Annotated in this window: 110 protein-coding genes, 1 tRNA gene and 2 riboswitches (1 of these 113 only partly in view); of the genes, 38 read left to right on the top strand and 73 right to left on the bottom strand. The window is 68.7% G+C overall.

Going from position 1 to position 111,411, the window contains the following annotated elements:
- Positions 1 to 1,597 carry the 3' portion of a terpene synthase family protein gene (locus ACFLIM_RS17180; protein WP_393166425.1) on the top strand. Its footprint begins 578 nt before the window's first position, so the window shows 1,597 of its 2,175 coding nt (coding positions 579–2,175); its start codon lies beyond the left edge, outside the window; its stop codon occupies positions 1,595 to 1,597.
- Here the strand turns inward: ACFLIM_RS17180 and ACFLIM_RS17175 are convergent.
- Positions 1,582 to 1,926, bottom strand: a complete 345-nt coding sequence (locus ACFLIM_RS17175; protein WP_393166423.1) for an STAS domain-containing protein — start codon at positions 1,924 to 1,926, stop codon at positions 1,582 to 1,584. The genes ACFLIM_RS17180 and ACFLIM_RS17175 overlap by 16 nt on opposite strands.
- A gap of 354 nt (positions 1,927 to 2,280) precedes the next feature.
- The gene (locus ACFLIM_RS17170) at positions 2,281 to 2,547 is read right to left on the bottom strand and encodes a hypothetical protein (RefSeq protein WP_393166421.1); all 267 of its coding nucleotides are present in this window, start codon (positions 2,545 to 2,547) and stop codon (positions 2,281 to 2,283) included.
- A gap of 376 nt (positions 2,548 to 2,923) precedes the next feature.
- Here ACFLIM_RS17170 and ACFLIM_RS17165 point away from each other — a divergent pair, with 376 nt between their 5' ends.
- Positions 2,924 to 3,571, top strand: a complete 648-nt coding sequence (locus ACFLIM_RS17165; protein ID WP_393166419.1) for a C40 family peptidase — start codon at positions 2,924 to 2,926, stop codon at positions 3,569 to 3,571.
- 241 nt (positions 3,572 to 3,812) lie between these two features.
- On the opposite strand, the gene ACFLIM_RS17160 is transcribed toward ACFLIM_RS17165, so the two are convergent.
- A complete protein-coding gene (locus ACFLIM_RS17160) occupies positions 3,813 to 4,079 on the bottom strand; it encodes a hypothetical protein (RefSeq protein WP_393166417.1) in 267 nt (88 codons plus the stop codon).
- Positions 4,080 to 4,489: 410 nt separating this feature from the next.
- On the opposite strand from ACFLIM_RS17160, the gene ACFLIM_RS17155 reads away from it, so the two are divergent.
- Positions 4,490 to 4,954 carry a hypothetical protein gene (locus tag ACFLIM_RS17155; protein WP_393166415.1) on the top strand — a complete coding sequence of 155 codons (465 nt, stop codon included), beginning with the start codon at positions 4,490 to 4,492 and terminating at the stop codon, positions 4,952 to 4,954.
- 140 nt (positions 4,955 to 5,094) lie between these two features.
- Here the strand turns inward: ACFLIM_RS17155 and ACFLIM_RS17150 are convergent, their stop codons facing one another.
- Together ACFLIM_RS17150 and ACFLIM_RS17145 are read right to left on the bottom strand one after the other, a co-directional pair.
- A complete protein-coding gene (locus ACFLIM_RS17150) occupies positions 5,095 to 5,541 on the bottom strand; it encodes a MarR family winged helix-turn-helix transcriptional regulator (protein WP_393166413.1) in 447 nt (148 codons plus the stop codon).
- Positions 5,538 to 6,155, bottom strand: coding sequence for a DJ-1/PfpI family protein (locus ACFLIM_RS17145; protein ID WP_393166411.1), 618 nt, complete (start codon positions 6,153 to 6,155; stop codon positions 5,538 to 5,540). The genes ACFLIM_RS17150 and ACFLIM_RS17145 overlap by 4 nt, the downstream gene beginning before the upstream one ends.
- A 60-nt stretch (positions 6,156 to 6,215) precedes the next feature.
- Between ACFLIM_RS17145 and mads6 the strand changes: the two genes are divergently transcribed.
- Positions 6,216 to 7,562: a methylation-associated defense system protein kinase MAD6 gene (mads6, locus tag ACFLIM_RS17140; RefSeq protein ID WP_393166409.1), complete on the top strand. Its 1,347-nt coding sequence runs from the start codon at positions 6,216 to 6,218 to the stop codon at positions 7,560 to 7,562.
- Complete coding sequence (locus tag ACFLIM_RS17135) at positions 7,559 to 8,077, top strand: GNAT family N-acetyltransferase (protein WP_393166406.1); 519 nt, start codon at positions 7,559 to 7,561, stop codon at positions 8,075 to 8,077. The genes mads6 and ACFLIM_RS17135 overlap by 4 nt, the downstream gene beginning before the upstream one ends.
- Positions 8,078 to 8,097: 20 nt before the next feature.
- Here ACFLIM_RS17135 and ACFLIM_RS17130 read toward each other — a convergent pair whose 3' ends face one another.
- On the bottom strand, positions 8,098 to 8,259 hold the full coding sequence (locus ACFLIM_RS17130) for a tetratricopeptide repeat protein (protein WP_393166403.1): 162 nt from the start codon (positions 8,257 to 8,259) through the stop codon (positions 8,098 to 8,100).
- A 1-nt stretch (position 8,260) separates the two neighbouring features.
- Here ACFLIM_RS17130 and ACFLIM_RS17125 point away from each other — a divergent pair, with 1 nt between their 5' ends.
- A complete protein-coding gene (locus tag ACFLIM_RS17125) occupies positions 8,261 to 8,461 on the top strand; it encodes a hypothetical protein (protein ID WP_393166401.1) in 201 nt (66 codons plus the stop codon).
- Positions 8,462 to 8,500: 39 nt separating this feature from the next.
- Here the strand turns inward: ACFLIM_RS17125 and ACFLIM_RS17120 are convergent, their stop codons facing one another.
- Complete coding sequence (locus ACFLIM_RS17120; protein ID WP_393166399.1) at positions 8,501 to 9,295, bottom strand: FKBP-type peptidyl-prolyl cis-trans isomerase; 795 nt, start codon at positions 9,293 to 9,295, stop codon at positions 8,501 to 8,503.
- A 104-nt stretch (positions 9,296 to 9,399) separates the two neighbouring features.
- On the opposite strand from ACFLIM_RS17120, the gene ACFLIM_RS17115 reads away from it, so the two are divergent.
- Both ACFLIM_RS17115 and ACFLIM_RS17110 read left to right on the top strand, forming a co-directional pair.
- The gene (locus ACFLIM_RS17115; RefSeq protein ID WP_393166397.1) at positions 9,400 to 10,434 is read left to right on the top strand and encodes a DUF2293 domain-containing protein; all 1,035 of its coding nucleotides are present in this window, start codon (positions 9,400 to 9,402) and stop codon (positions 10,432 to 10,434) included.
- Positions 10,431 to 10,802, top strand: coding sequence for an MmcQ/YjbR family DNA-binding protein (locus ACFLIM_RS17110; RefSeq protein ID WP_393166395.1), 372 nt, complete (start codon positions 10,431 to 10,433; stop codon positions 10,800 to 10,802). The genes ACFLIM_RS17115 and ACFLIM_RS17110 overlap by 4 nt, the downstream gene beginning before the upstream one ends.
- Here ACFLIM_RS17110 and kynU read toward each other — a convergent pair.
- The 4 genes from kynU to ACFLIM_RS17090 form a co-directional block, all read right to left on the bottom strand.
- The gene (gene kynU, locus ACFLIM_RS17105; RefSeq protein WP_393166394.1) at positions 10,795 to 11,988 is read right to left on the bottom strand and encodes a kynureninase; all 1,194 of its coding nucleotides are present in this window, start codon (positions 11,986 to 11,988) and stop codon (positions 10,795 to 10,797) included. The genes ACFLIM_RS17110 and kynU overlap by 8 nt on opposite strands.
- A gap of 96 nt (positions 11,989 to 12,084) precedes the next feature.
- On the bottom strand, positions 12,085 to 12,516 hold the full coding sequence (locus tag ACFLIM_RS17100; RefSeq protein ID WP_393166393.1) for a RidA family protein: 432 nt from the start codon (positions 12,514 to 12,516) through the stop codon (positions 12,085 to 12,087).
- Positions 12,513 to 13,310 (bottom strand): 2-keto-4-pentenoate hydratase, encoded by a 798-nt coding sequence (locus ACFLIM_RS17095; protein ID WP_393166391.1) that lies wholly within the window; start codon positions 13,308 to 13,310, stop codon positions 12,513 to 12,515. The genes ACFLIM_RS17100 and ACFLIM_RS17095 overlap by 4 nt, the downstream gene beginning before the upstream one ends.
- Complete coding sequence (locus ACFLIM_RS17090; RefSeq protein ID WP_393166389.1) at positions 13,303 to 14,712, bottom strand: aldehyde dehydrogenase family protein; 1,410 nt, start codon at positions 14,710 to 14,712, stop codon at positions 13,303 to 13,305. The genes ACFLIM_RS17095 and ACFLIM_RS17090 overlap by 8 nt, the downstream gene beginning before the upstream one ends.
- A 132-nt stretch (positions 14,713 to 14,844) precedes the next feature.
- On the opposite strand from ACFLIM_RS17090, the gene ACFLIM_RS17085 reads away from it, so the two are divergent.
- The 4 genes from ACFLIM_RS17085 to ACFLIM_RS17070 all read left to right on the top strand — a co-directional run bounded on the left by ACFLIM_RS17085 (position 14,845) and on the right by ACFLIM_RS17070 (position 17,451).
- Positions 14,845 to 15,552: a dienelactone hydrolase family protein gene (locus ACFLIM_RS17085; protein ID WP_393166387.1), complete on the top strand. Its 708-nt coding sequence runs from the start codon at positions 14,845 to 14,847 to the stop codon at positions 15,550 to 15,552.
- An 85-nt stretch (positions 15,553 to 15,637) separates the two neighbouring features.
- Positions 15,638 to 16,180 (top strand): VanZ family protein, encoded by a 543-nt coding sequence (locus ACFLIM_RS17080; protein ID WP_393166385.1) that lies wholly within the window; start codon positions 15,638 to 15,640, stop codon positions 16,178 to 16,180.
- 152 nt (positions 16,181 to 16,332) lie between these two features.
- Positions 16,333 to 17,085, top strand: a complete 753-nt coding sequence (locus tag ACFLIM_RS17075) for a GntR family transcriptional regulator (protein WP_393166383.1) — start codon at positions 16,333 to 16,335, stop codon at positions 17,083 to 17,085.
- 123 nt (positions 17,086 to 17,208) lie between these two features.
- Positions 17,209 to 17,451, top strand: a complete 243-nt coding sequence (locus tag ACFLIM_RS17070) for a hypothetical protein (protein ID WP_393166381.1) — start codon at positions 17,209 to 17,211, stop codon at positions 17,449 to 17,451.
- 156 nt (positions 17,452 to 17,607) lie between these two features.
- On the opposite strand, the gene ACFLIM_RS17065 is transcribed toward ACFLIM_RS17070, so the two are convergent.
- Positions 17,608 to 18,585, bottom strand: a complete 978-nt coding sequence (locus ACFLIM_RS17065; protein ID WP_393166380.1) for a hypothetical protein — start codon at positions 18,583 to 18,585, stop codon at positions 17,608 to 17,610.
- A gap of 150 nt (positions 18,586 to 18,735) precedes the next feature.
- Here ACFLIM_RS17065 and ACFLIM_RS17060 point away from each other — a divergent pair, with 150 nt between their 5' ends.
- On the top strand, positions 18,736 to 19,257 hold the full coding sequence (locus ACFLIM_RS17060) for a gamma carbonic anhydrase family protein (protein ID WP_393166378.1): 522 nt from the start codon (positions 18,736 to 18,738) through the stop codon (positions 19,255 to 19,257).
- Here ACFLIM_RS17060 and ACFLIM_RS17055 read toward each other — a convergent pair.
- Entirely contained in the window at positions 19,229 to 20,110 is an 882-nt protein-coding gene (locus ACFLIM_RS17055) for a hypothetical protein (protein WP_393166376.1), read from the bottom strand. The genes ACFLIM_RS17060 and ACFLIM_RS17055 overlap by 29 nt on opposite strands.
- A gap of 74 nt (positions 20,111 to 20,184) precedes the next feature.
- On the opposite strand from ACFLIM_RS17055, the gene ACFLIM_RS17050 reads away from it, so the two are divergent.
- Complete coding sequence (locus ACFLIM_RS17050) at positions 20,185 to 21,495, top strand: hypothetical protein (protein ID WP_393166374.1); 1,311 nt, start codon at positions 20,185 to 20,187, stop codon at positions 21,493 to 21,495.
- Positions 21,496 to 21,949: 454 nt separating this feature from the next.
- Here the strand turns inward: ACFLIM_RS17050 and ACFLIM_RS17045 are convergent, their stop codons facing one another.
- The 7 genes from ACFLIM_RS17045 to ACFLIM_RS17015 form a co-directional block, all read right to left on the bottom strand.
- Positions 21,950 to 22,231, bottom strand: coding sequence for a metal-sensitive transcriptional regulator (locus tag ACFLIM_RS17045; protein WP_393166373.1), 282 nt, complete (start codon positions 22,229 to 22,231; stop codon positions 21,950 to 21,952).
- 29 nt (positions 22,232 to 22,260) lie between these two features.
- Positions 22,261 to 23,328 (bottom strand): glycosyltransferase, encoded by a 1,068-nt coding sequence (locus ACFLIM_RS17040; RefSeq protein WP_393166371.1) that lies wholly within the window; start codon positions 23,326 to 23,328, stop codon positions 22,261 to 22,263.
- Positions 23,325 to 24,128: a hypothetical protein gene (locus ACFLIM_RS17035; RefSeq protein WP_393166805.1), complete on the bottom strand. Its 804-nt coding sequence runs from the start codon at positions 24,126 to 24,128 to the stop codon at positions 23,325 to 23,327. The genes ACFLIM_RS17040 and ACFLIM_RS17035 overlap by 4 nt, the downstream gene beginning before the upstream one ends.
- A 148-nt stretch (positions 24,129 to 24,276) precedes the next feature.
- The gene (locus tag ACFLIM_RS17030) at positions 24,277 to 26,376 is read right to left on the bottom strand and encodes a (Fe-S)-binding protein (protein WP_393166368.1); all 2,100 of its coding nucleotides are present in this window, start codon (positions 26,374 to 26,376) and stop codon (positions 24,277 to 24,279) included.
- Positions 26,377 to 26,502: 126 nt separating this feature from the next.
- Positions 26,503 to 27,081, bottom strand: coding sequence for a TetR/AcrR family transcriptional regulator (locus ACFLIM_RS17025; RefSeq protein WP_393166365.1), 579 nt, complete (start codon positions 27,079 to 27,081; stop codon positions 26,503 to 26,505).
- A 4-nt stretch (positions 27,082 to 27,085) separates the two neighbouring features.
- The gene (locus ACFLIM_RS17020) at positions 27,086 to 27,856 is read right to left on the bottom strand and encodes a class I SAM-dependent methyltransferase (protein ID WP_393166362.1); all 771 of its coding nucleotides are present in this window, start codon (positions 27,854 to 27,856) and stop codon (positions 27,086 to 27,088) included.
- On the bottom strand, positions 27,853 to 28,662 hold the full coding sequence (locus ACFLIM_RS17015) for a sugar phosphate isomerase/epimerase family protein (RefSeq protein WP_393166360.1): 810 nt from the start codon (positions 28,660 to 28,662) through the stop codon (positions 27,853 to 27,855). The genes ACFLIM_RS17020 and ACFLIM_RS17015 overlap by 4 nt, the downstream gene beginning before the upstream one ends.
- Before the next feature lie 113 nt (positions 28,663 to 28,775).
- On the opposite strand from ACFLIM_RS17015, the gene ACFLIM_RS17010 reads away from it, so the two are divergent.
- From ACFLIM_RS17010 to ACFLIM_RS16985, 6 genes are all read left to right on the top strand, one after another.
- Positions 28,776 to 29,474 (top strand): class I SAM-dependent methyltransferase, encoded by a 699-nt coding sequence (locus tag ACFLIM_RS17010; protein WP_393166357.1) that lies wholly within the window; start codon positions 28,776 to 28,778, stop codon positions 29,472 to 29,474.
- Positions 29,475 to 29,590: 116 nt separating this feature from the next.
- Positions 29,591 to 29,959: a MerR family transcriptional regulator gene (locus ACFLIM_RS17005; protein ID WP_393166355.1), complete on the top strand. Its 369-nt coding sequence runs from the start codon at positions 29,591 to 29,593 to the stop codon at positions 29,957 to 29,959.
- 3 nt (positions 29,960 to 29,962) lie between these two features.
- Positions 29,963 to 30,268 carry a thioredoxin gene (gene trxA, locus ACFLIM_RS17000; RefSeq protein ID WP_393166353.1) on the top strand — a complete coding sequence of 102 codons (306 nt, stop codon included), beginning with the start codon at positions 29,963 to 29,965 and terminating at the stop codon, positions 30,266 to 30,268.
- A 54-nt stretch (positions 30,269 to 30,322) separates the two neighbouring features.
- Entirely contained in the window at positions 30,323 to 31,729 is a 1,407-nt protein-coding gene (gene radA / locus ACFLIM_RS16995) for a DNA repair protein RadA (RefSeq protein ID WP_393166352.1), read from the top strand.
- 40 nt (positions 31,730 to 31,769) lie between these two features.
- Positions 31,770 to 32,846 carry a DNA integrity scanning diadenylate cyclase DisA gene (gene disA / locus ACFLIM_RS16990; RefSeq protein ID WP_393166351.1) on the top strand — a complete coding sequence of 359 codons (1,077 nt, stop codon included), beginning with the start codon at positions 31,770 to 31,772 and terminating at the stop codon, positions 32,844 to 32,846.
- Between the two features lie 109 nt (positions 32,847 to 32,955).
- Positions 32,956 to 33,510 (top strand): dihydrofolate reductase family protein, encoded by a 555-nt coding sequence (locus ACFLIM_RS16985; RefSeq protein ID WP_393166349.1) that lies wholly within the window; start codon positions 32,956 to 32,958, stop codon positions 33,508 to 33,510.
- Positions 33,511 to 33,517: 7 nt separating this feature from the next.
- Here ACFLIM_RS16985 and ACFLIM_RS16980 read toward each other — a convergent pair whose 3' ends face one another.
- Complete coding sequence (locus ACFLIM_RS16980) at positions 33,518 to 34,141, bottom strand: hypothetical protein (protein WP_393166347.1); 624 nt, start codon at positions 34,139 to 34,141, stop codon at positions 33,518 to 33,520.
- A gap of 132 nt (positions 34,142 to 34,273) precedes the next feature.
- Between ACFLIM_RS16980 and ACFLIM_RS16975 the strand changes: the two genes are divergently transcribed.
- Entirely contained in the window at positions 34,274 to 35,155 is an 882-nt protein-coding gene (locus tag ACFLIM_RS16975) for an A/G-specific adenine glycosylase (protein ID WP_393166345.1), read from the top strand.
- Between the two features lie 81 nt (positions 35,156 to 35,236).
- Here the strand turns inward: ACFLIM_RS16975 and ACFLIM_RS16970 are convergent, their stop codons facing one another.
- Positions 35,237 to 35,611 carry a cupin domain-containing protein gene (locus tag ACFLIM_RS16970; protein WP_393166343.1) on the bottom strand — a complete coding sequence of 125 codons (375 nt, stop codon included), beginning with the start codon at positions 35,609 to 35,611 and terminating at the stop codon, positions 35,237 to 35,239.
- 60 nt (positions 35,612 to 35,671) lie between these two features.
- Between ACFLIM_RS16970 and ACFLIM_RS16965 the strand changes: the two genes are divergently transcribed.
- Positions 35,672 to 36,136 carry a MarR family winged helix-turn-helix transcriptional regulator gene (locus ACFLIM_RS16965; RefSeq protein WP_393166341.1) on the top strand — a complete coding sequence of 155 codons (465 nt, stop codon included), beginning with the start codon at positions 35,672 to 35,674 and terminating at the stop codon, positions 36,134 to 36,136.
- Here the strand turns inward: ACFLIM_RS16965 and ACFLIM_RS16960 are convergent.
- From ACFLIM_RS16960 to ACFLIM_RS16935, 6 genes are all read right to left on the bottom strand, one after another.
- Positions 36,133 to 37,071 carry a TIM barrel protein gene (locus ACFLIM_RS16960; protein ID WP_393166339.1) on the bottom strand — a complete coding sequence of 313 codons (939 nt, stop codon included), beginning with the start codon at positions 37,069 to 37,071 and terminating at the stop codon, positions 36,133 to 36,135. The genes ACFLIM_RS16965 and ACFLIM_RS16960 overlap by 4 nt on opposite strands.
- Positions 37,072 to 37,398: 327 nt before the next feature.
- On the bottom strand, positions 37,399 to 39,900 hold the full coding sequence (locus ACFLIM_RS16955) for an ATP-dependent Clp protease ATP-binding subunit (RefSeq protein WP_393166337.1): 2,502 nt from the start codon (positions 39,898 to 39,900) through the stop codon (positions 37,399 to 37,401).
- A gap of 1,029 nt (positions 39,901 to 40,929) precedes the next feature.
- Positions 40,930 to 41,262 (bottom strand): histone-like nucleoid-structuring protein Lsr2, encoded by a 333-nt coding sequence (locus ACFLIM_RS16950; protein WP_393166335.1) that lies wholly within the window; start codon positions 41,260 to 41,262, stop codon positions 40,930 to 40,932.
- Positions 41,263 to 41,777: 515 nt separating this feature from the next.
- Positions 41,778 to 42,266: an RDD family protein gene (locus ACFLIM_RS16945; RefSeq protein ID WP_393166332.1), complete on the bottom strand. Its 489-nt coding sequence runs from the start codon at positions 42,264 to 42,266 to the stop codon at positions 41,778 to 41,780.
- Positions 42,267 to 42,391: 125 nt separating this feature from the next.
- Positions 42,392 to 43,684 (bottom strand): RDD family protein, encoded by a 1,293-nt coding sequence (locus ACFLIM_RS16940; RefSeq protein ID WP_393166330.1) that lies wholly within the window; start codon positions 43,682 to 43,684, stop codon positions 42,392 to 42,394.
- 85 nt (positions 43,685 to 43,769) lie between these two features.
- Positions 43,770 to 44,351: an amino-acid N-acetyltransferase gene (locus ACFLIM_RS16935; RefSeq protein WP_393166328.1), complete on the bottom strand. Its 582-nt coding sequence runs from the start codon at positions 44,349 to 44,351 to the stop codon at positions 43,770 to 43,772.
- A 275-nt stretch (positions 44,352 to 44,626) separates the two neighbouring features.
- A riboswitch (cyclic di-AMP (ydaO/yuaA leader) is annotated at positions 44,627 to 44,770 on the top strand.
- A gap of 92 nt (positions 44,771 to 44,862) precedes the next feature.
- On the opposite strand from ACFLIM_RS16935, the gene ACFLIM_RS16930 reads away from it, so the two are divergent.
- Positions 44,863 to 45,819: a C40 family peptidase gene (locus tag ACFLIM_RS16930; RefSeq protein WP_393166327.1), complete on the top strand. Its 957-nt coding sequence runs from the start codon at positions 44,863 to 44,865 to the stop codon at positions 45,817 to 45,819.
- 156 nt (positions 45,820 to 45,975) lie between these two features.
- Here ACFLIM_RS16930 and ACFLIM_RS16925 read toward each other — a convergent pair whose 3' ends face one another.
- Positions 45,976 to 46,188, bottom strand: coding sequence for a LuxR C-terminal-related transcriptional regulator (locus ACFLIM_RS16925; RefSeq protein ID WP_393166324.1), 213 nt, complete (start codon positions 46,186 to 46,188; stop codon positions 45,976 to 45,978).
- Positions 46,189 to 46,370: 182 nt separating this feature from the next.
- Between ACFLIM_RS16925 and ACFLIM_RS16920 the strand changes: the two genes are divergently transcribed.
- Positions 46,371 to 47,573 (top strand): cytochrome P450, encoded by a 1,203-nt coding sequence (locus ACFLIM_RS16920; protein ID WP_393166322.1) that lies wholly within the window; start codon positions 46,371 to 46,373, stop codon positions 47,571 to 47,573.
- On the opposite strand, the gene lysX is transcribed toward ACFLIM_RS16920, so the two are convergent.
- Positions 47,557 to 49,014, bottom strand: coding sequence for a bifunctional lysylphosphatidylglycerol synthetase/lysine--tRNA ligase LysX (lysX, locus tag ACFLIM_RS16915; protein ID WP_393166803.1), 1,458 nt, complete (start codon positions 49,012 to 49,014; stop codon positions 47,557 to 47,559). The two genes, ACFLIM_RS16920 and lysX, sit on opposite strands and share 17 nt — an antisense overlap.
- A 170-nt stretch (positions 49,015 to 49,184) precedes the next feature.
- Here lysX and ACFLIM_RS16910 point away from each other — a divergent pair, with 170 nt between their 5' ends.
- Positions 49,185 to 49,667, top strand: a complete 483-nt coding sequence (locus tag ACFLIM_RS16910; protein ID WP_393166319.1) for a hypothetical protein — start codon at positions 49,185 to 49,187, stop codon at positions 49,665 to 49,667.
- Between the two features lie 71 nt (positions 49,668 to 49,738).
- Here the strand turns inward: ACFLIM_RS16910 and ACFLIM_RS16905 are convergent, their stop codons facing one another.
- From ACFLIM_RS16905 to ACFLIM_RS16880, 6 genes are all read right to left on the bottom strand, one after another.
- Complete coding sequence (locus tag ACFLIM_RS16905; RefSeq protein WP_393166317.1) at positions 49,739 to 50,521, bottom strand: type III pantothenate kinase; 783 nt, start codon at positions 50,519 to 50,521, stop codon at positions 49,739 to 49,741.
- A 3-nt stretch (positions 50,522 to 50,524) separates the two neighbouring features.
- Complete coding sequence (locus tag ACFLIM_RS16900; RefSeq protein WP_393166315.1) at positions 50,525 to 53,050, bottom strand: L-aspartate oxidase; 2,526 nt, start codon at positions 53,048 to 53,050, stop codon at positions 50,525 to 50,527.
- 231 nt (positions 53,051 to 53,281) lie between these two features.
- Positions 53,282 to 53,788 (bottom strand): DUF6624 domain-containing protein, encoded by a 507-nt coding sequence (locus ACFLIM_RS16895; RefSeq protein WP_393166313.1) that lies wholly within the window; start codon positions 53,786 to 53,788, stop codon positions 53,282 to 53,284.
- A 19-nt stretch (positions 53,789 to 53,807) separates the two neighbouring features.
- Positions 53,808 to 54,644 (bottom strand): pantoate--beta-alanine ligase, encoded by an 837-nt coding sequence (gene panC, locus ACFLIM_RS16890; RefSeq protein WP_393166310.1) that lies wholly within the window; start codon positions 54,642 to 54,644, stop codon positions 53,808 to 53,810.
- 16 nt (positions 54,645 to 54,660) lie between these two features.
- Positions 54,661 to 55,551, bottom strand: coding sequence for a Rossmann-like and DUF2520 domain-containing protein (locus ACFLIM_RS16885; RefSeq protein WP_393166308.1), 891 nt, complete (start codon positions 55,549 to 55,551; stop codon positions 54,661 to 54,663).
- A gap of 300 nt (positions 55,552 to 55,851) precedes the next feature.
- On the bottom strand, positions 55,852 to 56,079 hold the full coding sequence (locus ACFLIM_RS16880) for a chaplin family protein (protein ID WP_393166306.1): 228 nt from the start codon (positions 56,077 to 56,079) through the stop codon (positions 55,852 to 55,854).
- Between the two features lie 186 nt (positions 56,080 to 56,265).
- On the opposite strand from ACFLIM_RS16880, the gene ACFLIM_RS16875 reads away from it, so the two are divergent.
- Entirely contained in the window at positions 56,266 to 57,228 is a 963-nt protein-coding gene (locus ACFLIM_RS16875; protein WP_393166304.1) for an SAM-dependent methyltransferase, read from the top strand.
- Here the strand turns inward: ACFLIM_RS16875 and ACFLIM_RS16870 are convergent.
- Together ACFLIM_RS16870 and ACFLIM_RS16865 are read right to left on the bottom strand one after the other, a co-directional pair.
- Entirely contained in the window at positions 57,212 to 58,405 is a 1,194-nt protein-coding gene (locus tag ACFLIM_RS16870) for a cytochrome P450 (RefSeq protein WP_393166302.1), read from the bottom strand. The genes ACFLIM_RS16875 and ACFLIM_RS16870 overlap by 17 nt on opposite strands.
- Positions 58,405 to 59,160, bottom strand: coding sequence for a TerC family protein (locus ACFLIM_RS16865; protein ID WP_393166300.1), 756 nt, complete (start codon positions 59,158 to 59,160; stop codon positions 58,405 to 58,407). The genes ACFLIM_RS16870 and ACFLIM_RS16865 overlap by 1 nt, the downstream gene beginning before the upstream one ends.
- 110 nt (positions 59,161 to 59,270) lie before the next feature.
- A riboswitch (SAM riboswitch) is annotated at positions 59,271 to 59,386 on the top strand.
- 43 nt (positions 59,387 to 59,429) lie between these two features.
- On the opposite strand from ACFLIM_RS16865, the gene ACFLIM_RS16860 reads away from it, so the two are divergent.
- The gene (locus ACFLIM_RS16860; RefSeq protein WP_393166298.1) at positions 59,430 to 60,788 is read left to right on the top strand and encodes an aminotransferase class V-fold PLP-dependent enzyme; all 1,359 of its coding nucleotides are present in this window, start codon (positions 59,430 to 59,432) and stop codon (positions 60,786 to 60,788) included.
- Between the two features lie 3 nt (positions 60,789 to 60,791).
- On the opposite strand, the gene ACFLIM_RS16855 is transcribed toward ACFLIM_RS16860, so the two are convergent.
- On the bottom strand, positions 60,792 to 61,436 hold the full coding sequence (locus ACFLIM_RS16855) for a DoxX family protein (protein WP_393166296.1): 645 nt from the start codon (positions 61,434 to 61,436) through the stop codon (positions 60,792 to 60,794).
- Positions 61,437 to 61,559: 123 nt separating this feature from the next.
- Between ACFLIM_RS16855 and ACFLIM_RS16850 the strand changes: the two genes are divergently transcribed.
- Genes ACFLIM_RS16850 through ACFLIM_RS16840 form a run of 3 tightly spaced genes read left to right on the top strand, consistent with a single transcriptional unit; the run spans position 61,560 to position 64,031 of the window.
- The gene (locus ACFLIM_RS16850) at positions 61,560 to 62,705 is read left to right on the top strand and encodes an NADH-quinone oxidoreductase subunit D (RefSeq protein ID WP_393166294.1); all 1,146 of its coding nucleotides are present in this window, start codon (positions 61,560 to 61,562) and stop codon (positions 62,703 to 62,705) included.
- The gene (locus ACFLIM_RS16845; protein ID WP_393166291.1) at positions 62,702 to 63,862 is read left to right on the top strand and encodes an acyltransferase family protein; all 1,161 of its coding nucleotides are present in this window, start codon (positions 62,702 to 62,704) and stop codon (positions 63,860 to 63,862) included. The genes ACFLIM_RS16850 and ACFLIM_RS16845 overlap by 4 nt, the downstream gene beginning before the upstream one ends.
- Positions 63,855 to 64,031 carry a hypothetical protein gene (locus ACFLIM_RS16840; protein ID WP_393166289.1) on the top strand — a complete coding sequence of 59 codons (177 nt, stop codon included), beginning with the start codon at positions 63,855 to 63,857 and terminating at the stop codon, positions 64,029 to 64,031. The genes ACFLIM_RS16845 and ACFLIM_RS16840 overlap by 8 nt, the downstream gene beginning before the upstream one ends.
- Here the strand turns inward: ACFLIM_RS16840 and ACFLIM_RS16835 are convergent.
- The 11 genes from ACFLIM_RS16835 to dacB form a co-directional block, all read right to left on the bottom strand.
- Positions 64,028 to 64,483, bottom strand: a complete 456-nt coding sequence (locus ACFLIM_RS16835) for a DUF3180 domain-containing protein (protein ID WP_393166287.1) — start codon at positions 64,481 to 64,483, stop codon at positions 64,028 to 64,030. The genes ACFLIM_RS16840 and ACFLIM_RS16835 overlap by 4 nt on opposite strands.
- Positions 64,480 to 64,983 carry a 2-amino-4-hydroxy-6-hydroxymethyldihydropteridine diphosphokinase gene (gene folK, locus ACFLIM_RS16830; RefSeq protein ID WP_393166285.1) on the bottom strand — a complete coding sequence of 168 codons (504 nt, stop codon included), beginning with the start codon at positions 64,981 to 64,983 and terminating at the stop codon, positions 64,480 to 64,482. The genes ACFLIM_RS16835 and folK overlap by 4 nt, the downstream gene beginning before the upstream one ends.
- Entirely contained in the window at positions 64,980 to 65,345 is a 366-nt protein-coding gene (gene folB, locus ACFLIM_RS16825; protein ID WP_393166283.1) for a dihydroneopterin aldolase, read from the bottom strand. The genes folK and folB overlap by 4 nt, the downstream gene beginning before the upstream one ends.
- Positions 65,335 to 65,781 (bottom strand): nuclear transport factor 2 family protein, encoded by a 447-nt coding sequence (locus tag ACFLIM_RS16820; RefSeq protein WP_393166281.1) that lies wholly within the window; start codon positions 65,779 to 65,781, stop codon positions 65,335 to 65,337. The genes folB and ACFLIM_RS16820 overlap by 11 nt, the downstream gene beginning before the upstream one ends.
- Entirely contained in the window at positions 65,778 to 66,635 is an 858-nt protein-coding gene (folP, locus tag ACFLIM_RS16815) for a dihydropteroate synthase (RefSeq protein ID WP_449291475.1), read from the bottom strand. The genes ACFLIM_RS16820 and folP overlap by 4 nt, the downstream gene beginning before the upstream one ends.
- A gap of 67 nt (positions 66,636 to 66,702) precedes the next feature.
- Positions 66,703 to 67,281 carry a GTP cyclohydrolase I FolE gene (folE, locus tag ACFLIM_RS16810; RefSeq protein ID WP_393166279.1) on the bottom strand — a complete coding sequence of 193 codons (579 nt, stop codon included), beginning with the start codon at positions 67,279 to 67,281 and terminating at the stop codon, positions 66,703 to 66,705.
- Positions 67,278 to 69,272, bottom strand: a complete 1,995-nt coding sequence (ftsH, locus tag ACFLIM_RS16805) for an ATP-dependent zinc metalloprotease FtsH (protein WP_393166276.1) — start codon at positions 69,270 to 69,272, stop codon at positions 67,278 to 67,280. Before ftsH ends, folE begins: the two co-directional genes overlap by 4 nt.
- 238 nt (positions 69,273 to 69,510) lie before the next feature.
- A complete protein-coding gene (hpt, locus tag ACFLIM_RS16800) occupies positions 69,511 to 70,047 on the bottom strand; it encodes a hypoxanthine phosphoribosyltransferase (protein WP_449291474.1) in 537 nt (178 codons plus the stop codon).
- A gap of 26 nt (positions 70,048 to 70,073) precedes the next feature.
- Entirely contained in the window at positions 70,074 to 71,075 is a 1,002-nt protein-coding gene (gene tilS / locus ACFLIM_RS16795; protein ID WP_393166272.1) for a tRNA lysidine(34) synthetase TilS, read from the bottom strand.
- Between the two features lie 164 nt (positions 71,076 to 71,239).
- Entirely contained in the window at positions 71,240 to 72,316 is a 1,077-nt protein-coding gene (locus tag ACFLIM_RS16790) for a zinc-dependent metalloprotease (protein WP_393166270.1), read from the bottom strand.
- Between the two features lie 24 nt (positions 72,317 to 72,340).
- Positions 72,341 to 73,753, bottom strand: coding sequence for a D-alanyl-D-alanine carboxypeptidase/D-alanyl-D-alanine endopeptidase (gene dacB / locus ACFLIM_RS16785; RefSeq protein WP_393166268.1), 1,413 nt, complete (start codon positions 73,751 to 73,753; stop codon positions 72,341 to 72,343).
- Positions 73,754 to 73,888: 135 nt separating this feature from the next.
- Here dacB and ACFLIM_RS16780 point away from each other — a divergent pair, with 135 nt between their 5' ends.
- On the top strand, positions 73,889 to 74,386 hold the full coding sequence (locus ACFLIM_RS16780) for an inorganic diphosphatase (RefSeq protein ID WP_393166266.1): 498 nt from the start codon (positions 73,889 to 73,891) through the stop codon (positions 74,384 to 74,386).
- A 4-nt stretch (positions 74,387 to 74,390) separates the two neighbouring features.
- On the opposite strand, the gene ACFLIM_RS16775 is transcribed toward ACFLIM_RS16780, so the two are convergent.
- The 5 genes from ACFLIM_RS16775 to ACFLIM_RS16755 all read right to left on the bottom strand — a co-directional run bounded on the left by ACFLIM_RS16775 (position 74,391) and on the right by ACFLIM_RS16755 (position 80,758).
- Positions 74,391 to 75,491, bottom strand: coding sequence for a C40 family peptidase (locus tag ACFLIM_RS16775; protein ID WP_393166264.1), 1,101 nt, complete (start codon positions 75,489 to 75,491; stop codon positions 74,391 to 74,393).
- Positions 75,492 to 75,545: 54 nt separating this feature from the next.
- Positions 75,546 to 76,946 carry an RNA polymerase sigma factor gene (locus tag ACFLIM_RS16770; RefSeq protein ID WP_393166262.1) on the bottom strand — a complete coding sequence of 467 codons (1,401 nt, stop codon included), beginning with the start codon at positions 76,944 to 76,946 and terminating at the stop codon, positions 75,546 to 75,548.
- Between the two features lie 151 nt (positions 76,947 to 77,097).
- Complete coding sequence (locus ACFLIM_RS16765) at positions 77,098 to 77,898, bottom strand: hypothetical protein (RefSeq protein WP_393166260.1); 801 nt, start codon at positions 77,896 to 77,898, stop codon at positions 77,098 to 77,100.
- Positions 77,899 to 77,976: 78 nt separating this feature from the next.
- A complete protein-coding gene (locus ACFLIM_RS16760; RefSeq protein WP_393166258.1) occupies positions 77,977 to 79,587 on the bottom strand; it encodes an ABC-F family ATP-binding cassette domain-containing protein in 1,611 nt (536 codons plus the stop codon).
- 214 nt (positions 79,588 to 79,801) lie between these two features.
- The gene (locus ACFLIM_RS16755; RefSeq protein ID WP_393166256.1) at positions 79,802 to 80,758 is read right to left on the bottom strand and encodes a phage baseplate protein; all 957 of its coding nucleotides are present in this window, start codon (positions 80,756 to 80,758) and stop codon (positions 79,802 to 79,804) included.
- A 167-nt stretch (positions 80,759 to 80,925) separates the two neighbouring features.
- Here ACFLIM_RS16755 and ACFLIM_RS16750 point away from each other — a divergent pair, with 167 nt between their 5' ends.
- From ACFLIM_RS16750 to ACFLIM_RS16730, 5 genes are all read left to right on the top strand, one after another.
- Positions 80,926 to 82,092: a DUF4185 domain-containing protein gene (locus ACFLIM_RS16750; protein WP_393166253.1), complete on the top strand. Its 1,167-nt coding sequence runs from the start codon at positions 80,926 to 80,928 to the stop codon at positions 82,090 to 82,092.
- Positions 82,089 to 83,099: a DUF4432 family protein gene (locus ACFLIM_RS16745; protein WP_393166251.1), complete on the top strand. Its 1,011-nt coding sequence runs from the start codon at positions 82,089 to 82,091 to the stop codon at positions 83,097 to 83,099. The genes ACFLIM_RS16750 and ACFLIM_RS16745 overlap by 4 nt, the downstream gene beginning before the upstream one ends.
- 67 nt (positions 83,100 to 83,166) lie before the next feature.
- On the top strand, positions 83,167 to 83,937 hold the full coding sequence (locus tag ACFLIM_RS16740) for an SDR family NAD(P)-dependent oxidoreductase (RefSeq protein WP_393166249.1): 771 nt from the start codon (positions 83,167 to 83,169) through the stop codon (positions 83,935 to 83,937).
- 220 nt (positions 83,938 to 84,157) lie between these two features.
- On the top strand, positions 84,158 to 84,577 hold the full coding sequence (locus ACFLIM_RS16735) for a peptidase inhibitor family I36 protein (RefSeq protein WP_393166247.1): 420 nt from the start codon (positions 84,158 to 84,160) through the stop codon (positions 84,575 to 84,577).
- An 80-nt stretch (positions 84,578 to 84,657) separates the two neighbouring features.
- Positions 84,658 to 85,485 (top strand): hypothetical protein, encoded by an 828-nt coding sequence (locus tag ACFLIM_RS16730; protein WP_393166245.1) that lies wholly within the window; start codon positions 84,658 to 84,660, stop codon positions 85,483 to 85,485.
- Here ACFLIM_RS16730 and ACFLIM_RS16725 read toward each other — a convergent pair.
- The 7 genes from ACFLIM_RS16725 to ACFLIM_RS16695 are packed head-to-tail and all read right to left on the bottom strand — an operon-like array spanning position 85,444 to position 94,790.
- Positions 85,444 to 86,880, bottom strand: coding sequence for a S10 family peptidase (locus ACFLIM_RS16725; protein ID WP_393166243.1), 1,437 nt, complete (start codon positions 86,878 to 86,880; stop codon positions 85,444 to 85,446). The two genes, ACFLIM_RS16730 and ACFLIM_RS16725, sit on opposite strands and share 42 nt — an antisense overlap.
- Positions 86,881 to 86,889: 9 nt before the next feature.
- The gene (locus ACFLIM_RS16720) at positions 86,890 to 88,122 is read right to left on the bottom strand and encodes an enolase C-terminal domain-like protein (RefSeq protein WP_393166241.1); all 1,233 of its coding nucleotides are present in this window, start codon (positions 88,120 to 88,122) and stop codon (positions 86,890 to 86,892) included.
- Complete coding sequence (locus ACFLIM_RS16715; protein ID WP_393166239.1) at positions 88,119 to 91,121, bottom strand: glycoside hydrolase family 38 N-terminal domain-containing protein; 3,003 nt, start codon at positions 91,119 to 91,121, stop codon at positions 88,119 to 88,121. The genes ACFLIM_RS16720 and ACFLIM_RS16715 overlap by 4 nt, the downstream gene beginning before the upstream one ends.
- Positions 91,121 to 91,930 carry a carbohydrate ABC transporter permease gene (locus ACFLIM_RS16710; RefSeq protein WP_393166237.1) on the bottom strand — a complete coding sequence of 270 codons (810 nt, stop codon included), beginning with the start codon at positions 91,928 to 91,930 and terminating at the stop codon, positions 91,121 to 91,123. Before ACFLIM_RS16710 ends, ACFLIM_RS16715 begins: the two co-directional genes overlap by 1 nt.
- Positions 91,927 to 92,778 carry a carbohydrate ABC transporter permease gene (locus ACFLIM_RS16705; protein WP_393166235.1) on the bottom strand — a complete coding sequence of 284 codons (852 nt, stop codon included), beginning with the start codon at positions 92,776 to 92,778 and terminating at the stop codon, positions 91,927 to 91,929. The genes ACFLIM_RS16710 and ACFLIM_RS16705 overlap by 4 nt, the downstream gene beginning before the upstream one ends.
- Before the next feature lie 40 nt (positions 92,779 to 92,818).
- Complete coding sequence (locus ACFLIM_RS16700) at positions 92,819 to 94,072, bottom strand: ABC transporter substrate-binding protein (RefSeq protein ID WP_393166233.1); 1,254 nt, start codon at positions 94,070 to 94,072, stop codon at positions 92,819 to 92,821.
- 19 nt (positions 94,073 to 94,091) lie between these two features.
- Positions 94,092 to 94,790 (bottom strand): FadR/GntR family transcriptional regulator, encoded by a 699-nt coding sequence (locus ACFLIM_RS16695; protein WP_393166231.1) that lies wholly within the window; start codon positions 94,788 to 94,790, stop codon positions 94,092 to 94,094.
- A gap of 76 nt (positions 94,791 to 94,866) precedes the next feature.
- On the opposite strand from ACFLIM_RS16695, the gene ACFLIM_RS16690 reads away from it, so the two are divergent.
- Positions 94,867 to 95,037, top strand: a complete 171-nt coding sequence (locus ACFLIM_RS16690; protein WP_393166229.1) for a hypothetical protein — start codon at positions 94,867 to 94,869, stop codon at positions 95,035 to 95,037.
- On the opposite strand, the gene ACFLIM_RS16685 is transcribed toward ACFLIM_RS16690, so the two are convergent.
- From ACFLIM_RS16685 to fxsA, 5 genes are all read right to left on the bottom strand, one after another.
- Entirely contained in the window at positions 95,027 to 95,554 is a 528-nt protein-coding gene (locus ACFLIM_RS16685) for a DUF305 domain-containing protein (RefSeq protein WP_393166227.1), read from the bottom strand. The genes ACFLIM_RS16690 and ACFLIM_RS16685 overlap by 11 nt on opposite strands.
- 137 nt (positions 95,555 to 95,691) lie before the next feature.
- Positions 95,692 to 98,376, bottom strand: a complete 2,685-nt coding sequence (locus tag ACFLIM_RS16680) for a P-loop NTPase fold protein (RefSeq protein ID WP_393166225.1) — start codon at positions 98,374 to 98,376, stop codon at positions 95,692 to 95,694.
- An 11-nt stretch (positions 98,377 to 98,387) separates the two neighbouring features.
- Positions 98,388 to 99,755, bottom strand: coding sequence for an MFS transporter (locus tag ACFLIM_RS16675; protein ID WP_393166223.1), 1,368 nt, complete (start codon positions 99,753 to 99,755; stop codon positions 98,388 to 98,390).
- Positions 99,756 to 99,808: 53 nt separating this feature from the next.
- Positions 99,809 to 101,743 carry a tetratricopeptide repeat protein gene (locus ACFLIM_RS16670; RefSeq protein ID WP_393166221.1) on the bottom strand — a complete coding sequence of 645 codons (1,935 nt, stop codon included), beginning with the start codon at positions 101,741 to 101,743 and terminating at the stop codon, positions 99,809 to 99,811.
- A 68-nt stretch (positions 101,744 to 101,811) separates the two neighbouring features.
- On the bottom strand, positions 101,812 to 101,967 hold the full coding sequence (fxsA, locus tag ACFLIM_RS16665) for an FxSxx-COOH cyclophane-containing RiPP peptide (protein ID WP_393166220.1): 156 nt from the start codon (positions 101,965 to 101,967) through the stop codon (positions 101,812 to 101,814).
- Between the two features lie 131 nt (positions 101,968 to 102,098).
- On the opposite strand from fxsA, the gene fxsT reads away from it, so the two are divergent.
- Complete coding sequence (gene fxsT / locus ACFLIM_RS16660; protein WP_393166218.1) at positions 102,099 to 104,645, top strand: FxSxx-COOH system tetratricopeptide repeat protein; 2,547 nt, start codon at positions 102,099 to 102,101, stop codon at positions 104,643 to 104,645.
- Here fxsT and ACFLIM_RS16655 read toward each other — a convergent pair.
- The 6 genes from ACFLIM_RS16655 to ACFLIM_RS16630 all read right to left on the bottom strand — a co-directional run bounded on the left by ACFLIM_RS16655 (position 104,599) and on the right by ACFLIM_RS16630 (position 111,243).
- Entirely contained in the window at positions 104,599 to 105,864 is a 1,266-nt protein-coding gene (locus tag ACFLIM_RS16655; RefSeq protein ID WP_393166217.1) for an HEXXH motif domain-containing protein, read from the bottom strand. The two genes, fxsT and ACFLIM_RS16655, sit on opposite strands and share 47 nt — an antisense overlap.
- Before the next feature lie 10 nt (positions 105,865 to 105,874).
- Entirely contained in the window at positions 105,875 to 107,083 is a 1,209-nt protein-coding gene (locus ACFLIM_RS16650; protein WP_393166216.1) for an FxsB family cyclophane-forming radical SAM/SPASM peptide maturase, read from the bottom strand.
- Positions 107,084 to 107,405: 322 nt separating this feature from the next.
- Positions 107,406 to 107,479, bottom strand: a tRNA-Thr gene (locus ACFLIM_RS16645).
- A 57-nt stretch (positions 107,480 to 107,536) separates the two neighbouring features.
- The gene (locus ACFLIM_RS16640) at positions 107,537 to 108,856 is read right to left on the bottom strand and encodes an alpha/beta hydrolase (RefSeq protein ID WP_393166214.1); all 1,320 of its coding nucleotides are present in this window, start codon (positions 108,854 to 108,856) and stop codon (positions 107,537 to 107,539) included.
- Positions 108,857 to 109,089: 233 nt separating this feature from the next.
- Positions 109,090 to 109,926: a PSP1 domain-containing protein gene (locus ACFLIM_RS16635; protein WP_393166800.1), complete on the bottom strand. Its 837-nt coding sequence runs from the start codon at positions 109,924 to 109,926 to the stop codon at positions 109,090 to 109,092.
- 144 nt (positions 109,927 to 110,070) lie between these two features.
- Entirely contained in the window at positions 110,071 to 111,243 is a 1,173-nt protein-coding gene (locus tag ACFLIM_RS16630) for a DNA polymerase III subunit delta' (RefSeq protein WP_393166212.1), read from the bottom strand.
- Positions 111,244 to 111,411 lie beyond the last annotated feature (168 nt).

Genomic DNA, 111,411 nt, shown 5'->3' with positions numbered 1-111,411 from the left:
CGGCCTCGTCGAGCACGCGGTGCGGGCCGAGGTGCCCGCGCGGATCGCCGCGACCCGGCCGATGCGGGTGCTGAAGGACGCATTCTCCGACGCGGTGCACCTGCGCAACGACCTGTTCTCGTACGAGCGGGAGGTCCGGGACGAGGGCGAGCTGAGCAACGGCGTGCTGGTGCTGGAGACGTTCCTGGGCTGCGGCACGCAGGAGGCCGCCGACGCCGTCAACGACCTGCTGACCTCGCGGTTGCAGCAGTTCGAGCACACGGTGTTCACCGAGTTGGGCCCGTTGTTCGTGGAGCACGCCATCGACCCGCTCACCGCCGCAGGCGTGCTGGCCTACGTCAAAGGGTTGCAGGACTGGCAGTCGGGCGGGCACGAGTGGCACCTGCGCTCCAGCCGCTACATGAACGAGCGGGTCCGGTCGGGCAGGCCGCTGGGCATGTCCTCGATCGTGAACCTGCTGGGGGTCAAGCGGCTGCGTAACTTCACGCACGTGCCGTACACGCGGGTGGGCCCTTCGCGGATCCCCGAGATCTACGTGCCCTTCGAGCTGCGGCTTTCTCCGCACCTCGACGCCGCCCGGCGCGACACCGTGGCCTGGTGCCGGGAGATGGGGATGCTGGAGGGCCAGCCGGGCGTGGTGGGCTCGGCCGTATGGAACGAGGAGCGGGCGATCGACACCGACCTGGCTCTGTGCGCCGCGGGCCTGCATCCCGACGGCACGCTTGAGGAGGTGGACCTGGCGGCGTTCTGGCTGGCCTGGGGGACGTATGCCGACGACTACTTCCCCGTCGTGTTCGGCAGGTCGCGCAACCTGGCGGCGGCGAAGATCGCGATGGCCCGGTTGTCGGCGTTCATGCCGCTCGACGGCTCGTCCCCGCCACCGCCCGCGAGCGCGCTCGAGCGTGGCCTGGCCGACATTTGGGCGCGCACGACAGGGCCGATGCCACTCGATGACCGCCGCAAGCTACGCGAGTCGGTCGAGAGCATGTGCGCGAGCTGGTTGTGGGAGCTGGCCAACCAGATCGCCAACCACATCCCCGACCCGGTGGACTACATCGAGATGCGCCGGGAGACGTTCGGCTCCGACCTGACAATGAGCCTGAACCGGCTGCGGCACAGCAAGGCGATCCCTCAGGAGGTCTACGAGAGCGGCTCGATGCGGGCGATGGAGAACGCCATCAGCGACTGCGCCATCCTGCTCAACGACATCTTCTCCTACCAGAAGGAGATCGAGTTCGAGGGCGAGCTGCACAACTGCGTCCTGGTGGTGCAGAACTTCTTCGACTGCGACTATCCAACAGCACTCACCATCGTCAACGACCTGCTGACGTCGCGGATGAAGCAGTTCGAGCACATCGTGGAGCACGAGCTGCCGATCGTGTGCGCCGACTTCGGCCTGGATGAGGAGGCCAGGCGGGATCTCGACGCGTTCGTGGCCGAGCTGCGGAACTGGGTGACCGGCATCCTCAACTGGCACCGCGGCTGCTTCCGCTACGACGAGCAGACCCTGCGCCGCCACAACCGGCCGCCGCGCCCGCGACTCGGCGGGCCGACCGGGCTCGGCACCTCGGCGACGGCGGTCTACGCGGGCAGGTGATGGGCGCGCGGCTCGTAGAACCAGCCCATCATGCGCAGCAGTCGCCGCTGGTACGGCGTGACGTTGTGCAGGCGAATCCACCGTTGCGACCGCGGCAATGTGGGCATGACGAGCACGCGCAGCCCTGAGACGTCGATGAAGGCCAGCGCGCCGGTGTCGACGTCGATGTAGGCGCCTTCGCGGCAACTCGCCAGGGCACAGGCCAGCGCGGAGCTGTTGGTGGCGTCGACCTCGCCGATCAGCGTCACGGCCGGCGCCCCTGGCGTCGCGCGAACTGTGATCGTCAGCTGCTCGTCCTGGTAGAGCAGCCGCTCCTCGACGCCACTCACGCTCGCACCCCCCAACGCACGCTCTGGGGGTAGTAGCCGGACCTGCTGCCTGCAGAGGATGACCGCCAAGGTGTCTGACGATTAACCCGAAACCAGGTTACATGAAGTATGTTTCACTATGTAATTTTCGCCCTGGAAATGACCGAATTGCGGGGAAATTATGAAGGGGATTCCGAGCAGGCCGATGTGAGCCCGCGCCGGCTGCGGGCTTGACGAACATCGGCCTGGTCGGAGGCGATCCGGGGGGCGGGCCTGCTCGCGGTGCTCCACCTGGGAGACGCCCCGGCAAGGTGCCGCCACGAGGGGTCGTGGCTACCGGAGCGCCGTCGCGGCAGGCAGGCCGCCCCTAGCGGCTCACTTGTTGTCGCCCGTCTTCTCCTCGTTGTTGAGCAGGTCGAGGTCGAGGTCGTCCAGGTGCACGAACGTGAGGACGTCGATGTACTTCACCGAGTCGTTGAGCACGTCGTTGAGCGCGGTCACGTCGTCGAGGAGGCTGAACTGGCTCAAGATCTGCTTGTCCTTGTTGAACACGTTGGGGCCGACGTCGGCCGAGGCGCTCGTGGCCGAGAACCCGAACAGGAAGCCCGCGATCGCTGTACCGGCGAGAATGCGACGCATCATTTTGTACTTCTCCTTCGTCGGAATCGGCGCGGGATGCGCGTCATCGTAAATCACTCGCACGGGGTTGCGAGATTCTGGGAATAACGATCTCGCGGGCTGTCGGCGGGTCGCAACCTGGCCGAGTTAAGTCGAAGTCAAATGCGCATCCCAATTCCTTGGCCGTTGATCATGGTCCGCATGGACATGTCCCGACTGGTCGGGATTTGTCCTGGCCAGCATGGCGGCAATTTTTCATCTTATTGCCATACGCACGTCCCGCATGACCAAAGGGCGTTTTATCCGCATAGGGATGGCGGAATGCTAGTGGGAGAACGACCTGATTACGCGCCGCGGCAGGCTCCGGCGCGGACGAGTCACGGGAGCGCTGAAATATGCCATGAATGGACCACGGCCGCTGCTGCTAATAGCTCTGACTAATGCGATTCTGCACGCCCCGCATTCCACTCCGGCGGCGGCCGCCAATGGTTGTGCTGCGGGAGGCATTTGTGCGCAGGCCGTCTCGCCCGCCGCCCACCCGGCCTGGGCCACGTCGGCCGGCGGGGCCATCGCGGTCCGGGCGGCCATCGAGATGATCGGCGTCCCGTACTCGTGGGGCGGCGGCGGGATACGCGGGCCCGGATTCGGCACCGGGAAAGGGGCCAGGACCAGGGGTTTCGACTGCTCGGGGCTGACGGAATACGCGTGGGCGCGGGCCGGGGTGCTGATCGGCACGACGACGTCCGAGCAGTGGCGGTCGGGGATCCGAGTGCCCAAGGAGCAGGTGGAGTCGGGGGATCTGGTCTTCTACGACAACGATCCACACCGTGCGGGGCCTGAGCACGTCGGCCTGGCGGTGGACTCGACGCGGATGGTGCACGCGCCGTACACCGGACAGTTCGTACGGGTGGATCCGCTGGAGAGGCGGACGTTCATGGGGGTGGTACGGCCGAGCGCGAGTGAGGCCAACGTCGATTCTTCGGGCGTCACGGACGCCGATCCACCGGACGAGGCCGATCCTTCCGAGGCCGCCGACGTCGACCTGTAGCCGCGCGTCACATGCGCGGCCGCGCGGCCCGGGTCGTCCTGCAGTGATCGACCTGAGCCGCGCGGCGCTGGAAGCTCGGTGCGCACCAAGCTCGTGCCGTGGCTTCGCGAATTTCCACGGCCCGTCTTCCTTCGGCTCACCTCAAGGCTCCAGGAAGGAGACCTTGGCCGGGCGGGCTCCCTTTTCTCCAAGGGACGGGGAGCCGCCGATCACCTTCCTGCCTACGCCACGCGAGGAGCCGTCAGTTGTTGGCGCCCGTGGCTTCCTCGTTGTTCAGGACGTGGGCGTCGATGTCGTTCAGGTGCAGCAGCGTGAGGATGTCGACGTACTTGACCGAGTCGTTCAGGACGTCGTTGAGTGCGGTCAGGTCGTCGAGGATGCTGAACTGGCTCAGGATGCTCTGCCCGCTGTTGTGCGGGTTGGGGCCGACGTCGGCGGAGGCTCCGGTGGCGGAGAAGCCGAGTGCGGCGGCCGCGATTGCTGCACCTGCCAGAATGCGACGGATCATGTGTGGTTTCCTCCATGGATCGGCGCGGAATTACCGGCGCCATAGTCGTTTTTGCAGGGCTGTGAGGTGCCGGAAATAACAATCGCGGCAGGGAGCGGAGTCCGCAACTCAGAAAGCCCACATCGAGGTCAAGGAGGCGCCTCGTTTTCTTGGCAGTGGGTTTTCCCACTCGTCGCCGACGCACGGCATATACACTGCGCCGGAAGGTCGGCAAACGAGCTTTATTTTGGCTGGCCGCGCGGGCGTTGGGACTATCGTTCACCGCCGTTTAGGCAACGATCACCCGAAACTTGAGAATCGCCCGTACGCCGATCGGCGTACCCGGAGCGCCGCCCGCGGGCTGACGTCCGGCCCGAACAAAGCGGCGAGGATGGCCGCGAGTTCCCGAATCCGGAGGTCTGGAGAGAGCGATGCGACCGCGTATCCGCAAGTCAGTCATGGTTATCCACGTCGTCGTCTCGGTCGCGCTGCTCGGTGAGGTGTGGGGGCTGGTCGTGCTGAATACGGCCGCCGCGCTGACAAAGGACCTAGAGCTGGCCCACGCCGCCTATCGGTTGATGCCGGCGCTGGTGTTCGCGGGCGGGATACCGCTCAGCCTGACCGCATTGATCACCGGCATCCTGCTGGCCCTGACCAGCCATTGGGGGCTGTTTCGCTATTACTGGACAGCCGCCAAGCTGGTGCTGCTGGTGGCCGTGATCTGCGTGGGCATGTTCCTGTTCGATCCCGAGGGAATGGCGGCCGCGACCGAAGGCGGCAGAGCGGCCGTGGCCACTCGCCAGTGGGGTCAGGTGGCCGCGCTGGGCACGCAGATCGTCATGCTGATGATCGCGACGGCCCTGTCGGTGTTCAAGCCGCGCGGCAAACTCCGGTGACGTCGGCGGGGGCGGGCGGATAGAAATCGACCATGAATTCAGAAACGCCGGAGCTCGTCGCCGCGGCCGGGGAACGGGCGCGGGCGGCAGGCTCCGGCGTCATCCTGGCCACGGCCCGCTGAAGGCCCGGCAGGCGCGTCTCAGGGTTGCTCGGTGAGGTGGTCGAGGGCGGTCGACAGTCGTTGCAGGGCCTGCAGGCACTCCTCCGCCCCCTCTGTGCCCAGCTCGGCCACCAGACGATCGGCGAACGCATGGTGGCCGGGGGTGATCTTGGCGACCGACTCGCGACCGGCCGCCGTCGGCTGCAGGAGCTTGGCCCGGCGGTGCGCGGGATTGGGCCGGTATTCGGCCAGGCCCCGCTCCACCAGCAGGTCGGCGATGCGCTGCACGCCCTGCCTGGTCATCCCCATGGCCCTGGCGATCCCGGCGACGGGCAGCGGCTCGTACAGGACCGCGCCGAGCACCTGCCACCACGCGGCGGTCAGCCCCGCGGGCCTGGCCAGCCCGTCCGCCACCTGGAGGAACTGCCCGTTGAGCCGGAAGGCCCCGAGCGCCAGGCCGGAGAGCAGGTCCGCCGGCTCCCTCATGCCACCGCCAGCACCTCGAAGGCCGACGCGTCGCTCCTGGCGAACAGCCGGAACCAGGCGTCCAGCACCTCAGGCCGGTAGATGTCGAGCCGCCGGAAGATCTCCCTCGCGAACGCCACCGGCTCCGTCGGACCCGCCGTGATCAGGTCGCCCCCGAGCACCGCGTCCTGGTCGAGGTAGCGCTTGGCGCCCGCGTAGCCCTCCTGCGCGGCCAGATAGTGCACCACGGCGCTCGTGTGGTCACGGTCGTCCAGCAGCCCTTCGCGGGCCAGCCCGGCCGTGGCGCCGCAGATGGCCGCGACCGGCACGCCCGCGTCGAGGAACTCGCGGGCCTTGCGCGCGAACGGCGCCAGCTCCTGGCCCGCATCCCACAGGTCCGCCCCCGGCAGGATGAGCAGCGCGCTGTCGGAAGGAGAGAGCTGGTCGAGCGCGAGGTCGGGGGTGAGGTGGAGGCCGCCCATGGTGACGACGGGATCCGTCGTCGGGCCCACCGTGACGATCTCGTAGCCGGCGGGCTCGCGCTGGTAGCGCCCGTTGCGCAGGTGCGCGGTCGCGTGACCGGTCTCCCAGTCGGCGAGCGTGTTGTAGATGGCGTGGTGAACGATTCCCTTCATGACAGCATGTTGTCATTTCGACAGCATGTTGTCAATCGTTTCCCGTGCGAGGATAGATCCATGGCAGAGATCGTCGGCGGAGGACGTCCAGTCAACGACGCCGAGCGGCGGGTGATCGCATATTTGCGCGACCACGCGCCCGCCGACTGGCTGCTGCTGCACAACGTGGAGGTTCCGCGCGGCGACGACATCTTCGAGGTGGACCTGCTCGTGCTGACCGGCCACTCGCTCGTGGTGGTCGACGTCAAGGGCACCAGGGGCCGCATCGAGGTGTCGGGCACGCGGTGGTTCCCGCCGCGCCGGGAGGCGTTCGGCTCTCCGGTGGCCAAGCTGCGCGGCACCGCGAAGGCGCTGAAGGGCCTGCTGGTGTCCAGGGCCACCCAGCTCGAACGCGTCTACGTCGACTGCCTGGTCGTGCTCACCTCGCCCGACGCCGAGCTGGTCGATCCCGCCGGGCGCGACGCGGTCAACGTCACCGACCTGCCGCGGCTGATCGCCACGCTGAGCGACGTCTCGCGGGTCCGGCGGGGGTGCAGCCCGGACGCGAAGCCGTACCTGACCGCGATTCTGGACGCGCTCAACCAGACCGTACGCCGCAGCACCGCACCCCCGAGGTTCGGCAACTGGGAGGTCGAGGAGCAGCTCGGCGGCGACGCCAGGATCACCGAATACCGGGCGTTCAACGTGACGCTGCCGGGCAGCGAGACCGTGCTGCTGCGGGTCTACCAGGCCGATCCGCTGGCCGACCACGAGGCGCGGGCGGCCGAGCGGCAGCGCATCGCCAACGCCTACCAGACGCTGGCCAGGATCCCCCCGCATCCGTGCGTGGTGCGCTCGCGCGACTTCTTCGCCATCGACGATGAGAGCCGGTTCGTGCTGGTGCTCGACGACGTGCACGGCGAGGCGCTGCACCTGTCGCTCGGCAAGGGCGCGCGGCTGGGCGTGATCCAGGACCTGCTGCGCGGGCTGGCGCACGCGCACGCCAACGGCGTCGTACACCGGGCGCTCACCCCCGCCTCCGTGCTGGTGACCGACGACGGGCACGCGGTGCTGACGGGGTTCGACTACGCCAAGCCGGGGCCGCGCAACTACACCGTCGCCCACGAGCTGGGCAACGTGCTCGATGCCCACTACGTGGCGCCCGAGTGTCAGGAGCAGCCCGACCGGATGACCACGGCCTCCGACGTCTACGCGGCCGGGGCCATCGCCTACCACCTCCTCACCGGCCAGCACCCGACCAGCGCCGACGCCCAGGGGCCCGACGTGCCCGAGGTGGTGCGCAGGATGCTCGACCACTCCCCCGCCAAGCGGCCGACCGCCGCGGAGGCGCTCGACGCGCTGGAGAGCGCGCCGCTCCAGGAATCGCGGCTCAGGCGGCTGGTACGTCGCATAGTGTCCCGTCCATGACCATCCACCTGCGTCCCGTCAAAGAGCGTGACCTGCCCTTCCTGTACCGGCTCACGAGCGAACCGGACAGCACCGGCGAGTTCCAGTGGTACGGCTTCCTGAACCCCCACCGCATGAGCAAGCGCTGGGAGGATAACGGGATGCTGGGCGAGGACGGCGGCATATTGATCATCGCGCACGCCGAGGACCGGGTCGGCTTCGTCTCGTGGAGCAAGCAGATCGCCAACACGGCCAGCTACTACTGGTCGATGGGGCTGATCGTGGCGCCGGAGCACCGCGGCCAGGGGTACGGCACGCAGGCGCAGCAGCTGCTCGTGCGTTACCTGTTCGATCACTCGACGGTCAACAGGATCGAGGCGGCCACCGAGATCACCAATGTGGCCGAGCAGCGGGCGCTGGAGAAGGCCGGGTTCACCCGTGAAGGCGTTCTGCGTGGCATCGGCTTCCGCGCCGGTGAGTGGCGCGACGGCGTGCTCTACAGCATGATCCGCTCCGACCTGGACGAAAAGCCGTAACGCGTCCTGGGTGGTGCGCTTCAGACGGGCAGGCTGCGCCGGATCGCGCTCGCGTGCCTGAGGTAGTCGAGGGCCAGCCCGGTGCGCCCGGCCGAGCGGTGCACCTCGCCCAGGAGCTGGGTGGTCGACGCCTCGCCGCTGCGGTCGCCGAACGGCGCCAACGGCAACAACTGCGTCGTCACGATGAAGGCGAAGTCGCTCGGCACGGCCACGGCCACCAGCGCGTACCTGGAGGTGCAAGGCAGCGCCAGGAAGACGGACTCGGGCAACTACGGCTACTACGCCGGACCGGTGGTCGCGGCCGCGGCCGGCAAGTGCGTCAAGTGGGGCGGCAAGGCGGGTGCCTCGACGTACGACAGCCCGTTCGAGCACTGCGGCAGCTAGCGCGAGGTGCGGCCGGGCGGTGTGAGAGCGCCGCCCGGCCTACACGTGTGTGATGGTGTCCAGCACGTCTATGACGTAGATCTTCCCTGGCGACGGCACGGCTATGCGGCTGCCGACCCGCCGGCCCACGAGCGCGCCCAGCCAGGCGTCGGGCACCGACCCCTGCTTGAGCGTGAACGCGCTGGGCCCGCCCCGCCGGTACGACGAGTCCACGACCTTCCTGGAGGGCCAGGCCGCGGCCACGTACTGGACCACCACCTTCGCCCCGGCCACGATCTCCCGCCCCGAGCCGTCGATGAGGACACGGGGCGGCGCGGCGGGCGTGAGGTCGGCGGGCACCACCGGCAGGGTACGGCCGACGAGCCGCGCGTCGGGCGGGTAGCCGCCCAGGATGTCGAACACCAGCACCAGCGTGTCCGCAGGTGAGACGCCCGTCAGCGGCACGTTCGGCCCCAAGGCCTCGGCGGCCGGGCTGACCAGCATGACCCTGCTGCCCGCAGGGCGGCCGATCAGCGACTGCCGCCAGGTCTCCGACACCTGCCGGCCGTCGAAGACGACCGTGGTGGGCTGGTTGGCGTCGTAGGTGTTCATGTACGGCTGGTTACCCGACCACCGCCGGATGTCGACGTCGGCGAGCACCACGTCACCCGGCACCGTACGCCGCCCGCTGCCCATGGACAACACCGTGATCCGCGGCGTGCGACCCGGCTTGCCCTTGGGTATGGCGACCACCGGCTTGCTGCCGAACTCGCCCGTGACGACGGGCTGCGTGCCGTCCTCGGCCAGGCCACACGCGGTGGCGAGTACGAGCACAGCAGGCCAGAACAGACGCACGATAATCCTCCAGGGCAGATCCGAAGGAGTACTTGCCGCATTGGGCAAAAGGAATGCTTCGGGTCTCGCCATCTCACGACAAAAGGCGCGGGAGACTTGTCCCTGTGAGTAAGCAGAACTTGGCGCGGCGGGTCGCCGAGGCGGCCGAGATCGCGCTGACCACCAGGAAGTACGTGACGTTCATCGACGTGGTGACCGGTCTGCGCTGGCTGCACTCCAGGCACGTGGACACCTGGCGGCAGGGCCGGGTCGCCACGCTGGCCGAGCTGGCGGCCGTGGATGAGGACCGCCTGCTCACCACGGCCGCCCTGCTGCGGGACTGGGCACTGGCCAAGGGCCTGAAACCGGTCGAGACTCCGTACGTGGCCGGCACCCGCGACCGCCGCGAGCTGCGTTTCACCTCCGGCCCCGGGCAGGAGGCGTTCCGCGTGCACTGGCTCTCGCCCGACCTCAGCGAGACCAGGGTCCGCAAACTCACGGAGCCCAAGGTGCCCGACCTGGTGGCGGTGGCCCCGCTCAACGACTGGACATGCGCGACCTGCGGCGACACCGGACCGTACCTGATCATGGAGGACGATCAGCCGCACTGCCTGACCTGCGCCGACATGGACCACCTGGTGTTCCTGCCCGCGGGCAACGCGGCGCTCAGCCGCCGGGCCAAGCAGGAGAGCGGCCTGTCGGCGGTGGTGGTCCAGTTCAACCGGCGGCGCAAGGTCTACCAGCGCCTGGGCCTGCTGGTGGAGGACGCCGCGCTGGCCGCGGCCGAGGAGCGGTGCCTGGCCGACGAGGAGGTACGCCTGCGCCGCCGCGACCGCGACCGGGTGCGCAGAGCGGAGCAGGACGTGGAGTTCCAGGCCAGGATGGCGGCCGAGATCGCCAGGCTGTTCCCGAGTTGCCCGGACAAGCGGGCGCAGGAGATCGCCGAGCACGCGGGCCAGCGCGGCAGCGGCCGGGTGGGCCGGTCCGCGGCGGCCAGGGCGCTCGACGAGAACGCCATCACGCTGGCCGTGATCGCCTCGATCAGGCACCTCGACACCGAGTACGACAGCCTGCTGATGTCCGGTGTGCCCAGAATGGCGGCCAGGGACATGATCAGGGACCGCATCGAAGGCAAGCTGGAGGAGTTCAGACGGCCATGAGCGACTGGCATGACACACGGGAAGAACTGCGCGCGTTCGCCCTGCGGCTGCCGGAGACCCACGAGGACCACCCGTGGGGCGAGACGGTGATCAAGGTGAACAAGAAGGTGTTCCTCTTCCTCGGCATCGACGAGCAGACCGAGAAGTGGGACCCGGCGTTCGGCGTGAAGCTGCTGTCGGAGGCGCACGGCCACGCGCTGACCGTCGAGGGGGCGGCGCCCAGCAGCCACGGGCTCGGCAAGGCGGGATGGGTGACCGTGCCGTTCCTGGCCGAGCTCCCGGAGACCGAGGTGCTGCTCGACTGGGTGGAGGAGAGCTATCGGGCGATCGCCCCGAAGCGGGCGGTCAAGGAGCTGGACCTCAGGTGACGGCGAGGCGCTGGGCGTACTTCTTGTCCCGCCAGAGCTCCTTGTCCAGCACCTCCAGCAACGTGGCCGCCGCGTCGTGGACGTCGGCGTACCCGATGTAGAGCGGCGCGAAGCCGAACCTGAGCAGGTCCGGCGCGCGGAAGTCCCCGTGCACGCCGCGGTCGATCAGCGCCCGCATCACCGGGTAGCCGTCGGGGTGGCGATAGCTCACCTGGCTGCCGCGCGCGGCGGCGTCCCGGGGCGAGGCCAGCTCCAGCGCGTCCCCGACCAGGTCGATGAAGAGCGAGGTCAACGCCATGCTCTTGGCCCGCACCAGGTCCATCGGCACCCGTTCCCACACGTCCAGCGCCGCCTCCAGTCCCGCCAGCGACAACACGTGCGGGGTGCTCACCACGAACCGCCTGATGCCCTCGGCCGGCCGGTAGCCGGCCTCGAACGCGAACGGCTCGGCGTGGCCGTGCCAGCCCGACAGGACGTTCTCGGCGGTGGCGTGGTGGCGCGGGTTGACGTAGAGGAACGCGGGCGCGCCAGGCCCGCCGCAGAGATACTTGTACGTGCACCCGACCGCGAAGTCGGCCCCCGAGACGTCCACCTCCATGGCGCCCACGCTGTGGCACACGTCCCACACCATGAGCGCCCCGGCCGCCTGGACCGCGGCGGTGACCGACGGCACGTCGTGACGCGCGGCGGTGCGGTAGTCCACCTCCGACAGCAGCACCACGGCCGCGTCGTCGAAGCGCCCCTCGGCGAAGTCGCGCACTTCGTAACCGCCGAGCAGCCGGGCCAGCCCCTGCACCATGTAGTGGTCGGTGGGGAAGTTCCGCAGGTCGGAGACGATCACCCGGCGCTCGGGACGCAGCCGCAGGGCCGCCGCCACCGCCTGGTAGACCGCGATCGAGGTGGTGTTGCCCACCACGACCTGCCCCGGGCCGGCGCCGATCAGCGGCGCCAGCCGGTCGCCCGCGGTCAGCGGCTGCTCGTACCATCCGGCGTGGTTCCAGCCACCGACGAGTTGCTCGCCCCATTCGTCCTCGACCGTCCGCCGGACCCGTTCCGCGGTATGGCGGGGCAACGCGCCCAGCGAGTTGCCGACGAGGTAGACGACCCCTTCCGGGAGCACGAACTCGGCTCTGAACTCCCGCAGCGGATCGTCGGCGTCAAGGGCGAGGCAGCGATCGCGATCCAAGGTTCACTCCTGTTTCGGCGGGATGGTGGCGATTACCTGGTTCACGCCATTGTCGGTCACGACGTCGACGTGCATGTTTCCGCGCGCCGAGTGCCATCATGATCGCTCCTGTGGATGGTAGGCGACGACTTGCATCTCGATGAGGAGATGCGGGTGCGGGAGCTGGTGCACCGCGACCGTGGCCCTGGTGGGTCCCTCCTCGTCGAAGAACTCGGCGTAGACCTCGTTGTAGCCCTTGAAGTCGTTCATGTTCACCAGGTAAGCCGTGATCTGCACGAGATCGGCGAGAGACCCGCCGGCGGCCTTGAGGATGTCGCCGATGTTCTCGATGACCGCCCTGGTCTGCGCGCGGATGTCCAGGTTCGTCACCCCGCGCTTGTCCACCTCCACGCCCACGAACGTGTCGTCAGGGCGCCGGCAGCTCGTACCCGAGACGTACAGGAAGTCGCCTGCCCGCTTGACGTGCGGGAACCTGCCTCGGGGAGTGGCCTTGCCCGGCACGCGGAGGGCCTTGCCCCTTTCGATCACGTCGTGAACACCGCCCGTACGGAGCCGAGTCCCTCGATCCGCGCCTCGAACACGTCCTCGGGACCGACCGGCACCACCGGCCCGAGCGCGCCGGTCAGCACCACGTCCCCGGCCCGCAGCGGGTAGTCCGTACGGCCGAGCCGGGTGGCCAGCCAGACGGCGGCGTTGAGCGGGTTGCCCAGGCACGCCTCGCCGGAGCCGGTCGAGACCTCCTGCCCGCCCCGCGTCATCGTCATCCCGGCCGCGCGCAGGTCCAGCCCCATCAGGGAGGTGGGCGTGTTGCCGAGCACGAACGCGCCGCCCGAGGCGTTGTCCGCGATCGTGTCGGCCAGCGTGATGTCCCAGTCGGCGATCCGTGAGTCGGCGATCTCGATGGCGGGCAGCGCGAACTCCACCGCCCTGATCACGTCGGCCACCGTGAAAGGCCCGCCGACCAGTTCCCCGCCGAACACCAGAGCGACCTCGGCCTCGGCCCGTGGCTGCAGGAACTTCTCCAGGGGCACAGGAAGCCCATCGGAGTAGGACATGTCCGCGAAAAGCATGCCGTAGTCCGGTTGATCGATCCCGAAGTGCTTCTGCAGCAGCGCGTTCGTCACGCCGATCTTCCTGCCGACCAGCCGCCGCCCCGCGCCGAGCGCCCGCCGCGTGTTGATCTCCTGTACGGCGTACCCCTCGGCCGCCGTGCTGACCAGGTCCCTGATCGGCGCGCACGGCTTGCCGGAACGCGCGGCTTCGACCAGCCGGTCGGCCGCATGGGACCGCGCGTCCACGGCCTGGGACCATTCGTCATACATCGGGTTGCTCCAGTTTGATGGTGATCGTGGTGGGTTCAGAGTAGAAGTCGAGTGACTGGGTGCCGCCCTCCCTGCCGATGCCCGACAACTTCACGCCGCCGAACGGGGTCCGCAGGTCGCGCAGATACCAGGTGTTGACCCAGACGAGCCCCGCCTCCAGCCGCTGCGCCACCCGGTGCGCGCGGTCGAGGTTCGTCGTCCAGAGCGTGCCGGCCAGGCCGTAGTCGCTGCCGTTGGCCAGGTCGATCGCCTCGGCCTCGCTGTCGAAGGGCGCGACGTGGCACACGGGACCGAAGATCTCCTCCCTGTTGAACCTGGACCATTCTGACAAGCCTGTCACCACCGTCGGTTCCACGAAATAGCCGGAATCGCGGTGATCGCCGAACGCGGGGACGCTGCCTCCTGTGAGTACCTTGGCTCCCTCCGAGCGGGCCAGGGCGTAGTAGGAGAGCACTTTCTCGCGGTGTTCGGAGGAGATCATCGGCTGCGGCTCGACCTCCTGGGCGCGGATCGCGAGCCGCGCCCAGAACTCCTCGAAGATCGACCGCTGGACGTAGAGCCGCTCGGTGCACAGGCAGACCTGGCCGCCGTTGGTGAAGACCGACTTCACGCTGCCCTCGATCGCGCGGTCGAGATCGCAGTCCTCGAAGACCAGCCCGGCGTTCTTCCCGCCCAGCTCGAACGAGATCGGCTTGACCCGGTCGGCCACCGTCTTCATGATCGCCGTGCCCGTACTGGTGGAGCCGGTGAACGTCACGGCGTCCACCCCAGGGTGCTCGACGAGGAGCTGGCCGGCGGAGCCGTACCCGAAGATGATGTTGACGACGCCGGCGGGCAGCCCCACTTCCGCGCAGATCTCCGCGAACACCGCCGCCGAGCCCGGCGTGCTCTCCGACGGCTTGACCACCACCGTGTTGCCCGCGACCAGCGCGGGCGCCAGCTTCCACGTCATGAGCAGGAACGGCAGGTTCCACGGGACGATCACCGCGATCACCCCGTGCGGCCTGCGCACGGTGTAGCTGAGCACGCCCGACAGGTGGAAGGCGTCGTCGGGGCGCTGGGCGGCGATCTCGGCGAAGGCGCGGAAGTTCGCGATGCCGCGCGGGATGTCGAGCGTGCGGGTCTGGTCGAGCGGCTTGCCGGTGTCGGCGATCTCGGCGTCCACCAGGTCGTCGAAGCGGGCCTCGATGCCCTCGGCCAGGCGGCGCATCCACCCGGCCCGCTCGCCGACGGGCATCGCCGCCCAGTCGCGGGCCGCCTCCCTGGCCGCGCGCACCGCCCGGTCGACGACCTCGGGGTCGGCCTGGTGGACCTGCCTGATCACCGTGCCCGTCACCGGGTCGTGGACGGGAAACGCCATTCCCGCGGCCACCGGCTGGCCACCGATGTAATGGGTCAGCACAACACTCTCCTTATCTCCCTTGTAGCCGGTCCTTATAGTCGGTCGGCGGACACGGGGGCTTCCCGGGACACGGAACCCTCGATCGCATCGTCTCCCTCGATCGCGACCAGCGCTATGCACGATGCTGTTGGGATGCACACTCGCACCGATCAAGTCACCGCTCACGACGGCTCCTTCGACGTGCACCTGTGGCTGCCCGACAGCGGAACCGGCCCGGGGATCCTGCTCGTCCAGGAGATCTACGGAGTAGGGCCCTACATCGAGAAGGTCGCGACGGAGCTGGCCTCCCGCGGCTACGTGGTGGCCGCGCCCGACCTGTTCTGGCGCCTGCACCCCCACTGGCAGGCCGAACACACCCCCGAGGGCACGAAGGCCGCGATCGAGCTGGTCGGCGGCTTCGACTTCGCGCAGGGCGTGGCCGACTGCGCGCTCACCGTCGCCCACCTGCGATCGCTGCCCGAGGTGAGCGGCGGGATCGGCGCGCTCGGCTTCTGCCTGGGCGGCTCCATCGACTACCTGCTGGCCACGCAGGTCGAGCTGGACGCGGTCCTGTCCTTCTACGGCTCCGCCGTGCCCGACGCGACCGGCCTCATGGACCGCGTCGCCGCGCCGCTCCTGCTGGTCTTCGGCGGCAGCGACCCCTACATCGCGCGTGAGCGGGTGGCCGTGGTCGAGCAGGCCGCGGAAGGCCGGCCGAACGTGGTCATGCACGTCGAGGAGGAGGCCGGGCACGCCTTCCACAACAGCGAGGCGCCGATGTTCCACCATCCCGAGGCGGCGGAGCGTACGTGGGAGCTGGCGCTGGCGTTCCTGGGCGAGCACCTGCCCGCGCGCCCGTGACTGTGCGCCAGCGCACCCGCTTGCCCCTGAGACCTGTCCAGATGGACATCTTCCGGTATCCCTAGATCATCGCCATCATGGTCGGATGGCGCGGACGTGGGAATTGTGGGGAAACGTCATTATTGCTGGTACTTTTGCACTCCCCCTGGCCTTGCTAGCAATCTTGCTTCTCTCCCGCCACCGCGTTCGCGCCAGCCATCCGGCGCCCCTGCGCACCTCGATCGCCGACGTGGGCATCGTCGTCGGCACCGCTCCCTGGATCTGGATGATCCTCACCCCGTCGAGCGGTCAGACAGGAGTCAGTCTCGTCCCGTTCAAAGACCTCACAGAGCTCGCGAGCGCACCGTGGGAGGCGGTGTTGGTGCAGGTCGGCGGCAACCTGCTGGTGTTCGCGGCGCTCGGCGCGCTGCTGCCGGTGCGCAGCGGCGGCATGTCCTCGACGGCTCGCGTTGCGGCCGTCGCGGCCGCCTTTTCGGTCCTGGTAGAACTCCTCCAGTACGCCCTGCGCCTCGGCCGTTTCTCCTCCATCGACGACGTCATCCTCAATACGGCGGGGGCCGTGATCGCCTCGTTGGTTACTCGCCGCTGGTGGGCCGGTCGAATACCGGCTAGGACCGTTCCACGGTAACGGCCCGCGAAAACACCCCGGAATTCCTCACACAGGCACGATCCGCTCAAAAGAAGCTCGCGACCAAGCTTTTTATCTGTGCGATCGTGGACAAGACGGGGCAAGTTCTCTGGAGACGCCACAACCTGGTTGGTGACAGAGGGTGATCGAACGTGTCTGAATCCCCGGTATCCCACGAGCCCCCTATTTATCGACGCATCGCCGACGGCCTCCGCGCCCGGATTCTGTCCGGCGAACTGCGCGACGGGGACCGACTACCGGGCGAGAACGCGCTGATGGCCGAACACGCAATCGCACGAGCCACCGCCAGGCAGGCGCTTGCCGTACTGATCAATGAAGGGCTGGCGGTGCCCAAACGAGGCTCGGGGGTTTACGTGCGGCTGTTCAAACCGATTCGCAGGCACGGCTCACGCCGCCTGTCACGAGAGCAGTGGGGTCAGGGGCGGGCCATCTGGGACGCCGACACCCGCGGCCGCCCTTTCACCGTGGACCGGGTGGAGGTGGTGTTGGAGCGAGCCACGGAGGAGGTGGCCGACGTTCTCGAGAGCGGCGAGGTATGGGTACGTCGGCGCCGCTACTCGGTCGACTCCAGACCCGTGCAGCTGGCCACCTCCTACTTCCCCGCCCACCTGGTGCAGGGCAGCGCGATCACCCTCGCGGACACCGGCCCCGGTGGCGTCTACGCCAGGCTGGGCGACCTGGGCCTGCCCCCGGCCCACTTCACCGAGGAGGTACGCGCCCGCATGCCGGGACCGCGCGAGAGCGGGCTGCTCGACCTGCCGGGCGGCACCCCGGTGATCGTCATCGCCCGCACCGCGTACACGTCGGGTGGGCTGCCAGTAGAGCTCAACGAGATGGTGCTCGACTCCGCCGCGTACGTACTCCAGTACGATTTCGACGCCTAGTTCAACCCCATCTGTCAAGCGATAGGTTGACCTGTCCATCACGATCATTGCGTTCTCTAGAGATGTGCAGCACCTTCTAAGGAGATGGAACCTCGCCTGGGGGCCCGGGAAAGGCGGACAGCGATGTCCTTTGATCGGCATCTTGCCGAGATCGCCCGGGAGTACCCCCAGTGGACCATCTGGCGGAGCGACGCGGGCCGCTGGTGGGCCACGAGACACCATCCGCTGAGCGCGGCGCAGCGCGATGCCGGATGCGCGATGACCATCGACGCGGACGACCCGGACGGCCTGCGCGACCAGCTCCGGGACCAGGAGAGACGGGCCGGTGAGCAGCACCACTGGCGGGCCGGCCCGGCGCCTCCTTGACGCGAGGTCGTGGAGCGTTCCGCGGCCCGCGCACACGAGCAGCCCGGTGCCGGGTCCAGCGTCTCGGCGGCCCCGGTACCGGGCCCCCAATCAGGAGGGGCCACGAACGCGGAAGCCTCCGACCCTATCGGGGGCGGGGGCTTCCGCTCCGTGGGGTTACTTGTGCACCTCGGACAGCCGGACGATCTGCACGTCGGTGTCGTCGGAGACGGCCTCCTGCGGCTGCTGCTCCTCGTCCTCCTGAACGATCACCCGCACGTCGTCCTGCGGCGACGGCGGCGTTGCGGGCGCCGGGGACGCCGGGGGCATGGCGGACTCGGAGATCAGCGGCCCGGCCGCCGACTCGCTGCGCATGAGGTCGCCCAGCACCGAGCTGACCTCGGTCAGCCGCCGCACGACCTCCGTGTGCGTGTTGGTCAGGTATTCGACCCGGCGGCCCGCCTGCTCGTCCAGCGACGCCGTGCGCTGCCGGGCGTCCGTCAGCATCGACTCGGCCTCGTCCCTGGCTCCCCTGAGCAGCTGGTCGGCCTGCGTGTTGGCGGACTGCAGCAGCTGCTCGGACTCCGCCTGGGCCGCCGCGACCACCCGCTCGGCCTCGGTCCGCGACTCGCGCAGGCCATCCTCCGCCTCCGTGCGGGCGGCGTTGAGCTGCTCCTCCGCGTCCGCGCCGGCCTGGGCCAGCATGCGCTCCGCCGCCTGCGTCGCCTCGCTCACCCGCCGCTCCGCCTCCGCCTGCGCGGAGGTGAGGATCTTGTCGGACGTCTCGCGGGAGGTCGTCACGAGCCGGTCGGCCTCCGACTTGGCCGCGTCGCGCACGCTGGAGGCCTCGGCCTCGGCATCCTCTCGCTTCGAGGCGGCCTCCTCCTCGCCGAGGCGGAGGATCTGCGCGAGCCTGGGGCTGAGGTCGTCGTAGCTCTGCGGCGCCTCGACCATGCGCCGCCTGGCCTCCGCCAGCTCGATGCGGCCCTGTTCGGCCTGGTCGATCGCCCGCGCCAGCCGCTCTTCCAGATCTCTGACTTGGTTACGGGTACGGATCATGTAGTCGTGGACCTGGCGGCGGTTGTAGCCGCGCATCACGACCTCGAAGGTGTCCTCTTGCATCAGATCGGGAATGCTCTCGTGCTGGTTTGTCATGGGGGTTACCTAAGGGTGGTTTGCGTGAGGCGGGGGAAAGCTGCGGGTTGTGAGGGTCTGACGACGAGACGTCAGGAAACGACTTTCCTGCCATCTGCCCACGTCCGCAACCGGAACGCCAGACCTGGAGCGGGAATTACGATGTGACGAATGTACATAGCAGCGTTGGACAACGGGGCAGTCCCGGACATACACCCCGAGGCGTACATCGCGCCCGGCGCCGTCGTGGTCGGCAGCGTGCGCGTGGGCCGGGGGTCGAGCATCTGGTACGGCTCCGTTCTCCGGGGGGACGACGAGCGGATCGAGATCGGCGAGGAGTGCAACGTACAGGATCTGTGCTGCCTCCACTCCGACCCGGGCGAGCCGGCGATCCTGGAGGACCGGGTCAGTCTGGGCCACAAGGCCATGGTGCACGGCGCCCATGTGGAGTCGGGCACCCTGATCGGCATCGGCGCGATCGTGCTGGGCGGCGCCCGCGTGGGAGCGGGCACACTGGTGGCGGCCGGAGCGCTGGTCGGCCCGGGCAAGAAGATCCCGTCCGGCGTGCTGGTGGCCGGGGTGCCCGGGAAGATCGTGCGCGAGCTCACCGACGACGACCGGGCGTCCTTCGCCCGTACGCCGGACAACTACGTGGCCAAGGCGCTCAGGCACCGGCAGGCGTCATCGCTTTGATCAGGACCTCGTCCGACACCGAGGCGGTGTTGAGGGGGTCGGCGTATTCGGGCAGTTCGGGCCGCAGGAACCGGACGAAGTCGACGGTCAGCTTCAGGTCGGGCACGCCCTTGACCTGCTTGGCGTTGCCCTTGGTCGCGTCCTTCTTGAGCAGGCTGTAGCTGTCCCAGTCGGTGTAGGCGGTGACGCCCCACTGCAGCACGTCGGGGAGGTTGGACGGCCAGCGCCGGCCGACCTTCCACTTGCCCTTGTCCTCCCTGTACAGCGCGACGAAGACCCGGCCCACCCTGGCCAGCGCCAGGTCCACCCAGCCGCTCTTGACGGTCAGCTCCTGCGGTTTGGAGCTGCCGTCCTGGGTGTACTTCACCTCGACCTGGCCGCTTTTGTCGGCTGTTCCGGCGGTGATGGAGACCCAGTTGGGCTTGGCGTACGAGTCGGGCTGGCGGGCCATCAGGCCGCCGAGGGAGAACTTCCGCTTGGGCTGGCCGCCGGTCTTGCCCTCGACCTTGACCCGCGCGTGCATGACGATGTCCCCCGCCAGATCCTGGTACACGAAGGGCCCGCGGAAGCCGTCGAACCAGGCCGAGGTCTTGGGCTCCAGGTACATCGAGCCCTTCACGGTCTTGTTCACGTCGAACTTGGCGAGCCGGTCGACGTCCTTCTCCGTCTCGCTCAGCTTGGTCCACATCGACAGGTCCTTGGCGTCGGCGAACTCCGTCGAGGCCCCGCCCACCTCCCCGCCGGGCGCCGGCGGGGTGGCGTTGGCCAGCGTGAGCACGCCGGGTCCTGAGGGCGTGGGTTGCGCTGACGTAGCCGTACCGCAACCCGCGAGCACGCTTACGACCGCCGACATCGCTGCCACCTTCGCCCTCATAGCGGACATTCTGCCGTGAAATGCCGGTGGATGATCCGAGCACTCCCAGTACGATGACGGCCGTGCGACCCTGGGATGCGTTCACCTCCGCCGAGGCGGAGGTCCGCGCGATGGTCGCGGACCCGCGTTGGCAGGGTCTTTCCGTGCCCGATCGCGCCCACGTCCTGGCGGCCAGAATTCTTGTGACCCCAGATGGCGACCGGTGGCTCTTCGGCGCGCACGCGCGCTGGCATCTGCTCGACCCCGCCGACGGCCGCTGGCACCTCGCGCCGCCGCCGCGGGGCACGCGGGCGCGCCAGGTGGGGCATGCCGCGGCGACGCTGCCGGACGGCGTGGTCCCGCCCGGCCCCGACTTCCACGCCGAGCCCGGCTCCACCCAGGCGTTCATCGGCCCCGACGTGTCGGCGAGCCTGACTGAGCAGCTCAGGGTGCTGCTGCGGGCCAGCGGCCGCAAGTCGGAGCTGGACTTCCCGCTGACGGCCTTCGACGAGATCTTCGCCTCCGACGTGCCGAGCACGGTGGCGGCCATCTGGGGCACGATCATGTGGTGCGCGTACGCGCCGGCCTTCGACGGCAACGAGCGGCTGATCACCGTGTTCGGCGAATACCTGCGCCGCTCGCTGCCCGGGGACGAGTGGGTGCGCTGGTTGCCCGCGCCGCCGCTGCTCGACCTCGTCACACTGGTGGCCGAGCGGGCGCGGGCCGGCCATTCCCGGGCCGCGCTCAGGCTCGCCGCCGTCATCGCGGACACGGCCCAGATCCTGCTCTCCGACACCCGCTTCAGGCCGCGGGCGCTCGCGCTGCTCACGATGGTCGAGCCCGTGCTGCGCGAGCCCGGCCTCGACGACGCCCTGCCCGACGACGAGGCGGTACGCCGGGCGTGGCTGGAACGTTGCCCGGCGCGGCTGGGCAGGGCGCTGCTCGGGGAGACCGACCAGGAGGCGCACTTCTCCCACGCCGTCTACGACCTGGTCGAGGCGCTGCAGTTCAGGCCGGATCCGCGCATGGCCGCGGCCATGTTCCTCGCCGATCTGTCCGATTCCAAGGGGATGCTGCCCGGCCGGCTGGACCACCGGCTCAGGCTGGCGTACGAGGAGCTGGATCGCGCCGGGCTCACCAGCACGTCGGCCGGCGAGGCGACCGAGCCCGAGGGTTTCCCCGTGCGGGTCCTGACCATGCCGGCGCCGGTGCTGGAGGTGGCGCCGCCGGACCGGGCGAGCGCGGCGTCGGTGCTCGGGGCCGCGTACGCGACCGGGCTCGCGTGGGGCGGGCTGACGGGGGCCAGGGTGCCGGAGCGGGGGTTGGCCGGACAAACGGCACTCGTACGCAGACTCATCCACGAACGCGACGACCACCACAGTTAACCCGTGAATACCGTTATTTCACCCTAACTCCGCCTATATCGTTCTAACACTTCTATCACAGGAAATTCGCCGAATTGTGATCTCCGATTCGGGAAATGATCCCTGTGGGGTCCCGGTGGCGCGGAAAGGAATGACTCCGATGGGCCATGTCGCCGGAAGGGCCTTCGCCGTAACCTCGTAGAGGGTGTGGGCTGCGGAAGGAAGGACGACGCGGTGGGGCACGATGACCTGGACTCTCGGGTCCACGACCGTGTCGCGTTGGACGAGATTGCGCTCTACGCCGAGGTGCTCACCGCCGTGGCAGTCAGCGAACGGCGGCTGACCTTGGACGAACTCGACGACGCGCTCGGATTGCGGACTTCGGCGAGCCGCTGAAGGACCATCACAATGACCTAGTCCCGGACTCCTAATGAGTCCGGGACAGTCGTTTCCGGGCTTTCGACATAACTAGTCACTAAGAACGGACTAGACGCGCGATCGCCGCCGAAGCCTCCTTCACCTTCGCCTCGGCCTCCGGCCCGCCGGTGTTGATCGCGTCGGCCACGCAGTGCGAGATGTGCTCCTCCAGCAGCCCGAGTGCCACCGCCTGCAGCGCCCGCGTGGCCGCGGAGACCTGGGTCAGCACATCGATGCAGTAGGAGTCGTCATCGACCATGCGCTGCAGGCCCCTGATCTGACCCTCGATGCGCCTGAGGCGCGTCAGATATGCCTGCTTGTCTCCGCTGTACCCATGCATGCTTCTACGGTACCCGTAAGCGGTATTACTCAGCGGAGGTCGGTGATGAGCTTCTCCCACTGCTCGGCCACCTCGTCCGCCGAATGCCGCACCGCGGTGTCCAGCGCCCCCGCCGCGAGAGAGCGCCGCCTGCGCTCGTCGTCGATCAGCGCCAGCAGCGCCGCCGCGAACAGCTGCAGGTCGCCCTCCACCTCCGGCACCAGCACCCCGTTGTAGCCCGTGGCCACGAACTCCGTCGGCCCCCTGGCCCCCTCGAAGGCCACCACGGGCACCCCGCACCCCATGGCCTCCAGCACCGTCATGCCCACGTCCTCGCTGCGCGAGGTGCTGGCCACGATCGACGCCTTGGCGAACTCGCCCGCCAGGTCCGGCGTCGTGCCCATGAAGTAGACGTGGTTGTGCAGGTTGAGGTCCCGCACCAGCGAGCGCAGCCGCCGCTCCTCCGGGCCGCCGCCGTACAGGCGCAGCCGCCAGTCGGGCCGCTTGTCCGCCACGATCGCGAACGCCCTGATCAACCGGTCGTACGCCTTGGCGGGCACCCACCGCCCCCCGGCGGCCACGATCCTGTTGTCCATCCGCGAGCGCGGCCAGGGGCCGCCCGGCAGCGCGTCCAGCAGGGAGTGCACAGGAGGCCCGTCGGCCAGGAGCTTGGTCCAGTCCTCCTGGGCCGAGTCCGTGGCCGTCACGACGGCGCTCAGGCGCGGGTAGAAGCGTTTGACCGGGCCCGGTACGGCCGGCCGCCCCCACTCCCTGGCGATCCTCAGGGTTTCACGTGGAGCGTGCCTGGCGGCCTGGACGCCGAGCCCAGGCCTGGTCGTGATCAGGACGTCGGACTTGAGGTTGCGCAGCAGCCGCCAGAACGCCACCTCCGCGCGCACCTGCCCGCGCGGGAACAGGTGCCTGACCCCCGGCCTGGCGTCGATCACGCTGCGCATCGCCACGTTGGGGCCGACGGGGAAGAACGGCTTCTCCTTCTGCCGCCTGATGCTGATCACCTCGACGTCGTGCCGCTCGGCCAGGGCGGTGGCCAGGTTCAGCGTGGCGCGCACGTCGCCCCGCATGCCGTACGCGGAGGCGAGGACCAGGCTGACCTTCATCCGCCGACCTCGATCCGCAGCTCGTCGTCGGCGGTGTAGCAGGGCCTGATGGGCACGCCGTCCACCTTGGCCGAGGGATAGTGCAGCCTGCGTCTCTTGCCGTCCACGTCGTCGAGCCGCGCGCCCATCCTGAGCGGTGTGGGCACGCCCTCGACCTCCAGCGCGGGCTCCCACGTGCCGGAGCTCGCCACGGACTCGGGATCGGCGGCCAGCACGTCCACGAGCGACACGGCAGCGTGGAAGCGCACGCCCTGCACGGTGGCCGTGGCCGACACCCGCGCGTTCGTCTGCCTGCGGTCCAGGGTCAGCACGGCCTCGTGGCGGGAGTCGTCGTCCTCCAGCCCCGTGTACGCCAGCAGCCCCGTCACCTCGAACCGGCCCTCCCTGAACCAGATCGCCCGCACCTCGGCCACCGGCTCCGCGTCGGAGACCTTCAGCGCCAGGAAGCCGTTGCGGGTGCGATAGGAGCGGTAGGCGAGGGTTCGCTTGCACAGGGCGTACGCGTCGAGGTGGTCGAGCGAGAAGCCGGGATCCACGCTGCGCAGCCTGTTGCGCTTGCCGTCGTGGCGCAGGTAGGCGTCCCAGCGCCCGGCGCTGAGCTCCAGCGGCGCCAGCGAGACCGCCAGCGTGGCCTCGCGCGCCCGCTTGCCCGGCCTGCCGAGCCGCACGTCGCGTTCCACCCCCGTGGTGCGATGCCTGAGCACGAGCTCGGTGCCGGCTTGTAGTGGTTCGTCGATGGCGAGTCGCAGGGAGAGCACGTCGGCCAGGGTGACCTCGGCGTCGGTGACGACGACGCGCATCACGAGCCCCCTCCCCGTCGAATAGAGCCATGCGACGTTGAGGTTACCGTGATTTTCCCGTTATGTGGATGGCAGATTTCTCGTAACCAACCCCGTTGACGTGCGGAACTCCTCCACAAGGGCTGTGAAGGAGTCCGACTTTCAGCGGTCAGGAAGCGCCCTTGACCGATTTGATCAAGAGCTGGGCCACGTCCACGACTTCGAGCGACTCCTTGGCCTCGCCGTTGTTCTTCTTCTCGTTGATGGCGTCCCCGAGCATCACCATGCAGAACGGGCAGGCCGTCGACACGGTGTCAGGATTGGTGGTCAGCGCCTCGTCCACGCGCTCGGTGTTGATGCGCTTGCCGATGCGCTCCTCCATCCACATGCGCGCGCCCCCGGCGCCGCAGCAGAAGCCGCGGTCCTTGTGCCGGTGCATCTCCTGGGTCTGTACGCCCGGGACCTTCGCCATGATGTCGCGCGGCTGGGAGTAGACCTTGTTGTGGCGGCCGAGGAAGCACGGGTCGTGGTAGGTGATCTTCTCCTCGATCGGCGTGATCGGGGTGAGCAGGCCCTCGTCGACCAGCTTGGCCAGCAGCTGCGTGTGGTGCACGACCTCGTACGTGCCGCCGAGCTGCGGATATTCGTTCGCCAGGGTGTTGAAGCAGTGCGGGCAGGTGGCGACGATCTTCTTGACGCCGGCCTCGTCAAGGGTCTCGATGTTCTGCTGGGCCAGCATGTTGAACAGGTATTCCATGCCCAGCCGCCGGGCCGGGTCGCCGGTGCACGCCTCCATCGGGCCGAGCACCGCGAACTTCACGCCCGCGATGTGCAGCAGCTCCGCGACGGCCTTGGTGGTCTTCTTGGCCCGGTCTTCGAGCGCGCCCGCGCACCCAACCCAGAACAGATACTCGGCGTCCTCCGGCATCTTCTCGTCGACCAGCTCGACCTCGAAGTCCAGCTCCTCGATCCAGTCGGCCCGCTTCATCTCGGACACGCCCCACGGGTTGCCCTTGTTCTCCAGGTTCTTCACCATCACTCCCGCCTCGGACGGGAACGACGACTCCACCATCACCTGGTAGCGGCGCATGTCGAGGATGTGGTCGATGTGCTCGATGTCCACCGGGCACTGCTCGACGCAGGCGCCGCAGTTGGTGCACGACCAGAGCACGTCGGGGTGGATCACACCCTCCTCGCCGACCAGCGGCTTCTCCAGCAGCGCCAGCACGTCGGCGTCGGCGTGCTCCGAGGAGGCCGCCATCAGGTACGGGGCCACCTTGAAGGCGTGGTCGCGCTGGTCGAGGATGAGCATCTTCGGCGAGAGCGGCTTGTCGGTGTTCCACGCCGGGCACTGGGACTGGCAGCGGCCGCACTCCGTACAGGAGTAGAAGTCGAGGAAGCCCTTCCACGTGGTGTCGGCGATCTTGCCGCGCCCGAGCCGTTCCGGATCGAGGTCCTCGTCCTCGAAGTCGACGACCTTGCCGTCCACCCGCATCTCCGGCGCGGCCCCCATGCCGTCGGGGCGGCGGGAGAAGAGCACGTTGAGCGGGGCGGTGAAGATGTGCAGGTGCTTGGAGTTCACCACGATGACCAGGAACACCAGCATGAAGCCGATGTGCAGCAGCAGCGCGATCTCCTCCAGCACCGGGCCCTGCGGCAGCACGTTCCCGAGCGCGAGCGAGACGAACGCGCCGGAGGAGTAGGGGAAGTTGCCGTTGGCGGCGGCCGCGCCCCGGGCCAGGAAGAGCGTCCAGATGATGTTGAAGATCATGAACAGCACGAGCCACGCGCCGCCCAGGTGCGAGCCGGAGAAGCGGGATTCCCGGCCGAGCGTCTTGGGCGAGTTCCTGATCCGGATGACCGCGAAGGCGACCAGGCCGAGCAGGCAGGCGACCGCGATGAAGTCCTGCAGGAAGCCGAGCACACCCCAGGTCCCGATGAGCGGGATGTGGAAGTCGGGCGTGCCGGTGATCGCGCCCTGGATGATCGCGCCGTACGCCTCGACGTAGACGGTCAGCAGGATGAAGAACGCCCACATGACGAAGAAGTGCGCGGTGCCCGACGGCGTCCACTTGAGCAGCTTCTTCTGCCCGAACACCTCGACGAGCTGCGCCTTGACCTCGTCGGCCGCATGTGTCCTGGCATATTCGAGCCGCTCGGGGGCGGGCGGGCCCACGGTCGCCAGCCGGTACAGGAACAGCGCCCTGCGGCCGGCCACGGCCACCGCCAGGACGGTCATGACGAGCCCGACGATCGCTACCCAGAGCACGGTGTCCTCCCACAGACCATGTTGGCTCACCCGCTTCGCATGCTTCTCCCCGCAACCCTACCCGTAGGTAACATTTCCGGGGTACGCGACATACCCTAAGGTCATCGCCACGTGCAGAACAATGCTCTAGCCCGTGAAGTACCTCTGGATGGTCGGCCCGAGCAGCTCCACCAGCTCTTCCGGATCGGCGCTCGCCAGCGGCTCCAGCTTGATCACATATCGTCCCATGATCATGCCGAACATCTGCGCGAACGCCGCCTCGACCCGCAGATGCGGCACCCCGAGCCGATCGGCCACCTGGTAGAGCAGCGCGTTCGTGATGAACTCCCGGAACATCACGAGGGCCTGGTCGTTCGTCATGGCCGAGCGGAGCAGGGCCAGCATCGGCTCGCGGGTCTCCGGCGCCGCGGTGACCCGCAGGATCGTGCGTACGAGCCGCTCCCCGATCTCCTCGCGCGGGCCCTCCATCAGCATGGGGATGATCTCGTGAGGCGTGATCGGCAACTTCATGGCCGCCGCGAACATGCCCTCCTTGGTGTCGAAATAGTGGTGTACGAGGGCCGGATCGACCTTGGCCTCCCTGGCGATGCCGCGCACGGTGGCCTTGTCGAACCCCTTCTCCGCGAACACCCTCCTGGCCGCCGTGAGGATCTCCCCGCGCGTGTCGGCCGACCCCGGCCGGCGCCCGGGCCGCCGCGTGGTCATGGCGTCACCTGCCCACCGCCAGGTAGACCCGCATCGGCACGGACAACACGCCCTCGGGGAACGCCTCGCGCAGCTCCGCCCGCTGCCGCTCGACCAGCTCGTGGGCGGAGCGCGGCGACATGGCCGCCATGTAGGAGTGGGAGCGCAGGTCGAGCAGGAAGTCATCGATGCCGACCAGCCTGGTCCAGGGGATCCAGCGCTCCTCGATCACCTCGAAGGCCGCGGCGATCGGCGGCACCGACCACTGCTCGACCGCCGGACCCCAGTAGGTGGGCACCGCCTCCGCCAGCCGGGCCTCGTAAGCGGCCAGCCAGTCGGCCTGCCCGGCGTGGTGGAGGTTCCAGCAGCCCACGATCGCACCCTCGGGCCGCAACACCCGCCTGGCCTCGGCGATCGACACCACCGGGTCCAGCCAGTGCCACGACTGCGCGTACGTCACCAGGTCGGCCACGCCGTCGGCCAGCGGCAGCGCGTTGCCGTCCGCCAGCACGGCCGCCACGCCGGGGGTGTCGCCCTCGGACCGGGAGATCAGCCGGGCCAGCATCTCCACGCCCGGGTCGACCGCGATGACGTGCGAGCCGCGCGCCCTGAGCGCCCGGGTCATGATGCCGGTGCCCGCGCCGACGTCCACCGTCGTGGCGCCGTCGAGATCGACGCCGGTGAGCTCGTTCAGCGCGCGGAAGATCTCGTCGGGATAGCCGGGCCGGCCCGCGTCGTAGGCGTCGGCCACCCGGTCGAACACCCTGCCCAGATCCTTGATCGGCCCCACGTTCATGAGGACGCCGCCAGGTGCAGCCGGGCGAACGCGAGCGCCTCCGCCAGATCGTCGATCCGCTCGGTGCGGCTGGCCGCCTTCCGGGTGTTGATCTCCAGGACGACGAGCCCCGAGTAGCCGGTGTTGGCCAGCCGCTCCAGCATCTGGGCGCACGGCTGGTTGCCCCGGCCGGGCACCAGGTGCTCGTCCTTGTTCGTCACGCCGATGCCGTCGGCCAGGTGCAGGTGGGCGAGCCGGTCGCCGAGCTTGACGGCCATCTCCATGGCGTCGGAGCCCGACACGGCCGTGTGCGACAGGTCGAGCGTGACCTGCGGGAAGTCGTAGTCGATCGGGTTCCAGTCGGGCGAGTAGGGCACCACGTCGTTGCCCCTGGCACGCAGCGGGAACATGTTCTCGACGGCGAACGCCACGCCCGTCTCGTCACGCATCCTGGCCAGCCCGTGCTCGAAGTCGCGGGCGTAGTCGCGCTGCCAGCGGAACGGCGGGTGGATCACGACCGTCGAAGCGCCGAGCCGCTCAGCCGCCTTCTGCGCCTTGACCAGCTTGGCCCACGGGTCGCGGCCCCAGACCCGCTGCGTGACGAGCAGGCAGGGCGCGTGGATGGCCAGGACCGGCATCTCGTAGTGCTCGGAGAGCCGCTCGATCACGTCGATGTCCTGGCTCACCGGGTCGGCGCCCACCATGATCTCAACGCCGTCGTAACCCAGGCGGGCGGCCAGCTCGAACGCGTCTGGGGTGCGTTCGGGATATACCGAAGCGGTGGACAATGCGATCTTCGCATTGGGCACGCGGATGACATCAGCCACGTAGCCAGCCTAAGCCGGTGAAGCGGATCTGGCGCGCGAGCTCTGTGGTGAGCCGCTGTGGTGCGCCGCGTCCGGCGGCTCGCCACCAGTGGCGATGCACCTACCGTTGGGGCATGCCGCGAATAGCGAAAGGTGCGATCCCGAGCCCGAATATCTGGAATACCCCCCAGGTCTACGAGCTGGAGAACCGCGCGGTCGACCCGGAAGGCGCGGCCGACGCGGCGATGCGCGCACTGCGCCCCTGGGACGGCGCCGCCGTGCTCGACATCGGCTGCGGCACCGGCTACCACCTGCCGGTGCTCGCTTCCCAGGCGTCGCGGGTGATCGGCGTGGAGCCGCACGGGGACCTGGCCGTGCTGGCCCGCCGCCGCTGCGCCGGGCTGGCCAACGTGACCGTGCACGCCGCCGCGGCCCAGGACCTGCCGCTCGGTGACGCTGCGGTGGACGTGGCGATCGCGCGGTGGGCGTACTTCTTCGGTCCCGGCTGCGAGCCGGGACTGCGCGAGTTGTCCCGGGTGGTACGCCGCGGCGGCGCGGCCTTCGTCGTCGACCTCGACGCCACGCGGGGTTCGTTCGGCCGCTGGTTCTCGCGTACCGTTCCCGCCTACTCCCCCCGCGAGGTCGAGGCGTTCTGGGACCGCCAGGGGTGGCAGCGGCGGCCGCTCGACCTCCGCATGGCCTTCGAGCGGCGCGCGGACCTGGAGGCGGTGCTGCGCATCGAGTTCGCGCCGGAGGTGGCCGAGCAGGCCATCGCCGAGACGCCGGGGCTGGAGCTCCCCTATCCGAACGTGCTGCGCTGGCGCTACTTCTGAGTTCATGGCCTCACTCCGTTCGGCAGCTCGGTCGCCATACGCCGCCGCCTTCCCCGCCCTGGTCGCTCCCTCGCGGGCTTGACATTGACGTCGGTGTCAACGATTACCGTGGAGGCATGCGCATCGGAGAGCTGGCGGACCGCACCGGAGTGAGCACCCGCTCACTCCGCTATTACGAGCAGCACGGCCTGCTCAGCGCCCGTCGCGGGTCCAACGGCTACCGGGACTACAGCGAGGGCGACGTCAGGCTGGTGTCCGAGATCCGGGCCCTGCTGAACGTCGGGTTCACGCTGGAGGAGACGCGGCCGTTCGTCGATTGCCTGCGCCGGGGGCACAGCACGGGCGGCTCGTGCGCGGAGTCGGTCGAGGTCTACGAGCGCAAGCTGACCGAGATCGACGCGGAGATCCGCGTCCTGCTCGCCCGCCGCGCCGAGGTGGCCGCCCAGCTCGCCCAATCCTGCCCAGGTTGCTTTGTAAGGGGATAAGAGATGATCAAGCTGACCACGGAGAACTACGAGGAGCAGGTGCTCAGGAGCGACAAGCCGGTGCTGGTCGAGTTCTGGGCCGAGTGGTGCGGGCCGTGCAAGATGGTGGGTCCCGTGCTGGAGCAGATCGAGGCCGAGCACGGCCTGACGATCGGCAAGCTCAACACCGACGAGAACCCCGAGATCATGAACCGGTACGGGGTCATGGCGGTGCCGACGATGTTGCTGTTCGAGAACGGCGAGCCGGTCAAGCAGATCATCGGCGCCAAGCCCAAGCGTTTGCTGGTCTCGGAGCTGGGCCTGGCCTAACCCTCCGGCGGCGGGACTCGAAGATTGTCGGCCGCTCCCGCTAGCCTGCTCCGCATGGCCAAGACTGCCCAGAAACCCGGATACCGCTGCGCCGAATGCGGTTGGCGTACCACCAAATGGGTGGGGCGCTGCGGCGAGTGCCAGGCGTGGGGCACGGTCGACGAGGAGGGCGCGCGGGCCGGGGTCAACGTCGTGCAGGCGGGCGCCACCAGCGCGCCCGCGCTGCCGATCGGCCAGGTCAAGGCCGAGGTGGCGGCCGCGCGCACGACCGGCGTCGGCGAGCTCGACCGGGTGCTCGGCGGCGGCCTGGTGCCGGGCGCGGTGGTGCTGCTGGCGGGCGAGCCGGGCATCGGCAAGTCCACGCTCCTGCTGCAGGCCGCGGCCCGCATCGCCGAGCGCGAGACGGTCCTCTACGTGACGGGCGAGGAGTCGGCCGCCCAGGTGCGCCTGCGGGCCGACCGCATCGGCGCGATCCAGGACCGGCTCTATCTAGCCGCGGAGACCGAGCTGTCGGCCCTGGTCACCCACGTGGACAAGGTCCAGCCCACCCTGCTGGTGGTCGACTCGGTGCAGACGGTCGGCTCGGCGCAGGCCACGGGCGTTCCCGGCGGGGTGACGCAGGTGCGCGAGGTCGCGGCCAACCTGGTGCGCCTGGCCAAGGAGCGCAACATGGCCACCGTGCTGGTCGGCCACGTCACCAAGGAGGGCTCGATCGCGGGCCCGCGCACGCTGGAGCACCTGGTCGACGTCGTGCTCAACTTCGAGGGCGACAACCATTCCAGGCTGCGCATGGTGCGGGCGATCAAAAACCGGTTCGGCCCCACCGACGAGGTCGGCTGCTTCGACCTGCACGAGCGCGGCATCGAGGGCATCGCCGACCCGAGCGGCCTGTTCGTCTCCCGGCGCAGCGAGCCGGTGCCCGGCACCTGCATCACGGTCACGGTCGAGGGCACCCGCCCGCTGCCCGCCGAGGTCCAGGCCCTGGTGGCGCGCACGGAGGCGCAACAACCCAGACGCACGTCCTCGGGGCTCGACACCTACCGCGTGCAGATGATCCTCGCCGTCCTGGAGCGGCGCCTCAACGCCCGGCTCGGCGGTTGCGACGTGTTCACCGCGACCGTGGGGGGCATCAAGCTGGCCGACCCGGCGGTGGACCTGTCGGTCATGCTCGCGGTGGCCAGCGCCGCGGGAGACAAGCCGTTGCCCGCCGGCCTGGTGGCGCTGGGGGAGGTGGGCCTGGCGGGCGAGCTGCGCCCGGTCAAGGACGTACGCAGACGGCTGACGGAGGCGGCCCGGCTCGGTTTCAAGCGTGCCCTCGTGCCCGCCGGATCGCTGGAAGAGGGCGGCCGGAAGCGTAACGGGCAGCGTGCGCTGGTGCCTGTGGGGCCGGTGGCGTTCGCACCCGGGTTCGAGGTCGTACAGGCGGAGAACGTTTGGGACGCCCTCACACACGTCACCTAGCACGGCTAAGCTGAGCGTGACCAATCGACACGGGGGTCAGGTGGATAGGAGTCTTGACGACCGCCGTCGCGAAGCCCTGGCTGCGGTGGCGCCGGGCACACCTCTGCGCGACGGCCTCGAGCGAATCCTGCGCGGGCAGACCGGTGGGTTGATCGTGCTCGGCTACAACAGGGTCGTCGAGGAGGTCTGCAGCGGCGGTTTCGAGCTCGACGTCGACTTCTCCGCCACCAGGCTGCGCGAGCTGGCCAAGATGGACGGGGCCATCGTGGTGAGCGGGGACCACAAGATCGTACGCGCTGGCGTACACCTCGTGCCCGACCCCTCCATCGCCACCGACGAGTCCGGCACCCGCCACCGCACCGCCCAGCGGGTGGCCAGGCAGACCGGCCTGCCGATCATCGCCATCAGCAAGTCGATGCGCATCATCGCCCTCTATCTCGACGGCATCCGCTACGTCCTGGAGGAGTCGGCCGCCATCCTCTCCAAGGCCAACCAGGCCCTGGCCACCCTCGAACGCTACAAACACCGCCTGGACGAGGTCTCAGGCACCCTCTCGGCCCTGGAAATCGAGGACCTGGTCACCGTGCGAGACGTGGCCGCGGTGGCCCAGCGCCTGGAGATGGTCCGCCGAATCTCCGACGAGATCAAGGGCTACGTGGTGGAGCTGGGCACCGACGGCCGCCTGTTGTCCCTGCAGCTGGACGAGCTGGTGGCAGGCGTGGATTCGGAACGCGAGCTGGTCATCCGCGACTACCTCCCGGCTCCGGCGGGCCGCCGCCAGCGACGCCCACTGGAAGCCATGCAGGACTTGGACAAGTTGTCGGGCAACGAGCTGCTGGACCTGTCGGCCGTAGCCCACGTGCTGGGCCACGGCGGCACCGACAAGCTGGACAGCCCGGTCAGCCCGCGCGGCTTCCGCCTCCTGGCCAAGGTCCCCCGCCTGCCCGCCACGGTCGTGGACCGCCTGGTCGACCACTTCGGCGGCCTGCAGAAGCTGCTGGCGGCCAGCATCGACGATTTGCAGGAGGTGGGAGGCGTCGGGGAGTCCCGGGCCCGCAGCGTCCGAGAGGGCCTCTCCCGCCTGGCCGAATCCTCCATCCTCGAACGCTACGTCTAGGTGTTTCTCCTTGCCCTGCCGGGTGGTGCCTGGCGGGACGATGTCGAGAACTAATGCGCGGCTCCGACCTTTCCACGAAAGCGAAATACGCAGTGCGAAGGAGCCGGACATGCGCAAGATCATCTACTGGGTGCACACCTCGGTCGACGGGCACATCGACGGGCCCAAGGGCGAGTTCGACTGGCCGGTGATGGGCGAGGAGCTGTCGGCGTACTCGGACGCGCTGACCGACCGGGTCGACACCCTCCTGTACGGGCGCGGCGTCTGGGAGGGCATGGTGGCCTTCTGGCCCACCGCCGAGTCGGTCTCCGACCACCCGCACGTCCTCCGGTACGCGCCGATCTGGCGCGGCACCCCGAAGATCGTCTTCTCCACCACCCTCAAGGAGGCGGACTGGGACACCAGAATCCTCAGCGAGATCGAGGAGATCGCCGAGCTCAAGCGCCAGCCCGGCAAGGACCTGCTGCTGACCGGCGGCTCCCGTCTGGCCGCCGCCCTCACCGACCACGGCCTGATCGACGAGTACCACATCGCGGTGCACCCGGTCGTGCTGGGCGGCGGCAAGCCGCTGTTCCTGCCCCGCGAGGACCGGCTCAACCTGCGCCTCGTCGAGTCACGCACCTGCGACGCGGGCGTCGTGGTGATGCGCTACGACCGCGCCTAGCATGGCGCTAGCGGAGGTGGAAGACGCCCTTGGTGCTGTGAAGTCCGCCCATGCGGACCGTGGTCACGTACGTCCCCGGCAGCGCGGCCGGCGGCGTGGCGCGGCAGTCGGCGCTGGAGCGGCGCCGGTCCCATTCCAGCGACCGTACGTACGGCACCCCCCGCTGCAACTGCTTGACCTCCGAGCCCGCGCCGCTGACACAGTCGGCGGTGGACCAGATCCGGTCGGCCCCCGAGGTGATGCGGATCTCCATCGCCCGCGGCCCCACGTCGGCCGTGCACATCACGGGTCCCGTGTTCACCAGCGTGACCATGAAGGTGGGCCGGGCGCCGCCCGAGTAGATCTGTTCCTTGCCTCCCTGGAGGCTGAGCACCAGGTCCTCCTCGGCGCAGGGCTCGCCGGGGCGCTTGGGGCGCGCCGCCGGGGTCGCCTTGGGGGTGGTGGTCGGAGTCGGGGACGGGCTGGCCGTGCCCATGGCGAGCGTACGGAGCCCTGCAAGCAGCGGATCGGCAGAGGGTGTAACGCTCGGTGAGGTCTGCGCGTTGGACGTGCGCTCCGGCCCGCTGCCCCCGCTGGAGCACGCCCACGCCACAACGGCCACCACGACGAGCACCGCCACCAGCACGCTCATACGCCGTCGCCAGTAAACGTCACCGCCGTCGTCACGTATTGTATCCGGATCCATACGCACAGCATGGTAATCAGAGAGTAGCCAAGAGTGACGACACGCCGTGGGTAACCAACTAGGCATACCCTTGACCGCGTGGTTGAGCCGAACCTCCTGCACGCCCCCGTTCTGGACTGGTACGAGGACAACGCCCGAGACCTCCCGTGGCGGGCCGATGACGCGACCCCGTGGGGAGTGCTGGTCAGCGAGATCATGCTCCAGCAGACCCCGGTCGTACGCGTCCTGCCCGTATGGAACGACTGGATGGCCCGCTGGCCCACCCCCAAGTCGCTGGCCGCCGAGCAACCCGGCGAAGCCGTACGCCATTGGGGCAGGCTCGGCTACCCCCGCAGAGCGCTCCGCCTGCACGCGTGCGCCCGGGCCATCACCGACGAGCACGGCGGCGAGGTGCCGTCCGACCACGCGACCCTGCTGTCCCTGCCGGGCATCGGCGAATACACCGCCGCCGCGGTCGCCAGCTTCGCGTACGGCGGCCGCCACGCCGTCCTGGACACCAATGTCCGGCGGGTGTTCGCCAGGGCGGTACGCGCGGAGGAGTACCCTCCCACGGCCACCTCAGCGGCCGAGCGGCGGCTGGCGGAGGCGCTCCTGCCCGAGCTGGGCGCCGCCCGCTGGGGCGTGGCGGTGATGGAGCTGGGCGCCCTGGTCTGTACGGCCCGGGCCCCACGCTGCGCCGACTGCCCGATCACCCACCTCTGCGCCTGGCGCCTGGCGGGCAAGCCACCGCACGAAGGCCCGGCCCGCAAGGGCCAGACGTACGCGGGCACGGACCGCCAGTGCCGCGGCCGCCTGCTCGAGGTGCTGCGCTCGGCCCACGGCCCGGTCCCCAAGGCGGCGCTCGACGTCGTGTGGGACGACGCCGCGCAACGAGAGCGCGCCCTGGACGGCCTGATCGCCGACGGCCTGGCCGAACACCTCGACGACGGCACCTACCGCCTCCCCACGACGCCTACCTGACCCAGAGCGGCACGGTGCGTTCCGTGCCCTGAGGCGCCCAGATCTCGATCCTGCGGGAGTCCGCGAAATGGACGACGGCCATCACGCGATCCACGGCGGAACACCGAACTCGGCACCGTCCGCGGTGAAGGCCCTGGCGCCGGCCGGCGCCGCCACGACGGCGGTGTAGCCACTGTCCGAGGCCAGCACCCGCCGCACCGTACGGGCGGGCATGACGACGGTGTCCCCCGCCGCGACCACGAACCGCTCGTCCCCCAGCTCGACCACGGCACCCCCGGCGAGCCAGCTCCACACCTGCTCGCAGTCGAAATCGTGCACCGGCCCCTCAGCGCCGGGCCTGGCGTCGACCCTCCAGAGGGACCGCGAGGCCCCTCCCTGCGTCGGCGAGGCGAACGTCGTCATGACCCCGCCCGGAGTCTCGGACCGCCGCGCCTCGGCGTCACGTATGACAGCCATGCTCATAACCCCCTAAGATAGGCAACCACGTTGTCCATATAGTTAATCAGGTTGTCTATCATGTCAAGCCAAGGCTTCGAACTGCCACTACGCCTGCTGCTGGCGTTCAGGGTGCTGATCGACGAACTGCATGCCGAGCTGGCCCGGCAAGGCCATCCGGACATGCGGCCCATGCACGGGTTCGTCATGCAGGCCATCGGCCCGCAGGGCACCACGGCCGTCGAACTCGGCCGTACGCTCGGCGTCTCGAAACAGGCCGCGGGCAAGACCATCGACACCCTGGAACGCGTCGGCTACGTCGAACGCGCCGCCGATCCCCACGACACGAGACGCAAGATCGTCCGCCTCACCCCGTACGGCATGGACGCCCTGACCCGCTCGGCCCGCATCTTCGACGACCTGCGCGCCCGCTGGGCCGGCGAGCTGGGCGAGGACCGCCTGCGGGCGCTGGAGTCGGACCTGCGCAAGATGACCCCGGCCAACCTGTGGCGCCTGGACACCCCAGGCTGGTTCGGCTCGCTCTAGGCGGCGAGCTGGAGGCCCAGGCTGGTCAGATTGGTACGGGCCCAGTCCAGCTCCTCAGCCAGCAACGACACCAGCGCCCCAGGCCCCTTCGCCCGCCCGGGAACGGTCAGGTTGTGCGTCTCCACCTCGATGTGCGCACTCCCGCTCACCGCACCCGACAACATGGCCGTCAGCGTGTCGTGCAACACCGCCCCCGTGCTCGGCGTCGTCCCCGTGTGGTTGTGCACGTGCCCCAGCTTGACCACGGGCGCACCGGCCTCGGCCAGCCCCTTCAGCGCCGCACCGGCCTCCTCGGCCCCGCAGGCGAGGTGACAGGCGTCCAGGCACACGCCCAGGTGCTCGGAGTCGATCCCGCACACCCGCTCCAGCGCCTGCTCCGTCGTCTCCAGCACGCACCCCGGCCACGGCTCGAACCCGACCCTGATCGTCTTGCCGGTCACGCTGTAGATGCCGCGCAGCTCGCGGGCCAGCCGCTCCAGCCGGCGGGTGGCGATCGCGTGCAGGTCGGCGGGCCAGTCGCGGCGCCACCCGATCGGAATCGTGGAGATGCTGCCGAACCGCACGTCCTCCGGCAGCAGGAACGCCAGGATCTTGGCCAGCGCCATGGTGTAGCGGTAGCGCTCGGGCTTGGCCCAGTCGGGGCCTGGAACCTCCTGGTTGCGGCCGCCGGTGCCGTTGAGGCTCACGACCTCGAGGCCGCGCTCCTCCAGGGAGCGGCGCAGTCGTACGAGCTCGATGCGGTCGGCCGTGAGATGGTCGGCCACGCTCGGCGAGAGCCACAACCCGACGCCCATGCGCTCCACGCCCAGCCGCTTGCGCACCGGGACCGCGTAGCGGGTCAGATGGGCGATCAGGTTCTCCAGGTCTTCAGCGGGGTGGACGCCTGCGTTGTAGGCGAGGTGAACCAGCGTTCCGTCATCGTGACGCAGGCGCATCGGATCCTCCACTGCTTGCTATGTGTTCCCGTCGCCCGCCTCGGACGTGCGAACCCTGTAGAGCATGCCTGCTCCGAGGGGGTGCACGCGTCCGCCCTGAGTTGATTCCGCACTACTCCCCAGGGAGCAGCCCCCAGCTTAGGAACGCGCTCTTGTGTCTCACTTGGATGAGACTTGGCGAAGCTCTACGCAGTGTAGTACTACTCGCGGTGGCGGTACACCCGCCCACCCAACGATTACGCAACGAAACCTGTTGGCGACCCCGGACAGGCGGAAACCCCCGCGTGAGGGATCACACGGGGGTTTCCTGGCGAACGCTGAGGCCCGTCAGCGCTGGATCGGCGCCGCGATCGCGGCCGCCGAGTCCGGGATCTTCGGAGCCGACTCGCCCTTGTAGACGAACGTGGCGTTGTCGCCTTCGCCCTCGACCGTCACCTTGACGACCTGCCCCGGCCGGAGCTCGCCGTAAAGGATCTTCTCCGACAGGGAGTCCTCCAGCTCGCGCTGGATGGTACGCCGCAGCGGCCGGGCGCCCATGACCGGGTCGTAACCCCGCTCGGCCAGCAGCTTCTTGGCCTCGGGCGAGACGTCGAGCCCCATGTCGCGGTCCTTCAGCCTGGCCTCGACCTGGTCGAGCATCAGGTCGACGATCAGGATGATCTCCGCCGGCGTGAGCTGGTGGAAGACCACGATGTCGTCGACGCGGTTGAGGAACTCGGGCCGGAAGTGCTGCTTGAGCTCTTCCTGGACCTTGGACTTCATCCGGTCGTAGTTGGAGTCGGCGTCGTTGGACTTCGCGAACCCGACCCCGATGCCCTTGGAGATGTCGCGGGTGCCGAGGTTGGTGGTCATGATGATGACCGTGTTCTTGAAGTCGACCACGCGGCCCTGGGCGTCGGTCAGGCGACCGTCTTCCAGGATCTGCAGCAGCGAGTTGAAGATGTCCGGGTGGGCCTTCTCGATCTCGTCGAACAGGACCACGGAGAACGGCTTGCGCCGCACCTTCTCGGTGAGCTGGCCGCCCTCCTCGTAGCCGACGTAGCCGGGAGGCGAGCCGAACAGCCTGGAGACGGTGTGCTTCTCCATGAACTCCGACATGTCCAGGCTGATCAGAGAGTCTTCGTCACCGAAGAGGAACTCCGCCAGAGCCTTGGACAGCTCGGTCTTACCGACGCCGGAGGGACCCGCGAAGATGAACGAGCCACCGGGACGCCGCGGGTCCTTCAGACCGGCGCGGGTGCGCCGGATGGAGCGCGACAGACCCTTGATGGCGTCGTCCTGGCCGATGATCCGCTTGTGCAGCTCGTCCTCCATGCGGAGCAGGCGCTGCGACTCCTCCTCGGTCAGCTTGAAGACCGGGATGCCGGTGGCGGTCGCCAGGACCTCGGCGATGAGCTCCTGGGTGACCTCGGCCACGACGTCCATGTCGCCGGCCTTCCACTCCTTCTCCCGCCGCTCGCGCTTGAGCTGGAGCTGCTTCTCCTGGTCGCGGAGGGCAGCGGCCTTCTCGAAGTCCTGCGCGTCGATCGCGGACTCCTTGTCGCGACGGACGTTGGCGATCTTCTCGTCGTATTCGCGCAGGTCCGGCGGAGCGGTCATCCTGCGGATGCGCATCCGGGAACCGGCCTCGTCGATGAGGTCGATCGCCTTGTCGGGCAGGTAGCGGTCGCTGATGTAGCGGTCGGCCAGCTGCGCGGCGGCCACCAGCGCGTCGTCGGTGATGGACACGCGGTGGTGCGCCTCGTAGCGGTCGCGCAGACCCTTGAGGATCTCGATCGTGTGGCTGAGGGAAGGCTCGGCCACCTGGATCGGCTGGAAGCGGCGCTCCAGCGCGGCGTCCTTCTCAAGGTATTTGCGGTATTCATCGAGCGTCGTCGCGCCGATCGTCTGCAGCTCGCCGCGGGCCAGCATGGGCTTGAGGATGCTGGCGGCGTCGATCGCGCCCTCCGCGGCGCCCGCACCCACGAGCGTGTGCAGCTCGTCGATGAACAGGATGATGTCGCCGCGCGTGCGGATCTCCTTGAGCACCTTCTTCAGGCGCTCTTCGAAGTCACCGCGGTAGCGGGAGCCGGCGACCAGGGCGCCGAGGTCAAGCGTGTAGAGCTGCTTGTCCTTCAGCGTCTCGGGCACCTCGCCCCTGACGATCTTCTGCGACAGGCCCTCGACGACGGCGGTCTTGCCGACGCCGGGCTCGCCGATGAGAACGGGGTTGTTCTTGGTCCTCCGGGAGAGGACCTGCATGACCCGCTCGATCTCCTTCTCACGGCCGATGACCGGATCCAGCTTGCCCTCGCGGGCGGCCTGGGTCAGGTTGCGGCCGAACTGGTCGAGCACCAGGGAGGTCGACGGGGCCGCCTCCTGCGGCCCGCCCGCAGCGGCCGGCTCCTTGCCCTGGTAACCGTGGAGCAACTGGATGACCTGCTGCCTGACACGGTTGAGATCAGCTCCAAGCTTGACCAGCACCTGGGCGGCCACACCTTCACCCTCACGGATGAGCCCGAGCAGGATGTGCTCGGTGCCGATGTAGTTGTGACCCAGCTGCAAAGCCTCACGGAGCGACAGCTCGAGGACCTTCTTGGCCCGCGGGGTGAACGGAATGTGCCCCGACGGAGCCGACTGGCCCTGGCCGATGATCTCCTCGACCTGCTGGCGCACACCCTCAAGGCTGATGCCGAGGCTCTCCAGAGCCTTGGCGGCTACGCCCTCACCTTCATGGATCAAGCCAAGAAGAATGTGCTCAGTGCCGATGTAGTTGTGGTTGAGCATCCTGGCCTCTTCTTGGGCCAAGACGACAACACGCCTCGCTCGGTCGGTGAACCTCTCGAACATCTCGTCGCTCCTCACAGAGCGGTCAGTCAGGCCGGTAAATCCGGTCCCGTCATCCCGCATGCTAGCCCTGGCTCGGCGAACCGTGCCCACTGCCGCTGACACGCTCTATAGCAGAGACGTTCCCCGAGAGCAGGGCGTTCACCCTCCATCCAACTACTGTTCGGGGGTGACGTGTTCCCGATACGCCGCAAGCGAACGATGTTTAAGGCGCTTCACGGAAGCGCCTGAAATATGCCGTCCACGGCGTACGCAGATCAACACGGATCGGCCATCCGGACGCTTGGAGCGAGTCGGCGTTGGGGCACCTCTTCGCCCGCACATCTCAGATGCCGCGCCCGTATCGTTACCGTAATCATCCTATGTGCAGGTGGGATCCCTGGCCAATCGCCCGCGCTTACGCCCTGAGCACAAGTCGGCACGCACCGCACACCGCACCGCCGGGTAATACGCCACACCATCGGGTCAGCCAGGTTACCGATGTCATCGGACCGCATCGAACCCTCGCTCAAGGGGTCACGGCATTCCCCGCCGCTCCACGCACTCGGGGAGACTCGACATTGTGCGCACATGCCCCGGGAAGCGGCATTGAGCGGCGCATGCTCAGGGCCGCGGGTTATGCCCGCCACCGCCCATCCCCACGAGACGGGGGTTTTGCCCGGCTCCACGCGAGCCGATCGCGGTTAAGCGTCACACCGCACGGAGATCGCCACCGGCTTTACGAGATTTCCAAGATGGCTCGTTCCACAGACGCGGCGGTCCCGGGCGGAACGTACGTTGAATGAGGTATAGCCGCCTCACACGGCATTCGGCGCGCAGAGCGCGACACCATCACATATGCGAGCCCTCGCCGGTGAAACGGCACAACGGCGGACCGGAACACACCACCAAAACGCCCGCATATGGACGGATCAGAAGATCATCCTTCTGGGCGTCTCGTATTCAAGAAGGATCCCAGAAGCGATCATGCGCTTATGGCGCCCGCCGGGGTCCTAGGCGAACGGCATAAGCGCATGGTCAGGAGACGGCTCTTCAGTGAGCTGCCTCGTACTTCTCGACGACGGTGGAGGCGATACGGCCCCGCTCGCTCACCGGCAGACCGTGAGCCTTGGCCCACTGCCGGATCTCCGAGCTCTTCTCGCGGCTCATCGCACGCGTGCCGCCGCGGCCACGACGACGCGTGGTCACGGCACCCGCCCTGCGTGCGTGCTGCACGAAAGGCGTGAGCGCGTCCCTCAGCTTCTTGGCGTTAAGGTCGCTGAGGTCAATCTCATAGGAGGAGCCGTCAATAGCGAAGCCGACCGTCTCATTGGCCTCGCCCCCATCGAGGTCATCGATGAGAATCTCCTGGATCTGCTTGGCCATGTACGCAATCCTTTCCCGGAGCATTGTTTCATTCGCCTGCCCAAACATATACCCGGAAAGGCGCTGAGACAATTCAGCGGTGCGGGGATTCGGCTGACTGGCGGATCAGTTCCCCTTCTCCGGGTGATCCTCAGGGTTTGGACGGCGTCCAGGGCCCTCGGCGCGGAGCAACTTCACTACGCCAAAGATGAAGGCGCCGGCGACCACGAGCGGGGGGATGAGCGCTGACAATACGTCTGTTACGGCTTCCATTCGGCCTCGCCTCCACGGCTAGCGGGGTTTCGGGGGCGCATTATGCACGGGGAGCACGGCCGGCGCGAGCGCGGAGCTCCTCATGACGCGCAAGGCCAGAACCACCCGCAACCGACCATAGCGGTACACAGATGCCCTGCGTGTCGCAGGGGCGCCAACATCCGGCGACCCGGACGCCCCACAGCTTAATGCCAGTCTCTCCAGGCTCCTTACCGGATCAAGGGAAAATTTTGCGAAAAAGCACCCGCGCAGGTGCGGATGGCTCAACGAAGATCTTTAACGACGCGCGTTCCCGCCAGCCTGTCGTGCGGACCGCGCTGCATGGGCTTGTCGATCAGGATGAGCAAGCCGACGCCGAACAGCAACATTCCGGCCAGCAGATTGACGACCGGAATGCCCATCAGCATGACCGGCCCCGGATAGACCAGGGCCCGTTTGAGCAACGCCCCGGACGGGCGGTCCGCCGGCGCCAGGCGAATCTTCATGATCGCCTTGCCGAACGTTCGGCCGCGCCTGAAATGGGCCTGCCAGTCGTAGCCGGCATAACCGAGCCCGGCGGCCAGCCAGGCGAACACACCCGGCAACCGCCCGTCGAACACCTCCAACATCCCGACAGTTCGGAAGATGGCCCACAGCACGATGAACAGAATGTAATAGAAGACCCCGAAGACGAGTGCTTCAATCAGTCGGGCGGCGAGTCGTTCCCACCATTCCGCGGGCAGCGCGTCCGCCCGCGGCGGTGTCCCGGCCATAACCCCCCACCTCGCGTCATCGGCGGCCCCAATCGGGGAGTGCAGGTCTCCCATTTTGGTACGACCCCCGGACACAAAACAGAGGCCGGCGGGAAGCCGGCCCCTGTTTTACGCAGTCGCGCAGACTACTTGATCTTCACCACCACAGTGCCCGCGAACTTGTCCGCGAACGTCTGCTGCAGCGGCTTGTCCCACAGTTGCGAGGCGCCGTTCAGCGCGACCGCCACGTAGGCGAAAAGCCAGCCTATGAGCGGGACGACGTTGAGCACCCAGCCACCCCAGGTCACGCCCGCGCGCTTGAGCGCCAGGTCGGTCGGCAGGCCGCCCTGAGGCATGGCCTGCCCCACCGGGACGACCTTGATCCCCATGACCATCTTGCCGACCGTCTGGCCGTTCATCTTGGTCAGGAAGAACTCGTAGCCCACCCACAGCACCGTCACGATGATCGTCGACAGGATGCCCGCGATCGTGGACGACAGGAATCCGCCGGATCCACCGTTGACGGAGGAGTAGCTCGCGACGATGAACAGGCCGAAGACGAAGCCGATCAGGATGTTCACGATGAAGAGGATGACTCCATCGATCAGCCTGGCCACCAGCCGCTGCCACCACTCCGCCAGGGGGGCGGGGGCGCCGGGCGGCTGCATGCCTACCGGCTGGCCGTAGGGCTGCCCGTAGCCGGGCTGGCCGTAAGGCTGCTGCTGCGGCTGCCCGTAGGCCTGGCCGTACTGCTGCTGGTCGCCGTAGCCGGGCTGCTGGCCGTAGCCCTGCTGACCGTAGCCGGGCTGCGACTGCTGTTGCTGCCCGTAACCTTGCTGCTGGCCGTAGCCCGGCTGGGACTGCTGTTGCTGGCCGTAGCCCTGTTGACCGTAGTCGGGCTGCGACTGCTGTTGCTGTCCGTACTGCGGCTGCTGGCCGGACTGGGGTTGCTGGCCGTACTGCTGCTGACCGTAGCCCTGCTGGCCGTAGCCAGGCTGGGACGGCGGCTGCTGACCATATTGCTGACCAGACTGCTGTTGCTGGCCATATTGCTGCTGGCCGTAGTCCGGCTGGGACTGCTGTTGCTGCCCGTAGCCCTGCTGACCGTAGTCGGGCTGCGACTGCTGTTGCTGCCCGTACTGCGGCTGCTGGCCGTATTGGGGTTGCTGACCATGGCCCTGCTGGCCGTAGCCCTGCTGCTGCCCGTACTGAGGCTGCTGCTGCTGGCCGTATTGCGGTTGCTGACCATAGCCCTGCTGCTGCTGCCCGTATTGGGGCTGCTGCCCATAGGCGTCGTCCGCCCGGTAGCCGACCACAGTGACGTCGGGGTCGGGCTCGCCAGGATGGCGGCCCGTGTTGTGCTGCCCGTAATCCGGCGTGCCAGGCGCAGCGTTCTCGCCGGATTCGTCCTGTGGATACGGCGGCTGTCCGGTGCTCACCGTGTCACCTCGCTTCGAGTGCGCATGTGGCACGTGTCAGGACACATGCCTGTGCTGCCCAACGTATCGACATAGGTATCAACAATCACCTTTCCATCTGGTCAAGGTCCGCGTCACCCGATGTCAGATGGAGCAGCATGCGGGTGTTGCCCAGGGTGTTCGGCTTGACGTGTTCCAGGTCGAGGAACTCCGCCACCCCCTCGTCGTACGAGGCCAGAAGTTCGGCGTAGACCTCGGGTGAGACCGGCGTGCCCTGGATCGGGCGGAACCCGTGCCTCGCGAAGAAGTCGACCTCAAAAGTCAGACAGAATACACGCCGCAGACCCAGATCCTTAGCCTGCTGTATCAGCGCCGAGACGATCCGGCGGCCGACGCCCATGCCCCGGCTCTCCGGATCCACGGCCACCGTGCGGACCTCAGCGAGGTCCTCCCAGAGCACGTGGAGCGCGCCGCACCCGACGACCTGCCCGTCCCGCTCGGCCACCCAGAACTCCTGTACGTCTTCGTACAGCGTCACCGTGGCCTTCTCCAGGAGCCGCGGTCCCGCGCCCGCGTAGGTGTCCACCAGGCGCCTGACCGTGTGCACGTCGGGCGTGCGGGCACGCCGGACCACCACCCCGATCTCGGGGGTGGTCTCGGTCACTGTCAGTTCGGCCACCTGCTCCATGGCTCTCCAGAGTACAGATGTCATTACGGCTCAGCCCTAACTCCCATGTCTCGGCCCATCCTGTTACATCTGGTGGCCGGATGAGCACGGTTCCTCGCTCCGGTCCACGGCGGGAGGAAGCAAGGGCAAAGAGGACATAAGGTCTGTTCTGCACAGGTGTTCACGAGATCACCCTGTGACCCTTCGGTTGTGAAACCTCTACAGACTTGGCAGTTCTGGTTGAGCACGAACCTGGAGTGCATTAGTGTCCAGCGACAATGTTCCCCGCGTGTCGCGCGGGAGACACGCTCAATCCCCGCAAGGGGAGCCGGGGACCCGCCGGTGGCCAGAGCCACCACTGGGGTGAATCCGAGTCTTTCGGTAGGGCTGCTCCGGCCCGAACCCGTCAGCTAACCCGGTAGGCGTCTATGAGAGGAGCTGGTTGGTGAAGCGCACGCTCAACCGTGGGGGGAAGTCGGCGGGCAAGCACGCCCGCCCCCCGGAACGCGCCCGGCACCCACACCGTCTCGGTGTGGTAAGTGTCACAATCGCCGTGCTGCTGTTCGCCATCCCCGTCGGTTCCGCGTCCGCGGACCCCAAGCCCTCCCTCAAGGACCTCTCCGAGCAGGTCGAGAAACTGCACACCGAGATCGAGACGCTGGCCGAGCAGTACAACGGCCAGCGGGAGAAGCTCAAGACCGCCAAGAATGCCTCGGACGCCGCGCAGAAGACGCTGGCGAGCAGCGAGGCCGATCTGGCCGGCAAGCGGGCCAAGGCCGCCTTACTCGCCCAGAACGCCTACATGACGGGCGGCTTGGGCAAGGTGCTGGCGTTCGCGTCCTCGGACGACCCCGAGGCCTTTCTCGACCGGGCCGCGACCACCTACGCGCTCGAACAGCAGCAGGGCGAGGAGGTCAACCAGGTCACCAAGGCCATGGACGCCGCGGAACGCGCCAGGGCCGGTGCCAAGACGCGGATCGACGAGGTCCAGAAGATCGTCACCGACCTCGAGTCCAAGCGCGACAAGATCACCAAGCTGGTCACCAAGGTCGAGAGCAACCTGTACAGGCGGGCCGTGGGCGAGGCGGGCCGCTCCGGCACCCGCGCCGTGCGCGTCAACCTGCCGGTCGTCGGCAGCGGCAAGGCGGCGGAGGCCGCAAGATGGGCGCTCACGCAGCAGCTCAAGCCGTACGTCTGGGGCGCCGAGGGCCCGAACTCCTACGACTGCTCGGGCCTGGTCATGGCGGCCTACCAGCGGGTGGGCATCTCGCTGCCGCACTACACGGGCGACCAGTGGACGGCGGGCAGGCACATCTCGCGCTCCGAGCTGCGCCCCGGCGACCTGGTGTTCTTCTACAGCGACCTGCACCACATGGGCATGTATATCGGCGGCGGCATGATGGTGCACGCCCCCCAGACGGGCGACGTCGTACGGGTCGCGTCGATCGAAGGGCGCCCGTTCGCCGGCGCGGTGCGCATCGCCGACTGAGCTGCGGTGGATCCGCAGCGAAGCGAGGACATCCACCGCAGCACTCCGAGCGAAGCTCGGCAATCAGACGCTGCGGTGGATCCGTAGCGAAGCGAGGACATCCACCGCAGCTCCCCGAGCGAAGCCCGGCAATCAGACGCTGCCTCGCGGGCGCCGTCAGATCAACTGGCGGCGGGCCGCCCAGGCCACGGCCTCGATCGCGGTGGCCACGCCGATGCGGTCGCAGATGCCCCGTAACCTCCGGCGTACTGTGCGTCCGCTTATATCCAGACGTCTCCCCACCCGATCGACCGTGACTCCCTTGGCCAGCTCCGACAGCAACGCCAAATCCGCATGGCTCAGATCAACGCCTTCAGTGAGCACATCCATCGGGAGCCCTCCCCCCCAACAGCAGAACTCGGACCTCTCAGATAGGCCTAAGCCGCCTCGCAGACGGTAAACGCATCCTGGAAAGGTCGTCAAGCATGACAATCGCCGCACTTGACGAGCGCTATTGACATGATCCGATATATGTGACGTACTCGCCATATGACGACGGCACCCCGGCTACGATGAGTGATCTCGTCGAGGCTTCCGGCGCGCCGGATCCACCATCAATGAGCCCGGCCGACGTCCTGGGTTTTGATCCGTTCGATCCGGATTTTCTGCGCGATCCGTACGCCGAATATCGCGAGCTGAGCGAGCGCGGCGCGATCTTCCGCACCCGTGGCGGGTTGCTTGTCGCCACCACCCACGAGCTCTGCACGGCGCTGCTCCGCGACCCGCGCTTCGGCCACGGATCCGACCCGCTGGACAGAAGAGACCCAGGTCAGCCGGTGGAATCGTTCCTCTGGATGGATCCGCCGGACCACACCAGGCTGCGTGCTCTGGTCAGCAGGGCCTTCACTCCGCGCATGCTCGAACGGCTCCGCCCGCGCGTCGAGGCGATCACCGCCGAGCTGATCGGCGCGCTGCCGGAGGAGGCGGATCTCGTTTCCGGGCTCGCCTATCCGCTGCCCGTCATGGTGATCAGCGAGCTGCTCGGAGTGCCGCCGGAGGACCACGAACAGTTCCGTGATTGGAGCGACACACTCGCCCGCAGCCTTGACCCCATGCTTACAGAGGACCTCCTGTCCGAAACCGGGAGGGCCAGAAGAGAGTTTCGCGACTACTTCCGCGGCCTGATCGCGATCAGGCGCGAGCGGCCGGGAGACGACCTCCTGAGCGCCCTGGCGCGGGTCGAGGAGCTGACCGAGCCCGAGTTGCTGGCCACCTGCGTGCTGCTGCTCGTGGCCGGACACGAGACGACCGTCAACCTCATCGGCAACGGCGTGCTCAACCTGGCCCGGCACGGCCTGCTGCGGCACGCCGCCGAGCGGCCCAGGCAGGTGGTCGAGGAGGTGCTCAGGTACGACCCGCCGGTCCAGCTCACCGGCAGGAACGCGCTGGAGGACGTCGAGCTGGGCGGCGTGCCGGTGCCCAAGGGCACTCCCGTGCTCGGGCTGATAGGCGCGGCCAATCGCGACCCGGCGGTCTTTCCCGAGCCCGACCGCTTCGACGTGACCCGGGATCCCGGCCGCCACCTCGCGTTCGGCCTCGGCATCCACTTCTGCCTGGGGGCGACGCTGGCCAGGATGGAGGGCGAGATCGCGTTGTCCGCCCTGGCCGCCGCGGCTCCCGAGCTGGAGCTGGCCGAACCGGCGCCGCCGTACAAGGAGAATGTGGTGTTGCGCGGGCTCGCGAAGCTGCCCGTGCGGCTCAGTGGGCGGGCTTGACCAGCGGGAACAGGATGGTCTCGCGGATGTTCTTGCCGGTGAAGGCCATGATCATCCGGTCGATGCCCGCGCCCATGCCACCCGTCGGAGGCATCGCGTATTCCAGCGCCTGCAGGAAGTCCTCGTCGAGCTGCATGGCCTCCAGGTCGCCCCCGGCGGCCAGCAGGGACTGCTCGACCAGGCGGCGGCGCTGCTCGATCGGGTCGATCAACTCGGAGTAGGCGGTGCCCAGCTCGGTGCCGAAGCCGATCAGGTCCCACTTCTCGGTCAGCAGCGGGTCGTCGCGGTGCTGGCGGGTCAGCGGCGAGGTCTCCAGCGGGTAGTCCATGACGAACGTGGGCTGGATGAGCGTGTGCTCGACGAGCGCCTCGAACAGCTCCTGCACCAGCTTGCCCGAGCCCCACTTCGGATCCCAGGGGATCTCCCGCCGGTCGGCGATCTTGCGGAGCTCTTCGAGGGTGGTCGCGGTGGTGATCTCGTCGCCGACGGCCTCGGACACCGCGCCGTACAGGGTGATGCGGGGGTATCGGGCGATGCCGAGATCGACCTCGACGCCGTCGTGCACGACCACGGAGGTCCCCAGGGCGGCCACGACGGCCTTCTGGTACATCCGCTGCGTCAGGTCCGCCATGTCGTTGTAGTCGAGGTAGGTGCCGTAGGCCTCGATCATGGTGAACTCGGGGTTGTGCGTGGAGTCCGCGCCTTCGTTGCGGAAGTTGCGGTTGATCTCGAAGACCTTCTCGATGCCGCCGACCACGAGCCGCTTGAGGTAGAGCTCGATCGCGATGCGGAGGTAGAGCTCCATGTCGTAGGCGTTGATGTGGGTCTTGAAGGGCCTGGCCGTGGCGCCGCCGTGGATCGGCTGCAACATCGGCGTCTCGACCTCGAGGTAGCCCTCCTCGTGCCAGAAGTCGCGCACCGCGCGCACGGTGGCGCTGCGCACCCGGGCCATCTGCCTGGCCTCGTCGTTGACGATGAGGTCGACGTAGCGCTGGCGCACCCGCGCCTCGGGGTCGGTGAGGCCGACGTGCTTCTCCGGCAGCGGGCGCAGGCACTTGGCGGTGATCTGCCAGCTGTCGGCCAGGATCGACAACTCGCCGCGGCGCGAGGTGATGACCTCGCCACTCACGCCGACGTGGTCGCCCAGGTCCACGTCGCGCTTCCACGAGGCCAGCGACTCCTCGCCCACCTTGTCGAGCGAGATCATGACCTGCAGGTCGGCGCCGCCGTCGCGGAGCGTGGCGAAGCAGAGCTTGCCGCCCACGCGGTTGAGCATGACGCGCCCCGCGACCGCGACCGTGTCGCCGGTGGCGGTGTCGGGCTCCAGGCCCTGGTATTTCTCCCTGACCTCGGCGTTGGTCGCCGTGCGTGGGAAATTCACCGGGTAAGGGTCGACGCCTTCGCTGCGAAGGCGGTCGAGCTTCTCCCTCCGGATGCGCATCTGCTCGGGAAGTTCGTCGCTCACAACATCAAAGGGTAGGGGATATGGCGAACTGCAAGGGCTCGTCGGCCTGCTGCAGGGGCGCTGCAAGAGCTTTCTTCTATCAATATCTCACGAGCTCAGGGGGGAGCCGGCAGGGAGCCGGCCCAAGGGGAGCTCAAGGAGACAAGATGTTCAAGAAGATCGCGACGGGTTTCCTCGCCATCGCCGCTACCAGCGCCGTGGCCCTGTCGCTGCCCGCCGCCGCCAACGCCTCCACCTCGTCGGACTACGACGACTACTCCGAGTACTGGGGCCCCGTCTACGCCAAGAACTACCAGGCCAAGGCTCAGGGCTGGGTCGGCGTCAACTGGGACCACGACGGCGAGTCCAACGAGGTCACCGTCCGGGGCCGGCTGTACGACCTGGACAACCGTAGCTACGACGAGGGCGGCAAGTGCGCGTACGTGAAGTTCCAGGCCAGCGACTTCGACCACGACTGGTCGCCGGTCTACTTCAAGAAGTACTGCGGCTTCCCGGGCTACAAGAAGTTCTCCTTCTACGAGAACGACGTCTACAGCCTGCGGGCGAAGGTGTGCCAGATCGGCCTGCACAGCAACTACCCGACGAAGTGCGGTCCCTGGAAGTACCTCTACACCGCCGAGAGCGAGTAACTCCTCTATACGCAAGCGGCCCCCTACCCGAGCGGGGGGCCGCTTGTTCTGTGTCACCGCTCGTTCTGTGTCTACGTCGTGTTCCTGTTGTAGACGAGCCGCAGGCCGATGAGCGTCAGCCACGGCTCGTGCACGTCGATCGAGCGCGACTCGCCCACCACCAGCGCCGCGTGCCCGCCGGTGGCCACCACGGTCACCTCGTCGGGGTCGTCGGCCAGCTCGGCCACCATGCGCTCGACGATGCCGTCCACCTGGCCCGCGAAGCCGTAGATGATGCCGGCCTGCAGGGCCTCGACGGTGTTCTTGGCGATCACCGAGCGCGGCCTGACCAGCTCCACCTTGTGCAGTTGCGCCCCGGCGGCGGCCAGCGCGTCGACCGAGATCTCGATGCCGGGGGCGGTGACCGCGCCGACGTATTCGCCCTTGGCGGACACCGCGTCGAACGAGGTCGCGGTGCCGAAGTCCACGATGACGCAGGGGCCGCCGTACTGGTCGATGGCCGCCAGCGCGTTCACGATGCGGTCGCTGCCGACCTCTTTGGGGTTGTCCATGCGTACCGGAACGCCGGTGCGGATGCCCGGTTCCACGATCACCGCGGTCACGTCGCCGTAGTAGCGGCGGCACATCTCGCGCATCTCGTTGAGCACGCTCGGCACGGTCGAGCAGATGGCGATGCCGTCGATGTCGGTCCCCTTGAGCAGCGGCGACTGGGCCAGCAGCCCTTGCAGGACGACCGCGATCTCGTCGGCGGTGCGGCGGGCGTCGGTGGCCAGCCTCCAGTGCTCTATGACATCCTCGCCCTCGAACAACCCCAGCACCGTGTGCGTATTGCCGACGTCGATCGTGAGCAGCATCAATTACCCCCGCAGATCCAGTGCGATGTCAAGGGCCGGCGCCGAGTGCGTTAGCGCTCCCACCGCAAGGTAGTCCACGCCAGTGTCGGCCACATCACGAGCCGATTCCAAGGTCAATCCCCCGCTCGCTTCAAGCGCAACCCTGTTTTTCGCCCGATTTTTCACGACATGTACGGCCTGGGCGGTGTCCTCGATCGTGAAGTTGTCGAGCAGGATCTCGTCCGCCCCCTCGTCCAGCACGGGCTCGAGTTGGTCGAGCCGGTCGATCTCCACCTCGATCGGCAGGTCGGGGTAACGCTCCCTGACCGCCCTGAACGCCTCGGCCACACCTCCGGCCGCCACCACGTGGTTGTCCTTGATCAGCGCGGCGTCCGACAACGACATCCGGTGGTTGACGCCGCCGCCGCAGCGCACCGCGTACTTCTCCAGCGCCCGCAGCCCGGGCAGCGTCTTGCGGCTGTCGCGGATCCGCGCCGCCGTGCCGCTGACCGCCTCGACCCACCTGCCGGTCAGCGTGGCCACCCCGGACAGGTGCGTGAGCAGGTTGAGCGCGGTGCGCTCGGCCGTCAGCACGCTCCGGGCAGGCCCCTCGACGGTCATCAGCACGTCGCCCGCCCTGACCCGCTCGCGGTCCTTGGCCCTCCTCTCGGTACGCGCCGCGCCCAGCCGGACGAACACCGCCTCCGCCACGGCCAGCCCGGCCACGATGCCGTCCTTGCGCGCCACCACGTCGGCCACGGAGCGCTGGTCGGCCGGGATGGTGGCCAGGCTCGTCACGTCGCCCGCCTCCTGCAGATCCTCGGCCAGCGCCCGGTCGATCAGCGCGTCCACCTCGGCCGGGTCCAGCCCGGCGGCGGTGAGCTCCTGCGCCAGGCGCGGCGGCATCGCGTCGCCGTGCGGCGTGTACGTCATTCGGGGGCCCTCCTCGGTCAGGGTCACGTCCAGGTGGCCCAGCCAGTCGTTGTCGTCACGGGTGTCGTAGTCCTCGCGCCAGTGTGAGCCACGGGTCTCCGGCCGGGCCGCCGCCGCGCCGGTGAGCACGGTGGCGACGGTGAGCAGGTTCGTGACCTCCCAGGACTCGGTGCAGGCGGGCACCGCGACGGGCGTCCAGCGGGCGTCTCGCAGCGCCCTGGCGGTGGTGAGCAGCGACTCGCGGCTGCGCAACACGCTCGCCCCGGTGCTCATGTGGGCCTGGATCCTGGGCTTGATCCGCGGGTCCACCAGTCCTGTGGCGGCCCGGCTCGCGACCGGTTCGCCGGGCTGGGGGCATACCGAATGGATGTCCTCGGCGATGCGCTCGGCGAAGACGAGCCCTTCGAGCAGGGAGTTGGAGGCGAGCCTGTTCGCGCCGTGCACGCCCGTGCAGGCGACCTCGCCGCAGGCGTACAGGCCGTCGATCGAGGTACGGCCGCGCAGGTCCGTACGGACGCCGCCGCTGGCGTAGTGGGCGGCCGGGGACACGGGGATCGGCTCGGTCGCCGGGTCGATGCCGTGCTCGCGGCAGACCGAGTAGATCGTGGGGAAGCGGGTCTCCCACTTCTCGCGGCCGAAGTGGCGGCCGTCGAGATAGACGTGGTCGCGGCCGGTCTCGCGCATCGTCCGCATGATCGCCTTGGCCACGACGTCGCGCGGCGCCAGGTCGGCCAGCTCGTGCACGCCCTGCATGAAGCTGTTACCCGCGTGGTCGACCAGGAACGCGCCCTCGCCCCTGACCGCCTCGGAGATCAGCGGTTGCTGCCCGGTCGAGCCCTCGCCGAGCCAGAGCACGGTGGGATGGAACTGGACGAACTCGATGTCGCGCACCACGGCCCCCGCCCGCAGCGCGAGCGCCACGCCGTCGCCGGTGGAGACGACGGGGTTCGTGGTGGCGGCGTAGACCTGGCCCATGCCGCCGGTGGCCAGCACCACCGCCCTGGCGCGCACCGCGCCCACCCCGTCACGCGCGCCCTCGCCCATGACGTGCAGCGTCACGCCCCTGGCCCGGCCCTTGGCATCCTTGAGCAGGTCGAGCACCAGGGCGTGCTCGATCACCTCGACCGATCCGGCGCGGACCGCGTCGACGAGCGCCCGCTGCACCTCCGCACCCGTGGCGTCGCCGCCCGCGTGCACGATCCGGTGCCGCCGGTGTCCGCCCTCCCTGGTCAGCTGGAGCTCGCCGTCGGGGGCGCGGTCGAACTGCGCGCCGCGCGCCATGAGCCGCCGCAGCGCGCCCGGCCCCTCGGTCACCAGCGTCCGTACGGCCTGCGCGTCGCACAGCCCCACCCCGGCCAGCAACGTGTCGTTGAGGTGCTCCTCCGGCGTGTCCCGGGGATCGAGCACGGCCGCGATGCCGCCCTGGGCCCACCGGGTGGAGCCCGACGACAACACGTCCTTGGTGACGACCAGGATCTTGGCCGCCGGCTCCAGCTCGGCGTACCGCAGGGCCACGGTCAGGCCCGCGATGCCCGAGCCCACGACGACCACGTCCGCCTCGACGGTCCAGCCGGGCGCGGGAGCGGTCAGACGCAGGGGAATCGCCGGTGCACTCATCAGGGTTCTCCTCACTGAGGCGATTTCGTCAACATGACGATAACGCCCGGCGCGGCAGGAACATGCCCCGGGGGGGAAGCTTTGCTTCCCCCCAAGTTGAACGCCTTTTCCATATTGGTTGGTCTTTGGGGGGGACGCGGGGGGCTTGCCCCCCGCGGGGGAGGTGAACGCCTTTTCCATATTGGTTGGTCTTTGGGGGGGACGCGGGGGGCTTGCCCCCCGCGGGGGTGCTCAAAGGTCCTCGGTCTTCCTGATGAACGCTTCGTACTCGGCGAACGGCTCGAGACCCACGGCCGCGCGGCGCTCGTCGAGGAGGGCGGGATCCTCGATCGGCATCGGCTCCAGCCCATTGAGGCCATCGTGGAACTGCGTCCCGTATAACTGGGGGCGGCCCGACCGCACGCGTACGCGGTCCTCCAGGTACGCGAAGTCGCGCGGCGAGGCCTCGTCCCGCTCCACGGCGTCGGCCATCACCTGGTGGAACAGGCGCTGGACCTCGGACGATGAGGCGTGCTGGGCCAGCAGCCAGGCCGCCCGCGCGGCCCGCTCGCCCACCTGCGAGACCAGCGGCCAGCCACGGGTGACGACCACGGAGTAGAGCCAGGCGGTGTTGCCCTCGTCGAGCCGCTGGAGCCGGGCCAGCCGCCGGTCGCCGGGGAAACCCTTGGCCGGATCGCGCATCGCCTGGTCGATCTCCATCCGGCGGAGCAGCTCTTCCCGCAACTCCTCGTCGGTCATGCCCCGACGGTAATCCGCCTCAGGCGGGATTCAAGGTCAGGATGACGTTGTCGATCAGCCGCGTGCTGCCGACCCTGGCGGCCACCGCGAGCACGGCCTCGCCTTCGTACGACTCGCTCACCTCGTCGAACGTGGCCGGGTCCACCAGCGCCAGATAGTCCACGTCGAGCTCCGGCCCGGCCGCGTCGAGCACCGCCCGCGCCACCGCCCGGATCCTGGACGGCGTGCGCTCGGCCGCGCCCGCCCGCAGGGCCCGGGAGAGCGCCAGCGCCACCCGGCGGTCGTCTTCGGACAGATAGCGGTTGCGGCTGGACAGGGCCAGGCCGTCGGGCTCGCGTACGGTCGGCGCGCCGACGATCTCGATCGGCAGGTCGAGGTCGGCGACCATGCGGCGGATCAGGGCGAGCTGCTGGGCGTCCTTCTGGCCGAAGATCGCCATGTCGGGCTGGACCAGGTTGAACAGCTTGAGCACCACCGTGAGCATGCCGTCGAAGTGGCCCGGCCTGACCGCGCCCTCGGCGATCGTGCCCATGCGGCCGGCGGAGAGGCTCACCTGGCGGTCGGGCGCGTACATGTCCTCGACGGCCGGGTGGAACACGACATCGACGCCCTCGGCCCGGCACACGTCCAGATCGGCATCAAATGTACGGGGATAGCGGGAAAAATCCTCGTTAGGGCTAAACTGCAGGGGATTGACGAAGATGCTGACCACGACCTGATCGGCACGTACGCGGGCCTCCCTGATCAGGGACCGGTGGCCCTCGTGCAAAGCGCCCATGGTCGGCACCAGGGCCACGTCGCCACCAGCACGCGCCTTGACCAGGTCTTCCCGGTTTCTGGCGACGATCAGCTCCATAACGCCCTCCAAGTGGTCAGGTCCATATATTGCCCCCCAGCGCGTCGAGCAGCCGCTCCGCCTCCTCGGGTTTGAGCAGCCCGGCGGCCAGCGCCCGGTCGGCCGTGAGCCTGGCCAGCGCGATGTAGGCGTCGGCCGCCTCGGGAGCCGCCAGGATCAGCGCGTCCACGTGCTTGCGAACGGTGCCCGCGTCACCGCGTACGACGGGGCCGGTGAGACCGGCGATGCCCAGCCGCAGCACGTTGTCGAGCGCGGCACCGAGCAGCGGGCCCAGCATCCGCCCCGGATGCTCGACCCCGATGCGCCCCAACAGGTCCGACGACTCCGCGATGAGCGTGACCATGTGGTTGGCCGCCCCGGCCAGCGCCGCGTGGTAGAGCGCGCGATCGGCGTCGGCGATCCAGACCGGCTCGCCGCCCATCTCGATCACCAGGGCCTCGGCGATGGGCCGCAGCACCTCGGGCGCGGTCACCCCGTAGGAGATGCCGGTGAGCTTGTTGAGGTCGTCGTCCCTGCCGGTGAACGTCATCACCGGATGCAGCGCCAGCGGCAGCGCGCCGGCCTTCGCGGCCGGGTCGAGCACGGACAACCCGTACGCCCCGCTGGTGTGCACCAGCAGCTTGCCCTGGAGGTCGGCCCCGGTGCTGACCAGCCCGTTGACGAGGTCGGGCAAGGCGTCGTCCGGCACCGTGAGGAGGATCAGCTGGGCCGCCGCGACCACCTCGTCAGGCCGGGACGGCGTGACGCCGAGCCGGTCGGCGGCCCACCGCTGCGAATTGTCCGACACGCCGCTCGCGGCGACGACCCGGTGCCCTGCCTGCGCCAGCGCGGCACCCAGGGCCGAGCCGACCTTACCCGCCCCGAGCACGCCGACAGTCAGCCGTGCCGGGCGATCACCTGCGTCCATGACGTCACACCTCTGTCGACCTGATGGCACTGCCGACCAGCGTAACGCCACCCGTGACCCCTGTTTTGCCACGTGTTGAGTTAACGACAAAAGCGACAAGGGCATACAAAAGGTGCACCCCCTGTCGGAAGAGATGAGGAGAGGGGTCACCGCAATGGCAGCGGGCGCCGAGGCCTTCGCCAGGACCCGACGCCCGCATAGATGCGACCTCTTGGAGGTGCGCCGGCCGGCTATCCGCCGATTGACCGGCCGGGTCGCGAGCCCGGGCTGGCCTTCGCCGGTCCGGGCTCGTGCTGTTGTTTAGTGGTGGCTGGGCGCGTAGGCCTCCGCGCCGCCCTTGCAGCCGGCGACCGCGACGCCGATGACGGCCACGGCGTTGCCGCAGATGTTGATCGGGGCGACGATCGGGATGTGCAGCTGGTTGCCGGAGATCACACCACCGTTGCCGCTGGTGATGTCCGCGTGGGCCGGGGCGGCCAGCGACAGCATGGCGACGGCTCCGGTGACGACCATGATCTTCTTCAGCACGAGGGCTCCTCTCTCGCGGCCGGAGGGCCGCAGGTGCTCGATCGAGAGTGAATGGACTCCGCCACTTGGGTGTTAGCGGAACGCAATCACTCAGTGACAATGGGTAAACGTTATCGCAAGTTGACGACAATGAGTAGTCACTCGATGACGGTGCGTACCACCCGTCAGCCATGAGATAGTCCAGGCATGTGGCTCACCTGGCGTGTCGCAACGCAGCGAGCGCTTTACGGCGAGGCGGGCTTCTATCTCCGCGAACGTCCGTCAGGCCACTTCCGGACCTCGGTCAGCGCCTCGGTGGCGTTCGCCGACGCGGTCCTGGCGCTGCTGGTTGAGGTGGACGCCGAACTCGGCGCCCCCGACGTGCTCGACCTCGTCGACATCGGCGCGGGCGAGGGCGTGCTCGTCACCCGGGTGCTGGCCGCCGCCGAGCCCGCGCTGCTCGACCGGCTCCGCGTCACGGCCGTCGACCTCTCCCCCAGGCCGGAGGGCCTGCCGGAGCGGATCGCCTGGCGCAGCAGCCTGCCCACCGGCATCACGGGGCTGGCCATCGCCAACGAGTGGCTCGACAACGTACCGATCGACGTGGTCGAGCAGACGTCCGACGGCCCTCGGTTGATCATGGTCAACGGCCACACGGGCGAGGAGCGCCTCGGCGGCCCGCCGCGACCCGCCGACCGCGCCTGGCTCGACCGGTGGTGGCCGCTGTCTCGCGTGGGCGCGCGCGCGGAGATCGGCTGGCCCCGCGACGAAGCCTGGGCCTCTGTCCTGGTACGTCTCACACAGGGCCGGGCGATTGCCATCGATTATGCACACCCTGTGGATAACCGTCCGCCCTGTGGCACGCTGACCGGTTACCGCGACGGCGCGGTCGTGACCCCCGTACCCGACGGGACCTGCGACATCACCGCTCACGTGGCGCTGGACGCGTGCGCCGAGGCCGGGCGGCGGGCCGGTGCGATATCCACAACCTTGTCCACACAGCGTGACGCGCTGCGGGGGCTGGGGATCACCGGCGCCCGGCCGCCCGCCGACCTGGCCCGCACCGATCCGCAGACCTATCTGCGGGCGCTGGCCAGGGCTTCGGAGGAGGGGGAGCTGATCGATCCGTCGGGGCTCGGCGGCTTCGGCTGGCTCACCCAGCGACGCTGAGCTCCAGGGACCGCAGGCCGCGGATGACGTAGCCGGGTTTCCAGGCGGGCTCCTGCCGCAACTCCAGCTTGGCGGCCCGGTCCAGCAGCGCGCCGAACGACTCCATGAGCTCGATGCGGGCCAGCGGCGCGCCCAGGCAGAAGTGGATCCCGGCCCCGAAGGAGACGTGCGGATTGTCGGCGCGGCCCACGTCGAGCCGGTCCGGGTCCTCGAACACCGTCTCGTCGCGGTTGGCCGAGCCGAACAGCAGCGCCACCTCCGCACCGCGCGGGATCTCCACGCCGTGCACCTCGATGCCCTCCAGGACCCAGCGCTCGAACATCTGCAGCGGCGTGTCCCAGCGCATCAACTCCTCGACGGCCGTGGGCAGCAGCGAGCGGTCCGCGCGCAGCCGTACGAGCTCGGCGGGGTTCCTGAACAGGGCCCACCAGCCGTTGCCCGTCACGTTCACGGTGGCCTCGTGGCCGGCGTTGAGCAGCAGGACGCACGTGCCGACCAGCTCGTCCTCGGTGAGCTCGTCGATCTGGGTCAACGCGCTGATCAGGTCCTCGCCCGGGTTCTGCCGGCGGTCGCGGGCCAGGGACTTGAGGTATTCCGCGAACTCCGACGCCGCTCGTACCGCGGTGTGCTGGGCTTCGGGGGCGGGGTTGAGCTCGTACATGCCGCAGATGTCGGCCGACCAGGGGCGCAGCAGGTGGCGGTCCTGGTCAGGGATGCCGAGCATCTCCGCGATCACCGTCACCGGGAGCGGCTCGGCGACCTCGGCGATCAGGTCGCCGCCGCCCTTCTCCACGAACGTGTCCACCAGGCCCGCGGCGATGGCGCGGACGCGGGGGCGCAGGGACTCGACCATGCGCGGCGTGAACGCCTTGGAGACCAGCCGGCGCAGCCTGGTGTGCACCGGCGGCTCCACATCGAGCATGCCCGCCCTGATCACCCGCCAGAACGGCTCCTGGAAGTCCGGCTCTGGCTCTCTGCCGAACTCCTCGTGGGTGGCCACGTGCAGGTAGGACCTCCCCAGGCGGCGGTCTCTGAGCAGGGCGTTCACGTCGGCGTGCCGCGAGATCAGCCACTGGCCCGTCGGCTCGAAGTAGCTGACAGGGGCCTCGCGTCTCAGCTCGTCATACGCCCGGTACGGGTATGCCACGAAATCCGGATTCCAAGGATCAAAGCGCACTATTTCATAGTAGGAGTGGCTTCCTCAGTTTGGTCGGCGGTCTGCCGCTTGGCGTGCCTGCTGCGTACCCGGATGTTGAGCAACTCCACGATGACCGAGAACGCCATCGCGAAGTAGATGTAGCCCTTCTCGATGTGCTGGCCGAGGCCCTCGGCGACGAGCACCATGCCGATCAGCACCAGGAACGCCAGCGCCAGCATCTTGATGCTCGGGTGCCGGTCCACGAATCGGCTGATCGGCCCCGAGGCGAACAACATCACCAGCACCGAGACCACGACCGCCGCGATCATGATGCCGAGCTGGCTGACCATGCCGACCGCGGTGATGACCGAGTCGAGCGAGAACACGATGTCGAGGACCATGATCTGCGCGATCACCGAGGGGAAGGAGGCCGCCGAGACCTTCTTGCCGTCCTTGGGGGCGTCCATGGTGTGGCCGATCTCGGTGACGCTCTTGGCCAGCAGGAACAGGCCGCCGAGCAGCAGGATCAGGTCGCGTCCCGAAATTTCGTGACCGAAGAGCGCGAACAGCGGCTCCGTGAGCTGCACCACCCACGACAGCGCGAGCAGCAGGAGCAGGCGGCTGACCAGGGCCGCGCCGAGGCCGAGCACGCGGGCCCGGTCCCGCTGTTCCGGTGGGAGTTTCCCGGCCAGGATGGAGATGAAGATGATGTTGTCGATCCCCAGGACGATCTCTAAGGCGACAAGGGTGAAGAAACCGATCCAGATCTGCGGGTCGCTCACCCAGGCCAACATCTGCGCACCTCCATGGCATGTGACGGTTTCCCGGTAGCAACGAGCCAGACGGCGCGGAAGTTCGCGGGCTTGCGATTGATGGCCGATTGTCGGTTATAGTTCCGGACGTAGGTCATGAGTGCCAGCGACAAGCCCCGGCTAGCTGGCCGGCAACCCTCGCGTCCGCGGCGGGGTGCCCCGGGTGAAGACCTGGTCCGTCACGAGGTGTGGCGGGCAAGCGCGGGCTCCGTGGCTGCTCCAGGGGTCCGATGACCCTGAGGAGATTTGCCGTGCCCACGCTGACGATCTTCAACTCCGCCCCCGCCCAGGTCGTGGCAGAGGCTCCCGCCGTGACGAGCCGCCCGATTCCCGCCGTGCTCGGCGCCGACCTGGAGGTGCCGGTCAAGGGCGGCAGGCTGGTCGGCTACGCCAACCTGGACTACGCCGCCAGCGCCCCCTGTCTCGAGCCGGTGAACGCCGCCGTCGCCGCCGCGCTCCCGGCCTACTCCAGCGTCCACCGTGGCGCGGGCTACGCCTCCCAGCTCACCACCGCCCGGTACGAGCAGGCCCGCCACACGGTCAGGGCCTTCGTCGGCGCCCGCCCCGACGACGCCGTGATCTTCACCCGCAACACCACCGACGCCACGAACCTCCTGGCCGGCTGCCTGCCCGCGGGCACGACCACCGTGGTCTTCGACACCGAGCACCACGCCTCCCTGCTCCCCTGGCAGCAGTCCGTACGGCTGGCGCCGCCCGCCTTCCCCGGCGCGGCCGTCCGCGCCGCCGACGAGGCGCTGGCCGGGATCGACGGGCCGAAGCTGCTCGTAGTCACCGCCGCCTCGAACGTCACCGGCGAGCTGTGGCCCATCGCCGCCCTGGCCCACATCGCGCATCGCCACGGGGCCAGGATCCTGGTGGACGCCGCGCAGCTCGTACCGCACCGGCAGCTCAACCTGACGGCGCTCGACCTGGACTACGTGGCCTTCTCCGGGCACAAGCTGTACGCGCCCTTCGGCGCCGGGGTGCTGGTCGGCCGGCGTGACTGGCTGGCCGAAGGGGAGCCGTACCTCAAGGGGGGCGGCGCGGTGCGGTCGGTGGGGGACACCACCGAGTGGCACGACGACCCGGAGCCGCGCCACGAGGCGGGCACCCCCAACGTACTGGGCGCCATCGCGCTGGCCGCCGCCTGCGACGCGCTCACCGCCACCGGCTGGACCGCGCTGGTGCGCGAGGAGGAGCGGCTGATCGCGCGGCTTCGGTCCGGGCTGGCCTCGATCGAGGGGGTACGCGAGCTCTCGTTGTGGGGAGACGATCACCCGCGCGTCGGCATCGTGTCGTTCACCGTGGCCGGCTACTCGGCTCGCGAGGTGGCCGAGGTGTTGTCCGGCGAGTACGGCATCGGCGTGCGGGACGGGAAGTTCTGCGCGCATCCGTTCGTGCGGCACCTGCTGGGTGCCCCGGAGCGCAGGAGCTCGGACGGAGTGAGCGACACAGGAGCCAACGAGGGCCGAAGCGGGCGGGACCATAGGCACGCTGGGGGTTGCGAGGACGGGACTGCCTCCGCGGTGCGCGCCTCGATCGGCATCGGCACCACGCAGGAGCACGTGGACCGGCTGATCGAGGCGCTACGGGACCTGGTCGCCCGCTGAGCTTCAGCGGTTCGGTGGTTTGCGGTGTGGCGGCGGCTCGTCGGCGACCAGGGCGTCGATGTCCCGCATGTCCTGGTCGCTGAGCCTGCTGGACCTGGGCTCCGACGGCTGCCTGGGCACGCGGGGCTTCTCCTCCCCGGGCTCCGCGGTGGGCGTCGTGGGCCCACCATCGGGTTCCGTGCGCCGCGCACCGGGACCGTAGGCGGCGAGTCCCTCCTCGCCGGCCCGCCGTTCCGCGCGCCGGCGGAAGATCGACCGGAACAGCCCGTCGAGCCCGAGCCGGCCCCCGCCCAACGTCAGGAACAGCAGGGTCAGCGCGCCGAGCGCGCCCGGGAGCTCCCAGCCGTTCTCGGCTGTCAGGATGCCGTTCCCCGCGTGCACGAACATGATCGCGCCGAGCATGCCGATCAGCAACAGCAGCGCCACCGGCCGTACCAGGAGGCCGAGGATCAGCAGGATGCCGCCGATGGTCTCGACGACCGTGGTGTACCCGGCGGCGAGCTCGGGCACTGGGGATCCCATCTGCCTGAACTGCTGCGCCGTGGCCCCGAACCCGCTCAGCCACTTCTGCCAGCCGTGAGCCAGGAAAATCACGCCGGTCGCCACCCGCGTGATCAGGGCCACGACATCAAACACGACTCTTTTCATGGTGCTTTCTCCCCCCGTTGCCCGATATTCCTCCCCATGTCCGGCTTCGGGATGCGTTTCTATGCCATGTCTTGACGATCCCCCCGGCTGGATCACCGACCGGGACGGTGGCAGCATTGCCGTATGACGGAACGTGTGGTCGGAATCGGTGCGGGCGCGAAAGAGCTGGCCACCGAGGACATGATCCTCAACATCGGCCCGCAGCACCCGTCCACGCACGGGGTGCTCAGGCTCCGGCTGACGCTCGACGGCGAGCGCATCGCCACCGCCGAGCCGATCATCGGCTACATGCACCGGGGCGCGGAGAAGCTGTTCGAGGTCCGCGACTACCGCCAGATCATCATGCTGGCCAACAGGCACGACTGGCTGTCGGGGTTCGCGAACGAGCTGGGCGTGGTGCTCGCCGCCGAACGCCTGCTCGGCATGGAGCCGCCGGTCAGGGCCGTGTGGGCGCGTACGCTGCTGGCCGAGCTCAACCGGGTGCTCAACCACCTGATGTTCCTCGGCTCCTACCCCCTGGAGCTGGGCGCGATCACGCCGCTGTTCTACTCCTTCAACGAGCGTGAGCGCATCCAGGCCGTCATGGAGGAGATCTCGGGCGGGCGCATGCACTACATGTTCAACCGGGTCGGGGGGCTCAAGGAGGACCTGCCGCTCGGCTGGCTCGACCGGGTGTCGGAAGCCGTCGGGGAGACCCGCCGCCGCGTGCCCGACATCGAGAACCTCATCCTGCACAACGAGATCTTCGTCGCGCGCACCAGGGGTGTCGGTGTGCTCTCCCGCGAGCAGATCATGCAGTACGGCGTCAGCGGCCCCATCGCCCGCGCCTCGGGCGTCGACTTCGACCTGCGCCGCGACGAACCCTATCTCGCCTACCCCGAGTTGCCGGTGAAGGTGATCACCCGCGGTGCCGGGGACTGCCACGCCCGGTTCGAGTTGCTGCTCGAACAGCTCAAGGTGTCGCTCGACCTGGCCGACGCCTGCGTGGACCGGCTGCGTTCGCTCCCGTCCGGGCCGATCAACCAGCGGTTGCCGAAGGTGCTCAAGGTGCCGGAGGGGCACACGTACGCGTGGACCGAGAACCCGCTCGGCATCAACGGCTACTACCTGGTCTCCAAGGGCGACAAGACGCCGTGGCGGCTCAAGCTGCGCTCGGCCTCGTACAACAACATCCAGGTGCTGCGCGAGATGTTGCCGGGGCACCTGGTCGCCGACATGGTGGCCATTCTCGGCTCGATGTTCTTCGTCGTGGGTGACATCGACAAGTGAGCACCCCTGCTGAACGCGATAAATACGTCGACTGGCTCCGCGCGCTGAGCCTGATCGTGGTGGTCGTCTGGCACTGGGCGTTCACGATCCTGGAGTGGAAGCCGCACGGCCCCGAGCCCACCAGCCCGCTGGGCTTCACCTCCGGGCTGTGGATACTCACCTGGCTGCTGCAGGTGCTGCCGCTGTTCTTCTACGTCGGCGGCCACGTGCACCTGCTGTCCTGGAACCGGGCCAAGGAGCGGGGCGTCGGCATCGGGGCGTTCGTCTGGCGCCGCATCCGGGCGCTGGCGTTACCCGCGTTGTTCCTGTCCGGGGTGTGGATCGCCATCGGGGCGGTGGTGACGTACACGTTCCGGGTGGACTGGATGTGGCGGGTGGTGCTGCTGGTGCTCAGCCCGCTGTGGTTCCTCGGCGTCTATCTGGTGCTGATCGCGCTGCTGCCGGTGGCCCTCTGGCTGCACCGCCGCTACGACGTGCTCACCCTGATCTGGCTCGGCGGCGCGTCCCTGGTGGTGGACGTGCTGCGCTTCCGGTACGGGATCGAGTGGGCCGGCTGGCTCAACATGATCCTCGTCTGGGGGCTGGCGCACCAGGCCGGGTTCTTCTACGACCGGATCGTCATCCTGCCCAGACGCTATGACATCGCTCTGCTCTGGACGGGCCTGTTCGCCCTGTTCGGCCTGGTCTATTCGGGCATCTACCCGGGCTCGATGGTGGGTGTGCCCGGCGACAAGTGGTCGAACATGGCGCCGCCCACGTTCGTGATCGTCGCCCTGCTGCTGTTCCAGATCGGGCTGGTGGAGGTGCTGCGGCCGGCCATGGAACGTGTCCTGGAACGGCCGCGCTGGCGCCGGGTCAACGACTTCATCAACCGGTACGCGCTGCCGCTGTTCCTGTTCCACACGACGGGGATGGCCATCGCGCTGGGATTGTCGTGGTGGTTGCTCGGCAACCTGGGCACCAAGATCCCGCCGGACCTGAAGTGGTGGCTGGAGCGCCCGATCGCCATCATCGGACCACTGATCTGCACCCTCCCGGTCATCTATCTGTTCGGGCGTCGGCGCGTCCCCGTCATCGCAAATGCAGGACCGGCAACAGCAGGACCGCAAAAGCAGGACAAGGAGGTTGGTGGCTCCGTAGGCTCTGACCATGGCTGATATCGACTTCGCCGCCAACGCCGAAGACGAGCGGATCATCCGGCGCGCCATGCGGGAAGGCGAGCGGCCGAGCGACGTGATCCGCCGCGCGCTGCGCCTGCTGCAGCGCGAGATGTGGCGCGACCGGCTGCGCGCCGGCGCACAGCCGACCGTCGAGGATCTGTCCTAGTCCCGCTTCTGCTCCTGCGGTTCCTTCGGGATGCGGCAGGCGTGCTCCAGGTAGAGGGCCGCGCAGATCAGCACCACGCAGGACACGAACGAGCCCGTCGCGACGAAGAACTCGCTCCGCGGCGTCTCCCGGTCGAAGAGTTGCACGGTGTAGAGCGCGAACCCGGCGAACATCCCGCCGAACACCGCCCCCGCGTACGCCGACGCCTTCGCCAGCGCGGCCAGCCGGGCCACCGCCAGCGGCTCCACCGGTTTGGTGCCCGGCTTCCTGGCGATCCTCGCCTTGGTCGACCAGGCGCTGAAGCCCTCGCCGAGGGCCAGCAGGAGCACCGTGGGGATCGCGGTCCACGGCATGAGGGGCAGCTCCGAGTAGAGCGGCCTGATCACCGCCCACGTGAGCAACGCGACGATGACGACGATGCCGACCAGCCGGCCAGGATGTGTGGGCTTCAATCCGGCCTCTGCAGCTTCAGATCGGCGCGCAGGCGTACCCCTTGCTGGTCGAGCCCTTGAAGCAGATCGGCCACCCGGCCGCGGCCGGGCACCGTGCCCTCGGGGTCGGCCTTCGACCAGGGCACGAGCACGAACGCGCGCTCGTGAGCGAGCGGGTGCGGCAGCGTCAGGTCGGGATCGTCGCAGACGGTGTCGCCCACCACGATCAGGTCGATGTCGAGCGTGCGCGAGCCCCAGCGCTCCGCGCGGACCCGCCCGAAGGCGTTCTCGACGCTCTGCGCCCGCTCCAGGATCGTGCGCGGCTGCAGGGTGGTCTCGGCGACCACGATCGCGTTGAGGTACGGTCGCTGCCCCCCGGGCCCGCCGACGGGATCGGTCTCGTAGATCGGGGACGCCTTGAGGAACTCCAGCCCCGGGGCGTCGAACAGGGTGTCCACGGCACCCTGCAACGTCTGGAACCGGCGCCCCAGGTTGCTGCCGAGCGCGAGGACGGCCTTCATCCGCGGCTCCGCTCGATGGTCACGACCACGTCGTCGAACACCAGCGGGATCGGCGCCGCCGGTTTGTGCACGCTCACCTCGACCTTGCGCACCAGCTCGCTCGCCAGGCAGACGTCGGCCAGCCGCTCCGCGAGCGTCTCGATCAGCTTGACCGGCTCGCCCTCCACGACCTCCACCAGCGCCTCGGCCAGCTCGCCGTAGTGGACGGTCTTGGCGAGATCGTCGCCGGCCGCCGCCGGCGCGGTGTCGAGAAACAGCGTCGCGTCGACCACGAACTCCTGCCCGAGCTCCCGCTCGGCAGGGAGCACACCGTGCCTCCCCCTGGCCCGCAGGCCCTTGAGAGCGATGCGATCAGCGCTCAAGCTCGCCTTCCTCCTCATCGTCCTCGTCTCCCTGGAGCACCGGCGAGCCGTGGTGCATCCACAACCGCCAGCCCTGCGACGTGCGGATATAGACGTTGCTGGCCACCACCTTGCCGGCGGCGAAGCTCGCCTCGCCCTCCTCGCCGGCGGTCAGGATGTTCTCCACGCAGGTGAGCACCGCCACATCACCCAGCACGGTCGTGCTGACGTCGGTCAGCACGAACTGGATGTAGGTGGTGTTGGCCATGATCAACGCCCACGACCGCAACACCTCCGACCGGCCCGTCAACAGAGTCCAGCCGGGGTGTACGCAGCTCACCTGCTCGTCGGTGGAGTCCTCTGCCCAGATCTCGGTCATCCGGTCGAGATTGGCATCTTCGATCGCGGTGTAGAACTCCTGGTTCACCGTCTCGATCGCGGCAGTGTCGACGCTCATCTGTTGGCTCCGGCTCTCTTCCATGCGGCCGCCACGCGCACGGCATCGGCATTGGGACCTACCTCGTGAACGCGTACGCACCAGGCGCCTGCGTGCGCGGCCAGCGCGGTCACGGCCAGCGTGGCGTCGTCGCTGCGGCTGAACGGCCGCGGCGTGCCGTCGGGATCGGCCAGCAGCCGCCCGAGGAACCGCTTGCGCGACGCCCCGACCAGCAGCGGGTAGCCCAGCTCGGCCAGTTGCGGGATCCCGGCCAGCACGGCCCAGTTGTGCTCGGCGTTCTTGGCGAACCCAAGGCCGGGGTCGATCACGATCTGCTCCTCCGTCACGCCCTCCGCCAGCACCAGATCGACCCGCTTGCCCAGCTCTTCTCGCACCTCGGTGACCACGTCGGCGTAGACCGCGCGGTTGTCCATGTCATGGCTGTGGCCGCGCCAGTGCATCACCACGTAGGGGACACCGGTCGCGGCGACCACGCGCGGCATGTCGGGGTCGGCCAGGCCGCCGCTCACGTCGTTGACGAGCTTGGCCCCGGCCTCGACGGCCGCCTTGGCGACCTCGGCCCGCATCGTGTCGACGCTGACCGTCACTCCCTCGATGTCGAGCGCCCTGATCACCGGGACGACCCTGGCCAGCTCCTCCTCCAGCGACACCCTGACCGCGCCTGGACGGGTGGACTCACCGCCCACGTCAACGATGTCGGCCCCCTCCTCGACCAGTTCGAGACCGTGCCGGATGGCGGCCACCTCGTCGAACCACAGGCCGCCGTCGGAGAACGAATCGGGGGTCACATTGACCACGCCCATGACGAGGCACCGATCCGCACCTCCCGGCACGCTGATGGGCACGCTAGTCATGGGCCAAGCCTAGGCGCTCCCCCACACCTGCTGACATCGTGGGTACCCCGTTCGGTGATCGACTTGGTCAGCGGCCCAGGATGAGCGCCATCGCCTCGGACCGGGTCTTGTCGCTGGTGCGGAAGTCGCCGCGGACGGCCGAGGTGACGGTCTTGGCACCCGGTTTGCGTACGCCGCGCATCGTCATGCACAGATGCTCGGCCTCGACCACCACGATCACCCCGCGCGGATCCAGCACCCGCATCAGGGCGTCGGCGATCTGGGACGTCATGCGCTCCTGCACCTGGGGCCGGCGGGCGAACACGTCCACCAGCCGGGCCAGCTTGGACAGGCCCGTCACCTGCCCGGCTTCGTTGGGGATGTAACCCACGTGGGCCACCCCGTGGAACGGGACCAGGTGGTGCTCGCACGTGCTATATACCTCTATGTCCCTTACAAGCACCATTTCGTCGTGGTCGACGTCGAAGACCTTGGTCAGGACGTCTTCAGGCGTCAGGCCGAGCCCGGAATACTGCTCGGCCATGGCCCGGGCGACCCGGGACGGGGTGTCGAGCAGGCCGTCACGGTCGGGATCCTCGCCGATGGCGTAGAGGATCTCGCGTACGGCCTTCTCGATCCGGCCCAGGTCCACGTCGTAATGCGTCACGCACTTTCTCCGGACGGGAGGGCGTCCTGGTGGCCGGTGGTGAGCGAGCCGTTGGCCGACTGCTCCTTGGGGGTCAGGATCGGCGGGCGGTCCGACGGGAGCCGCTTGCCGTAGCCCGCGTAGGACGGGCGGTGCTCCTTGATGACCACCGGAGCGAAGATCTGGAGCACCAGGTCGCGGGAGAGGGTCTCCTTCTCCATGAGCTCCAGCACCAGGTTGTCGAGCACGTCGCGGTATTCGACCAGGATGTCCCACGCCTGGTCGTGCGCCGTCTCGATCATCCGGCGGACCTCCTCGTCGATCGTGGAGGCGATCTTCTCGGAGTAGTCGCGCTCATGACCCATCTCACGGCCCAGGAAGACCTCCGCCTGACCAGAGCCGAACTTGCGGGCACCGAGCTGCTCGCTCATGCCGTACTCGACCACCATGCGGCGGGCGACGGCGGTGGCCTTCTCGATGTCGTTGGAGGCGCCGGTGGTGGGCTCGTGGAAGACGAGCTCCTCCGCCGCGCGGCCGCCGAGCAGCATCGCGAGCTGGTCCATCATCTCCGACCTGGTGGCCAGGAACTTGTCCTCCATCGGCAGCGTCATCGTGTAACCGAGGGCGCGGCCGCGGGACAGGATCGTGATCTTGTGGACCGGGTCGGAGTTGGGCAGCGCGTGCGCCACCAGCGCGTGACCGCCCTCGTGATAGGCGATCATCTTCTTTTCCTTGTCGGACATGACCCGCGTCTTGCGCTCGGGCCCTGCCATGACGCGGTCGATCGCCTCCTCGAGAGTGTCCATCGTGATCAGCTTCTGGTCGGCCCGCGCGGTGAGCAGGGCCGCCTCGTTGATCACGTTGGCCAGGTCGGCGCCGGTGAACCCGGGGGTGCGGCGCGCGATGATGTCGAGGTCGACGCTGGGGTCGAACGGCTTGCCGCGGCCGTGGACCTTGAGGATGCCCTTGCGGCCCTCGAGGTCGGGGCGGTCGACGGTGACCTGCCGGTCGAACCGGCCGGGGCGCAGCAGCGCCGGGTCGAGGATGTCGGGCCGGTTGGTTGCGGCGATGAGGATCACGCCGCCCTTGACGTCGAAGCCGTCCATCTCGACGAGCAGCTGGTTGAGCGTCTGCTCGCGCTCGTCGTGACCGCCGCCCAGACCGGCGCCGCGGTGGCGGCCGACCGCGTCGATCTCGTCGATGAAGATGATCGCCGGGGCGTTGGCCTTCGCCTGCTCGAACAGGTCGCGAACGCGCGAGGCGCCGACACCGACGAACATCTCGACGAAGTCGGAGCCGGAGATCGAGTAGAACGGCACACCCGCCTCGCCGGCGACCGCGCGGGCCAGCAGGGTCTTGCCGGTGCCGGGCGGGCCGTACAGCAGCACGCCCTTGGGGATCTTGGCGCCGATCGCCTGGAACTTGGCCGGGGCCTGCAGGAACTCCTTGATCTCCTGGAGCTCCTCGATGGCCTCGTCGGCCCCCGCGACGTCGGCGAACGTGGTCTTGGGGGTGTCTTTCGTGATGAGCTTGGCCTTGGACTTGCCGAAGTTCATCACCCGCGAGCCGCCGCCCTGCATCTGGTTCATGATGAACAGGAAGATCAGCACGATGATGACGATCGGCAGGAAGCTCACCAGGATGCTGACCAGGAAGTTTTCCTGCGGCACCTCGGTGGTGAAGCTCTTGGTCTTGCCCGCCTGGACCTGAGCCTGCAGCTCGTCGGTCAGCTTGCCGCCGTAACCGGTAACCCAGTCGGACTGGATCAGCTTCGCCGGGGCGTCACCCGGCCTGACCACGACCGGATTGGTCAGCGTGACCTCGATCCGGTTGTCCTTGTCGACGATCTTGGCGCTGCTGACGTTTCCGGCGCGAATCTGCTGGAGGACCGTGGACGTGTCGGCCTGCTTGTAATTGCCCCCGCCGCTCCAAAGCTGGGTGACGAGCAGGAGCAGCACGACGATGCCCAGGATCCACAGCAGTGGCCCACGTGTAAATCGCTTGAGATCCATCCGATGCGGAACCCCTTGCGGGCCCGTCCCTTCCTGACCATGGCCTGGAACCCCGGGCTGGCCCGGGGCCGCGGCATCCGACACCGCGACTTCTGACTACCCGAAGGGGACACGCGGTCACCCTCCCGGAGTCTGAAGGTACACCGGCACAGCGCACGGAGGGACCCGCCCGCTACACCGGCCTTGCCCTATCAACGTACGTCACGTTGCGCGATGTTCCCGGGCGCGGCCGGGATTGCTACTTATAAACGTGTGGGGCGAGAGTGCCGATGAACGGCAGGTTCCGGTATCGCTCCGCGTAGTCGAGCCCATATCCGATGACGAACTCGCTGGGAATGTCGAACCCCACGTATTTCACGTTGATCGGCACCTTCAGCGCGTCGGGTTTGCGCAGCGCGGCGCAGATCTCCAGCGAGGCCGGATTGCGCGACTTCAGGTTTTCCAGCAGCCAGTGCAGGGTCAAGCCCGAGTCGATGATGTCCTCGACGATGAGCACATGGCGGTTCAAGATGTCGGTGTCGAGGTCTTTCAACACGCGCACGACGCCGGACGACTTGGTGCCCGCGCCGTACGACGACACCGCCATCCAGTCCATCTGCACGGGCAGGTGCAACGCTCTGGCCAGGTCGGCCATCACCATGACGGCGCCCTTGAGCACGCCCACGAGCAACACGTCCTTGCCCGCGTAATCCTGGTCTATCCGCCCGGCAAGCTCTTTGATCTTGGCCTGGAGCTCGTCCTCCGGAATGAGGACCTTCTCGAGGTCTTTGCCCATGTCGGCAGCGTCCACCTGATGGTTCCTTACGCGATGGGACTGATGGCGAGTATCAGGGTGCCATACCGCCGGACGGCGGACAGGCCCCCGGGCAGGTCCACCGCTTTCTGCCCGCGCCACCGCGTGACCAGCCGGTCCACGGCCAGCACGTGGGTGGCCGAAAGGGCGCCGGACGGGGCTCCCGCCGCGATGGCCGCTCGCCGCAACACCCGCCGCCTGACGGCGTCGGGCAGCTTCTCCAGCTCTGGTACGGCCAGCGTGACCGACCCGCCGATATCGCTAAGAGCGCAATTTTGATACGCCTTTTCCGTCCATTGGTCCAGGGCGTCGGCGTCTTCGCGGGCCATCCTGGCGGTCCTGGCGAGCGCCTCGGCCACTCCTGGGCCCAGCTCCTGTTCCAGGACGGGGAGAACGTTCCTTCTCACCCGGACTCTGGTGTAGCGGAGGTCTTCGTTGTGCGGGTCGTCCCAGGGGGTGAGGCCCTGGGCTCGGCAGGCCCGCACGGTGGTGCTTCTGGGGAGGTCGAGCAGTGGCCTGCGGTAGCGGCCGGCTTCCGCGGCCATGCCGGAGAGCGAGCGCACGCCGCTGCCCCTGGCCAGGCCGAGGAGGACCGTTTCCGCCTGGTCGTCCCTGGTGTGCCCGAGCAGGACGGCCGCCGCCTGGAGCCTGTCGGCCGCCTCGGCCAGCGCCGCGTACCTGGCCTCCCTGGCCGCCGCCTCCGGGCCTCCCGCGGTGCCTACGGTGACGGTGAGCACTTCGGCGGGGTGGAGGCCGAGCTGTTTGGCTATGGCGGCGACTTGCCGGGCTCGCTCGGCCGATCCGGGCTGGAGTTGGTGGTCCACGGTCAGCAGCCCGGCCCTCAGGCCCATCCTGGGGGCCACGAACGCCAGGGCGGCGGCCAGGGCCAGCGAATCGGCTCCGCCGCTGCACGCCGCCAGAACCAGCGCGTCCCGCCGGATGTCGGCCAGCGCCTCACGCACTGCCCTGCGGACATCGGCTACGGCTGGATGTGGGCCCACAGGTGCCATTCTCGCGGGTTACCGCACGTTGTAGCGCCATCCCACACTCGACGGCCGGACTCCGCCGCACCACTGCCCGCCGACGCGGCGTCACGAGAGTGGGGCGCGCCCGTGCTGCGGGCCGTGGGCCGATGGGTGTGTCCTGCGGACGTGTCCAGACCGTCTCAGTGGGGTTAGGCCGGGAGGGCCGGGGTGCCTATGACGCGGTTGATCCAGGTGTCCGGGTCGGCGATCTCCGGGGTCGTGGGCAACGTTTCCGGTGAGGTCCAGACCTTGTTGAAGCCGTCCATCCCCACCCGGTCCACCACCTTGCGGACGAAGGCCGAGCCCTCCGCGTACTGCTTCATTTTGACTTCGATCCCCAGCAGCCGCCGGACCGTGCGGTCGAGGCGGGAGCCGCCCTCCCGGCGTTGGGCGAACTTGGCGCGGATCTCCGCCACCGAGGGCACCACCGTCGGGCCCACCGCGTCCATGACGAAGTCCCCGTGGCCTTCCACCAGGGTCATCACGGCCGTCAGACGGTCGAGGATCTCCTTCTGGCCCGGCGACTGGATGGCGTCGATCAGGCTGCCATCGCCGCCGCGCACCACGTCGGCCACCGTGTCGGCGGCGGTGCGGAGGCGTTCGAGCAGCGTGGGCAGGTCGAGGTCCGAGGCGAGCAGGAACTCGGTCATCTGCGAGCGGACGTATTCCCGCAACCACGTCACGCCCGTGAACTGGACGCGGTGCGTCTCCTCGTGGAGGCAGACCCACAGGCGGAAGTCGTGGGGGTCGACGCCCATCTCGCGTTCGGCGTGGACGATGTTGGGGGCGACCAGGGTGAGGCGGCCCGCGGCCTCCTGGCCTGTGGGGTCGGGAGGGAGGAAGAGCTCGTACTGGCCCAGCACGCGCGATGCGAGGAAGGCCAGGACCGCCCCGACCTCCACGCCCGTGATGCGGGAACCCACGGCGGTGACGATGGCGGGAGGCGGGTTGGGGCCGCTGCCCATGCGCTGCGTCAGCGGCTCGAGCACCACGCGGAAGCCCTCGACGTTCGCCTTGATCCAGCCGGGCCGGTCGACGACGGTCGCGGGTTGTGGCGCGGTCTCTGTGTGGATTTTGGTGAACTCGCGCACGTGGCCCTCGGCCTCACGTGACAGGGTGCGGAGCTCGGTGACGGCCTGCCTGGCCTCCTCCCGGCTCACCTGAGGACCGGGGCGCACCAGGCGCGTGCCGGTCGTGACGGCCAGATCCCAGTCGATCACCTGCATAACGTCCACCGTACGTGGTTCCCGTTAAGAACGCGCGACGATGGCGGCGAGCCGGTCGAGTACGGGTTCGGCGGTGACCGGTACCCGGTCCGCCATGAACGCGAAGGTGACCAGCCGCCCGTCCTTCGTCGTCGCCATGCCCGCCAGCGTGTTGACGTTGTTGAGCGTGCCGGTCTTGGCGCGTACGAGGCCGACCTGGCCCTTGCTGTCACTGCCGGTGAACCGCCGGCCGTTGCCCAGCGTGCCGGAGAAGCCGGCGATCGGCATGCCCGAGGCGATGGCGTGCAGGCCGGGGTATCTCGCGGAGCCGGCCATGGCGATCAGCTTGGCCAGGGCATGGGGGCTGATGCGGTTGCGGGTGGACAGGCCGCTGCCGTCGGAGAGCGCGATGCCGCCGTCTACTCCCAGCCGCTTCAGGACAGCCACCACCGCCTTGGTTCCCCCCTCGAACGACGCCTGCCGGCCCTCCTTGATCGCCACCTGTCTGGCCAGGTGCTCGGCCAGGTCGTCGTCGCTGTAGGTCAGGGTGTGTTCGACCAGGGAGTAGAGGGGCGCCGAGTCCACTCTGCCCAACTCGGCGGCGCCCGCCGGGGCCTTGCCCGGGCGTACGGACTTCGACACCGCGATGCCGCGCTTGGTGAGGAGCTTGGCGAAGGCGTCGGCGGCGTACTGGGGCGGGTTGGCGACCCGGGGCTGGGAGTAGCGGGGGTCCTGGCGGCCCTCGTCCATCGTCAGGGAGTAGACGGGTGACACCTCGCCGTCGGGGATGTAGTTCGGCTTCCAGCCTGGGGCGGTGGATGCGCCGGCGTAGAGCGAGATGTCGTACGAAAGCGTGATTTTTTTCAGGCCCTGCGATTTGAGCGTCGCCGCGGTGCGGGCGGCCAACGTGGCGAGGCTGGCCTGCTTCGGGTAGGACGGCTTGGCCGCAGGGCCCGCGAGCAGCGGGTCGCCGCCGCCCACCAGGATCGCGGTGCCGGGCCGCTGGCCCTGCACGACCCTCGTGGACAGGCGGGTGTCCGGGCCCAGGGCGGCGAGGGCGGCGGCGCAGGTGGCGACCTTCGTGGTCGAGGCCGGGGTGATGGCGACGTCCTGGTTGGAGGCGAAGATCTGCTCGCCCGTGGTCGCGTCGAGCACGATGGCCCCGACCCGGTCGCCCAGCGCCTCGTCACCCAGGGCATCGGTGAGCTGCCGCGTCAAAGTACCCTTGGTCGGGAGAGGTCCGTCCCCCGACTTCGCCGAAAGCTGGGCCAGCACAGGTCCCGAGGTGACCACGGGGACGGGGGGAGGCCCTTCCGGCGTCGGCTTGGCCGGTGGAGGCTGCCTCGTCAACGCGCCAAGGCTGAAGTCGGTGGTCATCGCGTAAATGCCGATGACGATCGTCAGGACTTGGAGCACGGCGAGAGTGGTCAGCATCACCCACCGGTCGTGCCGCGCCACGTCGCCTGCCCTCTCTCCTGTGTTCGCCTACGAGACATTAACGCCCAGCCGGGGGTTCCCGGGGGCTTGAGTGCGGGAGACGAAGCCGAGCCGGGTGTCAGGTGAGGCGGGCTCGCCCCATGAGAAAGGACCGCGGTGGAGTTCGACGTCGTCGTTGAGATTCCCAAGGGGCAACGGAACAAGTACGAAGTGGACCACAAGACCGGGAAGATCCGGCTCGACCGGCTGCTGTTCACCTCGACCCAATACCCCGCCGACTACGGCTTCATCGAGCACACCCTCGGCGAGGACGGCGACCCGTTGGACGCGCTGGTGTTGCTGCAGGAGCCGACGTTCCCCGGTTGTTACATCACGTGCCGGGCGGTGGGCATGTTCCGGATGACGGACGAGAAGGGCGGCGACGACAAGGTCCTGTGCGTGCCGTCCACCGACCCTCGGATGCATCACATCCAGGACATCCATCATGTGTCGGAGTTCGACCGGCTGGAGATCCAGCACTTCTTCGAGGTCTACAAGGACCTGGAGCCGGGCAAGTCCGTCGAGGGCGCCAACTGGGTGGGGCGCATCGAGGCCGAGGCTGAGATCGAGCGGTCGTTCCAGCGGGCGAAGGACGAAGGCCACCACGAGCACTGACCTCTCATCGGGGCCTGGTGGCGCCCACCAGGTCCCCACGCCAGATCGAGGAGACCCGCACCACGTCGCCGGTCTGCGGCGCGTGCACCATCTGGCCGCGGCCGACGTAGATGCCGACGTGGTGGATCGTCCCGGGGTCGCTGCTGAGGTGGCCGAAGAAGAGCAGGTCGCCGCGGCGCAGCTGGTCCAGCGGCACGTGCGGTCCCGAGGTCCACTGGGTGCCGGTCCAATGATCGATCTGTACGCCCACCTTCTCCCAGGCCCGCATCGTGAGCCCCGAGCAGTCGTAGGTCCTCGGGCCGTCGGCCGCCCACACGTACGGCTTGCCTAGCTGGGTCAGCGCCCAGTTGGCCGCCACGTCGCCCATGGCGGAGCCGCCGGCGAGCCCGGCCAGGGAGAGGGCGCGCCGCCTGGCCAGCCGCTCCGCGCGGCTGCGGGCCGCGTCCACCTCGCGCTGGAGGCGTTCGGTCTGTGCCCGCAGGCCCTTCGTCTCGCGCCGCTGCCTGGCCACGGCGGCCTCGGCGGCGAGTTTCGCCTGCTCGGCGCGTTCCGAGATGGCCTGCTGGGCCGAGTAGGCGTTCGCGGCCTGGGTACGCAGGATGGCCACGACCTCCTGGGCGTCGCGCATCCTGCCGAGGATCGCGGCCCGCTCGCCGCGCAGCTGCCCGAGCACGCCTGCCCGGTGCAGGAAGCCGTCCGCGTCCCCCTGGTCGATGATCATGGCGACCAGGGGGTCCATCGGTCCCAGCCCGGTGTAGCTCTCCGCCGCCAGCAGCGCGACGTCCTGCCGGGCCCGCTCGACCTCGGCGTCGGCCGCCGCCAGGCGGGTCCTGGCCTGCTCGTGGGCCTGCTCGGCGTGCCGGAGCCGGACGATCTCGCCGTTGTACGCCTCCACCAGCCGCTCCACCTCGCCGGCCAGCTGGTCCAGCCGCGACTGCGCCGTGGCCAGCTTCGCGGTCGTCGCGCCCAGTTCCTTCGACCGCTCCTGGGCATTCTGGCGGGCCTTCTTCACATCGCGTGAGGAGGGACTCGGGTCGGCCGCGACCGGCGAGCACAGGGTGACGATCAGGCAGCACGCGAGGAGCCCGGCCCGGAATGCGCGCATAGGTCCCCCCGGAAACAAATGGTTACTCTATGCACACAGTTCCCGCCAATTCGCTCACGTAACGTGATCGGAGGAGGTCGGGCTCACTGTTGAGGTCGCCGAGGGCTCCTCCGTGGGGATGGGAGTGGCCGTTTCCGTCGGGGTCGGGGTCGGCGTTGGGGTGGGTGTGGGGGTCGGGGTAGGGCAGGGAGTGCTGGGGTTCGAGGGCGGGGGCTCTTCTGGGGGTGGCTCTTCCGGCGGGGCGTCGGTTGGAGGTTGCTCCCGCGGCGGGGTCGGCTCCGGATCCAGGGGTTTCGGCGACGGTGGCGCGCCGCTGGTCGGCCTCGAACGTATGGGCACGTGAGTCGGTACGGCCGGAGGCGGCGCGGGAGTCGACGACTGTGTCACCCCCAACGGCTTCGTGGCCGTGCTGTCGAGGATGGGCTTCACGGTCAACGGGATGTCCTGCGGATCGGCCCGCCAGGGCAGCTTGATGCCGGGCGGCTCGCCCGTCGCGGGGAAGGCGGCCGTGGCCACACCTGACACTCCGCCGTTCTCCCTGCCGATCTGAGTGAAGATCACCGCTATCGCCACCAGGGCCGCGACCGCCGCCAGCGCGCCTGCCAGCGCCTGAGGCCACCTTCGAACGCGCTTCGCCGCGGGAACGGGAAACCCGGCGGCGCCCAGCGCGCTCGTACGCCTGGCGACGTACCGGCGGTAGGGCAGCAACTCGGGGTCCATGAAGCAGCTCATCACCCGGATCCGCAACGAGTCGGGCAGCGTCATCCCGGGCAGCAGTTCGAACACCTTGGCCGCCGACACCTGGCGGGTGCGGTGCGGCGCGCAGATCTCGCAGCGCGGGAGGTGCCTGACCAGGTGCTCGCGCATCTCACCCGTCAGCTCGCCGGAGAAGCCGGCGAGGATGCGGGCCCGCCGCGGGCAGTCGTACGGGCCCTTCCTGGCCAGGAACTCGGCGGTGATCGCGTCGCCCAGGCGCTGGCGGGCCGCCTCCTGGACCGGCTCCACCTGGCGTAGCGGGATCCCGAGCACCTGGGCCAGCTCGGGGGCGGGCAGCTCGTGCCGGTACGAGAGCTCCAGGGCCTCCCGGTCGGCGACGGGCAGGCTCTGGACGGCGTTCCAGGCCATGATCCGCAGGTCGGCGTCGGCCGGGTCGTCCAGCGGTGGCGCCTCGGCCAGGGCCGCACCGGCGCCTGGTGGCGCGGCGGCCCTGCGGCGCAGGCACTCGGCGCGGGCCAGCGCGTACAGCCAGGTGCGGAGCCTGCCGGGGTCGGCCAGGGCGCCCGCGTGCGCCTCGGCGGTGATCAGCGTGTCGCGGAGCGCCACCTGGGCGCTGTCGGCGCTCAGCAGGAGGGACCAGCAGTATCGGTAGAGGCTCTCCGCGTACGCGTCGTAGAGCGCGGCGAGGGCGCCTGGATCATGGGCGCGAAGGGCTTCGACCAGGACGCGGTCATTCATATGACCGAAGGTAATGGATCGGTAACTAATAGTTCTACCGATTCCGGGGCGATGGCTTCGCTTGGCGGGTGAGGCGCGCGGATTTCGTACGGATAAATGATCTGATGGCCACCCCAAAGCCCGATTTTTCGGGCTTTGGGGTGGCTTTTCATTACTCCTTGTGATCTGCGATGACCTGCGTGCTCCGGTCCTCCGCGAACGGCTCGGTCGTGGACTTGGCCGTCTGCACCGGCACGGCCCCGCCGAGCGCCAGGTCCTCGTAGGGACGGCCGGTGGACCCCCAGGTCCTGGCCGTGACCTCGGTCTTGGCCGCGCGGGCCCCCGCGGGGAGCCCCGTCACGGTGAGGATGAATCTGGGCGGCCTGCCCGCTTTCACATCGTCCACGAACGTGCTGCCGCCGCCGATAAGTTTGCCCGAATTGTCGCGCAGCAACGCGTTCACGACGAGGCTGCTGGCGGATATCTGATAAGGATTGTCGACATATCCGGTTATAAGGTATGAGCCGTCTTTCTGGCGCAATGTCTGAACGCGCGAGATGGGGAACCGCTGGAACGCCGACGGGATCCGGGCCGCGGGCCGCCATTGCGCGGGGCGGTACTGGATCGTCACCTTGGCCGGCTTCTCGGCGGCGCTGGCCTGGCCGGTGAAGGCCAGCGAACCGCCCGGCGGCACGGCGTCGAGCGGCTGGTCCAGCCGGACGACCTCGGTGCCCGCCGCGTCCTGCCCGACGATCGTGGCCACGACGTGCTCGCCGAAGTGCCACGGGTTGGCGTTGCTGAGCACGCCTGCCCAGTTGACGGCGTACCCGTCGGAGGACTTGACGATGTTGGAGACCTGTTCTTTGAGCGCGAGAGGCTTGAGTGCTTGTGCTGGCTGGTCCTCGCTCGCACACCCGGCGAGGCAGATCGCCCAGAGTGCGAGGAGGCTGACGGTTCGGCTACGCGGGATCACTTTGCCGTGATAACCCGTAGATGGGTACGGAAGGCACGTGACACGCGCCTGCCGTACCAACTCTTTAACGGGGCTCTTTCAGCGGGGGCGGACCACCCTGGCCTCGTCCCAGACCGGATCCGGCGACTCGTAGACCGTGCCGTCGGAGCCGAAGACCAGGTAGCGGTCGAAGTCGGCGGCGAACCAGCGGTCGTGGGTGACCGCCATGACCGTCCCGTCGAACGCGTCCAGCCCCACCTGGAGCGCCTCCGCGCTGGCCAGGTCGAGGTTGTCGGTCGGCTCGTCGAGCAGCAGCATCGTGGCCCCCGACAGCTCCAGCAGCAGGATCTGCAGCCGCGCCTGCTGGCCGCCCGACAGCGTGTCGAACCGCTGCTCGGCGACCATCCCCGCCAGCTCGTAGCGGGCGAGCGTCTTCATGGCCTCGTTCTTGAGCTTGGCGTGCTCGGTCATGACGATCTCGACCGGGGTGCGGCCGAGCAGGTCGGGCCTGGCGTGGGTCTGGGCGAAGTGGCCGGGGACCACGCGGGCGCCCAGCCTGGCGACGCCCTGGTGGGCGATCGGCTCTCCGGCCAGCAGGCGCAGGAAGTGGGACTTGCCCGAGCCGTTGGAGCCGAGCACCGCGACGCGCTCGGCGTACCAGATCTCCAGGTCGAACGGGCGCATCAGGCCGGTCAGCTCCAGCGCCTCGCAGCTGATCGCGCGCTTGCCGGTGCGGCCGCCCTTCAGGCGCATCTTGATGTTCTGGTCGCTCGGGGCCACCTCGGGCGGCCCGGCCTCCACGAACTTGCGCAGCCGCGTCTGGGCCGCGTGGTAGGCGGCGGCCATGCCGTCGTTGTATCTGGCCTTGTTCTTGAGCATGTTGACCAGGGTCTTGAGCTTGACGTGCTCCTCGTCCCAGCGCCTGCGCAGCTCGTCGAGCCGCTCGTTGCGGGCCTTGCGGGCCTCGGCGTAGGTGGCGAACCCGCCGCCGTGGATCCAGATGTTGCCCGACTCGACGGTGACGATTCGGTCGGCCGCGTTCGCCAGCAGCTGGCGGTCGTGGCTGACCAGCAGCACGGTCTTGGGCGTCTCCCTGAGCTGCTGCTCCAGCCACTCCTTGCCGGGGACGTCGAGGTAGTTGTCGGGCTCGTCGAGCAGCAGCGTCTGGTCGGGGCCGCGGAGCAGCGCCTCGAGGACGAGCCGCTTCTGCTCACCGCCGGACAGCGTCGACACGTCCCGATATTTCACCCTTTCGTACGGCACGCCGAGCGCGGCCACCGTACAGGTGTCCCAGAGCACCTCGATGTCGTAGCCACCGGCGTCGCTGTAGTCGCTGATGGCCTGCGCGTAACGCATCTGCGTCTTCTCGTCGTCGCGCTCCATCATGGCCAGCTCGGCCTCGTCGAGCCGCTCCGCCGCCCGCCGCACGGCGGGGGGCGCGACGCCGAGCAGCAGGTCGCGCACGCTGCTGCCGTCGCGCACGCTGCCGATGAACTGCCGCATCACGCCCAGCCCGCCGGAGCTGGCCACGGAGCCGTCGACCGGCTGGAGGTCGCCGGCGATCAGCCGCATGAGCGTGGTCTTGCCCGCGCCGTTGGGCCCGACCAGCGCCGCCTTGACGCCTTCACCGATCCTGAAGGACACGTCGTTGAGCAGCGGCCGCCCATCGGGCAGCACGTATGTCAGGTGTCCTACCTCTACATGTCCCACGGCTTTTCCCTTCGAGCCCGCCCCGCGCAGGGTATCCGCCCGCCGGCCACCGGGTCATTCGGATTTTCGCCGCGTCAGGTCAGGCGGCCGGCGTGGTCGAGGATGCGGGCGTTCACCAGGTCGGGGAGGTCGAGAGCCACCGAGTGGCCGGTGCCCGGCACCACCTCGACCTCGGTCGTCGGTGTCCAGCGGCGCCTGTTCGCGGGATGACGGCTCAGACGAGCGCGTCCTTGTAGAAGATGCTGGCCTTGCGCGCGCCCGCGGCGCCCGAGGCGAGGCCGAGGCACAGGCGGGGGCGGCCCGAGACGACCTGGATGGCCATGCCCTCCGGCTCGCGGTAGTCCAGGGACTTGCCGGCCTGGCTGCGCGCGCGCTGCACCGTATCCCCCGTGCGCAGGTCGACGCTGGTGATGAAGGTGTTGCCCGGCGCGGGGTTGGAGCCGCTGTACGCGGTGCCGTCCAGCAGGTAGAGGAAGTCGCCGTAGGCGGTGTAGCCCTGGAAGACGCCCAGGCCCGACGGCTGGGCGACGTCGTACAGCTTCTTGGCCGTGCCCGACTTGACCGCCGCCAGCGAGTACGCCGCGTAGCGCGGCTTGCCCTCGACCCAGTAGCGCATGATCAGCCGGTTCGTCGAGGGGTCGATCGCGCAGGTGGTGCTGGTCGCGCCCGCGATGAGGGTGTACTTGGTGAGGGCCGCGGACGAGGCCGTCAGCGTCTGGCCGTTGACGAACTTGAACCTGGCCAGCCTTCTGCCCCAGGCGTTCTCGCCGTCGTTCACCGCGTCGGTCTCCGTCCACAGGTAGGCGGAGGTCCCCGACGGCTCGACGCCGATCTGTACGCCGTGGCCGAAGCCCATGAGGTACATGTGGCCGAGCACCGTACCGGTCAGACTGAGCTTGGTCAGGCACAGGTGGCCCGCCGCCGGCGACGCCGCGCCGTTCTTGACCTGGACCGTGTAGATGTGCCCGTTGACGTTGTCGAAGGCGAACGACTGCAGCACCGTCTCGTCGTACAGGGCCTTCTTCCAGATCAGCTGGGTGGCGGGGGCGGCCAGGTCGAACCGGTTCGCGGCGGTGGCGGCGGCTGCGGGCTTGGCGGCCAAGGCGGTCGCGGCGACACCGGCGCCGAGCTTGATCAGGCCTCTCCGGGTAACCGGCTCATGTACAGACATATTCACACCCATTCCACTTGCGATCTTTCAGCGAGTCATCACCTTAGTAGCCCCGAGATATCACGGCCAGGGGTGGGCCGGGTGTGAGGGATTGAGTGGAGGACCTAGACAGTAAGTGATCTAATGACTAGAACTGTAGGGAATCCCCTCCCCCATAGGACACAGTGATGACGCGATTTCGCTCCGCCCTCACATCTCTGGCCATCGCCTTACTCGGCTTGACGGCCGTACCGCAGCAGGCCTGGGCCGCGCCGCCCAAACCGGTCCCTTCAGCCGCACCGCAGGAGCAGCAGGTCACGCCCGCCTCCGCGTGCGCCCCGACGGTCCGGAGCGCCGCCGTCGACGCGCGGCTGACCAGCCTGTTCGGCAACTACGGCAACGACAACAGCCGGGTGGACGACTGGACCGGGGCGGACGGCACGTACTCGGTCAAACTGCCGAGCGGGCAGGAGTTGTGGGTGTTCTCCGACACCTTCCTCGGCCAGGTGAACCCCGACGGCTCGCGGCCCCCGGTGGTCGAGGAGGGCGGGACGACGGTCTTCCTGAACAACTCCTTCGCCGTCGAGCGCGACGGCAGGTTGTCCACGATCCACGACGGCACCGCCGAGCAGCCGACCGCCGTGATGCCGCCGCGCGACGACAGCCACTGGTTCTGGGCCGGTGACGCGACGCTGGCCGGGGGAATCGTCGAGGTCACCTACCAGGAGTACGAGCGGTACGGCACGGGCCCGTGGGACTGGCGCTGGCACCGGAACGTGGTGGCCAGGTTCGCGCCCGGGCGGCTCGACCAGCCGATCAGCGTGCACGACCTGCCGTCGGGGCAGGGCGTCTCCTGGGCCTCGGGCATCCTCAAGGACGGCGGATACACCTACGTGTACGGGGTCGAGGATCTCGGGTCGCCGAAGTACATGCACGTCGCCCGGGTCAAGGGGCAGAGCCTGCTGGGCCGGTGGGAGTTCCGCAAGGCCGACGGGACCTGGTCGCGGAACGAGGCCGACTCGGCGCGGGTGATGAGCGGGGTGGCGAACGAGTACAGCGTGAGCCGGGCCGGATCCGGCTATGTCCTGATCACGCATGACACGTCCGAGGCATTGAGCCCGAACATCGTGGCCTACTCGTCGTGCTCGCCGTTCGGGCCGTTCACCGGCAAGCAGCACGTCTACACGACCCCCGAGACCGGCGGGAACATCTTCACCTACAACGCCCACGCACATCCCGAAATATCGGGCAACGGCCTCGTCGTCTCGTACAACGTCAACAGCTTCGTGAACACCGACCACTACCGTGACGTGTCCATCTACCGGCCGAGATTCCTGGATGTGACGTTCGGGTGAGGCGCAACTGGGCGGCCCGGCTGCGGCACGTCACGATCGACGGGCTGCGGGCGGTCGTCCTGGAGAACGAGCGGCTGCGCGTGACCGTCGTGCCCGGCAAAGGCGGCGACGTGGTGGAATTTCTCTACAAACCCACCGACACGGATTTTGTCTGGCTCTCCCCGCAGGGCCTGCGCGACCCGCACGACCACCTCCAGGGCGCGGCCGACGACGTCGCCCAGTTCGTCGACCACTACGAGGGCGGCTGGCAGGAGATCTTCCCCAGCGGCGGCGCGCCGAGCGAGTACCGCGGCGCGCGGCTGGCCCAGCACGGGGAGGTCGCCGGGTTGCCGTGGGCGTGCGAGGTCGTGGCCGACTCCGAAGAGGAGGTCGCGGTACGGCTCAGCGTGCGTACGCGGCGGTTGCCGTACCGGATGGAGAAGGTCTTCAGGGTCAGGTCGGGTACGGCGGCGCTGGAGATCGAAGGGCGCGCCACGAACGAGTCCGGCCTGCGGCTGCCTGCCATGTGGGGGCAGCACATCGTGTACGGCAGGCCGTTCCTGCGCCCCGGGGCCAGGATCAGGCTGCCAGAGGGCGTGACCGTGATCCCGCACGCGAGCGCGATCAATCCGGACGGGCGCAGGGTCGAGGCCGGCGGGCCGTGGGAATGGCCGAGAGTGCCCGCGGCTCAAGGCGGCGAGACGGATCTGAGCGTGGTCCAGGAGCCGGGGTCGCCGAGCGACATCGTCTATCTGACCGGCTTTAACGAGGGTTGGTACGAAATTTCGGGGGATATCGGTATGCGGGTGGAGTGGGATGCGACGCTGCTGCCGTACCTGTGGATGTGGCAGGAACTCGGCGCGTCCACCGGCTACCCCTGGTGGGGACGGGTCTACACGGTGGGGCTCGAGCCGTTCTCCAGCATGCCGACCGACGGCCTGGCCGCCGCCGTGGCCAACGGCACGGCCCTCATCCTGGACCCCCACGAGACGAAGGTGTTGAGGTTGCGCGCGGAGGTTGTGGAGTGAGCGAGCGTAGCGAGCGAACAAGTAGACGCAGCAGTGTCTCACTCACGCGCCCGACGAAGGAGGGCGTGTGAGTGAGTTCAGCGGGAAGGTGGCGCTGGTCACGGGCGGTTCGATGGGCATCGGGCGGGCGGTGGTGGACCGGCTGGCCGACGGCGGGGCGTCCGTGGTGTTCTGCGGCGTCGGCAAGGAGGCGGAGTTCGACGGCGAGCGCGTCACCGGCCGGATCGCCGACGTCCGCCGGGCCGGCGAGCTGCGCGACCTGGTGGACCTGGCCGTGACCAGGTACGGCGGGCTGGACATCGTGGTGACGTGCGCGGGCGTGCAGCGGTACGGCACGGTCGAGGACACGCCTGAGGAGGTCTGGGACGAGGTGCTCGACATCAACCTCAAGGGCGTCTACCTGACGTGCAAGGCGGCCGTCCCGCAGCTCAGGGCCCGCGGCGGCGGCTCGATCGTGATCATGTCGTCCGTGCAGGCGTTCTCCTCGCAGGCGCAGGTGGCCGCCTACACCGCGAGCAAGGCCGCGCTCAACGGCCTGACCAGGGCCATGGCGCTCGACCACGCCGCGGACGGGATCAGGGTGAACGTCGTCTGCCCCGGCTCCGTGGACACCCCCATGCTGCGCTGGGCGGCGGACCTTTGGCGGGGCGAGTTGTCGCAGGAGGAGCAGGTGGCGCAGTGGGGACGCGCCCATCCGCTGGGCCGGGTCGGGCGGCCTGAGGAGGTGGCCGAGCTGGTGGCGTTCCTGGCGGGGCCGCGCTCGTCGTTCATCACCGGAGCCGAGCACCGCGTGGACGGCGGCCTGCTGGCGCGAAACCCGGCGGCGCTTCCCGAATAGCCCACAGGTTCCCCTGCCCGCTCACCAGAGCTGGCAAGCGTTGCGTCAACGCGACGAACTCCCTGGTCACCTCCCTGATAGCAGTGGGTTCGGCGGGCCGGGGCACGCGACCCTCTCCGGGCGTGGAGCCCTTATGGGATCGGCGAGTCCTAACGACTCGTATGCGATTCGGCACGCTAAGTTACAAGGTCGAAACGACTCACCCATCGAGGAGAGACCTGTGAGGCTATCCAGAAAGGCCGCCGGCTTCGTCGCCGCGGCCGCGCTGTTCACCGTGGTCGCCCCCGCTGCCACCGCGGTGGCCAGCCCCCGCTCGACCTGCTACGGCGGTCGTGTCTGCCTGTACGCAGGCTTCGACTACAACCGCGGCCAGGTCGACCACTGGCGCGACTTCATCAAGGACGACCCGAACCTGGCCGACAACAACTGGCTGAACTGGGACTTCAGCAACAGCTGGCACAGTATGGACAACGAGACCAGCTCGGTCAGGAATCGCATCGGCTGCAGCACCACCCTCTGGCAGCACGCCGGTTACACGGGCGCCCACAGCACGTTCACGAACAACTCGAACGATGGTTTCCTGGCGAACAACGCCATCGGTAACAACCGCACCAGCGCGATCGACATCTGGTGCCGCTGAGCGATAACGGGAGTGCCGGTTTCCGGGCTTGGCCGCCGGAAACCGGCTGCCGCGGACTCCTCGCGGGCACGCTCCTGCTGATGTCCGCCGCGGCCTGCGCGAGCGACGAGCCAGCGCCGCGGGCGCCCGCGAAGGGCGTCACCTCGGTGTCGGAGCTGGTGCTGCCGTTCGACGCCTACAAGACCACTCCCGACCAGCGGGCCGTCCTGGGCAACGCCCACAACCGCCTCGTCGTACGGTGCATGCGGAAGCGGGGCATCACCATCGCCCCACCCGCGGAGGACCCCGACGCCCTCGCCGCGATCGATCCCGGCAACACGCGCCGCTACGGCGTCGCGGACACCGGGGCCGCCCGGCAACAGGGCTACCACCTGGCCCGCCCGCCCTCGCCCGACACCACGGGCGCCTGGGCAGGCAAGCTGCCCAAGCCCACCCGCCACCGCCTGTACGGCACCGCCGCCGACAGGGGTTGCCTCGACCGGGCGACGCTCACCCTGGACAAGGGCGCGCGCAAGGCGGACTGGGCGTGGCTGGCCCTGCAGGACTCGCTCACGCTGGAGCAGGCCGCCAAGCACCCGTCCGTGACCGGGGCGGTCACGCGGTGGCAGGCGTGCATGAAGCAGGCGGGCCTCTCCTACCCGTCGCCCGAGGCGGCCATCGCCGACAGCCGCTGGGGCCTGGACAAGCCCGCCGTGAGCGAGGAGGAGAAGCAGACGGCGACCGCCGACACGCTGTGCAAGTGGTCGTCGGGCCTGGTGGCGACCTGGTTCGCGGCCGACGCCGAGTTGCAGCGGGCCGTCATCCGCGACAACGCCGACCGCTTCGCCGCGCTCCGCGACAACCTGCGCTACCGCCTGGCCCGGGCCTCACGCCTGCTGGCCGAGCACGAAGGCCGCCAGGTCCGCTGACTGGCGCAACCTGGTGGGCTCGTGCACGTACATCATGTGTCCGGCCTCGTAGTACCTGAACTCGACGTTGGCCGCCAGCTCGGCGGGCACGGGCAGGTGCGCGAGCGCGTGCTCGGCGGCGTAGTACGGCGTCGCGCCGTCGTGGTAGCCGCAGGCCACGTGCACGCGCAGGTGCGGGTTGGCCCGCATGGCCGCGCCCAGCTTGTCGACCACGGTGACGTGCGCGCCCTCGAACTCCTTGTACGACCACGGCTGCACGCGCGAGGTCAGCACCTCGTACGGCAGGTCGTTGGCGTAGTCCAGTTCCGTGCGCAGGTAGTGGTTGAGCGCGGCGCTGTAGGGCCCCATGATCGCGTTCATGCTGGGGTCGGCGGTGAAGTGCTCGCGCCCCGAGTCGGGGTCCCAGCCGATGAACCGGCCGTCCAGGCGGCCGACGACCTGGCGGCGCGAGCGCAGCACCTCGGTGAAGAACCTGATGTGCTCGATCCGCAGGTCCACACGGTCGACGTAGTCCTCGCTCAGCCCCGCCAGCGCGGCGATCCTGGCGACCGCGGCCGAGCGCTCCTCGGGGGTGAGGCGGTTCCCGCGGGCCAGGGCCCACGGGTAGTCGCGCTCGGCGAACGCCTCGGCCTCGCGCAGCACGTCGGCCAGCGGCCGGTCGCCATGCAGCCCGTGATAGTGCGCTATAGCGGCATAAGTCGGCAAATAGAGGGCGTAGGACAGGTCGTTGCCCTCGTTGAAGTCCCCGGTGATGTAGTCGAGCACCGAGGAGATCAGCAGCACGCCGTTGAGGTACATGCCGTACCGCGACTGCAGGTGGTCGGCCAGCCCGGCCGCCCTGACCGTCCCGTACGACTCCCCGGCCAGGAACTTCGGCGACATCCACCGCCCGTTCCTGGTGGTCCACAACCGGATCATCTCCCCGACCGACTCGATGTCGCCGGTGAAGCCGTGGTACGGCTCGGCCTTCTCCCCCTCGGCCGCCCGCGAGAAACCGGTCGAGACCGGGTCGATGAAGACCAGGTCGCTCACGGCCAGCAGGCTCTCCTCGTTGTCCACAAGACCGTACGGGGGAGGCAGGAGCGCGCCCGCGTCCCCCATCACCACCCGGCGCGGCCCCAGCACGCCCAGGTGCAGCCACACGCTCGACGAGCCGGGACCCCCGTTGAACGCGAACGTGACCGGCCGGCTCAGCGGCTCGGCCCCGTCGAGCGTGTACGAGGTGATGAACATCTCGGCCTTCGGGCGCAGGCCGTCGAACTTCCCGTCGGTGAACACCTCCTCGCGCAGCACCATGGTGCCCGTGGTGGCGGTGTAGGACTGGCCCGACGGCAGCGTATGTGAGGTGGTGACGAGGTTGTCGGCGGGCGGGGCAGGCTTTGATTCTTCAGACATATCGCCTAATTATGGTGCTATGTCCAGGGAGACGGTCGGGTCGGCGAAGCGCTCGTTCGGGACGGTGGCGTACCAGCCGGGCCGCCCGGGGTCGCGATCGTAGGGATATCCGCCCATTTCCCGATAAAGCTCGGCATAGCGGGCGACTCGCTCGGGGTCCAGGCGCACGCCCAGCCCGGGACCTTGCGGCACGGCGATGGCGCCCTCCGAGTACGCCATCTTGCCGCCCTCGATCACGTCGTCGCGGAGCTGGTGGTAGTGGGCGTCGGCGGCGTAGGTGAGGTTCGGCAGCACCGCGCCCAGGTGCAGCATGGTCGCGAGCTGGATGCCCAGCTCACCCGAGGAGTGCACGGCCACGCCGAGCTGGAACGTCTCGCACACCCCCGCCGCCTTCACGCACGGCCTGATGCCGCCCCAGAACGTCGTGTCCAGCAACACCACGTCGGCGCCCCTGCGCAGCACGTTCGAGGCAAGCTGTTCGAAGTTGACCACGACGGTGTTCGTGGCCAGCGGCACCTTCACCTGCTCCCTGACGATCCTGAGCCCTTCGAGCCCCCAGACGGGGTCCTCCAGGTAGTCGTTGTTCAGCCCCTCGATGGCCCGGCCGAAGCGCAGCCCCTCGGCCACCGACAACACGGCGTTCGGGTCGTACCTGAGCCGGTCGCTGGGGAACGCCTCGGCCAGCGCCCGGTAGCACTCCAGCTCGTAGTCCGGCGGGAACACCCCGCCCTTGAGCTTGTGCACGGTGAACCCATGTGCCGCCTTGAGCTGCGCGGTGTGCTCGACGAGCTGCTCGGGCGTGCGGATCTCGCCGTACCCCTCGGCCGCGTAACGGAAGAACAGGTACGAGGCGAACGGCACGGCCTCGCGCATCCGCCCGCCCAGCAGGTCGCTGGCGGGCACGCCCAGGTGTTGACCGATGAGGTCGATGCAGGCGAACTCGATGGCCGCCAGCAGCTGCGTCCGGTTGTTGTAGAGTGAGGCCGTCGGATTGGCGATCTTGAACCGCAGCGCCTCCAGCTGGAACGGATCATGATCCTTCAGGTACGGCACCAGCGCCCGGAACGCCGCTTCCGCGCTCTCGCCCCCGCCACCCATCTCCCCCAGGCCGACCAGCCCGTTGTCGGCCTCGACCTCGACGATCGTGCGGACGAACCGGCCCCAGTGGGCGCCGTTGCTGTGCCGCAGCGGCGCTTCCAAGGGGACGGCGACCGTCGTGGCCCTGATGTCAACGATCTTCACGCGCACGTCCCCCAAACGACGGCCACCCCGCACGCGGGCAACCGTACCTTGACCGTCTCATCCACCACGTCGAGTTCCCGCGCCGAGCGCAGCCCCGGCAGCCGGACCGTTGCCTCGACCGGCTCGGCGGCCAGCGACTGCAGCCGTACCACGCGCTTGTCTCCCGCCCGCCCGAGCGACGTGACCAGCACGTCGGGGTGGTCGACGGACACGTACGTCTCGGCGACCTCGGGGCTGTCGGTGATCAGCGCGCCGACGAACGGCTCGGTCAGCCCGGAGGCGGCCGCCGCACCCAGCCGCCTGCCTCGGGCCCCAGCCTCCGCCGTCGCGGACTCGGCGACAGTCAGACTCGTGACCGCGTAGCGGAACGTGGTCTCGCCCTGCTGCTGCGCCGGGAAGTTGGTGTCCCAGATGTTGTTCAGCGCCCACGAATAGACCGTGCCGTCCTCCTGCTCCAGCGTCGGCGGGAACGGCGCGTACGGCATGTGGATGGTGCCGAGCTGCACCAGCGGCGCCTCCAGGGTGGCCCAGGCGATGGTCAGCTCGGGGTCCTCGAAGGCGATCCAGTGCCTGATCGGCAACATGTACTCGGCCGAGCCCGGCACCCGCGGCACGTCCGGGCCGCCGACGCCGCCGGTCAGCTCCCAGGCGGTGGCCGGGCCCGTGGCGAACGGGAAGGCCAGGAAGACCGCCTCCTTGGCCGGAGTGCCCTGCTTGGCCAGCTGGTAGGTCAGGTCCAGCCGGGGCACGCCGTCGTGCAGCTCGATCGTGGTGCGCAACCAGTCCACGCCCTTGCCCTGCAGCTCGACGACCAGCTTCTCGCCGACGGCCGTGCGCTGGGCCCTGACGATCGTGGCGTTCCTGCCGATGGCCCGGTCGCCGAGGAGGGTGCGGTCATGCGCCCCGACATGTCCCGACAAATGGTTGAAATGTGGGGCGGTGGCGTACTGGTCGTAGACGTACTGGCCGAAGCCGGCCGCGGCGTCGCCGTTGACCAGCTCACGGCCCGCCTTCTTGTCGAAGATCGAGCTGATGTAGCCCTCGCGCACGTCGTAGGCCACGCGGTAGAACTCGTTCTCGATCACGCCGCCCAGGTCGAGCTCGACCGGCTCGGGGGCCGGGCTCTGGCCGGGGACGACGTCGATGCGCGCATAGCTGTATCCGGAAATGTCCTCCACGACCGCGTGCACGTGCCGCCCGATCGGCCGCGTCGGCCAGTCGTCCGGGTCCACGAACTCCTCGTGGTGCGGGATCGTCTCCCCGGTCCTTGCGTCCACCAGCGCGATTGGCACGTCCACGCCGACGACGTCCCTGGGCAGGAACGCGCGTACGAGGTCGGTCCGCGCCCAGGTCCCGGGGTTGAAGACGGCGAAGGAGGCCAGCGGGCCGCCTTCGGTGCCCGACTCGGACAACGCGGCGGCGAACCTGCGCGTCGCGGCGTGCAGCAGGTCGGACGCGTCGTCCTGCGCGGAGTAGGCGCCGGACGACTTGCGCGTCCACTGCAGGCCGCCGGAGTCGCCCGCCTCCTCGGCGTCCTCCCACGGGTTGGCCGCGCCCCAGGTGTGCTCGTTGAACAGCGCGACCTTGTCGTACGCCGCGTCGATCTGCTCGGTGGCGTCCACTCCGGCCAGCGTGTGCAGCGTCTCGGCGACCCGCAGCGCCGACTGCGCCCTGCGTACGTAGCCGAGCGGGCGCGCGCCCGAGCCGAGCCCGTCGGCCCACCAGTCGGTCCAGTCGCCCTCGTGCACGGCCAGCCGGTCGTGGTAACGCTCCTCGACGTGCTGGAAGAAGTCGCTGTTCACGGCCGAGCGCAGCCGCGGGTAAGCCCACTGCTCGTTCCACCGCCGCGCGATCGACGCGGGCACGATCGACGGCCCGGCGTTGTCGGCGTGCGCGCCCTGCACCCGCAGGTGCAACACATCCAGCTCGTACGGCTCCCGCGGCGCGTCGGGCCCCTGCCACCCGAACGTCCCCGGCCCGTACGGGTACCCCCGCGTGGCCAGCGCCGACAGGTAACGCGGCAGCAGGTCGTCGGCCAGCTCGTAGGAGTCGGTCAGCCCGACCGTGTTGCCCTCCATGTACGCCATCCCGTGCGGCGTGTCGGTGAACCACACGATGACCTCGTTCCCGCTCGGCGCCCGCCACCGGAACGGCCTGGTCAGCTTGTCGCCGCCATGCAGGTAGGGCACCGAGCGCCCGGCCCAGTTGTGCGCCGCCGCCAGGTAGCGAACCCCCGCCGCGTTGAGCGCGTCCACCAGGCCGACGACCGCACCCGGCACGTCGGTGTGCATGGCGGACCTGGTGGCGAAGCCGTACCGGTCCTTGAGCTGGGCGGTGAAGCGCAGCTGCCGGTGGAGTTCCTCGGTCGAGCACGCCTCGGTGTGCAGCTGGAACGGCAGCGCGGTCACCTCGATCACGCCTTCGCGGGCTTTTTGCGCAAAGGACGCCACCATGTCGGCGGGCCGGGCGTCCAGCCACTTCAGGGCCGGCATCGACGACTCGACCGTCCACCTGAACCTGGCGTCGTCCGGCCAGGACGCGGTCTCCTCCGCCAGCCGCACCGCCGCGTCGAGGTAGTCCAGGTGGTGACGCAAAACCGTGCCCTGCGGGTCGGTGTAGCCGATGTCCAGGTGGGAGTGGTGCACCACGAACACGCTCCACTTGCGCTGCGGCGTCACCGTGACCTGCGCGGAGCCGACCACCCCCGCATCGTCGCGGCACTCCAGCGTCAGCACGCGCGGCGCGGCCACCTCGGGCACCAGCAACGTCACGTCGGTGCCCGACGCGCTGTCCACGCCGACCAGCACGTGCGTCAAAGGCTCCGTGCTGGACACCCTGACCGCCTGCCGGCCGTCGTGGGTGAACAGCGGCAACACCGCGACCCGTACCTCCAGCCCGCGCGCGCTGATCACCGGTGTCGAGGTGTCGTCGCGCAGCGCCTGCCTGATCCCGTGGTAGTCGGGACTGCCCAGGCTCCGCTGGAGCAACCGGCTCGTCATCAAACACTCCCTAGTGACAGGCCCCTGGCGAAGAGGCGCTGGGTGGCGAGGAACAACACGACGGTCGGCAGCGAGACCACGAGCCCCGCCGCCAGGCCGACGGGCACCGGGGTGCCGGCGTACACGTCGGTCATGAGGCCGGCGATGGCGGTCATCACCGGCCGGACGTCCTCGGTTTGGGTCAGGGTCAGGCCGAAGATGAGGTCGTTCCAGATGAAGGTGAACTCCAGGATGAACACGGCGGTCAGCGCGCTGAGCGAGATCGGCAGGTAGATGCGCCAGAAGATGCGCCAGGTGGAGGCGCCGTCCATGCGGGCCGCCTCGAAGATCGAGAAGGCCACGCCGGTGTAGAAGTTGCGCAACACGAACGCGGCCAGCGGCACGTTGATCGCGGTGTAGATGAGGATCATACCGGCCCGGCTGTCGTACAGGCCGGCGTCGCTGTAGCCGACGAAGAGCGGCACGAGCAACATCTGCGAGGGGAAGATCGTGCCCCCGAAGATCAGCAGGAACCACCAGAAGCCGTGGCGCAACCGCAACACCACGATCGTGTACCCCGCCAGGGCCCCGATGAGCACTCCGAGCAGGGGCGACACGATGCTGTAGAGCGCGGTGCTGGCCAGGCTCCGCGTCAGGTCGGCGCTGTCGAGGGCGCGCCCGAAGTTCTCAAACAGCGCGAAGTCGCCGGAGGGCACCCACGCGCGGCCCGGATCGTACGAGCTCGCCGGGCGCGAGGCGTTCACCAGCAGCAGGTAGGTGGGCCCGAGCCAGACCAGCCCGAGCACCACGAGCACGGCACGCCTGATCATGTCGCGGTCACCTGCCTGCGGAGATAGAGGTAGGACGCCAGCCCCGTGACCACGGTCAGCAGCACCGCCACCGCCGAGCCGTAGCCGTAGTCGCTGGCCACGAACGTGTCCTTGTACATCGTCACCGCCAGCGTCTCCGAGTTGCGCCCCGGCCCGCCCTGCGTCAGCACCCACACGATGTCGAACGTCTTCAGCCCGGCCACCAGCGCCAGCCCCACCACGACCGCCGTCAGCGGCCTCATCAGCGGCCAGATGACGTGCCTGAACAGCCGCCACCCCGAGGCCCCGTCGAGCCGCGCCGCCTCGATCGGCTCCTTCGGGATGGACTGCAGCCCCACCACGAACAACAACGTGTTCACGCCGAGCTGCTGCCATGTCCAGACCAGCAACATGGCGAGGGTGTTGGCCGGCGCCTGCTGCAGGAACGCGGTGTCCACGCCGAGCAGCAGGTTCGCGATCCCGTCGTGCGACAGGATCGGGCTCCACACCATGGCCAGGCCGGCGCCGCTCAGCGCGTACGGCAACATGAACGGCACCCGGAACCACGCGCCGCCCCTGATGTCGTAGGAGAGCACCGCGACCAGCAGGCCCAGCCCGACCGGCAACACCATCGTGCCGGCCACCCAGATCAGCGTGTTGCGAGTGGAAGTGAGCAGCGCGGGGTCATCGAACAGCTTGGCGAAGTTCGTCAAGCCGATGAACGCCGGCGGCTCCAGGCCGTCGTAGCGGGTGAGGCTCAGGTAGGCCGTCCACAGGAACGGCGCGTAGAGCAGCCCCGCGACCAGCAGGGCCGCGGGCGCCACGTATCCGTGCCGGAACCGGCCGAGCATGGGCACGCGCGTGCTCATACCTCACTCCGTGGGACGGCTCTGTCGTTGAAACCCGCGGTCACTGATGCGTGCTCCAGTACTCGTCGGCGGCCTGCTGGATGGTCTCCAGGACCTCCTTGTACGTGCCGGGCTCGGTGACGAACTTGCTGAAACCGTCCAGCGCGGCCGTCAGGATCGGCGGCGGCGTGGCCTCGAAGTAGCGGTTGACCAGGCGGTACTTGCCGCCACCCGCGTCCTTGGTGACCGTGCCGAGCGCCTCGTCCTGGATCGTGACCTTGGGGTTGGCGCTCACGTCGCCCCTGCTCGTGGCCCACTTCTCCTGGGCCTGCGAGGTGGTCCACCACTTGAGGTACTTCATGCTGGCGTCGGGGTCGGCGGCCTTGGTGAGGGAGCACAGCGGCCCGCTCTCGAAGATCATCGAGGTCTTGGGGAGCGAGGCGTTGACGTTGGGGATGGTGAAGAAGCCGTAGTCGGTGCCCGCCTTCATGTCCCGCGAGGTCATGCTGGTGTTGAACCAGCTGCCGAAGGAGACCATCGCCGCCTTGCCGTTCTTCAGCACGTCGGCCGGGTCCGTCTTGTCACCTGGGTTGATGAAATATCCGGCGTCGATGAGCTGCTTCCACTTCTCCATCACCTGGACCACACCCGGGTCGGTGTACTTGGCCTTGCCGGTGGCCAGGCGGTCGTACAGGTCGGGGTCCGTACCGGCCATGAGCTGCTCGAACCAGACGAAGGAGAACAACACGCTGGTGTGGTAGAAGGCCTTGACGCCGTTCTTCTTCAGGGTGTCGGCGGTTTTGACCAGGTCGTCCCACGTCTCCGGGGGCTTCAGGCCGTACTTGTCGAAGATCTTCTTGTTGTAGAACATGCCCCAGTAGGCGACGTTCATCGGCACGCAGTACTGCTTGCCGCCGATCGTGTAGTAAGGCGCGAGGTCCTGCGACAGGTCGCCCGCCTTGATCGCCTCCTGCCAGATGGCCGTGGTGTCGGCCACCTGCTTCTGCTTGACGATCTCCGCCAGCATCCCCCCGGTCTGCCAGGTGAACAGGTCAGGCTTGACGTTCGTGCGGAACGACGCCTTGATGAACGCTTGATACTGCGCCGAGTCCGTATAGCCCGTCGGCTTCATGCCCAGGCCGATGCTCTGCTTGGACAGGGCACCCATCTCGTCGAAATACTTCGACCACGCGCCCTTGTCGTTGTACAGCGTCAGCTCGGTCTTCTTCTGCTGCGGCGCATCGGCGCCGTTGCCACCGCAGGCGGTCAGGACGAGCGCCGCCACGCCGAGCGTGACCACACGTGACCGGAACATGGGCCGGCCTCCTTGGTTCTTATCGGGGGGATTGCAACCTGTGCTCTATTACCGTCTTCACGTCGACCAGGTGGGCCCGCATCCGCGACTCGGCCTGGGCCGCGTCACGTGCTTCGATGGCCTCCAGGATCGCCAGGTGCTCGTCGTAGTCGCGGCGACGATCGTCGAAGATCTGCAGGATCTCCCGCTGCTCGGGTCCGTGGACGGTGAGCAGCGAGTCGACGACCTCGTGCAGCACGCTGTTGCCCGCCAGCCGCGCGGTCGCCCGGTGGAAGGACATGTTCGCGTCGTGCAGTTCGGCGTCCTCGCCGCGCAGATGCCGGCCCGCCTCGTCGAGCACCTGCTTGAGCGCCGCCAGTTCCTCGCGGCCGGCGTGCTGCGCGGCCATCGCGGCCAGCGGCGGCTCGATCACGATCCGCGCGCCGAGCAGCTCCAGGAGCTGGGCGGCGTGCATCTCGCGCATGTTCGGGTTGGGCAGGACGAGCCGCTCGATGTCGGCCCCGACGTAAATGCCCGAGCCGTGCCGCAGCTCGATGGCCCCGGTGGCCTCGAGCCTGCGTAGCGCCTCGCGCAGCGTCGGGGTGGTGACGGCGAAGCGCTGGGAGAGCTCCCTGGTCGAGGGCAGCCTGTCGCCTGGCCGGTGCCCTCCCGTACGGATGAGCTCCAGCATGCGCTCGGTCAGAGCGTCGGAAAGCGTGGGCCGCGTTACCTCGGACATATCAAGTGATCTAATCACTTGATCCCATGGGTGTCTATGAGAAGAGTATTTTTCGCGTCATGAGGCGTGTGATGGTGTGGGTCACGCCAGCGTGCCGATCGGCCCCTCGCTCCGCTTCGCGCAGCTCAGGCCCGACCTCGTGACACTCGTACGGACAAGGGGCGGCGGCCACGTGGGCTCGTGGAACGTCGACAAGACCCGTTACGAGCAGGCCTTACGCGACTTCGCCCAGCGGGTCACCGGTTGAGCAGATCCGTCATCATGCCGATCTGACCCTTACGCGAGGCCTGCACCTGAGCCGCCCACTCCTGAACGGCCGGATCGGCCCCACCCGAAACCTCGTCCCCGGCCATCCGAACGGCGTCGCCCTGGTGCGCGATGAGCAGGTTGAGCAGGTCGTGCTCGAGGTTCTTCGACTTCTTCAGCGCCTGGATCCGCTTGACGTCGGACTCCGGCATGCCGCCGTGGTGGTCGTGCGCGCCGGTGGCGGGGGTGAGCGGCTGGTCCCAGGAGTGCAACCAGCGCAACATCATCTCGACCTCATCCTGCTGCGTGCTCTCGATGGCCGCGGTCAGCGTCTTGAGCTGCGGCGTGGTGGCGCGGGCGGTGCCCAGCTTGGCGATCTCGATGCCCTGGCGGTGATGCTGCACCATCATCTGCACGAACATCACGTCTTCGGCGTTGACCGGAACTTCCGGGGCCTTCGGGCCGCAGGCGGCGATCAGAAGGAGAGCCAGGGCCGCTAAGACATGCCTTCCACGCACCTGCCCACTTCCTTAACTAATAGGAAACCTTACTAATAGTTAACGATTTCCACCCTCGGCGCAAGGGCACGGGGCGTTCAGGAGGAATGGTCGCTCATGATCGAGTCTCGGCGCCACCCATGATCGGGAGAACGGAATCAATGGTCGCCGGCGAAGTACCTGAGCAGATGATGGTGCACAAAGTGGTACTGGTCCGGGGCGAACTGGCGGAGCAGCCCGACCCGGGTCAGGTCCTCCAGCGCCTGCCGTACCTGCTGGCCGACCTTGTTGCCCTGCCGGAAGATGGCTCGGATCTCCCGGCTCTCGTTGTCGAAGCCCATCTGCCCGCGAGAGATCAGATGCCGCGCGATGTCGCGCAGGATCGCCCGCAGTGCAGGCCCGTCGTCGAGGTTCGCCAGTGCGCGTTCCGCATAGAGCTCAACGAGGTCGCCACCCTCCTCCGACGCCTCGCGCAGCCACGAAGACGAGTCCGCCAGGTTGGCCAGCAGCGCAGGCGAGCCCGCGAGCTCCGCGGCGTCCACCCGCAGCCCGCTCGACGCGCCCAGGAGGCGCGCCGCTTCCTCCTCCGTGACCCCCTTCACCTGCGCATCGAAGAAGGCGGGATGGACGGCCAGCGGATCGCGCGGGGAAAGGCTCCGATCGGTCACGGCGATCCTGGCTCCCGTCAGCTCGTGCCAGCGCACCATCTCCTGAGCGATCTTGTCGCGGTTCAGTGCGTCGGGCACCTCGTCCAAGCCGTCGAGCAGGTAAACCAGTCGCTGGCGATTGACCATGGCAACGGCTTCGGCGATCGGCGTGCGGTAGTGCTGAACCAGCGCATGAGTCATCCACAGCTCGAACCCGGGACGGCTGAGATCCAGCGACCCCAGGCTCACGAAGACCGGAACAGGATCGCCGTCCTCCACCTGCTCCAGCAGGCGCAGAGCGATACGGGCCGCGAGCACGGTCTTGCCCGTACCAGGTGCTCCGACCAGGACCAAGCCCCGGTCCCAGCGGGCAACCAGGTCATCCAACGTGATCGGCCGGCCGTCCACTTCGAGGTCCTGCGCCAGCAAGGCGTCCGGGAGCAGCTGTCTGACCTGCCGATCCACCCGCTCGGCGAGCACCGCGAGACCTTCCTCCAGCTCACCTCTGGCAGCGGCGACCAGCGGCGGCTCCACCGCGATCACCACGCTGGACTCCTCCTCGGTGTGCTCCGAGATGGGAGTGGATCTCACCAGGTCGATGTACACGCTCACGTCCGCGGGCACGGTCCGCCGGGAGTCTCGGAACCTGGAGACGAGCTGCAGGGGTAGCGGGTTCCAGCCGAGTTGCTGCCCCTCCTCGGCGGTGCCGAGGTCCTCCTCGATCCGCTGCAACAGGGTGGGGTCTTGGGCCAGTTGGGCGTAGAACTCACCGTCTCCTTCCCTGATCAGCAAGATCGCGGCCAGGGTGGAGACGTCGTAGGAAGCCAGGTTCCTTGCCTTGGCGATTCTGTCCTGCAATATCAGGACGTTGAGAAAGCGTTTGATCGCACGAGGGTTGCGCGGCAGCGCGATACTCAGCAGGTCGAGCGTGGGCTCGATCTCCTCCTGCAGCAGGCTCTTCAGATAGTCGTCGAAGGCGGCGGCCGACACCCTCGGCATCTCGAACGGGAACTGGACGATCTTGTCCAGATAGTTGTCGACCTGCAGATCCTTGTACTTCTCTCGAACCGCCGCGAACAGCGGCTCCTTGGCGACAGCCAGGAAGAAGACGCAGTTGTCGCGGTTGAAGTGCAGCTTGAGCGCTTCCAGCAGTCCGGTCACCTGATCGCCGGCACATCGGTCGAGGTCGTCGATGAACACCACGAGCCGCTTCTTGCCCGTTGCCGCCAGAGCCTGCGCGATCAGCTCGGTGAGATGCTCGTCCAGCCGCACACGTTCCGTACGAATCCGGAAATGTCGCTCGTCATAGTCGTTGAGGCTGCTTCGCACGTCAGCCAGGTTCACCCGGACCGTCGAGGAGAGCACCAGTGAGCCGAGTACCTCGGAGATGGTCCGCAGGGTACGCGCCACCTGCTGTTTCGTGGCCAGCCCGAGATCTGCGACGATGGTGTGGAGCAGTGGGAGCACCGGGTTGTCGTCGTACTGGTGCCGCCACGGATCGAACCAGACGTGTGCGCAGTCGCCGTACTGCCCGTCTATCACCTGTCTGACCTGCTTCAGCAGGGAGGTCTTGCCGATCCCCCACTCGCCGAAGACACCGATGACCATCGGCGGGGTGGCCGAGTTGGCCAGCAGCGCCAGCGCCTCCGCGTACTCCGCCCGCCCCAGGCTGTCAGCGCCCGCAGGCTCGTCGCTGTGAGTGAATCCGGCCCGTCCCCGTTCCTCCGCCGCGACCGGTGGGCTTCCCTCCCCGCGCGGCCTGCGCCGGCGCCACAGCACCCAGGCGAGCAGCACCAGCAGGATCAGCCCTCCAGCGAGAAAAGGCCACAGGCGCAGGAGCAGGTGCCGCGGCGCCACGCGCAGGTCCCGTCGCGCCACTCCGGTCTCGGCATAGAGAACCAGTTGCCCGCTCGTCTCCCGCAGCCGGGGCCCGGGCACCAGGGTGACGGTCACATTCCCGCCCGCCGGAAGCTGCACGGTTTCGCCGCCCAGGACGCTCACCGCGCTCGCGGCGGGTCCCGCGACCTTGATGCGGGCCGTCACGGCCTTGCCCGGATTCAGGATGGTGACCTTGACGGGCACGCGCGGAAACGATTCGAGCGATATGGACAACGCTGAATTGTCCAGGAACTGGGGAGCACCGAACCCCAGGCCCATGGCCATGACCACTACGACAGCTAACCGCGCGATCGGCATAGCTTGATTATTCAGGCTTTCTGCGGGGGCCACCCGGGCGAAAGCCCTTTTCTGAACGGCCGCACCACGGTAGCGGCCAAAGCGAGACTGAACATCGCGACGGTCAGCGTGGCCGCGGTGACCCATACGTCCGCGGATGCGTAGAGCAAGCCGGCGAGTAGCGGACCGAGCGCCCCTCCGCCGTAGCTGACCAGCCGGGAAACGCCTGCCACCCGAGCGAGCTTGTCCGCCGGCACCCGGCTGATCACCGTACGGATCGTCACGTTGCTCAGACCGCCCGCCAGGCCGATCATGAGCAGTGCCAGCGCGAAGGCACTCGGCGCGAGTGCAGTGGTCAGGGCCAGCAGCAGCGCCGCCGCGCACATCCAGGTGTGGACCAGCAGCATCGAGCGACCCCGCCGGGTGAGGCCGATCCACTCGGCCAGCCGGTAGGCCGGCACTTTCCCGGCGATCCGCTGGCGTTGCGGCGAGATGAGCGCGCCCGCCACCCCGCCCACGCCCGCAGCCGCCAGGATGACACCGATCAACGCCGGGCTCTCCCGCGTCTGCGTCATATGCGTCACGAACACCACGGTCAGCGCTTGCACGACCAGGTTGATCAACGCGGTCAGGATCGTCGCGGAGCGCAGGAAATCATTGCCCCAGATCTCCCTCAGCCCGACGCGGATCTCGTCCATGAGCGACAGCCTGACAGGCCGGACCGGCGTCTCCCGTACCGGCGTGCGCGCCATTGTGCCCGCCGCGGAAAGGAACGCCACCGCGTTCGCCAGGAAGACCACCGCCGGCCCACAGGCGTAGAGCACCCCGCCCAACGACCGCCCCGTCAGGCCCACGGCGTGCACGGTGGTCTCATGTACGGCGAGCGCCGTGCCCACTTCCGCCGGGCGGGCCACCGCCGGAATCAGCGCGATCTCCGCGACCGACGAGAACACCGCCAGGCACCCCTCGGCGAAGGCGATCACGAGCAGATGCCCGATCTCCAGGCCGCCCAGGAGCAACGCGCCACACGTGACGGCCATCAACAGGCCTTTGGCCAGCTCGCACCAGGTCATGACGAGCCTGGGGCCGAGCCGGTCGACAACCGTCCCCGCCGGCAGGTAACACAGCAGGCCAGGTAGCGTCGCGGCGCACACCACCCAGCCGGTCCACGAGGGCGAGCCGGTGAGCGTGATGGCGAGCATCGGGTACGCCACGCTCAGCGTGCGCGTGCCCATCATCGACAACGTCGATGCCGTCCAGGATCGCCGAAAGGCAAGATTCGTGGCGACCAGCGAAGTCAAGCCACCAGGGCTCCGTCTGGATTCCACCGCCACTCCTACCGTCCTGGGCTCGGACACAGTGTCCCCTGGTCCGCGGCGGTGGGGTAACGGCGGCTGCATTGTCAGAGACTAAATGATTGACTCCCCTGTGCAGGGCATTACCTGCATGGTCGTCAACGGGTGTGAGTCTCGGTCACACTCAACCGGTCGGCCTCGGCGGCCAGTCGCGGCGGAAGGAGCGGGCTGGTCGTGCTCTGCCGTGCCCTGCGCGCCAGCCGTACCGCTTCGTCGTGGTTGCCGGCGGCCTCCATCACGCGAGCGGCGCGCAGCAGCGTCGAGCCGTCCTGGACCGTCTCCATGGGCGGGATGGCCAGCACCGCCATGCGCACGTCGCCGCTCAGCGCCAGGGCCAGCGCGTAGGCGGCCCGGGTCGAGGGTTGCTGGAGTGGGCGTACCCGCTCCAGGTCGCGCAGCGCCCGGTCGGGCCGTTGCAGGTCGGAGAGGATCTCGCCACGTGCCTGCAGGGCCTCGGGTGCGTTCCCCTCCATCATCAGTGCGCCGTCCAGTACGTCGACTGCCCCGCTCTCGTGGCCGCCGTACCACAGCGCCCAGGCCAGCTCCGTCTGGATGGCGGAATCGTGCGGGCTGCGCCGCGCGGCCGCCCGCAGCTCGCTGATGGCGGCACTCGTTCTGCCCTGCCTGAGGAGGACCCGGCCCACAGCGGTGAGCAGGGTCGCCACGAGCACCTCCGCACCCGGTTCCGCCACGTATAACTGAGTGGCCTTGCGGTAGTGGACCAAGGCCTCGTCGAGGTCGTCGCTCAGGTAGGCCACATCGCCGAGCATGGATTCGATGGCGGCGCTCAGCCGACCGTCGTGCCGCGCCTCGCGTAACGCCAGCCCTCCGTGCCGGGCGGCCACGTCGAACTCGCCGTCCAGCAGCGCGGACTCGGCGAGACGCAGACGCGCGTCCGCGCGCGGTGGGACCCGGACGCCGGGGAGGTCAGTGCCCCGAAACAAAGGAGTGACTAATCGCTCGTGCCAGATTCGCCAGCCGGAAGCGCTGGGCACCCTCGCGAGCAGATAGCGGTCCGCCAGCCCCTTCAGCACCGGCCTTGGGAGACCGGCTATCTCCGTCACGACCTCCACCGAGTCGAAGGTCTCGCGCAGGCGGGTACGGAGCTTTTCCGGGTCGGCATGGAAATAGTCGACGGCGACCTCTTCGAGCTGCCGCTGGCAGTAGGCGGCGATCGCCTCGTCGGGGCGGCCGAGCCCGGTGATCAGCGCGGGCTGTGGCGGGCTCAGCAGTGCCGTGCAGGCGATCTGCAGCAACAGCGGCTCAACCTGGCCGGTCACGTCGGCCAGTTCGTCGACCAGTCTCTCGGCGACCCCGGGGGCGAAGGTGTGGCCGAGTTCCTCCATGGGTCTTCGGCAGACGGCAATGGCCTGCTCGCGCCCGAGTGGACCCAGCCGGTACGGGGGTGTGGTCGCGCGGCTGCGCCGCACGACCTCGTCCAGATGGTCGTCGTCAACCGCGATCAGCAGGCGGAAGGGCAGGTCGCTGTCGAGAACGGCGAAGAGCTGCTCGAGCAGTTGCTCGCAATGCCAGCGCTGCCGGTCATGGGCGGTGAACAACTCCTCGACCTGGTCGACGACCGCCATGATCGGCACCGGTGCGCCCGAGGCGTCCAGCCGCAGGGGCCGCCCCCGCAGAAAAGTGGCGACCGTCAGCCCGGACAGGCTCGTCGGTGCCTCGCGCGGGGCCCACGAGGACAGCAGTGCGAGCACGAGGGGGTTTCTGCCACCGTCGGCGAGCGCGGCGGGTACCGATGATCGGCGTGACACCCGGCCGATCGGCATGACGTCGGCGCTGTAGGAATCGAGTAGCGGCAGGACTCCGGCGGCGATCAGCGAGGATTTACCGACGCCACGAGGACCGTGCACGATGGTGACCGGATCAGCGCGCCAGCGGGCGGCCACCTCGGCGGCCTCGGTCTCGCGGCCGAAGAAGCGGGCGTCGTCTTCTCTGCTGTAGGCGCGCGCGCTGACGTACGGCCGCACATCCGGGACCGACCTGCCGCTGGATTCCATCACCGTGTCTCGCCCCATTGCCGCGATTCTGCCAGGAATTCGCGCACCGTCCGATGGCAGATGGAGAATTGTCACAATCGATATGATTATATGGCCGAGTTCCAGCCGGCGACGGTGAGATCATCCGGATCTTCGGCTAACCGCAGGTAGGCCCTCCTGAGCGCCGGGGATCGGAGGTTCTTGAGCGCATCGAGGTCTACGGCGCTGAGGTCGATGATGCCGGTCGAGCTCTCTTCGTCCATACATTCTCCCGGTTTTCGGTCACCCGTAATTAGCAGCCGTACGATTTGCTCCCTTACGCGATTCTGCGTCGGCATTTCGCCGGAATCAATCTATAAGATGTGAATACTGAGCACCATTGCCGGAGGACCACGTGAGCGAGCAGGTCAACGAGCACGGGCCGATTCGAATGCCCAACATCTGGGGAAAGATCCCAGCCCGCAACCGGAACTTCACCGGACGCGATCACTTGCTCGATCAGCTGAGAGCGAGCCTGCGCCTCGCGACCACCGCCGCCGTCGTGGCACACACGCCCATCCCTCAGGCCCTGCACGGCCTTGGCGGGGTTGGCAAGACACAACTCGTCACAGAGTTCGCCTGGCGCTTCCGCGGATCGTACGACCTGGTGTGGTGGGTGTCGGCTGACCAGCCGGCGCTGGTGCCCGCCGCCCTCGCGGGGCTGGCCGTCGACCTCAGCTGCCCGCCCGCCAGCGCGGTGGGCATCGAGGAGGCGGCGGCCTCGGTACGCAGAGCGCTCCAGCGCGGCGAGCCGTACAGCAGATGGTTATTGATCTTCGACAACGCCGACGAGCCCGAGGCGATCAAGGACTTCCTCCCGGACGGCGGGCCGGGACACGTGCTGATCACCTCGCGCAACATCCGCTGGAGCGCGGCCAGCGAGAGCGTGGCGGTGGACGTCTTCGAGCGGCAGGAGAGCATCCAGTTCCTCCGCAAGCGCCTCGAACGCGAGATCCCGTACGCCGAGGCCAACGACCTCGCGCTGGCCCTCGGCGACCTTCCTCTGGCGCTCGAGCAGGCGGCGGCGCTCCAGCTCACGACGGGCCTGTCCACCGACGAGTACATCGAGGCGCTGCGCGAGCAGACGCGAGGGCTGCTGGCTCTGGGCAAGGCGACCGAATACCCCCACTCGATGACCGCGGCCTGGCAACTGTCGGTCCAGGCGATCGAGCAGCGCATGCCGGAAGCCGCCACTGTGCTGCGGTGCCTGGCCTTCTTCGGCCCCGAGCCGATCCCCCGCGACCTGTTCCGCCGCGGCAACAAGACCCAGGGCGCGGTGCGCATCGGCCCGATCCTGTCGGACCCGCTGCTGCTGAGCCGGGCCTTCGGCGAGCTCAACCGGTTCGCGCTGCTCAAAGTCGACTCCACCGCCGGCACCGTCCAGGTGCACCGCCTCATCCAGGCCCTGCTGCGCGACTCGGTCGACGAGGAGGAGCGCGGCGAGATCCGGCACGAGGTGCACCTGCTGCTGGCCGGTGGCGCGCCCGTCGACCCCGACGACACCACCAGGTGGCGGGCCTTCCGCGAGCTGCTTCCCCATTTCGAGCCGTCCGGCCTGGCCGACTGCGCCGAGGCCGATCCCCGCGCCTTCTGCGTCACGCTCGTCCGCTTCCTGTACCGCGTGGGCGACTACCGCTCGGCCAGGACCTTCGCCGAGCAGCTCCGCGACACCTGGACGGCGACCTCGGGGCCGGAGAGCCCGGACGTGCTGCGGATCCGCCGGCATCTGGCCAACGTGCTCTGGCAGCTCGGCGAGTACGACGAGTCCCGCCTGCTCAACGCGGAGACGCTGACGATGATGCAGCGCGTGCTCGGCCCGGACAATGAGGACACCCTCGGCGTGGCCAACTCCTATGGCGCCTCTCTGCGCGCATTGGGCGACTTCGGCGCCGCGCAGCAGCGGGACAAGGAATCGCTGGCGGCCTTCGAGCGCGTCTTCGGCCCGACCCATCCGGTGACTCTGCGCTTGCTCAACAACCTCGCGCTCGACCACGCCCTGCTCAGCGACTACATCACCGCGCGCGACCTGCACAAGCTGGCCTACCTGGAGATGAGCGGCGCGACCCATGGGGTCGGCAAGTGGGACGTGCAGAACGCCTGGAACGGCCTGGCACAGGTGCTGCGGCTCTGCGGCGCCTACGAGGAGGCGTGCGACCTGGGCGAGGAGGTGTACGCCTACGGGCTCAGAGAGCTGACCTCAGAGCATCCCATCGTGCTCAAGACGGCCAAGGACCTGTCCATCGCCAGGCGCTGCGCCGGCGACATCACCGCCTCGCTGGAACTGGCCAAGGAGACGTTCATCCGCCTGGAAAGGCTCTTCGGCCGGGACAATCCCGACACCATGGCCACCGCGATCGCACTGGCCAACAGCCTGCGCGAGGCGGGCAGCCTGGATGAGGCGCTCGCCCTCGTCAAGGACACCCTGCCCAGGTATCACGCGATCTACGGCCCGCGGCACCCGTTCACCTTCGGCTGCCAGGGCGACCTCGCGCTCCTCCACCGGCTTCGCGGCGACGCCGACCGGGCGCGGGAGGAGAATACCGAAGCGTACGAGGGCCTGCTCACGCGCCTCGGCACCGATCACGAGTACACGCTCATGGTGGCCGTCAACCTGGCCTCCGACTACGCCGCGCTGGGCGACAGCCACACCGCTCGCCGCCTGGGCGAGGAGAGCCTGGCCCGGTTGCGCGGGTTCTTCGGCAAGGAGCACTTCCTCACCACCTTCGGCGCCGTCAACCTCGCCATCGACCTGCGCGACAGCGGAGCCGAGGAGGAGGCGGACGCGCTGCGTGCGGAGATCATGAACAACATCCGGCGGATCTCTCGGATCTCCACGCCCGACATGGCCAGCGCACTCAAGGGCGAGCGGATCGACTGGGACTTCGATCCGCTGTCTCTGTGACGCCGTTCCTGGCCAACCAGCTCGCCCGATGCTCGTCGGCTTCTCGGGCCGCCGCGTCGGCGGCCGCGGGAGGCACCGGCTCGCCCATCCAGGAGGACAGGGTACGGCGCAGCCGCCCGGTGAATCGCACGCCGGCCGGCGTCAGCCTCCCGCTGTCGAGCAGGGTCCCCGTCACCTCCAGTGCGGCCGCGCGCCAGCGTGCGAACTCGATGTGGGGACGTAGATCCTGCTCGAACTCGCGCTGGCGGCGCCAGAACCCGGCCAGGCCGAGGTGCGCATACGCGCCGTGCAGGAGGCCGGGCAGTGGGCGCGGATCGCCACGCCAGGGCGCGTAGTAGCGCCGTTCGTCCGGAAGCGTCAGATCCACCAGGTCGAGGACGGCGTTGAGTTTGGCGTGCTGGAGCTCGTGGGCGAAGGTCGACGCGAGCCACGTGTGATCGGGCGGGGTGGACAGCGCCACCGTGCCGAAGGTGCCGCGGGACGTCGCACTGTCCCGGCCACTCTGGGCCGCCCTGATGGGGGTGAGGACCCTGGCTATCGCGCGCAGTTCAGCGGCGATCGTCCAGTGACGCTCGCTCAGCAGCTCCCAGGCTGCGACGACGTGGCTCCGCCACCGGCGCAGGTCGTCGGGCGGCAGCCGTCCCTCGATCACCGTGGGGCCCGGCCAGCGGTAGGGATCCAGGTCGTCGACGACCAGCTCGATCGCGCCGTCGGCGGAGGTGAGCCGATGCAGCGAGGTCCACCCGGTCGCACCGGCAAGCCCCTTCCAGTCGGTTTCCAGCTCGACGAGCCGATCCTCGTCTGCCGGCAGGATGAGCTGTCCCAGCGAGGGCAACGTGATCACCCCGCCCGATGCGGGAACCCGGATCCGCCGCCGGAGCCCCGCCCGGCAGGCCGCCGCTGCGGCGACCGCACCAAGCTGCGCCGCGGCCAGCGGTTCCGCCTGCCCGGCGACCAGTTCCCGCAGAGTCCTCTTGGCCCACGCGCCGACCGCGGGATAGCCGATCAGGTCCCGGACCACCTCGGGAGCCTGTCCGGCGATCTCCGCGAGCTGGTCGTAGGCCTCCTCGACCTGCCCTTCCTCCGCCACCCCTCTGACGAGCAGCAGGTTCTTGCTGTATTGCGCCGCGGCCAGATATTCGGCAGCCTCCGCACCGCCTCCCCCTCGCGCCAGCCGGTCAAGGAGATCCTGGGGAATGGCGTACGAGTTGAGCCGCATGGCGCTCCCCTCAGCGAGCCGAGCCGCGAAGGTCGGCGATGAGGCGTTCACGAATGTGATCGATCAACCGATACAGATCATTGCAGTAGACCGACGGGTTCTTGAAGCCCTCGCCCGAGCGGTAGCGGTGCGTGTAGAGCCCGCCGCCGCACACTCGCCCGAACCTGCACGCCTTGCACGTGTCGCTCAGCGCCGCCCAACCGAGTTGCCGCGCCACCATGCCGGGATGCCGGAGCGCCTCGTCGAAGGAATGGTCCACGATGTTCAACCCGGTCGTCGGGGCGCCCTGCCGTACCGCCTTGAGAGAATCCGTCTGCTCGATGGTGCCGTCCGTCTCGATCACGACGACCGTGGACGGCGTCAGGCCCACGGATTCGCTGGCCGAGCCGCCGCCAAGCAGCAAGCTCACGATTTCCTGAAATATACGTATTACGCTCTCGCTACCGCTTTCGTACCACCGATCGAAGATCGGGATCAACCAATCAGCGTACGGCGTCGCGGGCCGGCGTAATCCTGGCGGCGGCGTGTCCCACGTCGCGTGCGGCAGCAGGAAGTCCATGGTCGGAGGATCGAAAGCGCTCAGCGCCTCATACGTCTCGATGGGATCGTTGATCAGATCGACCGTGCACAACAGCCCACTGAACAGGTGACGGAACCTTTCGCCGGTGAGCCACGTCAGCCCCCGCACGACTGCCTGATAGCTCCCCCGTCCATCGGCGAACCGCCTATTGCGGTCATTCTCCCCGGGGCCACCGTCAAGACTCACCCCCACCCGCACGTCCATCGCGTCAAACGACGCCAGCGCGGCTTCGTCCAACAGCACCGCATTCGTCTGCAGCACCGCCTCGACCCGCAACCCTGGCCCCACTTCCGACCGCACCACGTCTACGATCTTCGCGAGGTAGTCGTGACCCGCCAGCAGCGGCTCGCCCCCGTGCAGGACCACGCGCACAGAGGGGAGGTCATGATCAGCCGCGTGCTCGGCGATCCGCTGGGCGGCGATGGAAACCAGTTGGGGATCCATCACCATCGGCCGGCCCCGCCAGCTCTGGTCGGCCAAGGTGTAGACGTAGCAGTAGTCGCAAGCCAGGTTGCAGCGGCTATGGACTTTAAGAAGGAATTGCCGGAAAGGTCGCGCCCGCCATCCGCCGCGAAGCTGTTCGTCGACATCGAGTGCGACGGGCCACTCCCATGATTGATTCCCTATGTTGGAGGTCAACCTGGAAACCACCCCCGCTTCAAGCGATGCCCAATTCTAGACGACCCAGGCCAAATGGGGGAGGCTCGTCCGCAGCCCTGTCACCGTACGCTCTGCTGGCCAGCGTTGTCGTCGACTCTCTAGCACCGAGTGCGCAATCCCAGCTCGTTGGTTAGATCAGTCAGCATTTGGACGGTTCACGGCGCCTCCCCGGCTACGACGGCGAGCAGCACGTCTGCATGGCACTCCTGGTCCAGCTGGCGAGCCCCGGCGCGGTGCGCCTGTTAGCAAGAGTGTTGGCAAAAGGCCCTCCGCGATCATCGCGAGGGGCCTTTGAACTGGGAGCCGCCTTGGGGATTCGAACCCCAGACCCCTTCATTACGAGTGAAGTGCTCTGACCGACTGAGCTAAGGCGGCGTGCTGTGCAGCGTGGAAGAGTCTACAGGAGCCCAAGGGGTTCTCGCTCCCCGGCGATCACCCGATGCCAGGGCAGATCGTGCCGTCCGCCGGCGCCGCTCCCGTCAGCAAATACCGGTCCACGGCATCGTCCACGCACGAGGATCCGTTGAGGTACGCGGTGTGGCCGTCACCCTCGTACCCCAGCAGCACCCCCGACTCCAACTCCCCCGCCAGCGCCCGAGCCCACGTGTACGGCGTGGCCGGGTCCCGCCTGGTGCCGATGACGAGGATGGGGGCAGCGCCCTCGGCCGTCAGAGGGCGGGCGTCGAAGGTCGGCGAGGCGGGCCAGTAAGCGCACGGCAGCGACGACCACATGATGTACGGCCCGAACCGGGGCGCCCGCCCGAACGACTCGGCCGCGCCCTTCCCGTAGGCGGCGACGTTCGCGGGATAGGCACCGTCCACGCAGTTGACGGCCATGTTGGCCTCCGTCTGGTTGGAGTAGGTGCCGTCGTCGCGCCTCCCGGTGAGCTGGTCGGCGTTGTGGAGCAGCAGCGTGCCGTCACCCCTGAACGCCCGGCGGAAGGTCTCGGTCAGCGCAGGCCAGGAGTTGCGGTCATAGAGCGGGGCCAGCACGCCGAGCCTGGCCAGCGCCTCCGTCACCTCCCGCCCGTCCCCCCGCAACGGCCGCCCGTCCGTGCCGCGTAGCAGCCTGCTGACCTCGCCCAACGCCTCGTCAACAGTACGACTCCTGAACGGACATCCCTCCTCGGCCAGACAATTCCGAACGTAACCGCGAAGGGCCTCCTCGAAGCCCACGGCCTGATCCGAGTTGAGCCGCAACCGGGAGAGAGCCGGATCGAGCGCCCCATCCAACACCAGCGCCCGCACGTTATCAGCGAACATATCCGCATACACAGCACCCAAGAACGTGCCGTACGACTTACCGAGATAAGTCAGCTTCTGATCCCCCAGTTGCTGCCGCAACAAATCCAGATCCCGCGCGACATCCACGGTGCCCAGGTGCGCCAGCAACCGCCCCGAACGGTTCCGGCACCCCTCCGCGAACCCGCGCGCCCCCTCCTCCAGCGCCGCCCGCTCCTTGGCCGAATCCGGAGTGGCATCCAGGGCAACGAACGCATCGAGTTGCTCATCGCTCAGGCACTCAACCGGCGCCGACGCCCCGACCCCGCGCGGATCGAACCCCACGACATCGAACCGCTCCCGCACCTCCTCACTCAGTACGACCCGAGCAGCCCTGGCATACTCCACCCCCGAACTACCGGGCCCACCCGGATTGACCACCAAAGACCCGATCCGATCCCCACGGGCAGGCAACCGGATCACCGCGATCTCCAGCCGCTCCCCATCAGGCACCGCATAGTCAAGCGGCACCCGCAACGTCGCACACTCGAACCCATCACCACAGCCGGACCAAGCCAGGCCGCCAGCGACACCACGCGCACAACCAGAGACGAGCATCACCATCATCGCAGCGACAACGGCACCCTCCCGAAGCCGCGCAACGACCCCGACCCGCCGCCACACGCCTTCGGCAGCAGGCAAGGCCGCCACGCCCGCCAGATCGCCCGCCCTAAGCCGAATCCACGACTTCCAAACCGCCCGTCCTAGGCCGGATCCCCGCCCGCGTCGCCGTACGTCGAGTCGTAAGCCTTGCGCGGCGCGCACACGCTGGCCTTCGAGCACGCACACCGGCGCCCGCCGTCGTTGAGCCGCACCACCACGGAGTCGGACGGCACATTGTGACCCACCACCGTGCCCGCCCCCTGCGGAGTCTCCACGCTCGCCCCCACCCGAGGAGCCGAGGCCCGAAACTCCTGATAAAGCGGATGCTCGTACTTCAAGCAGCACATGAGCCGCCCACACGCGCCCGCGATCCGCAGCGGATTGACCGGAAGATCCTGATCCTTGGCCATCCGCACCGAGACCGGCTCGAAGTCCTTGAGGAACGTGGCGCAGCACAGGTCGCGACCGCAGGGCCCGATGCCGCCCTGAAGCCGCGCCTCGTCCCTGGGCCCGATCTGCCGCAACTCGACTCTGGCCCGGAGGTTGCGGGCCAGGTCGCGCACCAGGGCACGGAAGTCCACCCGGTGCGGCGCCGAGAAGTAGACCGTATAGACGTTGTCCTGGTCGAGATAGTCGACCCCGACGACTTTCATCGGCAGGGTGTGCCGTTTGATCAGACGTTTGGACACGCTGCGGGCTTCGGCCCGCCGGCGCTTGTTGGACTCGTCGCGGGAGAGATGCTCCTCACCCGCCGGCCCCGCGCACACCGGCAGTCCGTCGATGTCTTCGCTCGTATATTGCGGCGCCCACACGCACTCCGCCACCTCGGGACCCGAATCGGTCGGCACGAGCACCTTGTCGCCCACCTTGGGGCTGTGCCCGCCGGGATCGAGGTAGTAGAGCCTCCCATAGCGGGTGAAGCTCACGGCCATGATCATTCCCATGGGCTAGCGCTCGCCTCCTGACGGCCTCGGGGGTTCTTACGGCCTTCCGTTGCCACATTACGTGTGTACACCCGCCGAAAGTGAAGGCGCCGGACCCGGATGTTCACTGAACGATTCGGGCGACGAGGGGCCGGCAAGCTAAGGCCGCAGCGCCAGCATCATCGCCTCAACCGCCATCTGCGGATTGACGTTCAGCCCAAGCCGTTCCCTGCACAACATGATCGCGTCGATCCGCCGCAAGGTCTCCTCAGGCGTGGACGCCTTGGCCAGCTGATCGAGATCGAACCGAATGTCATCATTGGCCAGCTCGACACCTGCCCCGAACTGCATGGCCAGCACATCCCGATAGAACGACACCAACACCAGCAACGCCGAATCCAGCGAATCCCGTTTGATCCGGGTCGCCCGCGACTTCTGCCGGTCCTCCAGTTCCTTCAAGGCCCCGGCCCCACCGCGCACGAGCCCCCGGTTGAGCCCCTTGCCGGTGGACCCCTCCCCATACAGCTTGCGCAACTCGGAGGTCTCGCTCTCGTTGAGCACGGCCGTGGCGGCGGCCGCCTCCTCTTCCGCCGTCTTCACCAGCCGCTCGGCCGCGGAAACGCACTCCCCCACCCCGGTCAGCGAACGCGGAATGCTCAGCACGGCCTCCCGCCGCCGCCTGACCCCCTCGTCCATCGCCAGCGCCCGCGCCCTGCTGATGTGCCCCTGGGCGGCCCGAGCGGCGAACGTCGCCGTCTCCCACGGCACGCTGTCACGAGTGGCCAGCACATGGGCGACGGCCTCCGTGGCAGGTGTGGTCAGGTTGACCAGCCGGCAGCGCGACCTGATGGTGATCATCAGATCGTCGGGAGCGGGCGCGCAAAGCAGCCACACGGTACGGGGCGGCGGCTCTTCGATGGCCTTGAGCAGGGCGTTCGCGGCGGATTCGGTGGCCCGGTCGGCGCCCTCGAACAGGATGACCCGCCACCGGCCCTGCCTAGGTGCCCCGGCGGCCCGGAGGATCAGCTCGCGGGTCTGCTTGACGCTGTAGGACAGGCCCTCAGGGCGTACGGACTCCAGGTCGGGATGCGAGCCGATCAGCACCTGATGGCACTGGTCGCAGTGCCCGCAGCCGCCGTCGGGACACAGCAGCGCCGCGGCGAAGGCCCGGGCGGCGTCTTCGCGTCCGGCGCCCGGCGGCCCGGTGAACAGCCAGGCGTGCGTCATGCCCGCGCCCCGCCCACCCCGGACGACCTCCCCAGCCGCTGCCGCGGCCCGCGACAGCACGGCTGTCGCCTGGTCCTGCCCCACGAGGTCATCGAAAACCGTCACGAGGCAAGGCTAGTTGCACTCGACGTTGCGGGACACAACAACTAATGGGGCTTCGCCCCAGCCCGACGAGCCATGTGTGGCGGTGGGGGTAGATGAAGGGGCTCCGGCCGGAGGAGACGGTGACACTGAGTGTCCCGTTATTGACCGCCTGCTGGCAGTGGTAGGCCA

It is taken from the genome of Nonomuraea marmarensis (assembly GCF_043197025.1).
In the GTDB taxonomy this organism is placed as follows: Bacteria; Actinomycetota; Actinomycetes; order Streptosporangiales; family Streptosporangiaceae; genus Nonomuraea; species Nonomuraea marmarensis.
This window is presented reverse-complemented; position numbering and strand designations above follow the sequence as displayed.

Bases quoted from the DNA above. Each gene is read 5' to 3' on its own strand.
- ACFLIM_RS17170 (WP_393166421.1), bottom strand. From the start codon at position 2,547: ATGATGCGTCGCATTCTCGCCGGTACAGCGATCGCGGGCTTCCTGTTC.
- ACFLIM_RS17165 (WP_393166419.1), top strand. From the start codon at position 2,924: ATGAATGGACCACGGCCGCTGCTGCTAATAGCTCTGACTAATGCGATT.
- ACFLIM_RS17160 (WP_393166417.1), bottom strand. From the start codon at position 4,079: ATGATCCGTCGCATTCTGGCAGGTGCAGCAATCGCGGCCGCCGCACTC.
- ACFLIM_RS17155 (WP_393166415.1), top strand. From the start codon at position 4,490: ATGCGACCGCGTATCCGCAAGTCAGTCATGGTTATCCACGTCGTCGTC.
- ACFLIM_RS17150 (WP_393166413.1), bottom strand. From the start codon at position 5,541: ATGAGGGAGCCGGCGGACCTGCTCTCCGGCCTGGCGCTCGGGGCCTTC.
- ACFLIM_RS17145 (WP_393166411.1), bottom strand. From the start codon at position 6,155: ATGAAGGGAATCGTTCACCACGCCATCTACAACACGCTCGCCGACTGG.
- mads6 (WP_393166409.1), top strand. From the start codon at position 6,216: ATGGCAGAGATCGTCGGCGGAGGACGTCCAGTCAACGACGCCGAGCGG.
- ACFLIM_RS17135 (WP_393166406.1), top strand. From the start codon at position 7,559: ATGACCATCCACCTGCGTCCCGTCAAAGAGCGTGACCTGCCCTTCCTG.
- ACFLIM_RS17125 (WP_393166401.1), top strand. From the start codon at position 8,261: ATGAAGGCGAAGTCGCTCGGCACGGCCACGGCCACCAGCGCGTACCTG.
- ACFLIM_RS17110 (WP_393166395.1), top strand. From the start codon at position 10,431: ATGAGCGACTGGCATGACACACGGGAAGAACTGCGCGCGTTCGCCCTG.
- ACFLIM_RS17095 (WP_393166391.1), bottom strand. From the start codon at position 13,310: ATGTATGACGAATGGTCCCAGGCCGTGGACGCGCGGTCCCATGCGGCC.
- ACFLIM_RS17085 (WP_393166387.1), top strand. From the start codon at position 14,845: ATGCACACTCGCACCGATCAAGTCACCGCTCACGACGGCTCCTTCGAC.
- ACFLIM_RS17080 (WP_393166385.1), top strand. From the start codon at position 15,638: ATGGCGCGGACGTGGGAATTGTGGGGAAACGTCATTATTGCTGGTACT.
- ACFLIM_RS17070 (WP_393166381.1), top strand. From the start codon at position 17,209: ATGTCCTTTGATCGGCATCTTGCCGAGATCGCCCGGGAGTACCCCCAG.
- ACFLIM_RS17065 (WP_393166380.1), bottom strand. From the start codon at position 18,585: ATGACAAACCAGCACGAGAGCATTCCCGATCTGATGCAAGAGGACACC.
- ACFLIM_RS17060 (WP_393166378.1), top strand. From the start codon at position 18,736: ATGTACATAGCAGCGTTGGACAACGGGGCAGTCCCGGACATACACCCC.
- ACFLIM_RS17055 (WP_393166376.1), bottom strand. From the start codon at position 20,110: ATGTCGGCGGTCGTAAGCGTGCTCGCGGGTTGCGGTACGGCTACGTCA.
- ACFLIM_RS17050 (WP_393166374.1), top strand. From the start codon at position 20,185: ATGACGGCCGTGCGACCCTGGGATGCGTTCACCTCCGCCGAGGCGGAG.
- ACFLIM_RS17045 (WP_393166373.1), bottom strand. From the start codon at position 22,231: ATGCATGGGTACAGCGGAGACAAGCAGGCATATCTGACGCGCCTCAGG.
- ACFLIM_RS17040 (WP_393166371.1), bottom strand. From the start codon at position 23,328: ATGAAGGTCAGCCTGGTCCTCGCCTCCGCGTACGGCATGCGGGGCGAC.
- ACFLIM_RS17035 (WP_393166805.1), bottom strand. From the start codon at position 24,128: ATGCGCGTCGTCGTCACCGACGCCGAGGTCACCCTGGCCGACGTGCTC.
- ACFLIM_RS17025 (WP_393166365.1), bottom strand. From the start codon at position 27,081: ATGACCACGCGGCGGCCCGGGCGCCGGCCGGGGTCGGCCGACACGCGC.
- ACFLIM_RS17020 (WP_393166362.1), bottom strand. From the start codon at position 27,856: ATGAACGTGGGGCCGATCAAGGATCTGGGCAGGGTGTTCGACCGGGTG.
- ACFLIM_RS17010 (WP_393166357.1), top strand. From the start codon at position 28,776: ATGCCGCGAATAGCGAAAGGTGCGATCCCGAGCCCGAATATCTGGAAT.
- ACFLIM_RS17005 (WP_393166355.1), top strand. From the start codon at position 29,591: ATGCGCATCGGAGAGCTGGCGGACCGCACCGGAGTGAGCACCCGCTCA.
- trxA (WP_393166353.1), top strand. From the start codon at position 29,963: ATGATCAAGCTGACCACGGAGAACTACGAGGAGCAGGTGCTCAGGAGC.
- radA (WP_393166352.1), top strand. From the start codon at position 30,323: ATGGCCAAGACTGCCCAGAAACCCGGATACCGCTGCGCCGAATGCGGT.
- ACFLIM_RS16985 (WP_393166349.1), top strand. From the start codon at position 32,956: ATGCGCAAGATCATCTACTGGGTGCACACCTCGGTCGACGGGCACATC.
- ACFLIM_RS16980 (WP_393166347.1), bottom strand. From the start codon at position 34,141: ATGAGCGTGCTGGTGGCGGTGCTCGTCGTGGTGGCCGTTGTGGCGTGG.
- ACFLIM_RS16970 (WP_393166343.1), bottom strand. From the start codon at position 35,611: ATGGCTGTCATACGTGACGCCGAGGCGCGGCGGTCCGAGACTCCGGGC.
- ACFLIM_RS16965 (WP_393166341.1), top strand. From the start codon at position 35,672: ATGTCAAGCCAAGGCTTCGAACTGCCACTACGCCTGCTGCTGGCGTTC.
- ACFLIM_RS16960 (WP_393166339.1), bottom strand. From the start codon at position 37,071: ATGCGCCTGCGTCACGATGACGGAACGCTGGTTCACCTCGCCTACAAC.
- ACFLIM_RS16955 (WP_393166337.1), bottom strand. From the start codon at position 39,900: ATGTTCGAGAGGTTCACCGACCGAGCGAGGCGTGTTGTCGTCTTGGCC.
- ACFLIM_RS16950 (WP_393166335.1), bottom strand. From the start codon at position 41,262: ATGGCCAAGCAGATCCAGGAGATTCTCATCGATGACCTCGATGGGGGC.
- ACFLIM_RS16945 (WP_393166332.1), bottom strand. From the start codon at position 42,266: ATGGCCGGGACACCGCCGCGGGCGGACGCGCTGCCCGCGGAATGGTGG.
- ACFLIM_RS16935 (WP_393166328.1), bottom strand. From the start codon at position 44,351: ATGGAGCAGGTGGCCGAACTGACAGTGACCGAGACCACCCCCGAGATC.
- ACFLIM_RS16925 (WP_393166324.1), bottom strand. From the start codon at position 46,188: ATGGATGTGCTCACTGAAGGCGTTGATCTGAGCCATGCGGATTTGGCG.
- ACFLIM_RS16920 (WP_393166322.1), top strand. From the start codon at position 46,371: ATGAGTGATCTCGTCGAGGCTTCCGGCGCGCCGGATCCACCATCAATG.
- lysX (WP_393166803.1), bottom strand. From the start codon at position 49,014: ATGCGCATCCGGAGGGAGAAGCTCGACCGCCTTCGCAGCGAAGGCGTC.
- ACFLIM_RS16910 (WP_393166319.1), top strand. From the start codon at position 49,185: ATGTTCAAGAAGATCGCGACGGGTTTCCTCGCCATCGCCGCTACCAGC.
- ACFLIM_RS16905 (WP_393166317.1), bottom strand. From the start codon at position 50,521: ATGCTGCTCACGATCGACGTCGGCAATACGCACACGGTGCTGGGGTTG.
- ACFLIM_RS16900 (WP_393166315.1), bottom strand. From the start codon at position 53,050: ATGAGTGCACCGGCGATTCCCCTGCGTCTGACCGCTCCCGCGCCCGGC.
- ACFLIM_RS16895 (WP_393166313.1), bottom strand. From the start codon at position 53,788: ATGACCGACGAGGAGTTGCGGGAAGAGCTGCTCCGCCGGATGGAGATC.
- panC (WP_393166310.1), bottom strand. From the start codon at position 54,644: ATGGAGCTGATCGTCGCCAGAAACCGGGAAGACCTGGTCAAGGCGCGT.
- ACFLIM_RS16885 (WP_393166308.1), bottom strand. From the start codon at position 55,551: ATGGACGCAGGTGATCGCCCGGCACGGCTGACTGTCGGCGTGCTCGGG.
- ACFLIM_RS16875 (WP_393166304.1), top strand. From the start codon at position 56,266: ATGTGGCTCACCTGGCGTGTCGCAACGCAGCGAGCGCTTTACGGCGAG.
- ACFLIM_RS16865 (WP_393166300.1), bottom strand. From the start codon at position 59,160: ATGTTGGCCTGGGTGAGCGACCCGCAGATCTGGATCGGTTTCTTCACC.
- ACFLIM_RS16855 (WP_393166296.1), bottom strand. From the start codon at position 61,436: ATGAAAAGAGTCGTGTTTGATGTCGTGGCCCTGATCACGCGGGTGGCG.
- ACFLIM_RS16850 (WP_393166294.1), top strand. From the start codon at position 61,560: ATGACGGAACGTGTGGTCGGAATCGGTGCGGGCGCGAAAGAGCTGGCC.
- ACFLIM_RS16840 (WP_393166289.1), top strand. From the start codon at position 63,855: ATGGCTGATATCGACTTCGCCGCCAACGCCGAAGACGAGCGGATCATC.
- folK (WP_393166285.1), bottom strand. From the start codon at position 64,983: ATGAAGGCCGTCCTCGCGCTCGGCAGCAACCTGGGGCGCCGGTTCCAG.
- ACFLIM_RS16820 (WP_393166281.1), bottom strand. From the start codon at position 65,781: ATGAGCGTCGACACTGCCGCGATCGAGACGGTGAACCAGGAGTTCTAC.
- folP (WP_449291475.1), bottom strand. From the start codon at position 66,635: ATGACTAGCGTGCCCATCAGCGTGCCGGGAGGTGCGGATCGGTGCCTC.
- ftsH (WP_393166276.1), bottom strand. From the start codon at position 69,272: ATGGATCTCAAGCGATTTACACGTGGGCCACTGCTGTGGATCCTGGGC.
- hpt (WP_449291474.1), bottom strand. From the start codon at position 70,047: ATGGGCAAAGACCTCGAGAAGGTCCTCATTCCGGAGGACGAGCTCCAG.
- tilS (WP_393166272.1), bottom strand. From the start codon at position 71,075: ATGGCACCTGTGGGCCCACATCCAGCCGTAGCCGATGTCCGCAGGGCA.
- ACFLIM_RS16790 (WP_393166270.1), bottom strand. From the start codon at position 72,316: ATGCAGGTGATCGACTGGGATCTGGCCGTCACGACCGGCACGCGCCTG.
- ACFLIM_RS16775 (WP_393166264.1), bottom strand. From the start codon at position 75,491: ATGCGCGCATTCCGGGCCGGGCTCCTCGCGTGCTGCCTGATCGTCACC.
- ACFLIM_RS16770 (WP_393166262.1), bottom strand. From the start codon at position 76,946: ATGAATGACCGCGTCCTGGTCGAAGCCCTTCGCGCCCATGATCCAGGC.
- ACFLIM_RS16755 (WP_393166256.1), bottom strand. From the start codon at position 80,758: ATGTCTGTACATGAGCCGGTTACCCGGAGAGGCCTGATCAAGCTCGGC.
- ACFLIM_RS16750 (WP_393166253.1), top strand. From the start codon at position 80,926: ATGACGCGATTTCGCTCCGCCCTCACATCTCTGGCCATCGCCTTACTC.
- ACFLIM_RS16730 (WP_393166245.1), top strand. From the start codon at position 84,658: ATGTCCGCCGCGGCCTGCGCGAGCGACGAGCCAGCGCCGCGGGCGCCC.
- ACFLIM_RS16725 (WP_393166243.1), bottom strand. From the start codon at position 86,880: ATGTCTGAAGAATCAAAGCCTGCCCCGCCCGCCGACAACCTCGTCACC.
- ACFLIM_RS16715 (WP_393166239.1), bottom strand. From the start codon at position 91,121: ATGACGAGCCGGTTGCTCCAGCGGAGCCTGGGCAGTCCCGACTACCAC.
- ACFLIM_RS16710 (WP_393166237.1), bottom strand. From the start codon at position 91,930: ATGATCAGGCGTGCCGTGCTCGTGGTGCTCGGGCTGGTCTGGCTCGGG.
- ACFLIM_RS16705 (WP_393166235.1), bottom strand. From the start codon at position 92,778: ATGAGCACGCGCGTGCCCATGCTCGGCCGGTTCCGGCACGGATACGTG.
- ACFLIM_RS16700 (WP_393166233.1), bottom strand. From the start codon at position 94,072: ATGTTCCGGTCACGTGTGGTCACGCTCGGCGTGGCGGCGCTCGTCCTG.
- ACFLIM_RS16695 (WP_393166231.1), bottom strand. From the start codon at position 94,790: ATGTCCGAGGTAACGCGGCCCACGCTTTCCGACGCTCTGACCGAGCGC.
- ACFLIM_RS16680 (WP_393166225.1), bottom strand. From the start codon at position 98,376: ATGCCGATCGCGCGGTTAGCTGTCGTAGTGGTCATGGCCATGGGCCTG.
- ACFLIM_RS16675 (WP_393166223.1), bottom strand. From the start codon at position 99,755: ATGCAGCCGCCGTTACCCCACCGCCGCGGACCAGGGGACACTGTGTCC.
- ACFLIM_RS16670 (WP_393166221.1), bottom strand. From the start codon at position 101,743: ATGGGGCGAGACACGGTGATGGAATCCAGCGGCAGGTCGGTCCCGGAT.
- fxsA (WP_393166220.1), bottom strand. From the start codon at position 101,967: ATGGACGAAGAGAGCTCGACCGGCATCATCGACCTCAGCGCCGTAGAC.
- ACFLIM_RS16655 (WP_393166217.1), bottom strand. From the start codon at position 105,864: ATGCGGCTCAACTCGTACGCCATTCCCCAGGATCTCCTTGACCGGCTG.
- ACFLIM_RS16635 (WP_393166800.1), bottom strand. From the start codon at position 109,926: ATGATCATGGCCGTGAGCTTCACCCGCTATGGGAGGCTCTACTACCTC.